Consider the following 115,343-nt stretch of genomic DNA (forward strand, 5'->3'; position numbering starts at 1 on the left):
GTTCGGGTATTCCAGGATCGCCTTCGGGTGCACGCCGATGTTGTTGTTGATGATGAACTCCAGGCGGGCCAGGCCGACGCCGCCGTTGGGGATCGACTGGAAGTCGAACGCCAGTTGCGGGTTGCCCACGTTCATCATCACCTTCAGCGGGATCTGCGGCAGCTCGCCGCGCGCCACTTCGGTCACTTCGGTTTCCAGCAGGCCGTCGTAGATCTTGCCTTCGTCGCCTTCGGCGCAGGACACGGTCACCAGGGTGCCGTCCTTGAGCACATCGGTCGCGTCGCCGCAGCCGACCACCGCCGGCACGCCCAGCTCACGGGCGATGATCGCCGCGTGGCAGGTACGGCCGCCACGGTTGGTGACGATGGCCGATGCGCGCTTCATCACCGGTTCCCAATTGGGATCGGTCATGTCGGCGACCAGCACGTCGCCCGGCTGCACGCGTTCCATTTCGGCCGGGTCGCTGATCACGCGCACCGGGCCGGCGCCGATCTTCTGGCCGATGGCGCGGCCGGTGGCCAGCACGGTGCCGGTGCTCTTCAGCTTGAAGCGCTGCTGGGCATCGGTCGCCTTTTGCTGCGACTTCACGGTTTCCGGGCGAGCCTGCAGGATGTACAGCTTGCCGTCGCGGCCGTCCTTGCCCCACTCGATGTCCATCGGGCGGCCATAGTGCTTCTCGATGATGGTGGCGTACTTGGCCAGTTCCACCACTTCGGCGTCGTTCAGCGAATAGCGGTTGCGCAGTTCGACCGGCACGTCGACGGTCTTGACCGAGCGGCCGGCCTTGGCTTCGCCGGTGAATTCCATCTTGATCAGCTTGGAACCAAGGTTGCGGCGGATCACCGGCTGCTTGCCCAGTTCCAGCATCGGCTTGTGCACGTAGTATTCGTCCGGGTTGACGGCGCCCTGCACCACGGTTTCGCCCAGGCCGTAGCTGGAGGTGATGAAGACCACGTCCTTGAAGCCGGATTCGGTATCGATGGTGAACATCACGCCGGCGGCGCCGACGTCGGAACGTACCATGCGCTGCACGCCGGCCGACAGGGCCACTTCAGCGTGGGTGAAGCCCTTGTGCACGCGGTACGAGATCGCGCGGTCGTTGTACAGCGAGGCGAACACGTGCTTCATCGCTTCCAGCACGTTGTCGATGCCGACCACGTTGAGGAAGGTTTCCTGCTGGCCGGCGAAGGAGGCGTCCGGCAGGTCTTCCGCGGTAGCGGAGGAACGCACGGCGAACGACATCTCGCCGACGGAGTCAGCCACCAGCTTGTCGTAGAAGGAACGGATTTCCTGGTCCAGGCGCGGCTGGAACGGGGTATCGACGATCCATTGGCGGATTTCGGCGCCGGCTGCGGCCAGTGCGCGCACGTCGTCGATATCCAGTCCTTCCAGGCGCGCAGCGATACGCGCGGCCAGGGTCTGGCCACCGTCGGCACTGTGTTCGAGGAAATCGCGGAAGGCTTGCGCAGTGGTGGCAAAACCGCCCGGCACGCGTACACCGGCGCCGGCCAACTGGCTGATCATTTCACCCAGCGATGCGTTCTTGCCGCCGACGGACTCGACGTCCGTCATGCGAAGAGTTTCAAACGAGGCTACGTATACAGCCCCCTGGGTATTTACTGCGTTGGACATGACAACCCCTAGCTTGATGATAAGAAATCTTCGCGGGTGCAGCATGCGTCTGTTGATTTTTGTTATTCTGCGACGATGGCGGCAGCAATGGCGGCGTGAGAGACGAACCCACCGGCCGGAACCAGCGCGCGCAAGCACCGAGGACGTTTGCCAATGCAAACATCGCAAGATACTCGGTCAAATTACGCAGGCGCTGGATGGTCATTCAGGATGGGCTGCTCGATCAGTTGCCAGGCATTGTACCGCGCGAAACCATTTTTGTTCATTGCAGCACCCTTTTTTTATCTTTAATTTATAACAACATCATGCTCGATCCCATCCCCCTGCCGCGCTCGGCGCCGGCCATCGCCGCCAACCGTACCGTATTCTTCGTTTCCGACGGCACCGGGATCACCGCCGAAACGCTCGGGCATTCGGTGCTGAGCCAGTTCGAGCTGCGTTTCAAGCAGGTGCGCCTGCCCTTCATCGACACCGTGGACAAGGCGCATGACGCCACCCGCAAGATCAATGAGGCGTCCCAGGTCGACGGCAAGCTGCCCATCGTCTTCTCGACCCTGGTGAAATCGGAGCTGTCGGCCGTGATCCGCAACGCCAAGGCCATGCATATGGACCTGTTCCAGACCTTCGTCGAGCCGCTGGAGCAGGAACTGGAGATGAAATCCACCCACACCATCGGCCGCAGCCACAACACCGCCGACTCGGAGGAATACAAGAACCGCATCGAGGCCATCAATTTCTCTCTGGCGCACGACGACGGCCAGTCCAACAAGAACCTGTCGGAAGCGGATGTGGTCCTGGTGGGTGTGTCGCGCTCGGGCAAGACGCCGACCAGCCTTTACCTGGCGATGCAGTTCGGCATCAAGGCCGCCAACTATCCGCTGATCCCGGAAGACTTCGAACGCGAGAAGCTTCCCACCGGCCTGACGGCGCACAAGAAAAAGATCTTCGGCCTGACCATCGCCCCGGAGCGCCTGGCCGAGGTGCGCAACGAGCGCCGCCCGGGCAGCAAATACGCGTCGCTGGAAAATTGCCGCTATGAAGTCAATGAGGCGGAAAAGATGATGCGCCGCGAAGGCATCCGCTGGATGTCGTCGACCGCGAAGTCGATCGAAGAGATCGCGGCGACGATCCTGCAGGAAGTCAAACCGGAAACACGCTGATTCCCGCTACCGGCCATTCCCGCCGGCAACGGAACATCAGGCGCGCCGGTATTCGGTCAGCAGGCGGGAATGCTTCTTCGGGCCGCGGATGAAGGTTTCCAGCGAGAAATTCCCGGCATCGTGCAAGGTGTAGGCGGCCGTATAGCAATCCGGCCCGCAGATGTGTTCGGCCGCCGGCGCCAGCAAGTTGCCCTTGAGCACATATTGCTGATAAGGCACGCCGACGCGTTCGCCGTCGGCGAAGAAGACCTCCACCGCCTCCGTCCCGAACCGGTATTCGAATACGCGGGTAAAGGGAATCGGCCGGCCCGGCGGCAGCATGCGCAAGTTGCCATGTTCGCGGTAAAGCAGCCGGCCCGCTTCCCCTGTCGCCGTGAATGAGCAAGCGCCGTCGGCTTCGGCCTGCGGCGCATCCTGCGCACCCCATATGGTGCGGCTGAAATGCCAGTCCCCGAGGAAAAAACCGGGCAAGCCGGATATATTGCCGGGCAGCGAATCCATGATCCCGCTCAGTCGCCGGCGGTGCGCTGGCGCACTTGTTCGAAGAAGCACACCGCCGCCGCGGCGGCCACGTTCAGCGACTCCATCTCGCCCAGGTGCGGGATCACCACTTCCTGCGAGGCCATTTCCATCAAGTGCGGCGACACGCCCTGCCCTTCATGGCCGAACAGCCAGGCGGCCTCGCCGGACAGGTCGCACTGGTAGATGGTCTGGGCCGCATGCGAACTGGTCGCCAGCACCGGGATCTTGCTGCCGGCGCACAGGCGTTCCAGGTCGGCATTTTCGTAGATATCCAGCACGAAGTGCGCGCCCATGCCGGCGCGCAGGACCTTCGGCGACCATGCGGCGGCGGTGCCCGGCGCGCAGAATACCTGGCCGATGCCGGCCGCCGCGGCGCTGCGCAGCAGCGAGCCGAGATTGCCCGGATCTTGCAGCCCGTCCAGCAGCACCGCCGACTTATCCAGCACTTGCGGCGCCTTGGGATTGGGCGTGGCTACCAGCAGCAACAGGCCGACGCCGTTTTCCACCTGGCTGACCGCGCCATACAGGTTGTCGCTCAAGACCAGGCATTGCGCCCGGCCGCGTTCGCATTCGGCCAGGATAGGCACGACTTCCGGATGGTGCTGCGCGCTTTCGGCCACCACGCACAGTTGCGGCGCGCCCCGATGCTGCAGCCAGGCTTGCGCCAGGTGCACCCCGTCCAGCAGCGTCTGCCCCGCGCGGCGGCGCGCCTGGCTGCTGGCGGCCAGTTGCTTGAGATCCTTGTACAGCGGATTGTCTTTGGAGGTGATCAGTTTCATGCCGGCCTCACCCTTGCGCCGCCAGCAGGGCCTTGACCGGCGCATAGGAGCGGCGGTGCACCGGCGACACGCCGTGCAGGCGCAGCCGTTCCAGGTGCAAGGCGGTGGGATAGCCCTTGTGGCGGTCGAAGCCGTAGTGCGGATAGGTATCGTGCAACACCATCAGTGCCGCGTCGCGCGCGGTCTTGGCGAGGATCGATGCGGCCGAGATCGCCGGCACCTTGTCGTCGCCCTTGACGATGGCTTCGCTGCGGATGTTCATCACCGGGCAGCGGTTGCCGTCGATCAGCGCCAACGTCGGTAGTGTGGCGAGGCTTTCGACTGCGCGCCGCATGGCCAGCATGCTGGCGTGCAGGATGTTGAGCTCGTCGATTTCCTGCTCGCTGCAAGAGGCGATGGCCCAGGCGACGGCATTGGCCTTGATCTCCAGCGCCAGGCTGTCGCGCGCGGCTTCGGAGAGTTTCTTGGAATCGCGCAGGCCCGGAATCGGGCGCGCCGGATCAAGGATCACGGCGGCGGCGAATACCGGCCCGGCCAAAGGACCGCGGCCGGCCTCATCGACGCCGCAAATGATTTCATCAGCGTAATCGAACAGGGACAAGGTCTGGAGTGCCGCCTTGGGCATGATGATTTCCTTCTTTAAAACGAACCAAGACCGGCTATCGGGCGCGGGCGCCGATCACCTGGCACACGGCATTGGCGCTTTCACGGCTGGTGTCGCGCAGTAGCGCGTGGTGCATGTCGGTAAAGCGGCGCACCAGCCGCTGCTGCTGCGCATGGTCTTCCAGTTGGTGCCACACGGCATCGGCCAGCGCCTGCGGGGTAGCCTCGTGCTGCAGCAGCTCCGGCACCAGGAATTCCCGCGCCAGGATGTTGGGCAAGCCGACCCATGGCTGGTAACCCATATGGCGCATGATCTGGTACGAGGCCCACACGACCTTGTAGGAAATCACCATCGGTTTCTTGTACAGCGCCACTTCCAGTGACGCGGTACCGGAAGCCACCAGCACCGCATCGGCCGCTTCCATGGCCGAATGGGACTGGCCCGCGATCACCTTGATCTCCAGGTCGTCATAGCCGCCCTGGCGAATCTGCTCCTGGAAGAAGGCCATCTGCCGGTCACCGGCCATGGGCGTGACGAATTGCAGGCTGGGTTCGCGTTGCTTCAGCAAGCGCGCCGCCGCCAGGAAACCTTCGCCATTGTGCTTGAGCTCGCCCATGCGGCTGCCCGGCAGGATCGCCACCACGCGCGCGTCCTGCTTCAGTCCGAGCCGCGTCCGTGCCGCCGGCATGTCGGGCTGCATCGGGATCACTTCGGCCAGCGGATGGCCGACATAGGTCACCGGGACGCCGGCATTGCGGTAGATGTTTTCTTCGAAAGGAAAGATCACCAGCATGTGCGACACCGCGCGCATGATTTTCTTGATGCGCCAGCCGCGCCAGGCCCAGATCTGCGGGCCGATGAAATGCACGGTGGGTATGCCGGCGCGGCGCAATTGCTCTTCCAGGCCCAGGTTGAAGCCGGGGTAATCCACGCCGACGAAGACATCCGGCCGGTCGGCCAGCAACCGGTCGCGCAGGTCTTCCTGGATGCCCTTGATTTCGCGGTAACGGGGAATGACTTCGAACAGCCCGCGCACGGTCAGCTTGTCCATCGGCCAGTCGCTGGCGAAGCCCTGCGCCATCATGTGCTCGCCGCCGATGCCGTGCAGCCGCACGTCGGGCAGGCGCTCACGCAGGCCGGCCAGCAGGCGGCTGCCCAGCAGGTCGCCGGAGCTTTCGCCGGCTACCAGGGCGATCGATTGCTTGCGGCTCAGTTCAGCGGATGATGCCACGGCTGGAGGCTTCGATGAATTCGCGCAGCAGGCGGATGTATTCGGCCGAGGCGGCCGACTTGGTTTCCATCTGCGCCAGTTCCTGCTTGGCCTCTTCCAGAGGCAGGTTGGAGCGGTAGATCACCTTGTAGGCGCGCTTGATCTCCATGATCTGCTCACTGGTGAAACCGCGCCGCTTCAGCCCTTCGCTGTTGATGCCGGCCGGCACCGCGCGGTTGCCGGCGGCGGTCACGAACGGCGGCACGTCCTGGCTGACGGCGGCGGTAAAGGCGGTCATCGCATGCGCGCCGATATGGCAGAACTGGTGGACGGTGGTGAAGCCGCCCAGGAACACGTAGTCGCCGAGGTGGACGTGGCCGGCCAGCGTGGCGTTGTTGGCCAGGATGATGTTGTTGGCCAGTTGGCAGTCGTGCGCCAGGTGGACGTAGGCCATGATCCAGTTGTCGTTGCCGATGCGGGTGGCGCCGGCGTCCTGCGCGGTGCCGCGGTTGAAGGTGACGAATTCGCGGATGGTGTTGCGGTCGCCGATCTCCATGGTGGTCGGCTCGCCGGCATATTTCTTGTCCTGCGGCGCGGCGCCGATGGAGGCGAACTGGAAAATCTCGTTATCGCGGCCGATGGTGGTGTGGCCTTCGATGACCACGTGGGCGCCGATGCGGGTACCCGCGCCGATGCGCACGTCCGGGCCGATCACGGCAAAGGGGCCGACCTCGACCGAGGAATCGAGCTGGGCGCCCGGGGCAATCACTGCGGTAGGATGAATCTTCGACATATCCGGTTGTTCGCTTGATGTTCGCTGGATGGGCCCGCTATCGCGCATGCCCACAATGAATCAGGCCCGGCGGGATCGTATTCCGATCGCCGGCCGGGCCCCTGCTCAGTCTGGCTCGCCCGCTCAGGCGTTCTGGCTGGCGTCGGCGGCGCTGCGCATGGTGCACATCAGGTCGGCTTCGACCGCCACCTGGCCGTCCACCGAGGCGACTGCGGTGTACTTCCAGATGCCGCGCGCACGGCGGGTGATCTCGACTTGCATCTTCAACTGGTCGCCCGGCTCCACCGGACGCTTGAAGCGCGCATTGTCGATGCCGACGAAATAGACCACGGTGTTCTCGTCGGGCTTGCGGCCTTCGGTCAGGAACGACAGCAGCGCGGCGGTCTGCGCCAGCGCCTCGATCATCAGCACGCCCGGCATGACCGGCTTGTGCGGGAAGTGGCCGTTGAAGAACTCTTCGTTGACGGTCACGTTCTTGATGGCGGTAATCGTCTTGCCGCTTTCCCAGTCCAGCACGCGGTCCACCAGCAGCAGCGGGTAACGGTGCGGCAGGTATTGCTTGATCTCGTTGATATCGAGGACTTTTTTGATATCGGGGCTATTCATTCTCTTCTTGATTCTCTGAATTGGCTGTAAGCGATTTGAGCGTTTTCTCCAACGCCCGAATTTTCTCACGCATCGTGCCCAGATTGCGCACCAATGCGGCGGATTTTTCCCAATCCCGGTGTTCGGTGATCGGATAGAAGCCGGTGTACTGCCCCGGCTCCAGGATGGAACGCAGCGCCAGCGTGCCGGCCGAGACATGCACCCGGTCGACGATGGTGATATGGCCGTGGATCATGGCCGCACCGCCGATCGAGCAGTATTTGCCGATCCTGGCGCTGCCGGCGATGCCGGCGCAGGCGGCAATGGCGGTATGTGCGCCGATATGGCAGTTGTGCGCGATCTGGATCTGGTTGTCGAGCTTGACGCCCTCTTCGATCACGGTATCGGCCAGCGCGCCACGGTCTATCGTGGTGTTGGCGCCGATTTCGACGTCATCGCCGATCATCACCCGCCCGACTTGCGGAATCTTGACCCATTGCCCTGCTTCGTTGGCGAAACCGAAGCCATCGGCGCCGATCACCGCGCCAGAATGCACGATACCGCGCGCGCCGATTTCGCAAGCGTGGTGCAGCGTGGCGCGCGCGTGGAAATGCGTGTCGTCGCCGACCTTGGCGTTGCGGCCGATGAAGCTGCCGGCATCGATGCGGGCACGTTCGCCCACCACCGCGCCGGCCTCGACCACCACCTGCGGACCGATCACGGCGCTGGCCGCGATCCGGGCGGCAGGATCGACCACCGCGCTGGGATGGATGCCCGCCTGCGGCGCGACCTCGTCCAGGTGCTGGAACAACTGCGCCGCATGGGCGAAATAGGCGTAAGGGTTCCTGGTGACGATGCGAGCCCCTGCGTAGGACCGGATCTGCGCATCGTCGGCTTCCGACAGGATCAGCGCGGCAGCCTGCGTCTGGTCGGCCTGGCCCCTGAATTTGGGATTGGAAAGGAACGTGATATGGGAGGAGCCGGCGACATCCAGCGGTGCGATGCCTTGGACCTCGATGTCCGCATCGCCCTTCAACTGTCCGCCCAAGCGCTCGACCAATTGTTCCAGTCGAATACTCATCTTGGCCTTCCGAATGATATGCGTTGCATCAAAAAACAATATCGCCGCTGTCCGGCATCTGACTTCGACGGACAAGCGGGCCACCAATTGGCATGCGGGCGCGAAGACGTCACCGCCCTCGCGCCCGCATCCATGGCAGATCGATTACTTGGCCAGCTCTTTCAGCACCTTGTCGGTGATGTCGATACGCTTGCTGGCGTAAACGGCTTCCTGGAAGACGATATCGTACTTTTCGGCTTCGGCGATCTGGCGGATCACCTTATTGGTGCGCTCCAGCACCACAGCCAGTTCTTCGTTGCGGCGCTGGTTCAGGTCTTCGCGGAATTCACGCTGCTTGCGCTGGAATTCCTTGTCCAGGTCGGACAGATCGCGCTGGCGCTTGGCGCGGTCCGAATCCGACAGCACGGATGCGTCCTTGTCCAGCTTGTCCGACTGCGCCTTCAGGCGTGCGGCCATGTCCTGCAGTTCGCGGTCACGCTTGGCGAATTCCTGCTCCAGCTTGGTCTGCGCCGCCTTGGCCGGCGCCGCTTCGCGGAAGATGCGTTCGGTGCTGACAAAAGCGATCTTCGAGCCTTCCTGTGCGTGCGCGGCGGAAAAGCTCATCAAGCCGGCGGCCATCACGATGGCCTGCAGGGACAAAAACGATTTGGTCATGAACTTCAAGGTTATTCTCCGTATTACAAAATTCAATCAGGCCTAACAAAAGCCGTTTTAGAAACCGGTGCCGAGCTGGAACTGGAAGGTCTGCGACTTGTCGCCATCCTTCAGGTTCAACGGCTTGCCGAAGCTCAGTTTCAAAGGACCGATCGGCGAGACCCAGCTGATGCCAACACCGGCCGAATAACGCAGGTCGTTGAACTTGATGTTCTGGCGGTCGGCGAAGACGTTGCCGCCGTCAAAGAACGTGAACCAGCGCAAGGTACGGTCCTGGCCGGAGCCCGGGAACGGGAATTGTAACTCGGCATTGGCGTAGAAACGAGACGCGCCGCCCATGGAGTCGCCGTATTGGTCCTTCAGGCTGCCCAGCGACGAGGCTTCGTAGCCACGCACGGTACCGATGCCGCCCGCATAGTAGTTCTTGAACACCGGGTAAGGCTTGGCGCCGATGCCGCGGCCGTAGTCCAGTTCGCCATTCAGCGCCAACGTCACCGCCTTGCTGAAGAACGGCTGGAAGTACTGGTGCTGGTAGCTGGCGCGATAGTACTTCAGCGTACCCACCACCGATGTTTCCAGGTTGGCGCGCATGTACTGGCCAGTCGTCGGCACCAGCGCGCTGTCGCGGCCGTCGCGCTGCCATGCCACGGTCAGCGGGAAACTGGTGGTGCGGGCATTGCCGATGCCGCAATTGTTAGTAGCCGAAGTCACGTCGCAGCCGACGCCACCTACACCGCTGAAATCGCGCACGTACTGGCGATACAGCGAGGGGCTGGTATTGTCGGTACTGACGTCGGTATTTTCAACGCCCACGCCGAAGAACACACGATCCAACTCCGAGAACGGCACGCCGAACTTGATGCTGCCACCCAGCGTCTTGACGCGATAATCACCGGTCGCATATGTCGAGGGGCGAATCGTGCGCAAATAGACTTCGTAGGTGCGGCTGATACCGTCATCTGTGAAATACGGGTTGGTGGTCGACACAGCGATCGTACGGTAGCGCGAACTGGTATTGACTTCCACGCCGATGGTATTGCCGCTGCCGAACGCGTTTTCCTGCGAAATCGAGCCGGTCAGGCTGAGCTTGTCCGATTGCGAGAAGCCGGCGCCGACCATGATGTTGCCGGTCGGTTTTTCTTCCACCTTCATGTTGACGTCGACCTGGTCGGTAGTGCCCGGGACTTCCGGCGTTTCGAGCGTGACTTCCTTGAAGTAGCCCAGGCGGTCCACGCGGTCGCGGGACAGCTTGATCTTCTCGCCGTCATACCAGGAGTCCTCGAACTGGCGGAATTCGCGGCGGATGACTTCATCGCGGGTCTTGGTATTGCCGGCAATATTGACGTGGCGCACATACACGCGCTTACCCGGGTCGACCATGATGGTGAAGGCGACTTCCTTCTTCTCGCGGTCGACATTCGGGTTGGCGTTGACGTTGGCAAACGCGTAGCCGAAATTGCCCAGGCGTTCGCCGATCTTCTTGGTGCTGTCGGTCAGCTTGGCGCCGGAATAGACATCGCCGGGCTTCAGCTGTACCAGCGAAGTCAGCTCCTTCTCCATGCCGAACATCTCGCCTTCGAGCTTGACGCCGGAGACGGTGTACTTCTCGCCTTCCTTGATGTTGACGGTGATGTAGATGTCCTTCTTGTCCGGCGTGATCGACACCTGGGTAGATTCGACCTGCATCTCCAGGTAGCCGCGGTCCAGGTAATACGAGCGCAGGGTCTCGATGTCGCCCTGCAGCTTTTCCTTGGAATACTGGTCGGCCTTGGTGTACCAGGTGAACCAGCCGGGCGTGGTCAGCTTGATCTGGTCGCGCAGCTTGCTGTCGGAAAACACCTTGTTGCCGACGAAATTGATCTGCTTGATGCGCGAGACCTCGCCCTCGTCCACCGTGAAGCTGATCGCCACGCGGTTGCGCTCGACCGGGGTCACGGTAGTCGACACCTTGGCGCCATACAGGCCGCGTGACAGGTATTGGCGCTTCAGCTCCTGCTCGGCGCGGTCAACCTGCGAGCGGTCGAAAATGCGGGATTCGGCAACACCGATTTCTTTGAGCGCCTTGGTCAGCTGTTCCTTGTCGAATTCCTTGATGCCGGAGAAGTCGACGCTGGCGATGGCCGGACGTTCGACCACCTGCACCACCAGCACGTCGCCTTCGGATTCGATGCGCACGTCGCGGAAGAACCCGGTGGCGTACAGCGCCTTGATCGCCGCCGTGCCTTTCTCATCGGTGAAGGTGTCGCCCACGCGTACCGGCAGGTAGCTGAAGACGGTACCGGCTTCGGTACGCTGGATGCCCTCGACGCGGATGTCCTTGACCACGAACGGCGTCACCGCCATGGCTTGGCTGGAGCACAAGGCGAATGCGGCTGCGGCGATCAGGCGACGGGAAAAGGTCGGAATGGGATGGTACGCAGGGTGTATTTTCATCTATCGTTCATCAACAGTGTTTTCGCCGCGGCACTGCCTGACAAGATGCTGGCAAGCAATTGAAAACGGATTATTGTTCCATTGCCAATTGCTTAACAACTGCCATGGGGGATTGGCCGGCAAATGTAAAAAATCCGGTCTTTCTTGCAAGCCTTGGCGATTTGACCCGCCAATGCCCGCAACAGCCCGGATCTATCCTTGAAACATCAGGCGCACAATGTCGTTGAATGCAGCTACGAGCATCAGTGCCATCAGTATTCCCAGGCCGGCGCGCTGCGCGATTTCCCCAAACCGCTCGGAAACGGGCCGCCCTGTCAAAATCTCCAGCGCATAATACAGCAAATGACCGCCATCTAAAACCGGGATCGGCAAGAGATTCATCACGCCCAGGCTGATACTGATGAAAGCCAGGAAGCTGAGATAGCTGACCAGGCCGACGCGGGCGGTCTGGCCGGCATAATCGGCGATGGTGATCGGGCCGGTAATGTTCTTCCACGAGACCTGGCCGACAACCATCTTGCCGATCATCTTGAGCGTCATGACACTGGTGTCCCAGGTGCGGCGAGCACCCTTGGCCACCGCTTCCAGCGGGCCGTCGCTGATGGTCGCCATCTCGGGTGCCAGCGGCACCTCGACCTTGATGCGGCCGATCCGCTTGCCGGATGCCTCATCGTCGATGCCGTCGGGCACGACTTCCGCATCGAAAGCCACAGCGCCCCGCATACCATGCAGCATCAGGCGCTTGCCGGCAGATTCGCGCACCTTCTCAACGAACGCCAAGCCATCCTGAACCGGCTCCCCATCGATCGCGAGGATCTTGTCGCCAGTCTGCAGGCCGGCCGCTTTGGCCGGACCGTCGAGAATCTTGCCCAGCACCGCCGGCGGCCGGGCCAGCGCCAGGCCCAGCTTGGACAGGAAATCGCCTTCAAGGTCGCTGCTGCCGATATCGTTCAGGCGCAGCGTAACGGTATTGAGGAGCTTGCCCTGTCCGTTCGGATTGGGATGTTCGACATCGATGCGGGCATCGGCCTTTTCCAGCACCAGTTGCATCAGCTTCCAGCGCACCTCGGACCAGACATGCACCGGCTCGCCATTGATGGCCGTGATGCGGTCGCCGCCTCGCAGGCCGGACTGGTAGGCCGCCGTCTGCTCCGCCGCCACGCGCAACGTCGGCACCGGTTCGGGCACGCCATGCATGTACAGGCCGGCGAACAGCAGGATCGCCAACAGGAAATTGGCCGCCGGGCCGGCCGCCACGATGGCGATGCGCCGCCACACCGACTGGCGGGTGAATTCGCGCTTGAGGTCTTCTTCGGGAATGCCGTCCAGGTCCTGCTCGCGCGCGTCGAGCATCTTGACGTAGCCGCCCAGCGGCAGGATGGACAGCGCCCATTCGGTCTGGTCCCGGCCGAACCGGCGCGACCAGACGATGCGCCCCATCCCGACCGAAAAGCGCAACACCTTGACGCCGCACCAGCGGGCCACCAGGTAGTGGCCCAGCTCATGCACCACCACCAGCGTGCCCAGCGCGACAAAAAAGGCTATCAGGGTATGCAACAGCGTCATTGTGAAATCAAGGCCTCGGCATGGGCGCGGGCGGCGGCATCCTGCTCCAGCAGCGTGCCGACATCCGCCGCCTGCCGGTTGGGAATCGCGGACATTACCCGCTGGATCAACTGGTCGATCATCCTGAATCCGATCTTGCGGTCGAGGAAGGCTTGCACGGCGACCTCGTTGGCGGCGTTGAGCACCGCCGCCAGCGTACCGCCGGCCCGCAAGGCATCATACGCCAGTTTCAGGCAGGGGAAACGGCCGAAGTCGGGCTGGCTGAACGACAACTGGGCAATCTGCGCCAGGTCCAGCGGCGCCACGCCCGATGCGATGCGGTCGGGATAGGCCAGGGCCGAGGCAATCGGGGTGCGCATGTCCGGATTGCCCAGTTGCGCAAGCACAGAGCCGTCGGAATACGACACCATCGAGTGGATCACGCTCTGCGGGTGGATCACCACTTCTATTTTGTCCGCCGGCGCGCCGAACAGCCAGTGCGCCTCGATCACTTCCAGCCCCTTGTTCATCATGGTAGCCGAATCGACCGAAATCTTGCGCCCCATCACCCACTTCGGATGGGCGACTGCCTCCTCCACGGTGACCGCGTCGAGCGTGGCGACATCGCGCGTGAGGAACGGGCCGCCGGATGCGGTCAGCAGGATCTTTTCCACCCCATGCGCCGGCATCGAACGGGTATAGCCCGGCGGCAGGCACTGGAAGATGGCATTGTGTTCGCTGTCGATGGGCAGCAGGCTGGCGCCATGCGCGGCCACCGCATCCATCAGCAGTTGGCCGGAAATGACCAGCGCTTCCTTGTTGGCCAGCAGGATCTTCTTGCCGGCCCTGGCCGCGGCCAGGGTCGATGCCAGCCCCGCCGCGCCGACGATGGCGGCCATCACCATATCGCAGCCCGGCGCCGATGCGATATCGCATAGCGCCTCGGGGCCGTAGGCCACTTCGGTCGGCAGGCCCTTGGCGCGCAACAGGCCATTCAACTCGCCGGCCGCCGCCGCCGACCCCACCACCGCCACCTGCGGACGGAAGCTTTCGCACTGCGCCGCCAGTTCCGCTACCCGCGAATGGGCGCTCAGGGCATAGACGCGGTAACGGTCAGGATGACGCGCGATGACGTCGAGGGTGGAAACGCCGATGGAACCGGTGGAGCCGAGGATACTGATGGACTGCATGGGATTTCCGGATTCGTTAGTTCAAGACGCTCAGGCTGCCGCCAGCCAGAGGTCGATCAGCGCCGCCAGCGGCAGCACCGGGATAAGCGCATCGATACGGTCCAGCACGCCGCCGTGGCCCGGCAGCAGGTTGCTGCTGTCCTTCATGCCGGCGCGGCGCTTGAGCTGCGACTCGAACAGGTCGCCCACCACGCTGGCCACGACCATCACGCTCAGCGCGGCCACGAAGCCGGGCCAGCCCCAGCGCTCATACAGGTGCAACTGGAAAGTCTCGCCCAGGCCGACCGACATCGCCACCGCGGCCGAAATCACCAGCACCGCCAGCCAGCCGCCGATGGCGCCCTCCCAGGACTTGCCGGGGGAAATCGAGGGCGCCAGCTTGTGGCGGCCGAACCCCTTGCCGGCGAAATAGGCGCCGATATCAGCCACCCAGACCACCGCCATCACCGACAGCAGATATAGCGGCGAACGCTGGAACAGGTCGACGATGGCGACAAAGCAGCCCAGGATGGAGAGCATGTAAGTGCCGTTGAGCAGCCGGTTGGCGAACGCCTCGGCCTTGGGCAAGCCAAGCCCCAGCGCCGGCGCGAAACGTATCGCCCACAGCACCACGCACAGGACATACAGCGGGCGCACGCTGGGCAAGCCGCTGAAGAACAGGATCACGCTGAACGCCAGCGTCCACACCACGGCCCATACGGCGGGACGCGGACTCTTGAACAGGCGGAAACATTCCCAGGCGCCGGCGGCGAAGAACACCAGCACCGCCATCGCAAACGCGGGGAAATAATCGAAATACAGGATCGGCAACAGGATTGCCAGCAGGATCAACGCCGTGATGACACGCGTCTTGAGCATCAGGAAGCCTTTTTCTGGTCCAGCACTTGCGCGCTGGTGCGCCCGAAGCGGCGCTCGCGTTGTTGGTACGAGGCAATGGCCAGGTCGAGTGCCGCGGCATCGAAGTCCGGCCAAAAGGTATCGGTGAAATACAGCTCGCTGTACGCCAGCTGCCACAGCAGGAAATTGGAAATGCGCTGTTCGCCGCCGGTGCGGATGAACAGGTCCGGTTCGGGCGCATAGGCCATCGCCAGGTAGGGCGCCAGTTGCTCTTCGGAAAAATCGTGGACACCGGGATTGTCCCTGACCATACCCGACACCGCCTGCATCACATCCCAGCGGCCGCCGTAGTTGGCGCAGACGGTGAGCGTCAGGCGGCTGTTGCCGGCGGTCTGCGCCTCGGCCCGCTGCGCCATCTCCTGCAGCTTGGGGTCGAAACGGCTCATGTCGCCAACGATCTTGAGGCGGATGCCGTTGGCCGCCATCTTGCCGACTTCGCGCTCCAGCACCGTCATGAACAGGCGCATCAGCACCGAGACTTCGTCGGCGGGACGGCGCCAGTTCTCCGAACTGAATGCGAACAGGGTCAGAAATTCGACGCCGCGCGCGGCGCAGGCCTCGACGATGGAACGCACCGCATCCACGCCCTTGGCGTGGCCCGCCACGCGCGGCAGGAAACGTTTGGTTGCCCAACGCCCGTTGCCGTCCATGATGATGGCAACATGACGCGGAACCGCGGAAATGTCCGGAACCGCAAGAGTTGAGCTTTGATGCTTCATGAAAATTATTTAGTGCATTGATGGCGTTCGGCCGCACCATAGTAGCGCGGCCAGGGAAACTTTGACAAACCGGGGAACCGGGCATCTTCCCGCCCCCGTCGGCCGCTCCGCCGCACCTTTCCTTTGGGTGTTGTTGCTGCGGCATGCGGCGCCGTGCGACGACAACCGCATGCAAGTCCTGCCCGACGGCATTTACACCGTCATCACTTCCTTTTCCTTCTCGCCCACCAGCTTGTCGATCTCGGCGACGAACTTGTCGGTCAGCTTCTGGATTTCGTCCTGGCCGCGGCGCTCGTCGTCTTCCGACGCCACCTTGTCCTTGACCAGCTTCTTCAGGCTTTCATTGCCTTCGCGACGGATGTTGCGGATCGCGATCTTGGCATCTTCGGCCTCGCCCTTGACCAGCTTGACCATTTCCTTGCGGCGTTCTTCGGTCAGCGGCGGCATCGGCACGCGGATCAGGTCGCCGTGGGTGGCCGGGTTCAGGCCGAGGTCGGATTCGCGGATGGCCTTTTCCACCACGGCCACCATTTTCTTCTCGTACGGCTGCACACCAATGGTGCGGGCGTCGATCAGAGTCACGTTGGCCACTTGCGACAGGCCGGTCGGGCTGCCGTAGTACTCCACCATCACCTGGTCCAGCAGGCCGGTATGGGCGCGGCCGGTACGGACCTTGGCCAGGTTGGCCTTCAGGGTCTCGATCGACTTGCCCATCTTTTGTTCACTGTTCTTCTTGACGTCAGCGACACTCATGCTGCTCTCCTAATCTGATGCAATAACTTGTCTTGAATGCAAATGCCCAATGCGGGGGCATTGTAAACGGGAATACCGGCGCATGGCCGGTTTGCTTGCGGGCCGGGACTCAGACGTGCACCAAGGTGCCTTCGTCTTCGCCCATCACGACGCGCTTCAAGGCGCCCGGCTTGACGATCGAGAACACCTTGATCGGCAGCTTCTGGTCGCGGCACAGCGCGAACGCGGTGGCGTCCATCACCTGCAGGTGCTTGGCGATGGCCTCGTCGAACGAGATCGCCGCATAGCGGGTGGCCGACGGATCCTTCTTCGGATCGGCGGTGTACACGCCATCCACCTTGGTGGCCTTGAGCACGATCTGCGCGCCGATTTCCGAACCGCGCAGCGCCGCCGCGGTGTCGGTGGTGAAGAACGGGTTGCCGGTGCCGGCGGCGAACACCACGATCTTGCCCTCTTCCAGGTACTGCAGCGCCTTGGGGCGCACATAGGGCTCGACCACCTGTTCGATGCCGATGGCCGACATCACGCGGGCGGTCATGCCGGCCTGGCGCATGGCGTCGGCCAGCGCCAGCGAGTTCATGACGGTGGCCAGCATGCCCATGTAGTCGGCGGTCGCGCGATCCATGCCTTGCGCACCGGGCGCCACGCCGCGGAAGATATTGCCGCCGCCGATCACGATGGCCAGTTCGACCCCCAGTTTGCTGATTTCTGCCACATCCGCGACCATGCGTTCGATGGTCGCGCGATTGATACCGTAGGCGTCGTCGCCCATCAGTGCTTCGCCGGAAAGTTTGAGGAGTACGCGCTTGTAAGCAGGTGTTGTCATTGCAGGGCTCCGTGTTCTATCCGATTTGAATTATTGCTTGTCGATTGGCCCGCACGCTTCTTCGCATCGGCGGGATGGCGCGCTCCCCATGCGAAAATGCGGGCACTTGCATGCCGTTACTGCTGCGCCAGTGTTGCATACTACTTGATCCGCACCTGCCGCCGCTTCACCCCGTGGACCGGGCAAAACCATGACAATAGATGCCGCCCGCCCCAAAAGTTCCGGCCGGGCTTAAAAAAACGGGCCTCTCGGCCCGCTTTCTTCTTACCACGCTTACTGCGCTTGTTTCGCTGCAGCCACTTGCGCTGCCACTTCGGCGGCGAAGTCGTCCTGCTTCTTCTCGATGCCCTCGCCCACCACGTACATCACGAACGACTTGACGGTGGAGTTGGTAGCCTTGAGCATCTGCTCGACGCTTTGCTTGTCGTTCTTCACGAAAGCCTGGTTGAACAGCGACACTTCCTTCAGGTACTTCTGCACCGAGCCTTCGACCATCTTGGCGACGATATCGGCCGGCTTGCCGGATTCTGCAGCCTTCAGGGACGCGACCGAACGCTCCTTCTCGATCAGGTCGGCAGGCACTTGCTCGGCCGACAGGGCGACCGGCTTCATGGCGGCGATATGCATCGCCACGTCCTTGCCGACTTGCACGTCGGCGCCGTCGAACTCGACGACCACGCCGATACGGGTGCCGTGCAGGTAGGACACCAGCTTGGCAGCCGATTCAAAGCGCTGGAAGCGGCGGAACGACATGTTTTCGCCGATGCGGCCGATCAGTTCGGTACGCAGTTCTTCCAGGGTCTTGCCGTCGGGCAGCTTGCAGGCGCCCAGCGCGGCCACGTCGGCCGGGTTCTGCTCGGCGACCAGCTTGGCGGCGGCTTCGGCCAGGCCGATGAATTCTTCGTTCTTGGTCACGAAGTCGGTTTCGCAGTTGACTTCGATCAGCGCGCCGACGTTGCCGCTGATGTAGGTCGCGACCACGCCTTCGGCGGTGATGCGCGAGGAAGCCTTGGAAGCCTTGCTGCCCAGCTTGACGCGCAGGATCTCTTCAGCCTTGACCAGATCGCCTTCGGCTTCGGTCAGCGCCTTCTTGCATTCCATCATCGGCGCGTCGGTCTTTGCGCGCAGTTCGCCCACCATTGCTGCGGTAATTGCCGCCATACTATTCTCCTGACTTGATGGCGCGCCGCCCGCGGCAACGCGCCTTAATCCAAAATTAGTCCAAAAATCAACTCAAAAAAAAGGGGCCACTGCGCGTATCGCTGTCACCCCTTTTTGTACTGCACCAGCGAAAGCGGAATTACGCTTGCTCGCTGACCTCGACGAACTCGTCGCCCTTGACGGCTTCGACCACTTCGTTGACGGCGTTGGCGCGGCCTTCCAGCACGGCGTCAGCCACACCGCGGGCGTACAGCGCGATCGCCTTGGCGGAGTCGTCGTTACCCGGGATGACGTAGGTCACGCCTTCGGGCGAGTGGTTGGTATCGACCACGCCGATGACCGGGATACCCAGCTTGGCGGCTTCGGTGATGGCGCCCTTGTGGTAGCCGACGTCGATCACGAAGATGGCGTCAGGAATGCCGCCCATGTCCTTGATGCCGCCGATGGCCTTCTGCAGCTTTTCCTGTTCGCGACGGAACAGCAGGGCTTCCTTCTTCGACAGCTTCTCGACCGAACCGTCTTCGACTGCAGCTTCCATGTCCTTCAGGCGCTTGATCGAGGTCTTGATGGTCTTGAAGTTGGTCAGCATGCCGCCCAGCCAGCGCTGGTCGACGTAAGGCACGCCGGCGCGCTGCGCTTCGGTCGCCAGGATTTCGCGCGCCTGGCGCTTGGTGCCGACGAACAGGATGGTGCCGCGGTTGGACGACAGTTGACGCACGTACTTCAGCGCCTCCTGGTACATGCCCAGGGTCTTTTCCAGGTTGACGATGTGAATCTTGTTGCGATGACCGAAGATATACGGGGCCATCTTGGGGTTCCAGAAGCGGGTTTGGTGACCGAAGTGGACACCGGCTTCCAGCATTTCGCGCATGGTAACGGACATGAATTTCTCCAGGGTTAGGTCTGGAATCCGCTCGGTCATCCGGCTCATGCAGCCAGACACCCTTTGGCGAACGGATTCGCGTTTCAAAAATACATTCAATTAAGGCAACATACGGCTCGCGCCATTTACATCGCCTCCAACCCGATTTCAGGTTAGCCCGAGATTGTACTCAATTACGCCACTTTGTTCAAGCACCACTTCAACATCGGATGCCAGCCCTCCGGCGCGTCGGCGGCCTCTAGACTATAATTCCTACTTGACAGATTTTCCTGCGAATTAACGATACGACATGGGCAACATCACCATCAAGACCGCCGAAGACATCGAAGGCATGCGCGTGGCCGGCCGCCTGGCCGCCGAAGTGCTGGACTACATCGCCCCCTTCGTGAAGCCCGGCGTGACCACCGGCGAGATCGACCGCCTCTGCCACGAGTACATGACAAATGTGCAAGGCACCATCCCGGCTCCGCTCAATTATTGCCCGCCCGGCTACACCCCCTACCCCAAGGCCATCTGCACCTCGCTCAACGACGTGATCTGCCACGGCATCCCGGGCGACAAGGTGATGAAGAACGGCGACGTGCTCAATATCGACGTCACGGTCATCAAAAACGGCTACCACGGCGACACCAGCCGCATGTTCTACCTGGGCGAGCCGTCGATCCTGGCGCGCCGCCTGACCGACATCACCTATGAATGCATGTGGCTGGGCATTTCCAAGATCAAGCCGGGCGCGCACCTGGGCGACATCGGCCACGTCATCCAGCAGCATGCCGAAAAGGCCGGCTACAGCGTGGTGCGCGAATTCTGCGGCCACGGCATCGGCAAGGTCTTCCATGAAGAACCGCAAGTGCTGCACTACGGCCGCCCCGGCACGCTGGAAAAGTTGCAGGCCGGCATGATTTTCACAGTCGAGCCGATGATCAACGCCGGCCGCCGCGAAATCCGCGAGATGGGCGACGGCTGGACCATCAAGACCAAGGACCGCAGCCTGTCGGCGCAGTGGGAACACACCGTGCTGGTCACCGAGACCGGCTTTGAAGTGCTGACGGTGTCGCCCGGCATGCCGGCGCCGCCGGCGTTCATCCAGAACCTGGCGACGGCCCCCGCCTGATCCGTTTCCCGACACGGCTACCCTGCTTCGGCGGAAATTGCGATGAACGACAACCCGGTCATCGTAATTTCCGCCGAAACGTTTCAGCGCTATGCTTATCCGCAAGGCATTCGGCATGAAACCTGCTTAGGATCCGCTCGCCGTCCCGGCCACCCAAGGGACGGCCAAAGATAAACAGCCCAAAGACAAGCCCTCTGCTCCCATCCCCATTCAAGCCGATGCCGACACTCGCCGTCACCCTCAAAAAGCAGCTCAAGGCCGCACGCCAGCAAGCCATCGATGTCTTCCAGTCCAACCACAAGCCGGAACAACTGCTGACCCAGTTGCGCCGCAACGTCGACGAAGCGCTCTCGCAGGCCTGGACGGAGCTGGGCATGCCGGCCGAGGCCGCCCTGGTGGCCGTCGGCGGCTATGGCCGCGGCGAACTGTTCCCGTATTCGGATGTGGACGTGCTGATCCTGCTTCCCAAGGCCGCCGAAGGCCAGGAAAAAGAGAAGCTCGAATCGCTGGTCCAGCTGCTCTGGGACATCGGCCTGGAAATCGGCCACAGCATCCGCACCGTCGACGAATGCATGGACGAATCCGCCGCCGACATCACGGTGCAGACCAGCCTGCTGGAAGCGCGCCTGGTCACCGGCAGCCGCAAACTGTTCAAGCAGTTGCAGGAGCGCTACCAGGCCGCGCTCGACCCGCTGGCCTTCTTCCATGCCAAGACGCTGGAGATGCGCCAGCGCCACATCAAGTACGAAGACACCCCCTACAGCCTGGAGCCGAACTGCAAGGAAAGCCCCGGCGGCCTGCGCGACCTGCAGGTGATCCTGTGGGTCTCCAAGGCGGCCGGGCTGGGCGACTCCTGGGGCAAGCTGGCCGAGCACGGCATGCTGACGGCCACCGAAGCGCGCCAGCTGCGCCAGAAGGAGCGCGCCTTCAAGGACATCCGCATCCGCCTGCACCTCCAGACCAACCGCCGCGAAGACCGCCTGGTGTTCGACATCCAGACGCCGATCGCCGAAAGCTTCGGCTTCAAGACCAGCGATACCCGCCGCGCCAGCGAATACCTGATGCAGCGCTACTACTGGGCGGCCAAGGCGGTGACCCAGCTCAACACCATCCTGCTGCAAAACATCGAAGCCCACCTGTTCCCGCAGCAGGAAGTGCCCAAGCGCATCAACGACCGCTTCAACGAAGTCAACGGCTTCGTCGACATCGCCCACGGCAACCTGTTCGAAGAGACGCCTTCGGCCATGCTGGAGGTATTCCTGGTGCTGGCCGAGCACCCCGAACTCAAGGACATGTCGGCGCGCACCATGCGCGCGCTGTGGCATGCCCGCTTCAAGATCGACAACGCCTTCCGCGCCAACCCGGAAAACCACCGGCTGTTCATGCAGATCCTGCAAAGCAAGCGCGGCATCACGCACGCGCTGCGCCGCATGAACGCCACCAGCGTGCTGGGCCGCTACCTGCCCAACTTCCGCCATATCGTCGGCCAGATGCAGCACGACCTGTTCCACGTCTACACGGTCGACCAGCACATCCTGATGGTGGTGCGCAACGTGCGCCGCTTCACAATGAGCGAACACGCCCACGAATATCCGTTCTGCAGCCAGTTGATGGCCAACTTCGGGCAGCCCTGGGTGCTGTACGTGGCGGCGCTGTTCCACGACATCGCCAAGGGCCGCGGCGGCGACCACTCCGAGCTGGGCATGGTCGATGCGCGCCAGTTCTGCGAGCAGCACGGCGTTTCCGAAGAAAACACCGAACTGATCGTGTTTCTGGTCCAGCACCACCTCACCATGTCGCAGGTGGCGCAGAAGCAGGACCTGTCGGACCCCGACGTGATCTCCCAATTCGCCCGCCTGGTCGGCGACGAGCGCCACCTGACCGCGCTCTACCTGCTGACCGTGGCCGACATCCGCGGCACCAGCCCGAAGGTGTGGAACGCCTGGAAGGGCAAGCTGCTGGAAGACCTGTACCGCATCACGCTGCGCGTACTGGGCGGCGAAGCGCCCTCGGCCGACCGCGAGCTGAAGAACACCCAGCAGGAAGCCATCAAGACGCTGCGCCTGTACGGCCTGCCGGCCGACGCCCACGAGAAGTTCTGGCAGCAGCTGGACGTGGCCTACTTCCTGCGCCACGATGCCTCCGACATCGCCTGGCAAACCCGCTGCTTCTACGACAAGACCGACACCAGCGTGCCGCTGGTGCGCTGCCGCCTGGCCCCCATCGGCGAAGGCGTACAGGTCGCGGTCTACACGCCCGACCGCCCCGACCTGTTCGCGCGCATCTGCAGCTACTTCGACCAGAAGAACTTCAGCATCTTCGACGCCAAGATCCACACCACCCAGAACAACTACGCGCTGGATGCCTTCCTGATCAACGCGCCGGTGTTCGCCAAGAACTACCGCGACATCATCAACCTGATCGAGCATGAACTGGGCGAACTGCTGCAGTCGGACGCGCCCTTGCCGGCTCCCTCCAAGGCCAGGCTGTCGCGGCTGTCGCGCACCTTCCCGATCAACCCTGCGGTCGACCTGCGCCCCGACGAGCGCGGCCAGTACTACCTGCTGTCGGTTTCGGCCAACGACCGCGCCGGCCTGCTCTACTCGATTTCCAATGTGCTGGCCAAATACAAGATCAACCTGCACACCGCCAAGGTGATGACGCTGGGCGAACGCGTCGAAGACGTGTTCCTGATCGACGGGCCGGGATTGTCCCAGCCGCGCAACCAGATCCTGCTGGAAACCGAATTGCTGGCCACGCTGCGAATCTGACCCGCCGGGCCGGCGCCCCGCCTTGGCGCGCCGGCCGTCAAAGCCGTACAATCTCACCCTCGCCGCGCGCCGGCGCCTTTATGTATTCGTGTATTCGCAAGGCCCTTCCATGACCGAACCCGTCCGCCTCTCCAAACGCATGTCCGAACTCGGCCTGTGCTCGCGCCGCGAAGCCGACGAGTGGATCGAAAAAGGCTGGGTGCGCGTCGATGGCGTAGTGGTGTCCGTGCTCGGCAGCAAGGTGCTGCCGCACCAGAAGGTCACCGTGGAGCGCCAGGCCAGCGCCGAGCAGGCCCAGCGCGTGACCATCCTGATCAACAAGCCGATGGGCTACGTCAGCGGCCAGGCCGAGGACGGCTACAAACCCGCGGTGGCGCTGGTCAATGCCGAATCGCGCTGGAAGGAAGACGACACCGACATGCAGTTCCACCCCAGGCAACTGCGCAGCCTGGTGCCGGCCGGACGACTGGACATCGATTCGGTGGGCCTGTTGGTGCTGACCCAGGACGGCCGCATCGCCAAGCAACTGATCGGCGAAGACTCGGCGGTCGACAAGGAGTACCTGGTGCGGGTGAAATACCTGCGCCCAGGCAAGCTGCCCGACAGCGACCTCAAGCGGCTCAACCACGGCCTGGTCATGGACGGCAAGCCGTTGCGGCCGGCCAAGGTGGTCTGGCAGAACGAGGACCAGCTGCGCTTCACGCTGCGCGAAGGCAAGAAGCGCCAGATCCGCCGCATGTGCGACATGGTGGGGTTGAAAGTGATCGGCCTGAAGCGCGTGCGCATCGGCGGCGTCAAGCTGGGCGAGCTGCCGCCGGGGCAATGGCGCTATCTCCGGCCGGACGAGCAGTTCTGATACCAGTCTTCAAACCGGCGCGCGACATGCGCCTGCCTTGCCGAAAAACAATTTCAACTGTCAGCAATGCGTCAGTTTTCTGTCAGCAAACGCTGACAATTCCCATTTATATTAGGCCAAAGAACAAGACATTAAGGCCGGTTATAAAAAGGGGAAGGCATGGATTCGACGACGCAGGAATTGGTGCGTTTCAACCACCTGGTCGAATTGATTTATGAAGGCGCCACGGCGCCAGAGCGCTGGACCAGGGACATCATGCCGGCCATCGCCGATTACCTGGAAGCGCCGGCCGGCATCCTGTATTCGTTTCTGCATACGCCACAGAACGGCGGCTATTTTTTCCTGCATGGCATCGAACAGGACCATGTCGACCAGTACGTGCAAAAGTACTATGCCGACGATGTCTGGAAAATCGCCATGGCCGAGCGCAACCAGTATGTGACGGGAAACCTCGTGGTGGGCGATGAACTGATTCCCCGCGCGCAGTTGCTGCAATCCAATTTTTACAAAGCCTGCCTGTCCCGCAACGAGAACATGGTGCAGCTATTGGGGAGCATCGTCTTCGGCTCGGAATCGGAAACATCGCTCCCCACCATCTGCTCTTTCTTCAGGGGCTCTCACCACGCGGACTTCAATGAAACTGACCGCACCCGCCTGCGTTTACTAGGCCCGCACTTGTCGCGCTCCCTCGGCGTCATGCATCGCCTGCGCTCGACCGAACTGACCCTGGCGACCAGCCAGGCCGCCCTGGACCGCCTGGCATCCGGCGTCCTGCTGCTCGATGCGACGGGAACGGTGACCTTCACCAACCATGCGGCGCAACGCATGCTGGCCGACAGGGACGGCCTGCGCCTGCATCGGCACAGCCACCAGGCCGGCCTCGGCAGCCTGATGGCGGAAACGGTATCGGCCAGCAAGGCGATCGGCGATGCCATCGCCGCGACCTTGCGCATCGATCCCTACGCCACGCCGCACTTTTCCAAATCGCTCACCGTACCGCACCTATCCTCTCCTGCCCGCTACGTCCTGCAATTCTCCGCGCTGGGATCGCACAACGAATTCGGCGGAAGCGCATTCGCCGCCATCGTCTTCATAACCGACGACGCCAATAAGATCGCGATCGATCCCGCTGTCCTCCAGCAGGCTTACGGACTGACGCTGACGGAAGCGCGCGTCGCCGTCGCCTTGCTGGACCATGAATCCGCCAGGGAGGTGGCCGATACGCTCGGCGTGAGCCCGAACACGATACGCACGCATATCAAAAATATCTACAGCAAGCTCGGCGTCGACACGCGCGCCCGGTTCGTCAAACTCTTGCTGGGAGTCGCTAAACAAAGCGTTTAAAGACGCATTTCCCCTCTTTCCTCCACATTTCATCGGATCCTTTTCACCCCCCATTTGGGGGACGCCCGTTAAAACAAAAAAAGCTAGGATCGTTGAAATATTACAAACAGAGGGCATGATGAGCCGGCACGCGTCGATGAACCATATTTACCGCCTGGTCTGGAGCCAGTTGTCCAACGCCTGGGTAGCGGTCGCCGAGACCGCGCGCGGGCGTGGGAAAACCTCCCGGCGCAAACTCGTTCTGGTGGCGCTTTCCCTATCCGGCACCGCCGTCCAGGCAGCGCCGCTTGGCGGACAGGTTAGCGCGGGGTCCGGCAGCATTTCCTCCGCCGGCACGACCACCACCATCACGCAATCCAGCCAGAACCTGTCGCTGAACTGGAACAGTTTCAACATCGGGCGCCAGGAAACGGTGAACTTCGTGCAGCCATCGGCCAGCGCGATCGCCGTCAACCGGATTACCGATACGAACGGCACGCAGATACTCGGCCAGCTCAACGCCAACGGCCAGGTCTACCTGATCAATCCGAACGGCATCCTGTTCGGCTCCGGCGCGCAAGTCAACGTCGGCGGCCTGGTGGCCTCGACGCTGGGCATCAGCGATGCCGCCCTGAGCGGCGCCGCCCGCAGCTTCGCCGGGACCGGCACCGGCAGTATCGTCAACCAGGGGACGATCAATGCCGCCAACGGCGGTTACGTGGCCTTCCTGGGCAACGCCGTCAGCAACCAGGGCACCATCAACGCCCCGCTCGGCGCCGTCGCCCTTGGCGCCGGCAGCGCCGTGACGCTGACCTTCGACGGCAATAGCCTGGTCAAGATGCAAGTGGACCAGAGCACCTTGAACAACCTGGCCGAAAACCGCGACCTGATCAAGGCCGACGGCGGCATGGTGATCATGAATGCCGGTGCCAAGGATGCCTTGCTGGCCAGCGTGGTGAACAACACCGGCGTGATCCAGGCGCATACGGTGGAAAACCGGAACGGCACCATCACCCTCCTCGGCGGCATGGCGGCCGGGCAAGTGAACGTTGGCGGCACGCTGGATGCAAGCGCGCCCAACGGCGGCAACGGCGGCTTCATCGAAACCTCGGCGGCGCGCGTCAAGATCGCCAGCGATGCCGGCGTCACCACACGCGCCCCCGGCGGCAAGAGCGGCACCTGGCTGATCGACCCGGTGGACTACACGATTGCGGCCAGCGGCGGCGACCAGACCGGCGCGCAACTTTCCGCCGCGCTGAGCGGCGGCAATGTCACCATCCAAAGCGCCAATGGCACGAGCGGAACCGCTGGCAATGTCAATGTCAATGACACCGTTTCCTGGAGCGCCAACACTCTGACCCTGAACGCCCAAAACAACATCAACATCAATTCCGCCATGACGGCGACAGGCAGCGCGGGCCTTGCGCTGCAATATGGACAAGGGGCGGTCGCGGCCGGCAACACCAGCACGAATATGGTCAATGCGCCGGTCAATCTTGCCACCGGCACCAGCTTCAGCACCAAACTGGGCTCCGATGGCACCACGATCAACTACATCGTGATCAACAGCCTGGGCGCGCAAGGGGATGCGACGGCAGCGCCTGCCACGGCCAGCCTGCAAGGCATGGCGGCAACCTCCAATCTAGCGAAGAATTACGTACTCGGCAGCAATATCGACGCTACCGCGACATCCGGATGGAACAGCAATACCGGCTTTACGCCCATAGGAAACAGCACTACCAATTTCACCGGCAATTTCGATGGCCTGGGCCATACCATCAGCAATCTCACCAGCAATAGGCCAACTGTGGGCGGCATCGGGATGTTCGGCATCGTCAACGGAACCGCCGTAATACGTAACATAGGACTGGTCAATGTCAGCATGACCGGGCACGACAGCGTTGGCGGCTTGATCGGGGCCAACTTTGGAAACACCGTCAGCAACAGCTACGCCACCGGCGCCGTCAGTGCCGGAAGCGCTACCCCCGGCACAATAGGCGGTCTGGTGGGATTCAACTCCGGCGCCATCAGAAATAGCTATGCGACAAGCTCCGTCAACGTCGCCTACAGCAACAACAGTTACATCGGCGGCCTGGTCGGCAACAATTCCGGTTCGATCAATAACAGCTACGCTACCGGCGCCATCAACGTGGTCGACAGCAGTTTCTACATCGGCGGGCTGATTGGATATAACACCGGCACGATCAGCAACAGCCATGCCACCGGCACGATCAACCGCAGCACCGCTACCGACGGCATCAATTACACCGGCGGCCTGGTGGGTTATTCGGGCAGCGGCACCATCAGCAATAGTTACGCCACGGTTGCGGTCATCGGCGGCAGCCGCTCCAGCGATCTCGGCGGCCTGGTGGGACTCATGTTCAACGGTGCGATCAGCAACAGTTATTCCACAGGCGCCGTCAACGGCCATAATTCTGTTGGCGGGCTGGTAGGAAACAGCCAGGGAGGTCCCATCAGCAACAGCTACGCCACGGGTGCTGTCAGCAACGACAGCTCCGGCAGCTATGCAGGCGGGCTGGTGGGGTCCATCACATCGACAAACGCCGCAGCAAGCATTACCAACAGCTATGCCACGGGCGCCGTCAGCGGCAGCAGCAATGGCATTGGCGGGTTGGTCGGCTACACCAATTCCGCCACAGCGGCCAACAGTTACTGGAATACGGCCACATCCGGCCAAAGCGCATCGGCCGGCGGACTTGGCACGGGGCTGACGACTGCGCAAATGCAGCAGCAGAGCAATTTCGGCAGTTGGGATTTCTCCAATACCTGGATCAGCTACAGCGGCCAGACCGCGCCGCTGCTGCGCTCGTTCATGACGCCCCTCATGGTGACGGCAAACAATGTCACCAAAACCTACGACAGCTATGCCTACTCCAGCGGCAGCGTAAGCTTCTCCAGTAGCAACAACCTGATCGGCTACGTGCTCGGTTCGGTCAGCTATAGCGGCACATCCCAAGGCGCGACCAATGTCGGCAGCTATGTCATTACGCCCGGCGGGCTGTACTCGAACCAGCAAGGCTACATCATCAGCTACGCCAACGGCACATTGACGGTGAACCCCGCATCGCTTTCCGTCACCGGCGTCACCGCCAGCAACAAGACCTATGACGCCGGCACCGCCGCCGCCTTGTCCGGAACGGCTGCAGTGGCCGCCCTGGGCAGCGATGTCATCACCGTCAGCGGAACCGGCGTAGGGACATTCGCCGACAAGAACGTCGGCAACGGCAAGGCCGTCACCGTCACCGGCTATACCCTGTCGGGCGCTGCTGCCGGCAACTACACCATCGTCCAGCCGACAGGCTTGACCGCCAACATCACCCCAGCCAGCCTCGCCGTCACGGGCGTCACAGCCAATAACAAGACCTATGACACCAGCGCTGCCGCCACACTGGCCGGGACTGCCACCGTGACCGCCCTGGGCAGCGATGTCGTCAGCCTGGGCGGAACCGGTGTGGGAACATTCGCCAACAAGAACGTCGGCAATGGGAAGGCTGTCACCATCAGCGGCTATACCCTGTCAGGCACCGACGCTAGCAACTACACCCTTGTCCAACCGACAGGCTTGACCGCCAACATTACGCCAGCCAGCCTCGCCGTCACGGGCGTCACCGCCAGCAACAAGACCTATGACGCCGGCACCGGTGCCACGCTGCTCGGAACCGCCGCCGTGACTGCCCTCGGCAACGACGTCGTCAGCCTGGGAGGAACCGGCATGGGAACATTCGCCGACAAGAATGTCGGCAACGGTAAAACGGTCACCGTCAGCGGCTATACCCTGTCCGGTACCGACGCCGGTAATTACACCATCGTCCAACCCACGGGTTTGACCGCCAACATCACCCCAGCCAGCCTCGCCATTACCGGCCTCACCGCCGGCAACAAGGTCTATGACGCCGGCACCGCCGCCGCACTGGCCGGAACCGCCGCCGTGACTGCCCTCGGCAGCGACGCCGTCAGCCTGGGTGGAACCGGTGTGGGAACATTCGCCAACAAGAACGTCGGCAACGGTAAAACGGTTACCGTCAGCGGCTACACCCTCTCCGGCGCCGACGCCGGCAATTACAACCTGGCGGCCCCCGCCAACCTGACCGCCAACATTACGCCCGCAGCGCTCACCGTATCCGGCATCACCGCCAACAACAAGACCTATGACGGCACGACCTCCGCCACCGTCAACACGGCCGGCGCGACGCTAAGCCCCGTGATCGGCACGGATCAGGTCACGCTGCACTCCACCGGCGCCTTCGCCGATGCCGCCGTCGGCACCGGCAAGACCGTCAACCTGAGCAACAGCCTGGGCGGAGCGGACGGCGGCAACTATACGCTGGGCGGCCAGGCCACCACGCTGGCCAACATCAGCCCGGCGCCAGTGGCGGTCGCTAATCCGGATAGCGCTGCCCTGCCGCAAACACCGCTGCCCCAGCAGGTCCGCAACACCATCGCCGATGCACAGTCGCCGCTGCTGGCCTCGCTGCAACCCGCCCCGCAATTGCCGTTGCAACTGCCGCCACCGGCGATCGCGCTACATCAGGATGACGGCGGAGGCGACAAGAGCAGCGAGCTCCCGGCCTCGCGGCCGGTCAACATCCAGCCCGGCATCCCCTCGCTGGCACCGACCCTGAAAATCCTGGATGCCGGTGTAAAACTGCCGCCCGCCTCCATCGCCGACAACCGGAACTGAGCATCCCCCTCGACCAATAAAGAGAACAATCCATGATGTCCGCATCTTCGCCAGCATTCCTGTTGAAACCGCTGGCCGCCGCCTTGCTGCTGGCGACGCTCGACGCCCATGCGGCCGGCCCCGGCACGCCCGATTCCGGTGCCATCCTGCAGCAGCTGCAACCGGGCGTCCCGGCCGCGGCGCCATCCAACGCGCCGACGCTGCAAATCGCGCCGCGCAGTGAAGCCGGCTTGCCGGCATCGGCACCGTTTGAAGTAAAGCACCTGCGCATCACCGGCAATACTGCCTTCGCCACCGAAATACTGCATGCGCTGGTGGCCGACCAGGAAGGCCAGCGCCTGACGCTGGAGCAGCTCAATGCACTGGCCGGCCGCATTACCGCCTACTACCAGAATCACGGCTTTCCGCTGGCGCGGGCCATCATTCCGGCGCAAACGATCAGCGATGGCGTAGTGGTGATCCAGGTGGTGGAAGCGCATTACGGCCAGGTCAGCCTGAATAACCGCAGCAAAGTCGGCGATCCCGTGCTCAACGCCATCCTGGCGCCGCTGCAAGGCGGCCAGGCGATCGCCGGAAACGAACTCGACCGCACATTGCTGCTGCTGTCGGACGTGCCCGGCGTCGGCCTGAGCGCTTCCCTCAAGCCCGGCGCAGCGGTCGGCACCTCGGACCTGGATATCGAAGCCAACGACAATCCCGCGGCGCCGGTCAGCCTGGCGCTGGACAATTACGGCAACCGCTATGTTGGCCGCACGCGCCTGAGCGGCAACATCAGCCTGCTCAACCCGCTGCATCACGGCGACATCCTCAGCGCCAGCCTGCTCACTACCGGCAACGGCATGAACTACGGCCGCGTGAGCTACGACACCCTGGTCAGCGGCAGCGGCACCCGGGTCGGCGCGGCCTATTCCTACCTGCGCTACAAACTCGGCAGCGAGCTCAACGCGCTGGGCGCCAACGGCACTGCCGGCGTCGCCAGCCTGTGGGCAAGGCAACCGCTGCTGCGCGGCAAACAGGCCAACCTCTATGCGCAGGTGCAATACGACGCCAAGCGCTTGCGCGACCATATCGACAGCGGCGGGGTCAATACCGATCGCCATCTGGCCAACTGGGTGCTGAGCCTGAACGGCGATCTGCGCGACAGCTTGCTGGCCGGCGGCTTCAGCGCATGGAGCCTGGGCTGGACCAATGGCCGGGTCGTCTTCGACGATGCCGCGGCGGCCAGCGCCGACGATGCCACTGCCCGCACCCGTGGCGGTTTTTCCAAATGGAATGCCAATGTCTCGCGCCTGCAAGGATTGGGGCAGCGCGATACGCTGTATGTCAGCCTGGCGGCGCAATGGGCCGATTCGAACCTGGATTCGGCGGAAAAGATGACGGCCGGCGGCCCGTTCAGCGTGCGCGCCTATGACATCGGCGCCGCCTCGGGCGATACCGGCTACCTTGGCACGGTGGAATGGCGCCATGACCTCGGCAGCCCGCTGGCCGGCCAATGGCAGGCGCTGGCCTTCATCGACAGCGCCTACGTGAAAGCGAACCGCCGTCCATGGAGCACCGCCGAAAACAGCGCCACCCTGTCCGGCGCCGGCGTCGGCCTGAACTGGATCGGGCCGGACCTGTGGCGCGCCAGCGCCGCGTTGGCCACACGCATCGGCGGCTTATCGTCGCTGGTGGCGCGGCAATCGTCGGTGCGCGCCTGGATGACGCTCAGCAAGGGCTTCTGAGAACCTGTTGACGATCTCGGCGGGAGCCGTCGAGAACAGGTTCTCCCATCAGGAGATCAGAGGAAACGATCCAGTATCTTGCGGCTGTGCTTGTCCAGCGCACGGCTGTCGCGCACCAGGAACTGGATGCTGTGGCTGTCGGCAATCAGCAAGGCCGACTGCGGCAGGCGGCGGATGTCTTCCTCGCCCTTCAGGGTGAAGGTGGTGACGCCGCGGCTGGTTTCCACCGTCCAGTCGCTGGGGGTGGCATAGGTCGAGACGCTGACGATGCGCAGGATCTCCGGCATGAATTCGCGGCAGGCCAATTCCTCTTCGATCAGGGCGCGCACTTCCGCGCCGACCTGCTCCAGCCGCTCGATCCAGGCCAGTTCATGGCCGTCGCTGCTGACGATGGAAATGCCGTGGTCCGGTGCGCCGATCGGGAATGCCCGCACCGGCACCACATTCTCGCTCTCGACGCCTTCGGCGTCGATGAAGACCAGGCGGCCGAAACTGTTGCGGCGCAAGGCGATGGATGCCAGCGATGCCGCGGCGCTTGTTGCGGTTGTAGTCATGCTCACTCTCCTCCCTCGGCCTGGCTGACCGATACTTCCGCCTCGCCCTCGGGATTGCGCGCCTGCGCCTGGTACAGCTTGTAGTAATGGCCTTCGCGCGCCATCAGTTCATCATGATTGCCGACTTCCACCACCTGGCCGCGGTCCAGCACCACCAGGCGATCGGCCTTGCGCAGCGTCGACAGGCGGTGGGCGATGGCGATCGTGGTGCGGCCCTGCACCAGGTTGTCCAGCGCCTTCTGGATTTCCTTCTCGGTCGTAGTGTCGACCGACGAAGTCGCCTCGTCCATGATCAGGATGCGCGGGTCGATCAGCAGCGCGCGCGCAATCGAAATGCGCTGGCGCTCGCCGCCCGACAAGGCCTGGCCGCGCTCGCCCACCAGCGAGTCGTAGCCCTGCGGCAGGCGCAGGATGAATTCATGCGCATGCGCCGCGCGGGCGGCGGCCACGATCTCTTCGCGCGTGGCGTCCGGCTTGCCGTAGGCGATGTTCTCGGCGATGGTGCCGAAGAACAGGAACGGCTCCTGCAGCACCAGGCCTATGTTGCGACGGTATTCGGAAATCGGCAGCGAGCGGATGTCGACGCCGTCGATGCGGATCGCGCCTTCGGAAACGTCGTAGAAACGGCAGATCAGGTTGACCATGGTGGACTTGCCCGAACCGCTGTGGCCGACCAGGCCGATCATCTCGCCCGGCGCGATGTTCAGACTCATGTTGCGGATCACCGCGCGGTTGCCGTAGCGGAAGCCGATGTTGCGCACCTCGATGGCGCCCTCCACCTTTTTCAGGTGCACCGGGTTGGCCGGTTCTGGCACGCTGGAGACGTGGTCGAGAATGTCGAAGATGCGCTTGGCGCCGGCGGCGGCCTTCTGCGTCACCGACACGATGCGGCTCATCGAATCCAAGCGGGTGTAGAAGCGGCTGATGTAAGCCAGGAAGGCGGTCAGCACGCCCACCGTGATCTGGTTGTTCGACACCTGCCAGATGCCGAACACCCACACCACCAGCAGGCCGACTTCGGTCAGGAAGGTCACGGTCGGGGTGAACAGCGACCAGATCTTGTTGACGCGGTCGTTGACCATCAGGTTGTGGCGGTTGGCTTCACGGAAGCGCGCCACTTCGCGCTTTTCCTGGGCGAAGGCCTTGACCACGCGGATGCCGGGGATGGTATCGGCCAGCACGTTGGTCACTTCCGACCAGATGCGGTCGATCTTTTCGAAGCCGTGGCGCAGGCGGTCGCGCACCACATGGATCATCCAGGCGATGAACGGCAGCGGCAGCAAGGTCACCAGCGCCAGCCACGGGTTGATCGAGATCAGGATGCCGGCCGTCATGAGGATCATCAGCACATCGATGGCGAAGTCCAGCAGGTGCAGCGACAGGAACACGCAGATGCGGTCGGTCTCGGAGCCGATGCGCGCCATCAGGTCGCCGGTGCGCTTGCCGCCGAAGTACTCCTGCGACAGCCGCAGCAGGTGTTCGTAAGTGGTGGTGCGCAGGTCGGCGCCGATGCGCTCGGACACCAGCGCCAGGATGTAGGTGCGCGCCCAGCCCAGGCCCCAGGCCAGCAAGGCCGCGCCCAGCAGGCCGGACAGGTACAGCATGGCCAGGTGGGTATTGATCGGCGCACCGTTCTGGAACGGGATCAGCACGTTGTCCATCAGCGGCATGGTCATGTAGGGCGGCACCAGCGTGGCGGCGGTGGAGGCCAGCGTCAGCAGGAAGCCCAGCAGCAGCGAGCCCTTGTAGGGCTTGGCGAAGCGCGACAGGCGGAACAGCGCCCAGGTCGACGGCGGCGCCTCCTTGACCTCGGGACAGATGGCACAGATTTCCTGTCCTTCAGGAATCGGCGCCTTGCACTGCGGACAGATGTCGCCGCCCTCTTCTTCCGGCGCCACGCCGGAAGCCGCCATGTCGCGCTGCTGTTCGAACAGCTTGATCAGGCGCAGCGCCTGCGGGTTTTGCGCCAGCGTGTAGCGCCACGCCGCCAGCCGGCCTTGGGCATCGCACAGTTCCAGGGTGCCGACGCCGGCATGGTCGAAATGCTTCAGCGACAGTCCCGGGTGGTAGGTCCACTCTTGCCAGGCGCTCTCCCCCGGCGTATTGGCCAGCAAACGGGTTTCGGTGGCCACCACCAGCGAGGACTTGAATTGCAATTGCGTATCGAGATCCAACTCCAGCCAGGCCACGATCTTTTCGTTGGCGGCGAGGCGGGCTGCGATTTCCGTTTTCCAGCGCTCGGGCAGGCTGGCGATGGCGGAAGGAAGGGAAACAGTAGTCATTTAACGGCAAAAGTTGGAGGTATGCAGCCGGAAGGCGCCATCCGGCATAAGCAGCGCGCGATTATAGCGCTCCACAGGCTGTCATAACGCAAGACCCCCAAAAACGGTGGACGCGGGCCGGGATCGCTGGAAGCCATTTCCCGCCAGATGCGACAACGGCCGCGACACGGCGAAATTCCCGCCATGAGCGGGAGACAGTCTGAGACAATATCGCCCAACTGCACCCGCGCTGTCCGTCTTTTTGCCTCAACCAGTAAACCAATCGTACTCCGGCGCGTTAGTGAGGCATGGTTTATTCTGACGAAATACTGACCAGAATGACAAACAGACAATAAAACCAGACAACAAAACATAGCTCGACGGCAACAAAAGCAGCATCAGACAGCACATTACGCGGCCCATCCACCGACATGAAAAATATCGAATTCCTCCGTTTCCTGCCCCTGCAAGGTCCCAACATCTGGACCTACCGTTCGGCCCTCGAAGTATGGATCGACATCGGCGAACTGGAAGACTTTCCCTCCAATACCCTGCCCGGCTTCAATCAGCGCCTGACCTCCTGGCTGCCCAGCCTGATCGAGCACCGCTGCAGCTATGAAGTGCGCGGCGGCTTCGTCAAGCGCCTGGAAGAAGGCACCTGGCCCGGCCACATCCTGGAGCATGTCACGCTGGAACTGCAAAACCTGGCCGGCCTGCCGGGCGGCTTCGGCAAGGCGCGCGAGACCAATGTGCGCGGCGTCTACAAGGTAGTCGTGCGCGCCCGCCATGAAACGGTTACCCGCGCCGCGCTGTACGCCGCGCGCGACCTGGTCATGGCCGCCATCGAAGACAAGCCCTACGACCTCGACGCCACGCTGGAAAAGCTGCGCCGCATGGTCGACAAGCTGTGCCTGGGCCCCAGCACCGCCTGTATCGTCGACGCCGCCGACGAGCGCCGCATCCCCACCATCCGCCTGTCCGAGGGCAACCTGGTGCAGCTCGGCCACGGCTGCAAGCAGCGCCGCATCTGGACCGCCGAGTCCGACCAGACCGGTGCCATCGCCGAAAGCATCTCGCGCGACAAGGACCTGACCAAGACCCTGCTGGAAAACTGCGGCGTGCCGGTCCCCGAAGGCCGCCTGGTCGACAGCCCGGAAGACGCCTGGGACGCCGCCGAAGACATCGGCCTGCCGGTGGTGGTCAAGCCTTGCGACGCCAACCACGGCCGCGGCGTCTTCATCGACCTGAACACCCGCGAGGAAATCGAGACCGCCTACAAGGCCGCCCTGGAAGAAGGCAGCGGCGTGCTGGTCGAGCGCTATGTGCCCGGCCTCGAACACCGCCTGCTGATCGTCGGCGGCAAGCTGGCCGCGGCCGCCCGCGGCGAGCCGATCTTCATCGTCGGCGACGGCAAGTCGACCGTGCAGCAACTGCTGGACGAACTCAACCGCGACCCGCGCCGCGGCCTGCTGGAAGAGCACCTGCTCGACCCGGTGCTGCTGGAACGCGAACCGGCCGCCGTGCTGGAGCTGCAGCGCCAGAACCTGACCACCGAATCGGTGCCGGCCGCCGGCCGCCGCATCCTGCTGCTGCGCAACGGCAACGTCTCGGCCGACGTCACCGACCAGGTGCACCCCAGCGTGGCCGCCGCCGCCTCGCTGGCCGCGCGCATCGTGGGCCTGGACATCGCCGGCGTCGACATCGTCGCCGAAGACATCTCGCGCCCGCTGGCCGACCAGGGCGGCGCCATCGTCGAGGTCAATGCCGGCCCCGGCTTGCTGATGCACCTGAAACCGTCCGAAGGCCAGCCGCGCCCGGTCGGCGAAGCCATCGTCAACAACCTGTTCGGCGAAGGCGAGAACGGCCGCATCCCCGTGGTCGGCGTCACCGGCACCCACGGCAAGACCACCATCTCGCGCCTGATCGCGCGCATCATCCACCTTTCCGGCAAGCACGTCGGCCTGGCCTGCGGCGACGGCCTGTATTTCGGCGAACGCCTGGTCGAGCGCGGCAACCGCGCCAACTGGGGCGCCGCCCACCGCGTGCTGCTCAACCGCGCGGTGGAAGCCGCGGTGTTCGAGAACGGCAGCGTCTCCATCCTCTCCGAAGGCCTGGCCTACGACCGTTGCCTGGTCGGCGTGGTGGCCAACATCGATCCCAACGACAGCCTGCCCGAGTACTACATCGAAAACGCCGAGCAAATGGCGACCAAGGTCAAGCGCACCCAGGTCGACGTGGTGCTGCCGGACGGCGCCGCCGTGCTCAACGCCGACGACCCGCTGGTGGCCGACATGGCGCAGCTGTGCGACGGCGAAGTGATCTTCTTCGGCATCCAGCCGGAGTCGCCGCTGCTGGCAGAACACCTGAAGAACGGCGGCCGCGCGGTATTCCTGCGCGACGGCGACCTGATCCAGGCCGAAGGCGAGCGCCAATCCAAGGTCAGTTCGGTGGATGCCATCCCGCTGACCGAAAACGGCGCCGTCGCCTACCAGGTCGAAAACGTCCTGGCCGCGGTGGGCGCAGCCTGGGCGCTGGGCATCGGCCCCGAAGTGATCCGCGCCGGCATCGAGCTGTTCGGCACCGAGCAGGCGGAACAGCAAGGGCTCAAGTTCAAGGCGCAAACCGCCTGAGCGTAACCCGTAACGCCGGCGCAACCGACAAGACATCAGCACAACACTCAAGAGACACTCAGGAACATTGTCCATGGACGTATCACGCATACGCGCACTGCGCGGCCCCAACCTCTGGAGCAGACACACCGCCATCGAAGCCATCGTTTCCTGTCCCGCCGAGGAACAGGTGGTGGACGACATGCCCGGCTTCGAAGTGCGCCTGCGCGCGCGCTTCCCGCAGATCGGCTTCCTCGAACCCGACGGCGGCAAGCAGGTCGTGTCGATGGCCCATGCGCTGGCCGCCGCCGCGCTGGCGCTGCAGTCGCAGGCCGGCTGCCCGGTCACGTTCAGCCGCACCGTCTCCACCATCGAATCCGGCGTCTATCAGGTCGTGGTGGAATACAGCGAAGAGGAAGTCGGCCGCCTGGCCTTCGACCTGGCGCTGGAACTGTGCCGCGCGGCACAGGAGGACACCCCGTTCGACCTGACCGGCGCGCTGGCGCGCATCCGCGAGCTGGACGAAGACGTGCGCCTGGGCCCCAGCACCGGCTCCATCGTCAACGCCGCCATCAAGCGCGGCATCCCGTTCCGCCGCCTGACCCAGGGCAGCATGGTGCAGTTCGGCTGGGGCAGCCGCCAGAAGCGCATCCAGGCCGCCGAGACCAGCAATACCAGCGCCATCGCCGAATCGATCGCGCAAGACAAGGACCTGACCAAGATGCTGCTGCACGCGGCCGGCGTGCCGGTGCCCAACGGCCGCGTGGTCACTACCGCCGAAGATGCCTGGAAGGCCACCGAAGAGATCGGCGCCGCGGTCGTCATCAAGCCGCTGGACGGCAACCAGGGCAAGGGCGTGGCGGTCAACGTCCGCAGCCGCGCCGAGGTCGAGCGCGCCTTCGCCAACGCCGCCCGCATCAGCGACGAGGTCATCGTCGAGCGCTACCTGCACGGCCACGACTTCCGCCTGCTGGTGATCGGCAACAAGCTGGTGGCCGCCGCCCGCCGCGATCCGCCGCAAGTCATCGGCGACGGCGTGCACACCATCCGCCAGCTGATCGACCAGGTCAACGCCGACCCGCTGCGCGGCGACGGCCACGCCACCTCGCTGACCAAGATCCGCCTGGACGACATCGCCATCTCGGTGCTGGCCGGCCAGAACCTCGATCCTGAAGCGATTCCGGCCCAGGGCGTGCGCGTGGTCCTGCGCAACAACGCCAACCTGTCCACCGGCGGCACCGCCACCGACGTCACCGACGACGTCCACCCCGACATGGCCGCGCGCGCCATCGCCGCGGCGCAGATGGTCGGGCTGGACATCTGCGGCGTCGACGTGGTGTGCAACTCGGTGCATGCCTCGATGGAAGAACAAGGCGGCGGCATCGTCGAAGTCAACGCCGCGCCCGGCCTGCGCATGCACCTCTCGCCCTCGTACGGCAAGAGCCGCGACGTCGGCCAGGCGATCGTCTCGACCATGTACGAAGACGGCGACGACGGCCGCATCCCGGTGGTGGCGGTGGCCGGCACCAACGGCAAGACCACCACTGTGCGCCTGATCACCCATATGCTGGCCGAAACCGGCCTGCGCGTGGGCATGACCAATACCGACGGCGTCTACATCGACAAGCAACGCATCGACACCGGCGACTGCAGCGGCCCGCGCAGCGCCCGCAACGTGCTGTTCCACCCGGACGTCGATGCCGCCGTGCTGGAAACCGCCCGCGGCGGCGTGCTGCGCGAAGGCCTCGGCTTCGACCGCTGCCATGTCGCCGTGGTCACCAACATCGGCATGGGCGACCACCTCGGCCTGTCCTACATCAGCACCGTGGAAGACCTGGCCGTGGTCAAGCGCGTGATCGTCGAGAACGTCGCCCCCACCGGCACCGCCGTGCTCAACGCGGCCGACCCGATGGTGGCCAAGATGGCCTCCTCCTGCCCCGGCTCCGTCACCTTCTTCGCGCTCGATCCCACCCATCCGATCATGGCCACGCACCGCGCCCAGGGCCACCGCATCGTCTACCGCGACGGCGACGCCATCGTGGCCGCGCAAGGCAGCTTCGAGAAGCGCCTGAAGCTGTCCGCCATCCCGCTCACGCGCAACGGCGGCATCGGCTTCCAGGTCGAGAACACCATGGCCTCGGTCGGCGCCGCCTGGGCGCTGGGCCTGGACTGGGAACACATCACCGCCGCCCTGAACAGCTTCATCAGCGACAGCGATACCGCCCCCGGCCGCTTCAACCTGTTCGACTACCGCGGCGCCACCCTGATCGCCGACTACGGCCACAACCCGGATGCCATCCAGGCATTGATCAAGGCCGTCGACAGCATGCCATCCAAGCGCCGCTCGGTGGTCATCAGCGGCGCCGGCGACCGCCGCGACGACGATATCACCCAGCAGACCGAAATGCTGGGCGACGCCTTCGACGAAGTGGTGCTGTACCAGGACCAGTGCCAGCGCGGCCGCAGCGATGGCGAAGTGATCGCGCTGCTGCGCAAGGGCCTGGAAAAAGCCACCCGCACTTCCGACGTCAAGGAGATCTATGGCGAGTTCCTGGCCATCGATACCGCCCTGGCCTCGCTCAAGGAAGGCGACCTGTGCCTGATCCTGATCGACCAGATCGATGAGGCGCTGGCGCACATCGGCAAGCGCGTGGCCGAAGGCTGAAGCCACTGCGCATGAAAAACGGCCGGCAGCGAGATTTCGCTGCCGGCCGTTTTTCATTGGCGCACGACAAGAATGTCGTGCGCCGGGGAAGACGTTCAGTCGTCCTGATTGGGGTCGAGTTCCGGGAACAGGATCTCGGTGAAGCCGAACTGGCGGAAGTCGCGGATACGCATCGGATAAAGGATGCCCATCAAGTGGTCGCACTCATGCTGCACCACGCGCGCATGGAAACCGTCGACGGTGCGGTCGATGGCATTGCCGTCCAGGTCGTAGCCCTGGTAGCGCAGCTTGCTCCAGCGCGGCACCACGCCACGCATGCCGGGCACCGACAGGCAGCCTTCCCAGCCGTCTTCCGTTTCATCCGACAAGGGCGTGAGCACCGGGTTGATCAGCACCGTCTCCGGCACGGCCGGCGCATCGGGATAACGCTGGTTGCTGCCGAAACCGAAAATCACCAGTTGCAGGTCGACGCCGATCTGCGGCGCCGCCAACCCGGCGCCGCTGACGGCGCGCATGGTTTCGAACATGTCGTCCACCAGTTGCGCCAGTTCCGGCGTGCCGAACTGCGTCACCGGCTGGGCCTGGCGCAGCAGGCGGGGATCGCCCATTTTGAGGATGTCGCGGATGGCCATGTTTTTTACTCCCAAATGAATGGCGCCCGGCAAAACCGGGCGCCTCCAATCAATTATCGCCTGTTCCGCCGGCAGCTGCCGCGGCCGGCCTTATCAGGCCTTGCCGCCGAGCTCTTTCAGGAACTCGCTGAAGCCGGGGCCGGTTTCCGGGTGCTTCAGGCCCATGGCCACCATCGCCTTCAGGTAGCCCAGCTTGGAGCCGCAGTCATAGCGCTGCCCCTGGTAGCGGTAAGCCAGCACCGATTCGGCCTGCATCAGCTTGGCGATGCCGTCGGTCAGCTGGATCTCGCCGCCGGCGCCGCGACCGATGTTTTCCAGGTAATGGAAGATGCGGTTGTTCAGCACATAGCGGCCGACCACCGCCAGCGTCGAAGGCGCATCTTCCGGCGCCGGCTTTTCGACGATGGCGTTGACGCGCTCGAGGTCGGGCTGGTAAGGCGTGGCGCTGACGATGCCGTATTGTTTGGTATCGGCCCTGGGCACTTCCTGCACGGCCAGCATGCTCATGCCTTCGCGGGCGTAGATATCGGTCATCTGCGCCAGCACCGGCTTGACGCCGGCGTCGGTGTCCATGAAGTCGTCGGCCAGCAGCACGGCGAACGGCTCCTCGCCTACCACCGGACGCGCGCACAGGACGGCATGGCCCAGGCCCAGCGGAGTCGACTGGCGGATGAAGATGCAGTTGACGCTCTTGGGGACGACGTTCTGGACGATCTCCAGCAGCTTCTGCTTGCCGGCGGCTTCCAGTTCGCTTTCCAGCTCGTAAGCCTTGTCGAAGTGGTCTTCGATGGCGCGCTTGTTGCGGCCGGTGATGAACACCATTTCGGTGATGCCGGCGGCCACCGCCTCTTCCACGGCGTAGTGGATCAGCGGCTTGTCGACGATAGGCAGCATTTCCTTGGGCTGCGCCTTGGTGGCCGGCAAGAAGCGGCTGCCCAGGCCTGCCACCGGGAAAACGGCTTTCTTGATCTTCTTGATCATGGTTCTTCCTGAGAATAGAGAGTCTTTTTGCGCCCGATCTGCGTCGGTTGAGCGATTAATGCATTAATGCGAGTCGGGCGCAGTTTAATACAAATCCTATACTTTTCACGGCGCCTCGGCGCATAAAGCCTGGAGCTGCGCCTCGTCCAGGATCGGAATGCCCAGTTCCTCGGCCTTGGCCAGCTTGCTGCCGGCTTCCGCGCCCGCCACCACATAGCTGGTCTTCTTCGACACCGAACCGGCCACCTTGCCGCCGGCCGCCTCGATCAGTTGTGCCGCCTGGTCGCGCGACATGTTGGGCAAGGTACCGGTCAGCACGAAAGTCTTTCCCTGCAAATGCTTTGGTCCGCTGTCGACGCCTTCGGTTTCCGGCCAGCGCACGCCCACGGCGCGCAACTGTTCCACCAGCTCGACATTGAGCGCATCGCTGAAGAACGCTCGAATGGATGTGGCTACCACCGGGCCGATATCGGCCACTTCCAGCAACTGCTCCTCGCTGGCGGCCAGCAGCTTGTCCAGGCTGCCGAAATGGCGCGCCAGTTCCTTGGCCGTGGCCTCGCCCACATGGCGGATGCCCAGCGCGTAGATGAAACGGGCCAGCGTGGTGTCCTTGGACTTCTGCAAGGCATCAAGCACGTTCTGTGCCGACTTCTCGGCCATCCGGTCCAGCGTGGACAGCGCCAGCAGCCCGAGACGGTACAAGTCGGCCGGCGTGGTGACAATGTTGTTGTCCACCAGTTGCTCCACCAACTGCTCGCCCAGCCCTTCGATGTCCATCGCGCGGCGCGAGGCAAAATGCTGCAAGCCACCCTTGCGCTGCGCCGAGCACTTCAGCCAGCCGCCGGAACAACGCGCGATGGCCTCGTCTTCCAGCCGCACGATGGGCGAACCGCAGACCGGGCAGGCGGTGGGCATGACGAAGGCGCGCGCATCGGCCGGACGCTTTTCCGGCACGAACGCCACTACCTCCGGAATCACGTCACCGGCGCGGCGCACGATGACCGTATCGCCGATCTGGATATCCTTGCGGCGCACTTCATCTTCATTGTGCAGCGTGGCATTGGTCACGGTGACACCGCCCACGAACACCGGGTTCAGGCGCGCCACCGGCGTGATGGCGCCGGTACGGCCGACCTGGACTTCGATTTCCACCACTTGCGTCAACGCCTCTTGCGCCGGGAATTTATGCGCCAGCGCGAAACGCGGCGCGCGCGAGACGAAGCCGAGGTGCTTTTGCTGGTCCAGCCGGTCCACCTTGTAGACCACGCCGTCGATCTCGTAAGGCAATTGCTCGCGCTTTTCGCCGATGCCGCGGAAGAAGGCCAGCAAGCCGGCCGCGCCGCTCACCACGGCGCGCTCCTTGCACACCGGCAAGCCGAGTTCCTGGTACCAGTCCAGCAGCGCGGAGTGCGAGGCCGGCATGTCCATGCCTTCCAGCACGCCGATGCCATAGGCGAAAAAGCGCAAGGTACGCTGCGCCGTGATGCGGGAGTCGAGCTGGCGCAGGCTGCCAGCGGCGGCGTTGCGCGGATTGGCGAATTCCTTCTGGCCGGCGTCGCGCTGGCGCTGGTTCAGGCGCGCGAAGTCTTGCTTGTACATCAGCACTTCGCCGCGCACGTCCAGCACCTTGGGGATGTTCTTGCCATGCAGACGCAGAGGGATGGCGCGTACCGTGCGAATATTGGCGGTGACGTTCTCGCCGGTGGTGCCGTCGCCGCGCGTGGCGGCTTGCACCAGCAGGCCGTCGACGTAGCGCAGGCTGATCGCAAGGCCGTCGAACTTCAGCTCGGCGGCGTAGCGCACTTCCTGCATCGACTCCAGCCCATCCATGACGCGCTTGTCGAAGGCTTCGATATCCTCGTCGGAAAAACCGTTGCCCAGCGACAGCATGGGAATGTCGTGCCGTACCGGGTCGAACTGCGGCAACGGCGCGCCGCCCACGCGCTGGGTAGGCGAATCGGAAGTCAACAATTCCGGATGCGCCGTCTCCAGCGCCTGCAACTCCTGGAACAGGCGGTCGTATTCGGAATCGGGAATGCTGGGCTGGTCCAGCACGTAGTAGGCGTGGTTATGCCGGTTCAGTTCGTCGCGCAGCGCATGCGCACGAACCAGCCAGTCCGGCGCCCCTGCCGGGGGCGGACCTTCGGAAAACAAATCTGGTTGCATCTTTGGTTGCCGGGGCGCGGCCCCTTAGCTGAACAGGCGCAGCGCGCGCGTGGAACCTGCGGGAATGTCGGCCGACTCCATGGCGCTGTAGAACGCCGCCACCTGCTCGGCGATATCGGCCAGCGCGGCATCGGACAGCATCTGGTCGCTGTCGTCGACCATGGTGCCGCCCAGGCGCGCGGCCAGCGAACGGGCGCAAGCCACCAGCGCGCCGTAGCCGTCGCGCGAAGGCGCCACGCGCGGCACGTCCAGCAACAGGGTCAGGCGGTCGGTGGTTTCATCGGCCTGGGTAGCGTTGGTCGACAGTGCGAACAGCACCTCGCCCTCGCCGTCCTGCATCACCAGGTAGCCTTCGGTACGGCGGTCGAAGCCCTGGCGGGTCAATGCCGCCAGCAGCGTCGCCAGGCTCCATGGCGCGCCGTTGCTGCGCACGTTCACGCTCAACTGGACGTCGTGGTCGGCGATGAACTGGTGCAGGGCCTGGGCCGTCTTGATGATGTCCGGCATGTCGGGCAGTTCCGGCTCGCCGGACAGCGAATCGGTCAGGTCGCGCAGGCGCATGACCAGTTCCGAATATTCGATCTCGTTCATCGCATTGCTGCGGTTGGCCAGCTGGGCGCCGGCCAGCAAGGCGGTATAGATGCCGCCGTGGTTCACGGCTTCCCATTCGCCTTCGTCGGTACGGCCGATGAAATGCACCGGCTTGTTGCCCACATGGCGCAGGTTCTGCAGCGCCGGCAGCAGCTTGTCGCCGCGCAACGGGTGTTCCAGCGCGATCGGGATGTTGCAGTCGATCAGCTCATCCACAGGCAGTTCGCGCCTGGGCTTGGCCGCCACCGGAGCCTGCTGCTGCGGCTGCGGCGCCGCCTCGCCTTGCCCCTCGGCATCGGCGACAGCTTGCGTCACCGCCGGTTGCGGCGCCGGGGCCGGGGTTTCGGCCAGGACGGCATCGGCCGCCGGCGACGCATCGCCGATATAAGGTTCGCGCTGTTCGAATTCGGCCTGGTCCAGGTAAGCCTTGACCGGCGCCGACACCGGCTTGCGTTCCGGCAGGTCGTACAGGGCGGGTTCCATGCGCTCGCCCGGCGCGTCCGGGGCCGGCGCGAAATCGGCGCTACGCTCGGCTGCCGGCGCTCCCTGTTCCTGCGGCGACATCAGCACATCGTCATGGGATGAAGAAAAGGCGCGCTCCACCGTCTTGCGCGCCTTGTGTTCCTGCCACTTGTTGTAGGAGATGACGCCGACGACAAAGACGCCGCCGATCACGATCAGGCTGGTCTGAAGATCCATCATGCTGCTTGCCCCTTCAGGGTGGCTGGCGAAAACGCCGCGGCCAGGGTGGCGGCACGGCAAAACATGTTCGGCTCGATAAAGCTACTCATTGAAGGAATAAATGTTGTTATTTTTCATGGCCGCGAGGCCGTAAAAAGCACGCCAAAGCACGTCAAACCTGGCAAATCCGGCCCGGGAAACACCCCGGCCGGGCTGTATGACAAGGTTCTCAGGGTAGTGTTCCACCCCTGCCTTGTCAAGCCGACAAAGGCGCACCGGGCCGCCTCAGGCGGCCTGCTCGGCGCTGGAGAAATTGGCGGCCGAGTCCATATCCACCGCCACGATACGCGACACGCCCTGCTCCTGCATGGTCACGCCGATCAGTTGCTGTGCCATCTCCATCGCGATCTTGTTGTGCGAGATGAAGAGGAACTGCGTATGGTCGGACATGCGCTTGACCATGTTGGCGAAGCGTTCGGTGTTGGCGTCGTCCAGCGGCGCGTCCACCTCGTCGAGCAGGCAGAACGGCGCCGGGTTCAGCTGGAACATCGAGAACACCAGCGCGGTCGCGGTCAGCGCCTTTTCGCCGCCCGACAGCAGGTGGATGGTGGCGTTCTTCTTGCCCGGCGGCTGCGCCATGACCTGCACGCCGGAATCCAGGATCTCGTCGCCGGTCATGATGAGCTTGGCCTGGCCGCCGCCGAACAGCACCGGGAACAGTTCCGAGAAGTGGCTGTTGACCTTGTCGAAGGTGTCTTGCAGCAAGTCGCGGGTTTCCATGTCGATCTTGTGGATCGCATCCTGCAGCGTGGTGATGGCTTCGTTCAGGTCGGCGTGCTGGGCGTCGAGGAAGTGCTTGCGCTCGGACGCCGTGGCCAGTTCGTCCAGCGCCGCCAGGTTGACCGCGCCCAGCGCCGCGATGGCGTTGGTCAGGCGGGTCACTTCGCCTTGCAGGTAGGACGGGCGCATGTCGTCGGTCAGCTTCTCCGACAGCGCGGCTTCGTCGGCCTGGGTCTGCGCCAGCGCTTCCGAGAACTGCTCCTGGTTCAGGCGCGCGGCCTGTTCCTTCAACTGCAGTTCGGTGATGCGGTCGCGCTGCGGCTGCAGGCTGCGTTCGGCCTGCATGCGATTTTCTTCATGCGTGCGCAGTTGCTGCGACAACTGGTCCAGCTCGTGGCGGGCGTCGGCCAGCGCGCGCTCCTGCTCGCTGCGGCGGTCCAGCAGTTCCTGCAGGCCGGCCTGGGCCGCCTGGTCGTCCAGGCTTTCCAGTTCCAGGCTGCCTTGCTGCATGCTGGCGAACAGTTGCGCCGCCTGTTCCAGCGCGGTGGCGATGCTGCGCTTCAGTTCCTCGATCTTGCTGCGCTGGGATTTCTCGGCGAATTCGGTTTCCTGCGCGGCGCGTTCCAGTTCGCGCAGGCGGGTGCGCGCATCGTTCAACTGCTGTTCCTTGCCGAGGTAATCGGTCTGGCCGTTCTCGTGCTGCTCCTGCAGTTCGGCCAGTTCGATGTCGAGCTGCTCGAAACGCGCTTCGGATTCGGCCTGCACCTGCTGCTGCTCGGCTTCCTGCATGCCGATTTCTTCCAGGTCGGTGGCGATCTGGGTGCTGCGCTGGTTGAAGCGCTCCTGCACCTCGGCCAGCTTCATCACTTCGATCTGCAGGCTGTGCGCCGACTGGGTCAGGCTGCCCACGCGCTGGCGCAGTTCCTGCAGGCGCTGCGAAGCCGCCGACAAGGCTGCCTCGGCGCGCACGGCGCGGCCCTTTGCTTCCTCGGCCAGCATGTATTGCGCGCGCTGCTGCTTGGTGATGTTCTCGATTTCCTGCTGGCGCGCCAGCATGCCGTCCTGCTCCGAATCCGATGCGTAGAAACGCACGCTGGACTGGCTTACCACATGCCCCTGGCGGGTGACGAACACGCCGCCCAGCGGCAGGCTGGAACGCTCGGCGAAGGCGATGGCGGTGTCGTCGGCGACATAGACGTCCTTGAGCCAGTCGTTCATCAGCGCGCGCTGGCCGGGATCGCTCAGTTGCAGCAAGTTGATGAATGGCTTCAAGCCATTCGTTGCCGACGGCGCCGGCTGGGCGATGCCGGCATTGGGCGCGTACAGCGCCAGCTTGGCCGGCGGGGCATCGGCGAAGAAGGCCTTGGCCCAGTCCAGGTTGGACATTTCCAGCGCCGACATGCGCTCGCGCAGCACCGCTTCCAGCGCGGTTTCCCAGCCCGATTCGATATGCAGCTTCTGCCACAGGCGCGGCAGCTCGGCCAGGCCGTGCTTTTCCAGCCAGGGCTGCACCTTGCCTTGCGCCTGCACGCTTTCCTGCAATTGCTTCAGGGCTGACAGGCGCGCTTCCAATTGGGCGTTGGCCGAGGTCTCCTTGCTGACCAGTTCCTGCGCGGCGCGGCGCTCTTCCTCCAGGCGCGGCACCTGCTCCTGGGCTTCTTCCAGGTACATGTTGGCTTCTTCCAGCGAAGCCTGCTTCTCTTCCAGTTGCAGCCTGAGGTTGGACAGGTGCACGTCGTCCGGCATGGCCAGGCCGTTCTTTTCCTGCATCAGGCGCTCGCGGCGCGCGGCCAGGCCGGAGAGGATGTTGGAGGCGTTGCGCTGGTGCGTGGACTGCAGCTCGATCTGCTGCTGCACCTGCATAATCTTGCCGCGCGATTCGGTGGTCTTCAACTGGGACTCGCGCCAGGCCTGCTCCAGCGCCGGCAGGCGTTCGTTGGCGTCCTGCACCGCCTGTTGCGATTGTTCGACGCGCATGCCGAGCTCTTCCAGCGCGATCTCGGCCTCGGCCAGTTCCTCCTGCTGCTGCGAGCCCTGGCGCTGCCACTGGTCGCGCTGGGCGGTCAACGAGTTCAACTGCGACTGCAGGCGATTGCGCGATTCGATGACGAACTTGATCTGCGCTTCCAGGCTGCCGATCTCGGAGTTGGTCTGGTACAGGTGGCCTTGCGCCTGGTGCAGGCGATCGCCGGCGCCGTAGTGGGCCTGGCGCATGTGTTCCAGCTCGGCCTCGACGTGGCGCAGCTTGGCGGTCTGCTCTTCCAGGTCGATCTGAGCGCGCTCGATTTCCTTGAAGAATTTTTCCTGCTCGGCCTTGGCTTCGTTCTTGCGCAGCAGCCACAGCAGCTTCTGCTTTTCTTCCTGGTCGTTTTGCAGTTCGTGGAATTTCTTGGCCACGGCGGCCTGCGCTTCCAGCTTTTCCAGGTTGGCATTCAACTCGCGCAGGATGTCTTCCAGGCGGGTCAGGTTCTCGGTGGTGTCGTGCAGGCGGTTCTCGGTCTCGCGGCGGCGTTCCTTGTACTTGGACACGCCGGCGGCTTCTTCCAGGAAGATGCGCAGCTCTTCCGGGCGCGCCTCAATGATGCGCGAGATCATGCCCTGGCCGATGATGGCGTAGGCGCGCGGGCCAAGGCCGGTGCCGAGGAAGATGTCCTGGATATCGCGGCGGCGCACCGACTGGTTGTTGATGTAGTACGAGGAGGTACCGTCGCGCGTGAGCGTGCGCTTGACGGCGATTTCGGCGTACTGGCTCCATTGCCCCGCGGCCTTGCCGGCGGAGTTGTCGAACACCAGTTCGACCGAGGCGCGCCCGGCCGGCTTGCGGTGGGTGGAGCCGTTGAAGATGACGTCCTGCATGGATTCGCCGCGCAGTTCGGAGGCCTTGGATTCGCCCAGCACCCAGCGAACGGCATCGATGATGTTGGATTTGCCGCAGCCGTTCGGCCCGACCACGCCCACCAGCTGCCCCGGAACCTGGAAATGCGTTGGCTCGACGAAGGACTTGAATCCTGACAATTTAATGGAAGTTAGACGCACGTTATCGACAAAATAAACTGGTTGGCAGAAAGCGGAAAATTAGCTTCCGGAAAGGCCGGTATCATAACATCGCCAGCCCCCGGCACGGCCAAATCGCCTGCGATTCCCCCTTATGGCCGTGCTGCCGCGCTTGCAGCCAGCCCCCCATCCAGGGGCAAAAAACATTGCACAGATGAAACTCGGATTGGTGCTACTATCGCCGCAACACTTTCCGAAACGGAACTTTCCAACACGTCATGCCAGGGGGCGGGCAAATGAAGGAATCCGGAATATGGCATCGGATATCGGGATATGCCGACGCGCAAGACCATGGACGCATGGACACGCTGGGCAAACGGCGGCGCCTGCTCCAGAGCGGCGCATTGGCCTTGCTTGGCTCGCTGCCGCCCTGGGCGTTGGCGGCCGACGAAGGACAGGCGATCACGTTCGGTTTCGCCGGCGGGCTCGGCGCCAAGCTGCAGTCCAACATCAGTTTCAGCTCGCGCGACGGCGCCCTGCAGGCGATAGAAGAAGCCAACCAGCGCGGCATCATGATCGGCGGCAAGCTCACGCGCTTTTCCCTGCGCCTGGCCGACGATCAGTCTGAACCCAACTTCGCGCGCATCACCGCCAACGCCCTGATCGCCGCCAAGGTGGCGGCAGTGATCGGCCACGACACGACCGACACCAGCGTCGCCGCCCTGCCCATCTATGCCGACGCCGGCATTGCGATGATCACGCCCACCTCCACCGGGCGCGTGATCACGGCATCCGGCTACGACAACGTGTTCCAGTTGCCCGGCCACACCGGCGTCACCACCGGGTTGCTGGCCGAAGCCGCCGCCGGCATCATCCGCGCCCGCCGCATCGCCGTCCTGGAAAACGGCACCCAGCTGGGCGCGGCGCTGGCCGAAGGCTTCATCCAGAACCTCAAGCCGCTGGGCATCGAAATCGTGACGCGCGAGGCGGTCGCGCCCAAGAGTTCCGACTTCAACGCCCCGCTGTCGCGCCTGAAGAACAGCGCGCCCGACCTGCTGTTCTTTACCGGCGTCGGCCCCCAGGTCAGCGCCTTCCTGCAAAACTTCCAGCGCCTGAACCTGCGCTGCCGGCTGCTGGTCGCAGGCGGCGCCGTCAACACCGAATTTCCGCATGCAGGCTCCTACCCGGACAACTCCTACCTGCTGATACACGGCTTGCCGCCGGAAAAGCGGCCGGGCTATGCCGAGTTCGAAAAATCCTACCGGAGCCGCTTCGACACGGCCATCAGCGCCTACACCATGTTCGCCTACGACGCGGTCGGCATGGCGATCGAAGCGATGCGGCGGCTGGATTCGGCCAATCCCAGGCAGCTCATCGCCGAACTGCACAAGATGAAATACAAGGGCATCTCCGGCAACATCTCCTTCACCGCCGACGGCAGCCAGTCCAATCCGCCCTATACGCTGTACCAGGCGAACCAGCAATACTGGAGGCCGGTCAAGGCTTACGGCGGCTGATGCCGGCATGTCCCGCCGCCATAAAAAAACGCCGCGACGTTGAATCGCGGCGTTTTTGTTTTCAGCTTCCCGAGGGAAAAATCAGAAGGTCTCCCATTCGTCATCGTTGATGACGGGCTTGCCCTTGGCGGGCGCCGGAGCCGGCAAAGGGGCTGCCGCCGGCTTGGCTGCAGTCTTCGGAACGGCACGCTTGACGGCCGCGGCCGGCTTGGAAGCGGGCGCAGGCCGGATCGCCGCCAGCGCCGGGGCCGGCGTTTTCACCAGCACGGCAGCATCGGCGCCTTCTTCAACGCGGAAGGCCGCCACCGCCTCCTTGAGGCGGCGCGCCTGGTCTTCCAGCGAACCGGCGGCCGCCGCCGCCTCTTCGACCAGGGCGGCGTTCTGCTGCGTGACCTGGTCCATCTGGCCGATCGCGTGGTTGACCTGCTCGATGCCGTTGCGCTGCTCTTCGGACGCTGCAGAAATCTCGCCGACGATGTCTGTCAGGCGGCGCACCGCGGCCACCACTTCGCCCATGGTTTCGCCGGCGCGCGCCACCTGCTCCGAACCGCTGCCCACGCGCTGCACCGAATCCTCGATCAGGGCCTTGATTTCCTTGGCCGCCTGCGCGCTGCGCTGGGCCAGGCTGCGCACTTCGGACGCCACCACCGCGAAGCCGCGGCCCTGCTCGCCGGCGCGCGCGGCTTCCACCGCCGCGTTCAGCGCCAGGATGTTGGTCTGGAAGGCGATGCCGTCGATCACGCCGATGATGTCGGAAATCTTGCGCGAGCTTTCGGTGATGCCTTCCATGGTCTGCACTACCTGCCCCACCACTTCGCCGCCGCGGCTGGCGATGTCGGAAGCGCTGTTGGCCAACTGGCCGGCCTGACGCGCGTTGTCGGCGTTCTGCTTCACCGTCGAGGTCAGCGAGTCCATGCTGGACGCCGTGGTGGCCAGCGAACCGGCCTGCTGTTCGGTGCGCGAAGACAGGTCGAGGTTGCCGGCGGCGATCTCGCGCGCGCCGATGTCGATGGCGTCGGTACCGTGGTGGATGCCCTTGATCACGGTAGCCAGGCGTTCCCGCATGGTCGCCATCTCGTACAGCAGGCTCTTGGTGTCGCCGGGGCGGGTATCGACGCGCACGGTCAGGTCGCCGGAGGCGATGCGGGTGGCGATATTGACCGCATAGGCCGGCTCGCCGCCCAGGCTGCGCGTGATGCGGCGGGTCAGCGCCAGCATCATGGCCGACACCACTACGCCCACCACCAGCAAAATGCCCAGCAGCTTGATCAGGTCGGAGCGGAATTTGGCGTCGATGTCGTTCAGGAACACGCCCGTGACCAGGTTCCAGTCCCAGGCTTCGTTATGGATCAGGTAGCTCAGCTTGCGGGTGCGGTTGCTGTCGTCGGCCCCCGGCAGGCGTCCCATGTATTCGACGAAGCCCTGCTTCTGCTCCTTGCCGACCTTGACCATCTCGACATAGTAGAGCTTGCCGTCCGAATCCTTGCGGTCGGCCACATTCTTGCCGACCACGTTCTTGTTGGTCGGGTGCATCAGCACCACCGGCGTCGAATCGAACACGAACAGGTAATTGTCGCCGTCGTAGCGCATGGACGCGATGCGTTCCAGCGCCGCTTTTTGCGCGTCGGCCTTCTGCAGGCGGCCGGCGGCGACATCGCCGGCATAGCTGGCGACCACGCCGTTGGCGGCCTCCACCACGCGGCGCAGGCCGTCCTTGCGTTCATTGATCATGTTTTCGCGAGCGCTGAAAGCCGACCAGGCCGCCAGCACCAGCAACCCTATCCACATCACCACGAGGGCGGACAGGAGTTGCGCTTTGAGACTTTTCATTATTGTTCCCCGTATGACGCTGCCGGCGATGGCTTGCCGGCAGAAATTGGCGAATTGCAACGATAAGCCACAAAGGAGGCTGACAAACGGCTGAATACACTGCCATCGTCCCCGCGATTTTTCGGATTGCCGCCCTCCCCCTCAGCCGCGACGTTGCCATTTCGATAATCCCGGGGACGCGGCAGCGGTGCATCCGGTGTTGCAATAACGGTATAATCGCCAACTTTCCCCAGCCCTTTGCAAAGGCCGCCCGCGACGTTGCGCGGATCGGCTGCGAGGCTTTTCCAGTTCAGCGCCGTGAATCCCCTACTCGACCAACTGCAGCCCTATCCTTTCGAAAAGCTCAAGAAGCTGTTCGACGGCATCACTCCCGATCCGGCCTATCGCGCCATCAGCCTGGGCATCGGCGAGCCCAAGCACCCGACGCCGGCTTTCATCCAGCAGGCGCTATCCGGCAACCTGGCCGGCCTGGCCAGCTACCCGGCCACGCTGGGCAGCGAAGCGCTGCGCGGCGCCGTCGCCGACTGGCTGCAAAAGCGCTACGGCATCCCCCGCCCCGATCCGGCCACCCAGATCCTGCCGGTGAACGGTTCGCGCGAGGCGCTGTTCGCGCTGGCGCAGACCGTGATCGACCCGACCAAGCCGGGCGCGCTGGTGATGTGCCCCAATCCGTTCTACCAGATCTATGAAGGCGCGGCCTACCTGTCCGGCGCCCAGCCCTATTTCGTCAACTCCGATCCGGCGCGCAATTTCGCACCCGATTACAGCCGCGTGCCGGAAGACGTATGGTCGCGCGTGCAGCTGCTGTTCGTGTGCTCGCCAGGCAACCCGACCGGCGCCGTGCTGTCGCTGGAAGACTGGAAGGAATTGTTCGCGCTGTCGGACCGCTACGGCTTCGTGATCGCCTCCGACGAGTGCTATTCGGAAATCTATTTCAAGAACGACCCGCCGCTGGGCGGCATGGAAGCCGCGCACAAGCTGGGCCGCGGCTACGAACGCCTGATCTCGTTCTCCAGCCTGTCCAAGCGCTCCAACGTGCCGGGCATGCGCTCGGGATTCGTGGCTGGCGACGCCGCCATCCTGAAGAAATTCCTGCTGTACCGCACCTACCAGGGCGGCGCCATGAGCCCGGTGATCCAGGCGGCTTCGGTCGCGGCATGGCAGGACGAAACCCACGTGCAGGACAACATCGCCAAGTACGTCGCCAAGTTCTCGCAAGTCACCCCGTTGCTGCAGGAAGTGCTGGACGTGGCCCTGCCCGACGCCAGCTTCTACCTGTGGGCCAACGTCGGCAAGCTGGTCGACATCAGCGACGAGGAATTCGCCCGCCGCCTGTACGCCGAATATAATGTCACCGTCCTGCCGGGCAGCTACCTGGCGCGCGAGGCGCACGGCGTCAATCCGGGCGCCGGCCGCATCCGCATGGCGCTGGTGGCCGAAGTGGAAGAATGCCTGGAAGCGGCGCAACGCATCGTCGCCTTCACCAGGAAATTGGCCGCCGGCAAATAAGCCCGCTCACATCGCAACCCGTTTTTATTTTTCACCCAACCGTTCATAGACGACAACATGACACAGTCCATTCAGCAAATCATCGATCAGGCGTGGGAAGACCGCGCCAGCCTGTCCCCCAAGACCGCCCCGGCCGACATCCGCAATGCGGTGGCCGAAGTGATCGCAGGCCTGAACGATGGCACCCTGCGCGTTGCCAACCGCCAAGGCGTCGGCCAATGGCAGGTCAACCAGTGGGTGAAGAAGGCCATCCTGCTGTCGTTCCGCCTGGAAGACAACGTCGTGGTGTCGTCCGGTACCCCCGGCTATCCGCAGTTCTACGACAAGGTGCCGACCAAGTTCGCCAACTACACCGCTGAAGACTTCGCCAAGGGCGGCTTCCGCGTGGTGCCGCCGGCGGTTGCCCGCCACGGCTCCTTCATCGGCAAGAACGTGGTGCTGATGCCCTCCTACGTGAACATCGGCGCCTACGTCGACGAAGGCGCCATGGTCGACACCTGGGCCACCGTCGGCTCGGCCGCGCAGATCGGCAAGAACGTCCACCTGTCCGGCGGAGTCGGCATCGGCGGCGTGCTGGAGCCGGTACAGGCCGGCCCGGTCATCATCGAAGACAACTGCTTCATCGGCGCCCGTTCGGAAGTCGTGGAAGGCGTGATCATCGAGGAAAACTCGGTGCTGTCGATGGGCGTGTACATCGGCCAGTCGACCAAGATCTACGACCGCGAAACCGGCGAAGTGCATTACGGCCGCGTGCCGGCAGGCTCGGTCGTGGTGCCGGGCAACCTGCCGTCCAAGGATGGCAAGTACAGCCTGTACGCCGCGATCATCGTCAAGAAGGTCGACGCCCAGACCCGTTCCAAGACTTCGATCAACGAACTGCTGCGCGGCGAGTAATCCCGACACGCAGGTAGTGCCACGCGCCGCGCCGGACGTCTCGTACGCCGGCGCGGCGTCGTGTTCTGAGGACTAATGCATGGCAAAGAACATCACCCTGTACGGCATCCCCAACTGCGACACCGTCAAGAAAGCCCGCGTGTGGCTGGACGAGCAAGGCATCGCCTACAGCTTCCACGATTTCAAGAAGGCCGGGCTGGATGCCGCGCAGGCGCAAGCCTGGTTGAAGGACGTCGAACGCGACGTGCTGGTCAACCGCAAGGGCACCACCTGGCGCGCGCTGCCGGACGAACGCAAGGCCGCGATCACCGACGATGCATCGGCCGTGGCGCTGATGGTGGAAAACCCGTCGGTGGTCAAGCGCCCGGTGCTGTTCGACGGCAAGCAATATCACGTCGGCTTCAAGGCCGACCAGTATCAACACATTTTCGGCAAATAAATCATGAGCAAGACGCTGGCCCTGACCCAGGAACTGATTTCCCTCTCCTCCGTCACCCCTGAAGACAAAGGCTGCCAGGCGCGGCTGGCGGAACTGCTCGCGCCGCTGGGCTTCGCGTGCGAGACCATCCAGTCCGGCGACGTCACCAACCTGTGGGCGCGCAAAGGCACGGAACAACCGCTGCTGGTATTCGCCGGCCACACCGACGTGGTGCCCACCGGCCCGGTCGACAAATGGCAGTCGCACCCGTTCCAGCCGACCATCAAGGATGGCCGCCTGTACGGCCGCGGCGCCTCCGACATGAAGACCTCGATCGCCGCCATGGTGGTGGCCTGCGAGGAATTCATCGCGGCCAATCCCGGCCACAAGGGTTCGATCGGCTTCCTGATCACCAGCGACGAGGAAGGCCCGGCCATCGACGGCACCGTGGTCGTGTGCAATGAACTCAAGGCGCGCGGCGAGAAGCTGGACTACTGCATCGTCGGCGAACCGACCTCGGCCAAGACCCTGGGCGACATGATCAAGAACGGCCGCCGTGGCACCATGTCCGGCAAGCTGACCGTCAAGGGCATCCAGGGCCACATCGCCTATCCGCAACTGGCGCGCAACCCGATCCACCAGGCCGCCCCGGCGCTGGCCGAACTGGTGGCCGAGCAATGGGACGCCGGCAACGAGTACTACCTGCCGACTTCCTGGCAGGTGTCCAACATCCACGGCGGCACCGGCGCGTCCAACGTGATTCCCGGCGACGTGGTGATCGACTTCAACTTCCGCTTCTCCACCGCCAGCACCGTGGAAGGCTTGCAGCAGCGCGTGCACGCCATCCTCGACAAGCACGGCCTGGAATACGACCTGAAGTGGACGGTCGGCGGCCTGCCCTTCCTGACCCCGCGCGGCGACCTCTCCGGCGCGCTGGCCAAGGCGATCAAGGACGAGACCGGACTGGAAACCGAACTCTCGACCACCGGCGGCACCTCGGACGGCCGCTTCATCGCGCAGATCTGCCCGCAGGTGATCGAGTTCGGCCCGCCCAACGACAGCATCCACAAGATCGACGAGCACATCGAAGTGCGCTACATCGATCCGCTGAAGAACATTTACCGCAAGACGCTGGAAAACCTGCTGGGTTAAGCAGGCACCGCACATCGCCAGAGATCGACACCATGACACCCAACAACTTCTCCACCGTGCGCGACCTGTTGCGCTTCGCCGTGACCCGCTTCAACACCGAGCAACTGTTCTTCGGCCACGGCAGCAGCAACGCCTTCGACGAGGCGGCCTACCTGATCCTGCATACGCTGAAGCTGCCGCTGGACCAGCTCGATCCCTTCCTCGACGCGCGCCTGCTGCCCGACGAGATCGCCGCCGTCATGCGCATGATCGAGCGCCGCAGCAAGGACCGCGTGCCGGCCGCCTATCTCACCAACGAAGCCTGGCTGGGCGCCTACCGCTTCTACGTGGACGAGCGCGTGATCGTGCCGCGCTCCTTCATCGCCGAACTGATCCCGCACCATTTCTCGCCGTGGATCCAGGATCCGGACGCCATCGAAAACGTGCTGGACCTGTGCACCGGTTCCGGCTGCCTGCCGATCCTGCTGGCCGACGCCTTCCCCAACGCCCAGGTCGATGCCGTCGACATCTCGGCCGATGCGCTGGAAGTGGCGCACAGGAACGTCGCCGACTACCACCTGCAAGACCGCATCACGCTGGTCGAATCCGACCTCTACACGCAACTGGCGCCGCGCAAGTACGACCTGATCATCAGCAATCCGCCTTACGTGAATTCCGGCTCGATGGCCAAGCTGCCGCAGGAATACCTGCGCGAGCCGCAACTGGCGCTGGCCGGCGGAGAAGACGGCATGGACCTGGTGCGCAAGATCGTAGCCGGCGCCGCCGAACGCCTGACCGAAAACGGCGTGCTGGTGGTCGAGATCGGCAACGAACGCGAATTCGCCGAAGCCGCCTTCCCCGACCTGGAACTGACCTGGCTGACCACCAGCGCCGGCGACGACATGGTGTTCCTGCTCACGGCCGAACAGTTGCAACTGAACTAAGCACGCAATGATCCGTTTCCAGCAAGTTTCCCTCCAGCGCGGCGTCAAGCCGTTGCTGGAGAATGTCGACCTCACGCTCAACCCGGGCGACAAGATCGGCCTGATCGGCGCCAACGGCGCCGGCAAGTCCAGCCTGTTCGCCATGCTGCGCGACGAACTGCATCCCGACCAGGGCAGCATCGACTTCCCCGCGCGCTGGCGCATGGCCTATGTGGCGCAGGAAACCCCGGCGCTGGATCGCGCGGCGATCGAATACGCCATCGACGGCGATGCCCACCTGCGCGAACTGCAAGCCGCGCTGGCAGAGGCCGAAGCGCAGCCCGACGCCACCCATGACGGCAACCGCATCGCCGAACTGCACACCGCGCTGGCCGATGCCGACGCCTACACCGTGCGCTCGCGCGCCGAGCAATTGCTGCTGGGCCTGGGCTTTTCGCTGGAGCAGATGGAACGGCCGGTGGCCAGTTTCTCGGGCGGCTGGCGCATGCGCCTGAACCTGGCGCAGGCGCTGATGTGCCCGTCCGACCTGCTGCTGCTGGACGAACCGACCAACCACCTGGACCTGGACGCCATCATCTGGTTGGAAGACTGGCTGAAGCGCTACCAGGGCACGCTCTTGATCATCTCCCACGACCGCGACTTCCTTGACGGCGTGGTCAACGTGATCGTCCACATCGACGACCGCAAGCTGAAGCGCTATTCCGGCAACTATTCCTCGTTCGAGCGCCAGCGTTCGGCGCAACTGGAACTGATGGCCGGCATGATCGAAAAGCAGCAGCGCCAACGCGCCCACCTGCAATCCTTCATCGACCGCTTCAAGGCCAAGGCCACCAAGGCGCGCCAGGCGCAAAGCCGGATGAAGGCGCTGTCGAAGATGGAAGAACTGGCGCCGCTGCGCGCGGCGGCTGAATTCTCGTTCGAGTTCCGCGAGCCGCTTTCCGCGCCGAATCCGCTGCTGGTGATGGAAAAGGTCAATGCCGGCTATCGCATCGGAGAGGATGAGAAGATCATCGTGCGCGGCATCGACTTCTCGCTGCAGAACGGCCAGCGTATCGGCCTGCTGGGCGTCAACGGCGCCGGCAAGTCGACGCTGATCAAGACCGTGGCGGGCGAGATCGATCCATTGTCCGGCACCTCCCGTTTAGGCAAGGGCCTGGTGATCGGCTACTTCGCCCAGCACCAGGTCGAGATGCTGCGCCACGACGAATCGCCGCTGTGGCACATAACACGGCTGGCGCCGGACGTGCGCGAGCAGGAACTGCGCAACTTCCTCGGCAGCTTCAATTTCAACGGCACCATGGCGACCTCCTCGATCGCGCCCTTCTCCGGCGGCGAAAAGGCGCGCCTGGCGCTGGCGCTGATCGTGTGGCAGCGCCCCAACCTGCTGCTGCTGGACGAACCAACCAACCACCTCGACCTGGAAACCCGTGAAGCGCTGACGATGGCGTTGGCGCAGTTCGAAGGCACGCTGGTGCTGGTCTCGCACGATCGCCACCTGCTGCGCGCCACCACCGACCAGTTCCTGATCGTGGCCGACGGCAAGCTGCAGCCGTTCGACGGCGACCTCGACGACTACAAGGACTGGCTGTTCAAGACCAAGCTGGCCGCGCGCAACGATGCCGCTGCCGCGCCGTCCGCGCCCCTGCCCGGCAAGGTGGCCGCCGAGCCGGAAGCGGCCGTGTCGCTGGTCGACCGCAAGGAGCAAAAGCGCCTGGAGGCCGAGCAGCGGCAAAAGATGTCGGCCCTGAAGAAGCCGATCGAACAGCGCATCAAGCACCTCGACGAACAGATCGCCAAGCTCAACGCCCGCAAGTCCGAGATCGACGCGCGCCTGGCCAGCCCGGACATCTACGACGCCGCCAACAAGGAAGAACTCAAGACGCTGATCACCGACCAGGCCTATTGCGCCAAGGAACTCGAACAGATGGAAAACGAGTGGCTGGAGCAGCAGGACGCGCTGGAGCAGCTGCAAGCCTGAAGCGGCCCGTGCGGCATAAGCTTCCTACATCAATGTATGAAGCGAGCCCTTGCACTTTGGCGAAACGGAGGCATCATGGCTGCCTGGCTGCTTTTTTGCGGCCTTCATTCTGAAAGGAAGCACGCAATGAACAAGAACTTCAAGACATGGCTGCTGGCTGCCGCCGGCGCAACCCTGCTGGCATCGAGCCTGTCGGCCTCCGCCGCCGACCTGCTGCAGACGGTCAAGGGCCGCGGCACGCTGAAAGTGGCGCTGGAAGGCAATTACCCGCCGTTCAACTTCAAGGATCCCAAGACCGGCCAACTGACCGGCTTCGAGGTCGACGTCGCCAACCTGCTGGCGGCCAAGCTGGGCGTCAAGCCCGAGTTCACCACCACCGAATGGAGCGGCATCCTGGCCGGCCTGGGCGCCGGCAAGTACGACGTCATCATCAACCAGGTCGGCATCACCGACGAGCGCCAGAAGGCGTTCGATTTCTCCGATCCGTACACCCTGTCGAGCGCGCAATTGATCGTGCGCAAGGATGAGAAGCGCCAGTTCAACAGCCTGGAAGACCTGAAGGGCAAGAAACTGGGCCTGGGCCAGGGCACCAACTTCGAGCAGAAAGCCAAGAGCGTGCCGGGCATCGACGTGCGCACCTATCCCGGCTCGCCCGAGTATCTGGCCGACCTGGCTGCCGGCCGCATCGATGCTGCATTGAACGACAGCCTGCTGGTGAGCTATATTCTGAAGTCGACCAAGCTGCCGCTCAAGGGCGGCAGCCCGGTGGGCGCGGTCGACAAGATCGGCATCCCGTTCCGCAAGGACAATCCGGAGTTCAAGGCCGCGCTGAACAAGGCCCTGGCCGATATCAAGGCGGACGGCAGCTTCAAGCAGGCGTCCGAGAAGTGGTTCGGCATTGACGTCAGCCAGCCGCCGAAAGCACAATAAGGCCCGCGCCGGCATGTTGCCCGGCGCCGCTGTTTCGCCCCGCCTCGCGCCGAGGCAGATTTATCCCCGCATCGCGGGGATAATTTTTTATATCGAATGCCTATGGAAATCGCCGAACTGCTACAGCAAGCCGCTCCCACGCTGATGAAGGGATTAGGCTATACCTTGCTGTTCGCGTTGTCGTCCATGCTGGGCGGGCTGGTGCTGGGTTTCGTGCTGGCGGTGGCGCGCATCGTGCCATGGCGCCTGCTGCACTGGCCGGCCGCGCTCTACGTGAGCCTGATGCGCGGTACCCCGCTGCTGGTGCAGATCTTCGTCGTGTATTACGGCTTGCCCAGCGCCGGCATCGAGTTCTCGCCGCTGGCGGCCGGCGTGCTCACCCTGAGCCTGAACGCCGGCGCCTACCTGTCCGAAAGCCTGCGCGGCGCCATCCTGGGTGTGACGCGCGGCCAATGGAACGCCTCCTACAGCATCGGCCTGACCTATTTCCAGACGCTGCGCTACATCATCGTGCCGCAGGCGGTGCGCATCGCCGTCCCGGCCATGAGCAATACCCTGATCAGCCTGATCAAGGACACCTCACTGGTGTCGGTGATCACCGTCACCGAACTGATGCTGGCCACCAAGGAAGTCATCGCCGTGACCTTCCGCCCGCTGCCGCTGTACATTGCCGCCGCCGGCATTTACTGGATACTGAGCCTGTGCTTCGAAGCATTGCAGCATCGCCTCGAGAAACGACTTGGAAAGGCGCACCAGGCCTGAGCTGCAGCCCGCGTTCCTCATCCCGCGCCTGCGGAGCGCAAAAACAAAAAGCCCGGACGGGATTTTCGTCCGGGCTTTCTTTTCATAAAATTACCAATCAGCTACAGCTTGCCGTATTCGCTCCGCCACAGCTTGACTGCAGGAAGACGGCGGAGCCGTCATTCTTATTTCCGGGCATCAACGCTTGACGCGGTAAATGTCCTGTCCGACTTCATTGATCTGGCGCCGCAATTCGCGCCGCTCATCCGGACTCATCTTTCCGCCGCGACGCTGCTCCTGGTCGCCGGCCATCTGGTCACGACGATCCTGCTGGCCGAATTCCGTGTTGCGCTGCCTGAAGTCGCCCTGCTGCGCCTGCCGGTCGCCCTGGTGAGGCCCGGCCATCGAAGCAGACACCGCTCCCAGCGCCAGTACCGCGGCCAGACAGAGCTTGTTGACTACTGCAATCTTCATAATGCGTTTTTCCACAATTTCAGGGGAATCAATCGGATATCTTCAACGTGATTCCAGTGTAGGGCGCAGGCCGCGATGGTATAAGATGATTAAGGTAAGGTATGTAACACTTTGTAATGAATACTCGGCCCCGACTTGCTCAAAATTGCGAAGACGCTACCATAGGCACCATGAACTCTACCAACGGCAACAATACTAATACGACAACATCCGCCAATCAATTCAAAGTGTTGGTGGTGGATGACGATATCCGCTTGCGCGACCTGCTGCGCCGCTACCTGACAGAACAGGGTTTCAACGTGGTGACCGCGGAAAACGCGCAGGCCATGAACAAGCTGTGGATCCGCGAGCGCTACGACCTGCTGGTGCTGGACCTGATGCTGCCCGGCGAAGACGGCCTCGCCATCTGCCGCCGCCTGCGCGGCGCCGGCGACCAGACGCCGATCATCATGCTGACCGCCAAGGGCGAAGACGTGGACCGCATCATCGGCCTCGAAATGGGCGCCGACGATTACCTGCCGAAGCCGTTCAACCCGCGCGAACTGGTCGCGCGCATCAACGCCGTCCTGCGCCGCAAAGGCCCCGACGAGTTGCCCGGCGCGCCGTCGGAAACGCCGGAGACCTTCGAATTCGGCGATTTCGTGCTGGACCTCGGCACCCGCACGCTGAAGAAGAACGGCGAGACCATCTCGCTGACCACCGGCGAATTTTCGGTGCTGAAAGTATTCGCCCGCAATGCGCGCCAGCCGCTGTCGCGCGAGAAGCTGATGGAAATGGCGCGCGGCCGCGAATACGAAGTGTTCGACCGCAGCCTCGACGTGCAGATCTCGCGCCTGCGCAAGCTGATCGAACCCGATCCGGCCAACCCGCTCTACATCCAGACCGTGTGGGGCCTTGGCTACGTGTTCATCCCGGAAGGAAAACCGCGCTGATCCCCCGCGTCATCTTCACCCCTGCTGCACAGGCCGTTTGCCGATGAAAGCCCGCACCCAATCAGGATGGTTTAGCAACGGCCTGTTCTGGCGCACCTTCTTCCTCCTGACCTTCCTGATCACCGCCAGCATGGTGGCGTGGGTCGCCAGTTTTCGCATGGTCGAACGCGGCCCGCGGGCGGAGCAGCTGGCCGCGCAGATCGTGTCGGTGGTCACCATCACCCGCGCGGCACTGACCCACTCGGCGCCCGAGATGCGGCGCGAGCTGCTGTTCGACCTGGCCAGCAACGAAGGCATCCGTATCTATCCGCTGGAAAAGACCGACAAGATCGTTCCGCCGGAAGACTCCCCGATCGTTCCCGAGCTCGAATACTACGTGCGCGAGACGCTGGACGAAAACACCCTGTTCGCCTCCAGCGTCAACGATGTCGAAGGCTTCTGGATCAGTTTCAACATCGATGGCGACAAGTACTGGCTGATGCTCGACCGCGGCCGGCTCGACCGTACTTCCGGCCTGCAATGGCTGGGCTGGGGCTCGATCGCGCTGTTCCTGTCGCTGATCGGCGCGGTGTTCATCTCCACCCTCATCAACCAGCCGCTGGCGCGCCTGACAGCCGCCGCCCGCGCCATCGGCAAGGGCCGGCAGCCGGAACCGCTGCCGGAGTCCGGCCCGACCGAGATCGAGGAAGCCAACCGCAGTTTCAACCAGATGGTGGCCGACCTCAACCGCGTGGAATCGGACCGCGCGCTGATCCTGGCCGGCATTTCGCACGACCTGCGCACGCCGCTGGCGCGCATGCAGCTGGAAGTCGAAATGGCCAACCTCTCCGACGAATCGCGCGACGGCATGCATTCCGACCTGGCGCAGATGGACAGCATCATCGGCCAGTTCCTCGACTACGCCAAACCCTTCGATGCAAACAACCTGGCTGCGGTGGATATCTCGGGCCTGCTGCAAGACGTCGCCGCCAACGCCACCCGCCTTGCCGACGTCATGATCACCACGGCCATCGCCCCCGGCGCCGAAATCGCCGGCGATGGCACCGAACTGGCGCGGGTGTTCAACAACCTGGTGGAAAACGCGCGCCGCTACGGCAAGACGCCCGGCACCGACTGTGCCGACATCGACCTGCGCTGCCGCATCGAGGCGCACCATGTGGTGGTGGAAGTCGCCGACCACGGCCCCGGCGTGCCGGACAGCGAATGCGAACGCCTGCTGCGCCCCTTCACCCGCCTCGATACCGCGCGCGGCCAGGCCAACGGCTCCGGCCTGGGGCTGGCGATCGTCAACCGCATCGTGCTGCGCCATAACGGCAAGCTGGTCCTGAAAGGACACGAAGAAACGCATGGCGGACTGGTCATCCAGATCACGCTGCCGTTGCTGCATCATCGCCGCCATGGCTGATTGCCGCCGCTTTGCGCGGCGCATCGCGCCGCCGTTATTGTCCGCCGGACTGCTGGGCATTGCCTGCGGCGCAAACGCCCAATCCTATGCCGACCGCAACTTCAGCGTGTCGCCCGCCGCACGCGAAGGCGCCCGGCCGATCATCATCGTCTCCCCGGTACAGCCCGGCCCGCCGCCGCCTCCTGCTCCCGCCGCGCCGAAATCGGGGCCGATCGGCTCCTATGCATCGGATGCCCCCGGACCCGACATCCGCGCCAAGAATGCCGATTACGCCACCCAGTTCCAGGTGGTCGGACACATCCCGGCCGGCTCCACCATCAACAAGGTCGCCTGGCGTTATGGCGTGGCCAGGAAACCGCCGGGATTCGAAGCCGTCCTGTGCTGGCAGGACGCCGGGACGTGCTGGAGCGTCACCGATAGCAACACCGGCGACACCGACTTTTTCAATGGGAAGGATGCCGCCCGGCCCTTCGTGCTGTACTACCGCGTCAAGGGCAGCGACTACCTGCGGGAAGGGCCGGTCAAGGGCGACATGAACCAGGTCATCGTGACTTACGACATTCCCCGCTGAAGCCTTTCAAGCGGCGTAATCGTCGATCTCGCGCGATTTCTGCAAGGCGTCGTCGATACGTTCCACCGCAATCACCTTCAAGCCTTCGATCGGCTGTTTCGGCGCATTGGCCTTGGGGATGACGGCAATCGAGAAACCCAGCTTGGCTGCCTCGCGCAGGCGTTCCTGCCCGCGTGGAGCGGGACGGATTTCCCCGGCCAAGCCGACTTCCCCGAACACCACCAATCCGCGCGGCAGCGGCTTGTTGCGCATCGAGGAGTTGATCGCCATCAGCACCGCCAGGTCGGCCGCCGGTTCGGTGATCTTGACGCCGCCCACGGCGTTGATGAACACGTCCTGGTCGAACGCGGCGATGCCGGCATGCCGGTGCAGCACCGCCAGCAGCATCGCCAGACGGTTCTGCTCCAGGCCGACCGACAGGCGGCGGGCATTGGGCACATGCGAGGTATCGACCAGCGCCTGGATTTCCACCAGCAAGGGGCGTGTGCCCTCCTGCGTCACCATCACGCACGAACCCGGCACCTGGGTGTCGTGCTGCGACAGGAACAAGGCCGAAGGGTTGGACACGCCCTTCAAGCCCTTCTCGGTCATGGCGAACACGCCCAGCTCGTTGACCGCGCCGAAACGGTTCTTGAAGGCGCGCACCAGGCGGAAGCTGGAATGGGTATCGCCTTCGAAATACAGCACCGTGTCGACGATATGCTCCAGCACGCGCGGGCCGGCCAGCGAGCCTTCCTTGGTGACGTGGCCGACCATGATGATGGTGGTGCCGGAAGTCTTGGCCGCGCGCGTCAGTTGCGCCGCGCATTCGCGCACCTGCGCCACCGAACCGGGGGCGGAAGTCAGCGCATCGGAATAGATGGTCTGGATGGAGTCGATCACCGCCACTTCCGGCTTGTGCTCGGCCAGCGTCGCCAGGATCTTTTCAAGCTGGATTTCGGCCTGCAGCTGCAGGTCGCGCGCATCGACCGCCAGCCGCTTGGCGCGCAAGGCGATCTGCGAGCCGGATTCCTCGCCGCTCACATACAGCGTCTTCTTCAGCTTGGAGATATTGGACAGCGCCTGCAGCAGCAGCGTCGATTTGCCGATGCCGGGATCGCCGCCGATCAGCGCCACACCGCCCGGCACCAGGCCGCCACCCAGCACGCGGTCGAACTCCTCGATGCCGGTGCCGAAACGCGGCACGTCGATCGCCTCGATATCGGCCAGGCTCAGCACCGGCGCCGTCTGGGCCAGGCTTTGCGGCTGCGCCGAATAGCGGTTCACGCCGGCCGTTTCGGCCACGGTCTCGACCAGGGTATTCCACTGCCCGCAAGCCGGACATTGCCCCGCCCATTTGTTACTGATGCCGCCGCACTCAGTGCAGCTGTAATGGGTCTTGAGCTTGGCCATCGTGTCTGTCGTTCCTTGTGATTCGATAAGAGGACGGCGGCGTCACTGCGCCAGTTCCACGGCCTCATCGCCATGCATGAGGGCCTTGTCGGTCTGCCCCATGATCTGGCTCGTGACGGTGCCCGCGGTCATGGAACCGCTGACGTTCAGGGCGGTGCGCCCCATGTCGATCAGCGGCTCCACCGAGATCAGCAAGGCCACCAGCGTCACCGGCAAACCCATCGCCGGCAGCACGATCAGCGCGGCGAACGTGGCGCCGCCGCCGACGCCGGCCACGCCGGCCGAACTGACGGTCACCACCAGCGCCAGCGTGGCGATCCACATCGGGTCCAGCGGATTGATGCCCACCGTCGGCGCGACCATCACCGCCAGCATGGCGGGGTACAGTCCCGCGCATCCGTTCTGGCCGATGGTGGCGCCGAACGAAGCCGCGAAACCGGCAATCGAGGCCGGCACACCCAGGCGGCGGGTCTGCGCTTCCACGCTCAGCGGGATGGTGGCCGCGCTGGAGCGGCTGGTGAAGGCGAAGGTGAGCACCGGCCAGATCTTGCGGAAAAAGCGCAGCGGATTGACGCCGAAGGCCGACAGCAGCACGCCATGCACCACGAACATGATCGCCAGGCCGAGATAGGATGCGACCACGAAGCCGCCCAACTGGACGATATCCTGGAGATTGGAACTGGCCACCACCTTGGTCATCAGCGCCATCACGCCATAGGGCGTCAACTTCATGACCAGGCGCACCAGCTTCATGACCCAGGCTTGCAGCAGGTCGATGCCGGCCAGCAGGCGCCGGCCCTTTTCCGCGTCATCCTTGAGCAGCTGCAGCGCCGCCACGCCGAGGAAGGCCGCGAAGATCACCACGCTGATGATCGACGTCGGGCTGGCGCCGCTCAGGTCGGCGAACGGGTTCTTCGGAATGAACGACAGCACCAGCTGGGGCATGTTCAGGTCCGCCACCTTGCCCGCATAGCTGCTCTCGATGGCAGACAGGCGGGCGGTCTCGCGCGCGCCCTGGATCAGCCCTTCGGCCGTCAGGCCGAACAGGTTGGTCACCAGCACGCCGACCAGCGCGGAGACGAGCGTGGTCAACAGCAGCGTGGCGATGACCAGCACGCTGATCCTGCCCAGCGAAGAAACCGAATGCAGCCTGGCGATCGCGCTCAGGATGGAGGCGAATACCAGCGGCATGACGATCATCTGCAGCAATTGCACATAGCCGTTGCCGACGATATTGAACCAGGGGATGGACGCGCGCACGATGTCGCTGCCTTCGCCATAGGCCAGTTGCAGGCCGAGGCCGAACAGCACGCCGAGCGCCAGGCCGGCCAATACTTTCCGCGCCAGGCTCCAGCTCCGGCGACGAGTTTGCGTCAGCAGCAGCAAGAGTGCGGCGAACACCGCCACGTTAATGACAAGCGCCTGATTCATTCCTTTTGTTCCTCTACGAATATGATCTGAATATGGACGCATCCTTATGCAGGAACGCATCCATTGATATAGCTGCCGTGTGAATAAGCCCGCGTGTTTCGATCGCGCTTGTTATGCCACTTCCCGCACCGCCACGCGCGGCGCCAGTGCGCACATCAGCTCATAGCCGATGGTGCCGGCGGCAGTTGCGACATCGTCGATCGGCAAGCCTTCGCCCCACAGCACCACATGGCTGCCGACGGCCGCTCCCGGGACGCCGGTCAGGTCGACCGCCATCATGTCCATCGACACCCGGCCGACCGTGCCGGTCTTGATGCCGTCGACCACTACCGGCGTGCCGCCGGGCGCATGGCGCGGGTAGCCGTCGGCATAGCCGCAGGCGACCACGCCCACTTTCATCGGCTTGTCGGCCACGAAACGGCTGCCGTAGCCGACCGCCTCGCCGGGTGCGATGTCTTGCACGCCGATAATCTTGCTCTCCAGCGTCATGGCCGGACGCAAGCCGAAATCGGCCGCGCTGCCGCCGCCGGGAGTGCCGCCGTACAACATGATGCCGGGGCGCACCCAGTCGAAGGCCAATTCTCCATGCAGCAGGTCGCCGGCCGAGTTGCACAGGCTCCTGGGGCCTTCCAGCCCCTCGGTACCGACATTGAAGCGCCTGACCTGCTCCTGCAGCGACAAGGCGGGATTGCCGGCATCGTCGGCATTGGCGAAGTGGGTCATCATCGTGATGCTGCGCACCGAAGCGATCTTGCCGAGCCGTTCATAGGCGGCGCGATAGGCTTCCGGCTTGAAGCCGAGGCGGTTCATGCCGCTGTTCATCTTCAGGTGGGCATGCAGGGCGGCCCCGGTGGAAAAAGCTTCCAGCATGGCGATCTGCTCTTCGCAATGCACCGCGAACTGGATGTCGTGCCGGGCCAATACCGGCAAGTCATCGGCATCGAAAAAACCTTCCAGCAGCAAAATGGGCTTGTTCCACCCCAGCTCCCGCAGCCGCACCGCGTAGTCCACCTCGACCAGGGCCAGGCCGTCGGCCTGGGCGAAGCCGCGCATGGCGCGTTCCAGGCCATGCCCGTAGGCGTTGGCCTTGACCACGCTCCAGACCTTGGCATGGGGGGCATGGGCACGGGCAACCGACAGGTTATGTTGGAGAGCGGAGAGGCTGATGGAAGCGACGATCGGTCTTGGCATGATGAGCGGAGGGGCGAATTAGGCGCTGGGCAAAGGCGAAGCAATGGGACATGTACCGCGAACCGGGCCACTAGCCCGGATGTTGCACTGCAAATCGCCCGAAAGTTTTGATCTACCGAGGAACAAGCCGGCATTTTACCGGACGAATATCTTTCTGTTCAGGCACAGAACTGATTTCGTCAATCGGCGGGAGATGCGTTCTTGTACTGGCATGCCATGGTTTCATGGTATAAAGCTAGCCGAACCTAATTGTTACATTTTGGACAGGGATGAATCGCGGTTTCTACACCATCATGGCGGCGCAGTTTTTTTCGTCGCTTGCCGATAACGCGCTGCTGATCGCCGCTATCGCCCTCCTTGCCGAAATGCACTCCCCGCCGTGGATGACGCCACTGCTCAAGCTCTTCTTCGTCCTCTCCTACGTCTTGCTGGCCGCCTTCGTCGGCGCTTTCGCCGATGCCTTCCCGAAAGGCAAGGTCATGCTGATCACCAATATGATCAAGATCGTCGGCTGCGGGATGATGTTCTTCACCGTCCATCCCCTGCTGGCCTACGCGGTGGTCGGGTTCGGGGCGGCGGCCTACTCCCCCGCAAAATACGGAATACTGACCGAATTACTGCCGCCTGAGAAACTGGTGGCCGCCAACGGATGGATCGAAGGCCTCACCGTCGGTTCCATCATCATGGGAACGGTACTGGGCGGCGCGCTGGTCAATCCGCATATTTCCTCGGTCATCCTCAGTTTCGACTTCCCCCTCATCGACCTCCCCGTCGATACGCCCACCGAAGCGGCACTGTGCATCATCTCCGTCATCTACATCATCGCCGCGCTGTTCAACCTCAGCATCCCCGATACCGGCGCCCGCTATGAGCACCAGCAACGCAACCCGATCCGCCTGATCATCGACTTCGCCGGCTGTTTCACCACCTTGTGGAAGGACAAGCTGGGCCAGATCTCGCTGGCGGTGACCACCTTGTTCTGGGGCGCGGGAGCCACGCTGCAGTTCATCGTGCTGAAATGGGCCGAGAAATCGCTGCACATGCCGCTGGACAAGGCGGCCATCCTGCAAGGCATCGTGGCCGTGGGCGTGGCGCTGGGGGCGATGGCCGCGGCCCGTTTCGTGCCGCTGAAGAAGTCGCTGTCGGTCATGCCGCTGGGCATCGTCATGGGCATCGTGGTGATGCTGATGACCACCACGTCCTCGATCTGGATCGCCTATCCGCTGCTGGTGATCATCGGCGCGTTGTCCGGCTACTTCGTGGTGCCGATGAACGCGCTGCTGCAGCACCGCGGCCACGTGCTGATGAGCGCCGGCCATTCGATCGCGGTGCAGAATTTCAACGAGAACCTCTCGGTGCTGACCATGCTGGTGCTGTACGCCTTCATGGTGCGCCTGAACCTGGATGTGAACACCGTGATCATCATCTTCGGCTCCTTCGTGGCCGGGATCATGTACCTGATCATGCGCCGCCACGCCGCCAACCAGCGCGAGCACGATTCGCTCGCGCTGATCGGCGAGGACAAGCACCACCACTGATGCCCGCCCGTGCGGCGCAAACGCCGCACAAGACACCCTGTTTCAGATCCGGATCACCGCATGCCTGACGCGCTCGGCCGCCCGCTGCTGCCAGCCGTCCGGGACGATGAAACCGCGCTCGATTTCAAAAGCATCCTGCCCTTCGCCCGCTTCCGGCCCCCGACACACCGCCAGCATCACCGGCGCCGCTTCGGCGCCAAAGCGCGCGGCAATTTCCTCTTGCACGGCATCCATGTCCACCGTTCGCCCGATCTCGACGCGCGCCGGCGCCAGCCATTCGAGCCGGGGCAGCAAGAGGAAATGCAATTGCTCGAGGCGCTCCGCGTAACGCTCCCGCAACGCAGCCGCATCGCACCAGAATCCGCGACAATGGCCGGCTGAAATGCCCATCGCGGGCGGCAGCGACGGCAGCGGCTCACTATAGAACAGCCATCCCTTGACCAGCGCCTGCGCGGATGCCACAGGCTCCGGCAGCACGCCGGCGGCGGCAGGATGCCACGACAGCATCAACTGCTGCCGCATGATCTTGCGCATCTTGCGGCCCAACGAATCGGCCAGGTTGGGGCCGACGAAGGCGTCGGGCGGCATCTCGCCGGATGGAACAGTGCGGCCGGGTTGCAGGGAAGCCTGTTCGAGCAGGTAGAACTTGGTGGCGAACTCCCAGTGTTCGAGCCCGTTGCCGGCGCCGACATGCGGGCGGCGCACCAGGAAATCGAATTCGCCCAGGGTCTCGCGGGTAGCGCCATTGTTGCGCACCTGCAGGTTGGCGGCGACCAGTTGCCCCCGCTGCCGCAGATAGAAACCAAGCAGCTTCTCCGCGTAGCGCCCCAGGCGGGCCGAAGGCTGGTGCGCCAGATGGTCGTGCAGTTGCCGCTTGAGCTGAGGATCCTGCTGCAGCGTACGCAGCCATGCGGCCACCTCTTCACTGACAGGCCCCAGCGTCGCAATGCGCCCTTCCCAGCATGGCGCATCGACGGCCATCAGGTCGGGCGAATCCAGCAGCCAGGCCAGCGCGCGCACATGCGGGTCGCGCAATTCGGGCCAGCGCGCGTGGAAGCGCGCCTGGCAGCTCACCGCAACCGCAGATTCCTGTGCACCGACGGCCATGTCATTGCGCGGGCTGGCGCTGATAGGTCGTCATCGCCAGGCACAGGTCGGCCCAGGCTTTGCTCTTGTCGCCCAGCGTGCGCAGCAGGTACGCCGGGTGGTAAGTCACCACCAGCGGCAGATCCTGGTAGCGGTGCACGGTGCCGCGCAGCTTGGATACCGGGGTCGCGGGATCCAGCCCCAGCAGCGAGATCGCCGCCGTCTTGCCCAGCGCCACCAGCACCGTCGGCTGGATCAGCGCGATCTGGCGCTGCAGGTAAGGCAGGCATGCGGCCACTTCCTGCGGCGACGGCGGGCGGTCGCGGCCGGTGCCGTCGGTCGGGCGGCATTTGACGATATTGGCGATGTAGGCGTTGTCGCCGCGCTTGAGCCCCATCGCCACCAGCATATTGTCGAGCAGCTTGCCGGCCGGGCCGACGAACGGCTCGCCCTGCATATCCTCGTTGCGGCCCGGCCCTTCGCCGATGAACAGCCATTTGGCCTTTTCATCGCCGACGCCGAAGACAGTGTTCTTGCGGCCGTTGCACAAGCCGCAGCGGCGGCAATCGGCCACGATTTCCTTGAGCTGGGGCCATTCCATGGCGGCGATCCTGGCGATCATCGGATCGGCCGGCGCGGGCGCGTCTTCCTCCTCATCGCCATGCGGAATCAGCACCGGCTCCATCGAAGCGGCGAAATCCATCTCGTCCAGCCAGGCCGGCGGTCCGCCGTCGTCCTCGGGCGGCGCGCTGCGGCGCTCCGATACATGCGGTACATGCGGCGCCGCAGGCGGCATCGGGCGCGCGGCCGGTGGCGATACCGGAGCCGGCGCGGGAGAAGCGGCAAATGCATCTTCCCAGTCGTTCGTGGCCGGAGCCTGGATCGCAGGACGCGGCGCAGGCGCCGCCGGCGTCTCCTGGCGCACCTCGACCGCTTCGGCCACCGCTGCCGGCGCGGTCTCAACCTCCATGGTTTCAGCCGCGGCCAGCTCGCGCCGCACCCACACCGGACCGATGCCCAGCGCATCCAGCAACGCCAGCGAAGAGCCGTGCCCTTCCCGGTTGTTCAATTCTTCACTCATAGCGCCAGACTCATGACGATGGCCCCTTCGCGGGTATTGTTCGCGGCCGGATAGTAGTTCTTGCGCCGGCCGATTTCGGCGAAACCATAGCGTTTGTACACCTTGATCGCGTGCGCATTCGACTCCCGCACTTCCAGCAGCATGCGCTGCATCCCCTTGCCCCGGGCAAGCGCGGTGGCCTGGCCGAGCAGCAACTGGCCCAGCCCCTGGTGCTGATGCGCGGCCGCCACGCTGATGTTGAGCAGGTGCGCTTCATCCACCGCCAGCATGACCAGGAAATAGCCCAGCAAGGCATTCCCGCCGTCGCGCAAGGTCTGCGCCTGGTAGCCGCTGTAGAGTGAGTCGACGAAATTGCCGCGGCTCCATGGATGCGAGTAGACGGCATTTTCGATCTCGACCACGGCATCCACGTCGTCGGCGGTCATCGGCGCGAACTGCAGTTTCCCAAACCGCGCCTCCAATCCGGACAACAGTTCTGCGCGCCCCGCGACAGACGATGTCATGCCGCGCCCTTCAAGGCATCGCGTACCTCGCGTTCAGCAGTGGTCAACGCGACCTTGTTGCGCAAGTAAAGCGGCTGCGCCTCCTGCGCCGGCAAGGCGCGGCCCTGCGCGAAATGCAACTGGCCCAGGCGCGCCACATCGCGGGCATGCGGCATGCACTGCGGATAAGCGGCGGCGAATTCCCGCGCGCAAAAATCCGGCGTGAAGTGCGCCGCATAGGCCGCCAGTCCATTGCCGCAAGCCGCCGGCTTGCCGCCGGTGGCGACCTGTTCGGCCGAGGACAGCGCGGGCTCGGCCAGCGTGTCCCAACCGCCGTTGTCATTGGCGCGATAGCGCGCCCAGTACACCTCGCCCATGCGGGCGTCGAGGATCGCCAACACCTCGCGGACATCGGGATGCGCCGTGCGGCAAGCCTGGGCGGCTGCCTCCAGGGTGACGACCGGCACCACCGGCCGGTCGATGCCGAACGCCAGCCCCTGCACGACGCCGCAAGCCGTGCGTACGCCGGTGAAGGAACCCGGCCCCACGCCGAAGGCCAGCGCATCGCACCGGGAAAGCGGGATGCCCGCTTCGGCCAGCAATTGCTGGATCATCGGGAGGATGGAATCGGAATGCGTCTGCGCACCGGCGGATTCGCGCGCGATCAACTGGCCCTGGTGCAGCAGCGCGGCCGATGCGAGCTCGGTGGATGTTTCAATGGCTAAAATCGTGGACATCCCGTTATTTTACCGTGAGGCCGGCATTTCCCGGCACCGTTCGCGAACGCCGGCGACGGCTTTGCCCCGTCGCCGGCCCCCGGCTGCCGAAGCGGGTAAAATAGCGGCGCCATGTCCTATCAGAAACTAGACCTGACCAATCGCCGCCAACTGGCCGACGCCCTGCGCAACGACACCTGGGTCGTAGCCTGCCTGTGCGCGGCCTGGTGCGGCAGTTGCCGCGAGTACGACGCCGCCTTCGGCGCCTGGGCTGCGCGCTACCCGCAACACCATTTCGTCTGGATCGACATCGAAGACCAGGCCGACCTGGTCGGCGACCTCGACATCGACAACTTCCCCACACTGCTCATCGAACGCGGCGCCACGGTCGCCTTCTTCGGCCCGATGGAGCCCGACACCCGGCTGGCCGAACGCATCCTGCTCTCGCAATTGGAAAAAAGCGATGCCGACCTGCAGCACGAAGCCATCAGCACCAAGGAACGCCGTGCCTGGCAGGAAGAATGCAGCCTGCTGGCCAAACTGGCCGACGTGATCTGAGAACAGGCCCTAAGCCAGCCAGGGATCGCTTTCCGGATGCGGATAGCGCGCGCTGACATATTCCACGAAACTGCGCACCTTGGCCGACAGCAGGCGGCGGCTGGGATAAGCCATCGAAATGATCACCTGGCCGATATCGAAATCCGGCAGCACCCGCACCAGTTTGCCGCAGCGCAAATCGTCGCCCAGGGAAAACGACGGCCGCAGTACGATCCCCATGCCCAACAGAGCGAACTCGCGCAGCAGCACGCCGCTGTTGGATACCACCTTGCTCACGATGGGCACGTCCAGCACGCCATTGACCGTATTGATGTGCCAGTGGTGGCGCAAGTACTCATGCGAGAAATTCAGGCAGCTATGGCGCGACAGGTCTTCAGGATTCTGCGGGGCGCCATGCTTGGCGATGTAGTCCGGTGACGCGCACAACACCACTTTGGCAATGCCCAACTGGCGCGCCACCATGCTGGCGTCGACCTTCTGCATGCTGCTGAAAAAACCGATGTCGATGCCCTCTTCCACCAGATCGATGGAACGGTCGGACAAGGTCACATCCAGCACCACTTCGGGGTACGCCTGGGAATACCCGGACAGCAGCCCGCCCAGTTGCGACTGCCCGAATCCCGCATGCGAATAGATGGCCAGGGTTCCTCCCGGTTTCTTGGTATCGAGCGAGACCAGCGCTTCGGCATCATCGATCTCGGCCAGGATCAGTCGTACCCGTTCCAGGTAAGCCTGGCCGGACTCGGTCAGCGACAGGCGGCGGGTCGAGCGGTTCAGCAAGCGGATGCCCAGATGCGCTTCCAGGTCGGCGATGAAACGCGTCGCCACGGCGTTGGAAATCTCCAGGATTTCCGCCGCGCGCACAAAGCTCCCCTGCTCCACGACTTTGGCGAACACTCGCATTGATTGCAGCCTGTCCATTTTTCAAGCCCCTGATTGTTCCGGATAAAGAAATAGTTAATTCCGATTAAACCCATTTTTCTTTGCCCAGGCAATATTTAGACTGCAGGCATGGGTTGGATGAATGCAACAGAAAACGTTTCCACCCGTATCCGAAGGAACAGCGTGTTTTTGGCCATGTCCTTTTCCGGCCAAGGCACCTGCGGAATCCTTATCAACTTATCAAGAAAGAAGGACAAGATCATGAACATCAAGAACATCACCGTTGCTGCCGCTCTCCTGGTCGCCGCCGGCGCCGCCCTGGCCGATGCACCGTATCCTCCGGCAACCGCTTTCACTTCGACCCAGACCCGTGCCGACGTCAAGGCAGAGCTGCAACGCGCCCGCGCCAATGGCGAGATCGCCGTGCGCAACGAATATCCCATCGTGCGCCAGGCCAGCTCCCATCTGAGCCGCCAGCAAGTGCAAAACGAAGTGCAGCAAGCCAACAACAAGGTCGACAACCTGTACAGCGGCGCCTGATAGACGTTCCCGCATCACCGCCTCCAGCCATGACGGCAGCGTTCCGCCACCGCGCGTCAGAACCGCCGGCGCCAGGCTGAAGGCCGGGTTTCATACGAAGCACGCAGTACCGAAGCATCACATCAGTACAGCAGCACCAACTGCCATGCCGCCTGCGAGACTTGCACCCGTATGCGCATGACAGATGGTGCCCCATCCCTTCCCCTGCCTTACGCTCGCCATTTCCCGCTTTATATCGCGCTTTTGCATGCAATTTGCGCCATCAGGGGAAAATCTTGCCAAATTGCGCGGCGCATCCGGCGTCCACGGCACTTTTTCCGCATCGCAACAAACAAAACTTCATCGGCAATCCGCTATCCGGCGAGCTTTTCCTTGAGATTTTGGCGCACCGGATGTAAAGTCAAGGGTTTGTTCCCTCCGGCCTAGCTAGCGGTTGTTCGTCAAAGTCGGGCCACATTTTTTTATCCCTATGGCTTTATACGTTCACAAATACGGCGGCACTTCGATGGGCTCGACAGAGCGCATCAAGAATGTCGCAAAGCGCGTTGCCAAATGGCACGACGCAGGCCACCAGATCGTCGTCGTGCCCTCGGCGATGTCCGGTGAAACCAACCGCCTGCTCGGTTTGGCCAAAGAAATCATGGCCCATCCCGACGGTCGCGAGCTGGACATGCTGGCCTCCACCGGCGAACAGGCTTCGGTGGCGCTGCTGGCCATCGCGCTGCAGGCGCTGGGCAAGGAAGCCGTGTCCTACGCCGGCTGGCAAGTGCCGATCAAGACCGACTCCGCCTTCACCAAGGCGCGCATCCGCTCGATCGACGACGCCAAGGTGCGCCGCGACCTGAACGCCGGCAAGATCGTCATCATCACCGGCTTCCAGGGCGTCGACGCCGACGGCAACATCACCACCCTGGGCCGCGGCGGTTCCGACACCTCGGCCGTGGCAGTGGCCGCCGCCATCAAGGCCGCCGAATGCCTGATCTACACCGACGTCGACGGCGTCTACACCACCGACCCGCGCGTGGTCAGCGAAGCGCGCCGCCTCAACACCGTGACGTTCGAGGAAATGCTGGAAATGGCATCGCTGGGCTCCAAGGTGCTGCAGATCCGCTCCGTGGAATTCGCCGGCAACTACAAGATGCCGACCCGCGTGCTGTCGTCGCTGACCGACCCGCTCATTCCGCTCGCCGAAGAAACCGTCTCCGGCACCCTGATTTCGTTTGAGGAAGACACCAACATGGAACAAGCCACCATCACCGGCATCGCATTTTCCCGCGACGAAGCCAAGATCACCGTACTCGGCGTGCCGGACCGTCCGGGCATCGCCTACCAGATCCTGGGCCCGGTCGCCGACGCCAACATCGAAGTCGACATGATCATCCAGAACCAATCTGTCGAAGGCAAGACCGACTTCACCTTCACCGTTCCGCGCGCCGAATACGCCAAGGCGGTGGAAGTGCTCAACAGCAGCGTCAAGGCCCACATCGGCGCCGCCGCCATCAACGGCGACACCAAGGTCTCGAAGGTCTCGGTGGTGGGCGTGGGCATGCGCAGCCACGTCGGTATCGCCTCGCAGATGTTCCGCACGCTGTCGGAAGAAGGCGTCAACATCCAGATGATCTCCACCTCGGAAATCAAGATCTCGGTGCTGATCGACGAGAAGTACATGGAGCTGGCCGTGCGCGCCCTGCACAAGGCGTTCGACCTGGACAGCGCCCAGTAATCGCCATCGCGAAGTCCGGCGGACAAATCAGCGATTTTTTGCAAGCCGCTGATTGACCAAACGCAGTTGAGAAGCTATTATGCGTGACTTCGCTGAGGCAGCGTAATAACTGCCTGCAGTGTGGAGACGTGGCCGAGTGGTCGAAGGCACTTCCCTGCTAAGGAAGCATACGGGCTTAAACCTGTATCGAGGGTTCGAATCCCTCCGTCTCCGCCAAGAAATACCAAGCCCCTATTTTTATAGGGGCTTTTTTATTGGCTCTTCGAAGCCGGGAGTACTCTTCGGGGGAGATGGTCGCTCCGGTGTTTTGGCTATAACCGAAGAACCAGAGGGCAGTGATCCGAGACCTCCGGGTCATGAATCACGTCGAACGACTGCACCGCCTCTTCGCGATTCACAAGCATGTAGTCCGCGAACCGTCCCGGCTTCTTGTATTGAGTGCTTCGGGTGCTCTCAATACCGCGCCCCATCACCAGCTCCTTGAACCCGGCATCTGCAAGGAGCGCGAGAGTTTCACTGCCGGGTTCGACATTAAAGTCACCGCAGACCACTACCACGTCACCCGGCTCAGAAACCTGCCGGGAAAAATTGAGCAGCCTTCGCGCCTGCTCGGCACGTTCGGGGGTGTCCATCTTGCCGTTCAGATCGCGCAGTCCGTGCATATGCGTGATACTGACGGCCCGCTCGGCAGCGTAGTCATAGACCCTGACACCATGAGCGTTACGAGACCGCGGATGATCGCCATAGCCGACCGGCGAAAAGCCCTTGTGAACGAAACCCTGGACCTGAGCGATGATAGGGATGGATCGACGCACGAATGTAGCCAGTCCCCATTGCGATGGAACCGGTTGATTCTCATCCCAAAGCACTCCCTGCGCTGCCGGACAGAAGATTGCAACATGATCGGGCAAGGCATGCGAAACATCGCGAAAGAAGTTGGCGCGCTGCGCCAGTACGTGATCGCCATCACGATAGGTCAGCCAATCCTTCTCGGATGCCGGACTGTGAATGACCTCCTGAAGGCAAAGGACGTCAGGGTCGCTGGCTTTGACATAGGGCAACAGCTTTTCGTACAGCTTTCCACCCCAAGCATTCAGGCACATTATTTTCATAGGTCTATCCTTCAGAGTCTCGACATTGGCGCACGCAATTCACTCCAGCATCCCTAATCGGGACGATAAGCGAACAGTTTGCGTTGGCCTCTGATCCCAAGTGGGATGAATACGCGCAGCAGGAGGTCACGAACGAGCATCTGCCACCAACCCAAGGCGCGCTTCTGAGAACCGTTCCGCGCGGTCAGCCTGACCACCTCAGCCACCCGAGGTCGCCGCAGCTCTTCATAGCGCCGGAACGCAGCCACATGATCGACCTCGCGTTCCAGCGCCGCCGCAAGCACAAGAGCATCTTCAATTGCCATCGACGCGCCTTGGCCCGCATCGGGGCCGACGGCGTGGGCGGCGTCGCCGAGCAGAACGACACGCCCGCTCGACCATGCCGGCAATTCAGGCATGTCGAAGACGGGATAAATCCTGTCGATGCTCGCGACCGTGGCAAGGATTGCACGATTGGGCTCCGGATCGCCCGCGTGCATCTGCCGGATGCGCTCTGCGAACACCTTGCCGTCGAATACGCGGCCATTCTCGGGCTCATCCGCAGGATAGGATGAGAACCAGAACGCACGCCGCTGATCATCGACCAAATAGCCGAAGAACGCTTTGCTTCCGAAGGTCATGCGCGTCGTGCCGTTCGTGCCAGATTGGCTCGTTTGCGTGATACCGCCGGTGCCGATCTGGCCAGTGAAATGCGGCGCCGGATAACTGGGAAAAGCTTGAGCGCGAACGGTCGAGCGCAGCCCATCGGCCCCGATGACAATATCGGCGCCATAGGCTTCGCCGTTCACGAACTGCAGCAAGGTGCCGCTCGCGTCCGATGTCAACACTGCAAGGGCCGTTCCAAAATGCAGTTCGACACCCGCCGCCTGCGCCTGTCCCAGGAGAATCGCCGCCAGGCCACCTCGGCTGATGGTGATGCTGGGGGCGCCGAAGACGCTTTCATGATCGGCCTGGTCGGCAAGCCCGAGGCGTGCGCCGCGCGCATTACATAGCTCGATGCCTGTCGTCTCGACCCCGCTGCCGCGCACAGCATCGTAGCACCCGATGACTTTCAAGCCGTTCATGCCGTTGGGCGCCAGGGTGAAGAACACCCCCTCGCGGCATATGTCGGCTTCTTCGCGTTGCTCGAAGACGACGGGCCGGAAGCCCAGTTCGGTCAATCGGATCGCCAGTACGAGGCCACCGATGCCCGCGCCGCAAATTGCGATTTTCCGGGTATCGGTCCGTGCATGCGGGCTGGAGTCGATTGACATATTAAGTATCCTCACTATTAGTCTTAAACTATGCAGCGAGCCGGCGCGTGCTCAGCAAGAAAAGCGTTTAACAACGTCTTCATCCAGGCCTGCCGCAAATACAGGAACAAATGAAGCCGCACACCAATAAAAATGGCCGCCGGTATTTATGCGGCGGCCATTTTTATTGGCTGATGAAAACGCTCAGACACCGAAATCGTCCAGCGGCAGCGAAGGATGTTCGCCGACGACCTTGAGTCGCCGCCCCTCCAGCAGCATGTGATGAAAATCTCCCGCCGGCACCGGCGGCGAAAAGATATAGCCCTGCAGCTCATTGCAGCCGGCTTCCTTGAGGAAGTTGAATTGCTTCTCGGTCTCCACCCCTTCGGCGATCACCTTGTGGCGCAATTGCTTGGCGATGCCGATGATGGCGCTGGCGATCGCGCAATCGTTGGTGTCTTCCGGAATGCCCATGGTGAAGGAGCGGTCGATCTTCAGCGTATTGATCGGGAAGCGCTTGAGGTAAGACAGGCTGGAATAGCCGGTGCCGAAATCGTCGAGGGAAATCGTGATGCCCAGGCTGCAAATCTTTTCCATGATCGAAATCACGCGGTCCGTGCTGTGCATCAGCATGCTTTCCGTGATTTCCAGCTCCAGCCATTCGCCGCCGAGCCGGTGTTTGTTCAGCGCGGCGCGGACGCGATCCGGCAACGAACGGGTGAATTCGCGCGCGGTCACGTTCAGGGCGATGCGGATCGGCGCCAGGCCGGCCTCCTTCCATGAACGCGCCTGGCGGCACACGGCATCCAGCACCCAGTCGCTCAATTGCACGATCAGGCCGGTCTCTTCGGCGATGGGAATGAATTCTCCCGGCAGCAACAGGCCGCGCTCCGGATGCTGCCAGCGCACCAGCGCTTCGGCGCCGGTGATGGCGCCGGCCAGCATGTCCACCTTCGGCTGGTAGTACAGCAGCAGTTCGTCGTATTCGAAAGCATGCAGGAGGCCGGTCTCGATGCGCAGCAAGTCCAGCGTGTTGCGGTTCATCTCTTCGCTGTAATACGCGTAACCGCCCTCGTTGTTGTCGCCGCCCCGCTTGGCCCGGTACATGGCGATGTCGGCCAGGCGCAGCAAGGTTTCGGTATCGGAGGCATCTTCCGGGTACATGCTCACGCCGATGCTGGCGCCGACGCGCAGCTCGTGGCCGTCGATGAAGAACGGCTCGTCGAACGTCGCCAGCAGCTTTTGCGCGACGAAGCCGGTGTGGTAATCCTTGTCGATGTCGAACAGCGCCACGGCGAATTCGTCGGCGCCCAGGCGCGCCACCACGTCCTGCTCGCGCAGCGCGCGACGCAAGCGGATCGCCACTTCCACCAGCAGCATATCGCCGGCCACGTGGCCCAGCGTGTCGTTGATGGGCTTGAAGCGGTTCAGGTCGATGAACATCACGCAGCCGTGCATGCTGTCCTGGCGCGCCTCCAGCAAGGCCTGGTCGACGGTGCGCGTGAGCAGCGTGCGGTTGGGCAAACCGGTCAGCGAATCGTAATAGGCCAGGTGGTGGATCAGCTTCTCGGCATTCTTGCGCTCGGTGATGTCGTTGATGTAGCCGATCAGTCCGATGGGGTTGCCATGCTGGTCGCGCATGACCGACAGCGACAGGCTGGCCCAGAAGGTCTCGCCCGATTTCTTGCGGCGGCGCACTTCCATTTCGCGCCCGCCCTGCTCCAGGAACATGTCGGCCAGCGAATCCCCTTCGTCTTCGTTCTCGTACAGGAACAACACGTTGCGGCCGATGGCTTCCAGCGCGGTATAGCCGAACAGTTGCTCGGCGCCGCGGTTCCAGCTGGTGATGAAGCCGGCCGGATCCATGGTGATCACCGACTCGTGCATCTGGTTCAGGATCTGCGCCTGCTGCTCCAGCTTGGCTTCGATCTGGTCGAGCGAGCGCGCCCGCCTCTCGGTATCGGCCTGGCGCTGCAACAGGCGACCGGTGAAGCCCGCCAGCATCGCCAGCCGCTGGCACTCCAGCGCACTGTAGGCACCGGCGGAGTCGGGGAAGCAGTAATAGCCGAAATGTTCGCCTTCGTACTCGACGGCCTGTTTGAGCATATCCCCCTCAGGCGCCGGGCCCGGGAGGTATTTGCCTCCTGGGCGCTTCAGGAAACCGGAGGCGATTCCCCCCAGCGCCGCGGAGAGCGACGGCCCATGCAGGTTCTGCATCGCGTCCAGCAATGCGGAACAACATGCCAGATCGTCGGTGCCAACGGAGGAGATCATGGAATTCAGGCCTCTGTGCTGACTCTGGTTGCCCAGCTAAAGGCCTTTATCAGGCATTCGCAATACGCCTTGGCATCGAGGCCGGCGGCCTCGAGGTCGGCATGCCGCAGGGGAAGGCGGCTGTATTCGGAGCGCTCCACCACATCCAGCAGCTTGCCCAGCCGCCCGGTGCGGTTGGCCAGCGCATTGACGATATCCACCGGCAGCTTGAGCGGCTCGATGATGTCTTGCAGCGGCATGCCCAGCAAGATGTCGAGCAGGGAGAACATGCCGGTGATGAAGGCGCGATCCAGCTCTTCGCGGGTGCAGTCGATCCGCTGCGCCATCGCTTCCATCATCGCGGCGCGCGCCGCGGCGCGCGGCAGCAAGGGGTTGGCCGACTCGTCGCCCGGGAAGCGCGCATACAGCAGCAGTTGCAGCCAGCGCTGCAGCTGGCGCCGTCCCAGCAGGTTGATGGCCTGGGTGAAATTGGTGATGTGCGCCGAGAAGCCGAAGGCGGCCGAGCTGACCAGCTTGAAGAGCTGGTAGGACAGCGCGGGATCCTGCTTGAGCAGCGACTCCAGCTCGCCGGCGTCGGCATCGCGCGCGACCAGGTCCAGCAGCTTGAGCAGGCGCGCGCGGGAGATTGAATTCTTTTGCGACAGGCGGTTGTCGGGATGCAGCGCATAGTCGCCGGCAAACCACCGGAAACCTTCCGCGCGGCAGCTATCGAACTGGATCGCGTCACCGATGTTTTCCGCCAGGTGCGGCCCGCGCAGGCGGTTGATCCATTGCACAGCTTCCGGCAGCCTGCCTACGCTGGCGTCCAGCGCGATCGACTCGACAAAAGGAAACATGGCCGCGCCCTGCGCCGGCAGGCCGTCGGCGATGATCGAAAAGCCGCGGCTGTAAAGCCAGTCCAAGGCATCGATCTTGCCCGGGTCGACGCAATGCTCGACCGGCACGCGCAGGGCGATCTGCCCCTGGGGAACGGGGTGCGCGAACTCCGGCGCGAATACCGCCGGATCCCGGACCGGGATGATGCAAGTCAGCCCGCCCAGGGCGTCGCTCAGGTTGAACTCGTTGAATAAACGGGACAGCAATGCACTGCCATCCTCATCAATGGGTGAAATGTGCAGAGACAGCGCAGTCCATACGTGATGAACGTCGGCTACAGGCTGTAAAAACACAAGAGGAAAAGAGACGCTTTTATCCTGGACAGCCATATTCTTTTATCGTTGGCGCCCCTCTTCCTTATTGTTTGAGGCGCTCCTTCATGATGAAAAACCGCTAAAAGTTTCCCAAAAGAATTCTTAATTAAATTCAAACTTCTCAAATATACCTGATAAAAACAGCCTTGCGAGCACGCTTTAATCCTGCAAGAACATTTCTTGCAAATCGTTGAGAAAACGGCGGCCCAAATCGGTCGGTCGGATTACGGCGTGATCGCGATACAACATCCCTTTTTCCTCGGCCAGATCCAGGTGCTTGCCGATCTGGTTCAACCCCATGCCGGTGCGCTCGGCAAACAGGTTGGGCGAAAAGCCTTCGGTCAGGCGCAGCGCATTGAGCATGAATTCGAAACCCAGGGCATCGCGCCCGATCTCGGCCTCCTCCTGGATCGGCGCCCCGGCCCGGACCTGTTCCATGTAGGTCTGGGGATGCTTGTAGCGCGCCTGGCGCACGATGCGGTGCGGGAAGGACAGCTTGGAATGCGCCCCGGCGCCGATGCCGAGGTAATCGCCGAACTGCCAGTAATTGAGGTTGTGCCGGGCACGCCGCTTGGGCTGGGCATAGGCCGACACTTCGTAATTGGCATAACCGGCCGCCGAGGTCAGTTGCGCGATCATGTCTTGCATGTCGGCGCTGGCATCGTCGTCGGGCACCGGCGGCGGGAATTTGGCGAACAGGGTGTTCGGCTCCAGCGTCAGGTGGTACAGCGACAGGTGCGGCGGCGCGAAGGCGATCGCCGTCTCGATATCGGCGCGCGCCTCGGCCAGCGTCTGCGACGGCAAGGCGTACATCAGGTCGAGGTTGAAATTGTCGAAATTGGCATGCGCGATCTCGACCGCCTTCAATGCCTGCGCCCCGTCGTGGATGCGGCCCAGCGCGGCCAGGTGGGCCGCGTTGAAGCTCTGGATGCCGATCGACAGGCGGTTGATGCCGCTGGCGCGGTAGGCGCGGAACTTCTCGGCTTCGAAGGTGCCCGGGTTGGCTTCCATCGTGATCTCGATGTCGCTGTCGAACGGCAGCAAGGTGCGCAGGTCCGACAGCAGTCGGTCCAGCCCGGCGGCCGACAGCAGGCTGGGCGTGCCGCCGCCGATGAAGATGGTGTTGATCTTGCGGCCCCAGACCAGCGGCAGCGCCATTTCCAGGTCGGTACGCAAGGCGTCCAGGTAGTCCTGCTCCGGGAAGCTGCCCTTGACTTCATGGGAGTTGAAGTCGCAATACGGGCATTTGCGCACGCACCACGGGAAATGCACATACAGCGACAGCGGCGGCAAGGCGGCCAGTTGCAGGCTGCCCGGCTTCAGGAACGCCAGCGCCGCCTGGGCCGGCTCGGCGGGCGCAGTGGCCGCGACCGGTTTGATCGGGATCATTTCAGTTTCTCTACCAATGCGCGCAATGCCTGCCCCCGGTGGGAGATGGAGTTCTTCTCGGCCGCGCTCAACTGCGCGGCGGTCTTGTCCAGTTGCGGCAACAGGAAATGCGGGTCGTAGCCGAAACCGCCCTCGCCGCGCGCGTCGGCCACGATTTCACCCTTCCATACGCCATCGGCGATCACCGGCTGGGGATCGTCGGCATGGCGCACATAGACCAGCACGCAATAGTAATAGGCCGACTTGTCGGCATGCGCGGCCAGGTCGCGGACCAGCTTGGCGTTGTTGGCGGCATCCGATTTCGGCTCGCCCGCATAGCGCGCCGAATACACGCCAGGCGCGCCGCCCAGGGCATTGGCGCAGACGCCGGAGTCGTCGGCCAGCGCCGGCAGGCCGGTCAGGCGGGCCGCGTGGCGGGCCTTGGCCAGCGCATTCTCGACGAAGGTGGCGAAGGGTTCTTCCGCTTCCGGGACGTTGAATTCGCCTTGGGCGCGCACGTCGAAACCGATGTCGCCCAACAGGCTGGCAAACTCCTTGAGCTTGCCGGCGTTGTTCGACGCCATCACGATCTTTTGCTTGGTATTCATACTATGACTGGGTGGTGTTGGCATGGCATTGCGCCGGTGCAATGAAAAACGCCATGTCGTCAGTGCAACATGGCGTTCCTATGCGATACGCGCATTGTAAAGCGATTCACGGGCAACCGCAGGATCCGGAAGCCCTCAGAGGCCCAGCGCCTGCTTCTGCAAGGTATTGAGCGTGGCGATGCCCTGCTGCGCCAGGTCCAGTAGGCTGTTCAGGGTGGCGCGGTCGAACGCCGCGCCTTCGGCCGTGCCCTGCACTTCGACGAAATGGCCGGCATCGGTCATCACCACGTTCATGTCGGTGTCGCAGTCGGAGTCTTCCAGGTAGTCCAGGTCCAGCACCGGCACGCCCTGGTAGACGCCCACCGAGATCGCGGCCACGAAATGCTTCAGCGGGATGGACTCGACCAAGCCGCGCGACTTGAGTACCGAAAACGCGTCGTAGGCCGCCACCATGGCGCCGGTGATGGCGGCGGTGCGGGTGCCGCCATCGGCCTGCAGCACGTCGCAATCGAGGTGCAGCGTGCGTTCGCCGAAGGCTTCCAGGTCGAACGCGGCGCGCAGGGCGCGGCCGATCAGGCGCTGGATCTCCTGCGTGCGGCCGGACTGCTTGCCCTTGGCGGCTTCGCGGTCCATGCGCGTGTGCGTCGAGCGGGGCAGCATGCCGTATTCGGCGGTCAGCCAACCCTGCCCTTTGCCTTTGAGGAAGCCCGGCACCTTTTCTTCGATGCTGGCGGTGCACAGCACGCGGGTGTCGCCGAACTCTACCAGCACCGAACCTTCGGCGTGCTTGGTGTAATGGCGCGTCAGGCGCACCTCGCGCAGTTGCGAAACGGCACGGGCGCTGGGGCGATGGGAAGAAGTCATGTTCGGTCCTTGTCTGTCTGCTGAAGAAGCGGCGGCGATGGCGCAAACCGCCATCGACCGCCGATTTCAATGTTTCGATAGCGCTGGGCTGCCAATTTTCTTTAAAATGCGGGATTCGATGGCGCGATGCCGCCCATCAACGGGGCCGGCCGCCATCGCAGCACTGCAGCCGCCGCGTTTTGCAAAACCGGCATTGTAAAGGATGGCGGGCCGCGTGCGCCGCCCATCCTCGCTGCGCAGCAGCACCGATCATCACCAGACCCGCCAACGCGCGGCCGCCCGTTGCGGCGGCCGGCGCCAACACACCGGAGCAGAATTTGACCATCTACAGCATGACCGGCTATGCCGTCACCACCCGCGAAACCACTGCCGGCACGGTCACTGTCGAGATGAAGAGCGTCAACTCGCGCTTCCTCGACCTGCAATTCCGCATCAACGACGACCTGCGCGCGGTCGAGCCGATGCTGCGCGAAGCCATCATGAGCCGCCTGGTGCGCGGCAAGGTGGAATGCCGCCTCAGTTTCGGCCGCAAGGCGGCCACCGGCAGCACCCAGGCGCTCAACGCCGGCGTGGTCGGCAGCCTGTCGGCCCTGCAAGACCAGTTGCGCGCCCAGTTCCCCGACGCCGCGCCGCTGTCGGTCAACGAGCTGCTGCGCTGGCCGGGCGTGATGGAAGAGGCCGAGATCAGCCAGGAAACCCTGCAGGCGGACATCCTGGCCGCCATGCAGCAGACCCTCGACGCCTTCGTCGACACCCGCGCGCGCGAAGGCGCGGCGCTGCAGGCGGTGATCCTGGCCCGGGTCGACGCGATGGAAGCCATCGTGGCCCGCATCACGCCGCTGGTGCCGCAACTGATCGAGCAATTCCAGCAAAAGGCCACCGAGCGCATGCGCGAAGCGCTCGGCCTGGCCCTGCAGCACAACGGCGCCGCGCCGCAGCTGACGCGGGAAGAGTCGCTGGAGCGCATCCGCCAGGAAGTCACCCTGTACGGCATCCGCATCGACATCGCCGAAGAACTGGCGCGCCTGTCGGCCCACCTGGCCGAGACCCGCCATATCCTGAAAAAAGGCGGCCAGGTCGGCAAGCGCCTGGATTTCATGATGCAGGAGCTCAACCGCGAAGCCAACACCGTCGGTTCCAAGGCGGCCATGAAGGAACTGGCCGACGCTTCGATGGAATTGAAGCTGCTGATCGACCAGATGCGCGAGCAGGTGCAGAATCTCGAATAAGCCGCAGTCCGGCCGCCCAGGGCCGGACAAGTCAGAACATCACATAGATAAATAACGAAAACAGCGAGGATCACATGCCAGCTAAAACCCCCACTTCCGGCAGCCTGTTCATGGTGGTCGCCCCCTCCGGCGCCGGCAAATCGACCCTCGTCAACGCCCTGCTGAAGCAGGAGCCGGCCATCAAGCTGTCGATTTCCTTCACTACCCGCGCCCCGCGCCCGGGCGAGGAACATGGCCGCGAATACTATTTCACCAATGCCGAGGATTTCCTGAAGCGCCAGGCCGAGGGCGAATTCCTGGAATGGGCCGAAGTCCACGGCAACTATTACGGCACGTCGCGCCTGATGATCGCCGACCAGATCGCCAACGGCACCGACGTGCTGCTGGAGATCGACTGGCAAGGCGCGCAGCAGGTCAAGAAGCAATTCCCCAACGCCATCGGCATCTTTATCCTGCCGCCGTCGATCGCCGCGCTGGAAGAGCGCCTCAAGAAGCGCGGCCAGGACGAACCGCATGTCATCACCCGCCGCATCCTGGCCGCCGGCGGTGAAATCGCGCACTCTCCTGAGTTCGAATATGTTATTATCAATCAAGAGTTTGCCGTCGCTTTGTCGGAGCTGACGGCGATTGTCCAGGCGGCCCGCTGCCGCTTTCCGCAGCAAGCCGCGCGCAATGCCTACCTGTTCACCCAGCTCGGTATTCACGCGTAACCGGCCAGCCGCCAGGGCATCCCAACCTTTTCAAGCAAGACCGTCATACAGGAGTTTTACATGGCCCGCATCACCATCGAAGATTGCCTCAAGCAAATCCCGAACCGTTTCCAACTGACCCTGGCCGCCACCTACCGCGCCCGCCAGTTGCTGCAGGGCCATACCCCCAAGGTCGAAGCCAAGGACAAGCCGACCGTGACCGCGCTGCGCGAAATCGCCGCCGGCAAGGTCGGCCTGGAAATGCTGAAAAAGGTTCCGGCCTGACCCCAGTCGTCCGTCCATGATGCTGATAACGGCAAAGCATGAGCCTTACCCCCACCGAATCCAAGTTATCAGCAGCATCCAGCCCCAAACGAGCCGCCGGTTCCGGCCGCCCGCCCTCCCCGAACGAAGCCGTCCCCGCCGCTGTCCATAGCGGCGTGGCGACGTTCGCCCATCTCATCCCCAAGCTCGAAGAGTACCTGACGCCGGCCGAACTGAAGAAGGTCAAGGAAGCCTATCGTTTCGCCGACGAGATGCACCTGGGCCAGATGCGCAAGTCGGGAGAGCCCTACATCTCGCATCCGCTGGCGGTGGCCGAGATCTGCGCCGAGTGGAAGCTCGATGCGCAAGCCATCATGGCGGCCTTCCTGCACGACGTGATGGAAGACCAAGGGGTCAAGAAGGAAGAATTGATCGAGCGCTTCGGCGCACCGGTGGCCTCGCTGGTGGATGGACTGTCCAAGCTGGACAAGATCGAGTTCCAGAGCCAGGTCGAGGCGCAGGCCGAGAATTTCCGCAAGATGCTGCTGGCCATGGCGCGCGACGTGCGCGTGATCCTGGTCAAGCTGGCCGACCGCCTGCACAACATGCGCACGCTGGGTTCGATGCCGCCCGAGAAGAAGCGCCGCATCTCGCGCGAGACCATGGAAGTCTACGTGCCCATCGCGCACCGGCTGGGCCTGAACAACATCTACCGCGAACTGCAGGAACTGTCGTTCGCGCACCTGTATCCGCTGCGCCACCGCACGCTGTCCAAGGCGGTCAAGGCCGCGCGCGGCAACCGCCGCGAGGTGGTGACCAAGATCATGGAGTCGGTCACCAGCACCCTGATCGCCGCCGGCATCCCGGCCCAGGTGGACGGCCGCGAAAAGACCCTGTACGGCATCTACCGCAAGATGCGCAACAAGCATCTGACGTTCTCGCAGGTGCTGGACGTCTACGGCTTTCGCGTGGTGGTGGACAGCTTCGCCAACTGCTACGTGGCGCTGGGCACCCTGCACTCCCTGTTCAAGCCGATGCCGGGCAAGTTCAAGGACTACATCGCCATTCCCAAGCTTAACGGCTACCAGTCGCTGCACACCACGCTGATCGGCCCCTACGGCACCCCCGTCGAATTCCAGATCCGCACCAAGGAAATGCATCGCGTGGCCGAATCGGGCGTAGCCGCGCACTGGCTGTACAAGGACGACGAAGGCAGCCTGACCGACCTGCAGCAGCGCACCCATGCCTGGCTGCAGTCGCTGCTGGACATCCAGAAGCAGACCGGCGACTCGGCCGAGTTCCTGGAACACGTCAAGGTCGACCTGTTCCCGGATTCGGTCTACGTGTTCACCCCCAAGTCCAAGATCATCGCCCTGCCGCGCGGCGCCACCGCCCTGGATTTCGCCTACAGCATCCACACCGACATCGGCGACCAGACCACCTCGGCCATCATCAACCACGAGCCGGCCCCGCTGCGCGCCGAACTGCACAACGGCGACATCGTCGAAATCATCACCTCGCCGACCTCGCGCCCCAGCCCGAACTGGCTCGGCTATGTCCGCACCGGCAAGGCCCGTTCGGCGATCCGCCACCGCCTGCGCACCGCCAACCGCATCGAATCGCAGGCGGTCGGACGCCGTTTGCTGGGCAACGCCCTGCACACGCTGGGCATCGATCCCGAACTGCCGACGCCGATCGTGGAACGCTTGCTCAACGAATCCAGCGCCAAGACCATGGACGACCTGTATGCCGAAATCGGCATCGGCACCCGCATGGCGCCGCTGGTGGCGCGCCATATCATGGGCATGATGGATACCGGCACCAGCGTCCCGCAGCTCGATCCGGAAGGCCATATGCTGCCCAACAAGCCGGATCCGGTGGTCATCACCGGCAGCGAAGGCGCTTCGGCCCAGCTTTCCTCCTGTTGCATGCCGATCCCCGGCGACCGCCTGACCGGCTATCTCAAGGCCGACCAGACACTGATCGTCCACACGCAGGAGTGCGAAACCGCCAAGCGCCTGCATGAGAAGGAACCGGACCGCTGGATCGAACTGGCCTGGGGCCATGACCTCAACCGCCGCTTCGACTGCCGCATCACCATCCTGACCCATAACGAGCGCGGCACGCTGGCGCGCATCGCCGCCGAAATCGGCGAATCGGACGCCAACATCGTCTCGGTCAGCATGGACGACGATGGCGGCTCCTCGATGAAATACCTGCGCTTCACCATCCAGGTCGAGGATCGCGTGCACCTGGCGCGCACCATGCGCGGCATCCGCAGGATCGACAGCGTCACCCGCATCCTGCGCGAACGGGGCTGAGCCCGGGCGCCCTGGCGCAGTCAAAAGAAAACGCCCGCTCATGCGGGCGTTTTTGCTGGTGCGAAACCGCTTCGGGCAAACCTCAAACAACCGCCTTTTCCACTCCCACACGCCGCGGCGGCGCCGACGCGGCCTTCTCCGCCCCGGCCTTGGCGGCCTCTTCCCGCGCAAAATGTTCCTGGCATATCTGCTCGCCCTTGTCGGCGATGCCGCGTTCCAGCTTATCGGCAAAGAATTCGATCAAGGCGCTGACCGCGGTAGGAAGCTGGCGGCGGTGGACATACACCGCGTACAAGCCCATCGGATCGCGCTGGTAATCCGGCAGGATATGCATCAGCGTACCGTTGCGCAGGTCCTCGGAAGCCAGCATGGTCGGCAGCAAGGCGATCCCCAGGCCGGCGCGCGCGGCGCGCAACTGCCCTTGCGCGGTATTGACGCACAGCCGCGGATTGACGCGCACGCTTTCCAGCCCTTGCGGCCCCTCCAGTTTCCAGGTGGTGTGGTGCGGCGCCTGCGACGTGGCCAGGCAGGCATGGCCGGCCAGATCGGCCAGCGTATGCGGCGTGCCGAAGAGCTCGAGGTAACGCGGGCTGGCCACCAGGCCGCGATGGCTGTCCACCAGCTTGCGCGCCACCAGGCTCGAATCCGGCAGGTTACCGCCGCGGAAAGCCAGGTCGATGCCCTCGGCGATCAGGTCGGCGCGGCCATCGCTGAGCACGAATTCCAGTTGCACCTTGGGATACAGGCGCATGAACTCATGCATCCACTCGATCGAAAAGTTATCGAAAAAGTCGACCGGCGCCGCGATGCGCAGACTGCCCGACGGCTCACCGCTGCTCTCGGTCAGGCTGGCGCTGGCGTGTTCGATGTCTTCCAGGCCCGGCGCGCAGCGCTCGAAGAATTCGCGTCCGGCCGCGGTCATGTTGAGCTGGCGCGTGGAACGCTGCAGCAGGCGCACTCCCAGTTCAGCCTCCAGCGCCTGCAGGCGGCGGCTGATGGTATTGGACGGCATGGCCAGCCGGCGCCCGGCTGCGGCAAAGCTGCCGGCACGCACGACATGGACGAACAGTGAAATATCGTTCAGATCAACCATCATTACTATCAAAAATGGATCAGTGAAACTCCATTATCGCATCTACTGCCATGAATGAAAACTGGGTAATCTTCTTCCATCGCCTCCAGCAACGATACATCGAAATCGCTCCCCCCGCTGCCGGCGCCGCATTACGACCAGCCCAAGGAATCCCCCGAGGGCAAACCAGATAAACCGATGCCCTTGCCGCGCGGACAGAAGCGCGATGGCATCCCACCGAAAGGAAAGACCATGAGCACCTTGCTGCATATCGACTCCAGCGCCCGCACCAGCGGCTCCATCTCGCGCCAGCTGACCGCCTCCTTTGCCGAGCAATGGCAAGCCAAGAATCCGGGCGGACGCATCGTCCACCGCGACCTGGCCAGCGACGCGCTGCCGCACATCACCGAAGCCCTGCTGGGCGCCTATTTCACCCCGGCCGAAAACCGCAACGCGCAGCAAGCCGAACTGATCCTGCAATCCGACCGTCTGGTCGACGAGCTGCTGGCGGCCGATACCCTGGTAATCGGCGTGCCGATGTACAACTTCGCGCCGCCGTCCACCCTGAAGGCCTGGATCGACCACGTCTTCCGCGCCGGCCGCACCTTCCGCTACACCGAGAACGGCCCGGTCGGCCTGGCTACCGGCAAGAAGGCGATCGTGATCCTGTCGCGCGGCGGCAAGTATTCCGACGGCCCGATGGAAGCGATGGACTTCCAGGGCAAGTACATCAAGAGCGCCCTGGCCTTCATCGGCATCACCGATGTCGAGCTGGTGGTGGCCGAAGGCGTGTCGATGGGCGACGAATCGGTCAAGCAAGCCCTGGCCGCCGCCCAGGAAAAGATCGCCGCGACCGTCTGATCCTTTCCGGCCATCGTCGGCCGGACCGAAATCGGGGTGAACCGTTCTGGCAACGGTTCACCCTTTTTTCATTTCCACGCCTCATGCCCTACCCGGCCGGCAGCGCTTCAATCCCCTTCTCCGGCGCAAGGCCGGCCAGGAACTTGCCGAATAACAACAAAAAGAACAAACTGATGCACCCGACCACCGGGATGGCGTAATCAATATGCCTGCCGGCAATGGCATGTGTTGCTTTCGTTCATCGCTCCTTCCGGCAGAGATTACCCAAAACGTTGCAATTAGATTAAGATAAGCGCCACTTTTCGATAAGTTTCGTCCGACCTCTGAAATGTTTTCGCAGTACTCATTGGCAGTCATCAGAAATTGACTGAGATGAAAATCAAAGAAATAGCGAGAAAATAGAGCCAAATCGTACAAACGCACAGAATTCACCCCATAGGAGTTCAATTTGCGCCGTCACCTCATGCAATGGCTAGTCGCAACGCTTCTACTGTCCTCGCTCAGCTTTGCAAGCCTGGCCCAAGTGCCCTCCGACCCCACCAAAAATGGGGAAGTCATGTCGGCGCCGCCCGGTACGCTTTCCACGCTGGGGCTTCCTTCCTCGACCGTCACCGATACCCGCGTCGGTCCCGGCGATGTGCTGCGCGTGACCGTGTTCGGCCAGCCGGACCTGTCGGCCGAGGTTGGCGTCAACGACAAGGGGATACTGACTCTGCCGTTGATCGGCGCCATTGACGTCAACGGCCTGACCACCAGCGAAACCGGCCGGAAAATCGCCCGCGCATTGCGCGACGGCGATTTCCTGAAGAACCCGGAAGTCTCGGTGGAAGTGGTCCAGCTGCGCAGCCAGATGGTTTCGGTCCTGGGCGAAGTCAGCCGCCCCGGTCGCTACCCGATTCCCGGCCATATCAGCGTCCTGGAACTGATCGCCATCTCCGGCGGCCTGACGCCGAACGCCGACCAGACCGTCACCCTGCTGCGCCGCAATGCCGATCCCAAGAAAAGCGAATCCGACCTGCGCATTCCCATCCTGCTGGGCGAAACCGGCGTGACCGACCGCAAGACGCTCGATGTCGAGATGCAGCCGGGCGACGTCATCTACGTCAACAAGAAAAAACTGTTCTACATCCACGGCGAAGTGAACCGCCCCGGCGCCTATCCCATGGAACCAGAAATGAACGTCATGCGCGCCATCTCCCTCGGCGGCGGCATGACCCAGCGCGCTTCCAAGCGCCGCATCTATATCAACCGGGAAGTGCAAGACCAGGGCATCAAGTCGACCAAGGCCGGGCTCACCGACCCCGTGCAACCCGGCGACGTTGTCTTTGTCGACGAAAGCCTGTTCTAACGGGCGTTATGGGACATGCATAACACCCGCCACCCCATCACCACCAACGACAAGGTCCCACTGTGAATCCACAGACACCTGAAACGGGCTTAAGCTCGAACCAGCTTGGCGCGATGATCTCCGCCTCGCGCGGCACCATTTTCAAGACGCTGGCCGTGATCGTCGTCGCCACCGCGACCATCACGCTGCTGATGCCCAAGACCTATACCGCCTCGTCGGACGTCTTCATCGACTACAAGACCAACGATCCGATCAATGGCCGCCTGTTCTCGCCGGTCATGGACGAGAGCTACATGCAGACGCAGTTCGACATGATCCGCAGCCAGGCGGTGGCCGAAAAGGTGATCGGCGCACTGGAACTGGAACGCACCGCCCAATACCAGGATGCCGCAAAAAGCCTGGGCGACGCCCGCGCGCATGCGCAACTGGTCAAGCGCATCAACGAGCAGACCCAGGTGGTGAAACGCAACGCCAGCCGCGTGATCGAAGTCGACTATTCTGCCGACACGCCCGAACAGGCGCGCGACCTGGCCAACGCCGTGGTCAATGCCTATATCGAACTGAGCCAGCAAATCTCCTCCAGCTCGGCGCGCTCGCGCCGCGAGCAATACAACGCCCAGCTTGAGCACCTGCGCAAGGAGGCCGACTCCATCCAGCAAAAGCTGACCAAGTACCAGCAGGAAGTCGGCATCATCGACCCCAACGAGCGCAACGACCTGGAATCGCGCCAGCTCGGCGACCTGATGACGTCGCTGATCGCGGTCCAGAATGCGCAGCAGGAAGCCGCGGCGCGCAACAAGGCCACGCAAGGCCTGCTCAACAGCGGCGTCAAGATCGACGACCTGCCTGAAGTCGCCGGGCGCACCAACATCAACGACATGAAATCCAAGCTGAGCGACGCCGACCGCCGCCTGGCCGAAGTACAGGAAGTCCTGGGCGGCAAGCACCCCAAGACGCTGGCGCTGCTTGCCGAACGCAATGAGCTGGTCGCCCGCATCAACCGCGAATCCAGGGGCGTGGTGGATGCCCAGCAACTCGATACGCGCCGCCTGCAGATGCAGGAGCAGACGCTCAAGGCCCAGGTCGAAGCGCAGAAGGCGAAACTGCTGGAGCAAAAGCAACACCGCGACACCATCACCTCGTACCAGCGTCAGCTGGAGAGCGTCGAACGCGTCTACAACACCGCCTTGCAGAAATACGATGAGATCCTCATGGCCAGCAATATCAGCACGCCGGACCTGAATGTGCTGCGCGTGGCGGAAGCGCCCGGCACCCATTCCAAACCCCTGCTGCTCAAAAATATCGCCGCCAGCATCGTGGCCGGCCTGGGCATCGGGCTGTGCCTGGCCCTGTTGCTCGAATTGAGCACCCGCCGCCTGCGTTGCCGCGACGACCTCGCCCGCAGCCTGCGGGTCCCGGTCATCGGCCACATCGGCCTCTAGAGCGTGTTCCGAACCAAAGGCTTCCCATGAACGACACCACCAACAACGATGCCGTCCAGGCCGCGCCGGCGCCCAGGTCGAACGACAAGATGGGCGCGCGCTTCATCGCCGCCGGCCTGCTCACCGAGGAACAGGTCGCCCGCGTGGTCGAGCTGCAGAACTCGGCCGGCATCCGCTTCGGCGAAGCGGCCGTGCGCCTGAACTACCTGACCGAACAGAACGTGCAGATGGTGCTGTCGGAACAGTTCAACTACGCCACCGCCCTGCTGCCGCGCGACAACCTCGACAAATCGCTGGCGATCGCCCACGCTCCCTTCGGCATGGAAGCCGAAGCCATCCGCCAGATCCGCGCCGAACTGTCGATCCGCCTGGCCGGCCCGGATGGCCAGGAAAAGATCGCCTTCGCGCTGCTCAGCCCGAACGAAAAGGAAGGCAAGAGCTACCTGGCCGCCAGCCTGGCCCTGGCGTTCTCGCAAATGGGCAAGCGTACCTTGCTGATCGACGCCAACCTGCGCGCGCCGCGCCAGCATGAACTGTTCGGCCTGGACAACAAGGATGGGCTCTCGACCGTCCTGGCGGGCCGCTCCCAACTGAGCCACGGCCAGAATGCGCCGGGGTTCCCGCACCTGCGCGTACTGTGCGCCGGCCCGACACCGCCCAACCCGCTGGAAATCCTGTTGCAGCCCGCCCTGGCCAACCTGATCGGCAAGCTGGCCGCGGACGTCGACGTCATCATCGTCGACACCCCGGCCGCCACCGCTTCGTCGGATGCGCAGACCATCGTCCAGCAGGTCGGCGCCTGCCTGCTGGTCGGCCGCCAGCACTTCACCAAGCTGGAGCAATTGCGCCAGGCCGAAACCCAGATCGGCACCGCCGGCGCGCAACTGATCGGCACCGTCTACAACCAGTTTGCCGACGAGACGATGCCGGCCAATGGCAACAAATACTGGCACCTCCTGAAAAAATGGCTGAGCGGACCGCGCCAGAGCTAAGCGGCAAGCGGCTGCTGCTGCACTCGCTGGCCTCGCTGATCGACCAGGCGCTGCTGAGCGGCCTCAACTTCGCCCTCGGGCTGGTGCTGATCCGCCTGGCGTCCAAGGAATCCTACGGCCTGTATTCGCAGATGTATGTGGCCGGCATCTTCGCCGCCACCGTGCTCGAATCGCTGATCACCGGGCCGCTGACGACCATCGCGCCCGGCCAGAGCGAATCGCAGCGCACCCATCTGGTCGCCTGCCTGCGCCGCTTCCAATTGCAACTGAGCGGCTTGCTGGCGATCCTGTTCGGCATCGCCAGCGTGGCCGTCGGCCGCTACGCCGGCGTCACGGAATCACTGCCCGCGCTGGGCATAGCCTTTGCCGTCTATGTGTTCGCCAACGCCCTGCGCGAATACCAGCGCAGCCTGCACTTCATCGAAGGCCGCCCGCGCCGCGTCCTGCGCATCGACCTGGCCTACGCGCTGGCGGTGGCGGCCGGCGTGGCGCTGCTGGTGGCCACCGGCTGCTTCACCGTTCCCGGCATCCTGCTGGTGCTGGGGCTGGCCAATGCGGTGGGCTTCTGGCGCAGCGGCCAACCCCGTCCGGCCACGCCATCCGCGCCGGAGCGGCGCGCCGCCATCGCCGAGATGTGGCAGCGCGGCCGCTGGGCCCTGCCCGGCGCGCTGGTCGCCTGGGCCACCAACTACAGCTACCTCTACCTGGCCGCCGCCTCGCTGGGCGTGGCCGCCTCGGCCGAACTCAATGCCTCGCGGCTGCTGCTGATGCCGATCTCGCTGTCGGTCATGGCCTGGTCGCGCATCGCCCGGCCGATGGCCAGCCGCCTGTTCGCCGCGCGCGACTGGAAACACCTGGATCGCCTGGCCTGGATCTCGGTGGCCGGCGTCGAAGCCGTGACGCTGCTCTACGTCGGCGTGCTATGGCTGGCGCTGCCCTGGCTGGAGACGCATGTGCTGGGCGCGAAATACCAGGGCGTGGAGCCGATGGTGCTGGCCTGGGGCGCCTACTTCGCCATCAATGCCGCCCGCTGGATCGGCTCTTCCTGGCTCACCAGCAACGACCAGTACCGCCTGCTGCTCATCAGCGGCATCGCCTGCCTGGCGGTCATGCTGGTGAGCGCGGCGCTGTTCATCCCGCGCTATGGCGCCTGGGGCGCGATCCTGGCGCTGATCGTGGTGGAGGTCTTCGACTTCATCCTGATCTGGGCAGTGTTCCTGCCGCGCACGCGCCGCCAGGCCAACCGCAACGCCAACGCCGCTGGGGCCTGAACCATGGACATGAACGCCCACGCCCCGATCGACATCAGCATCTGCATCTGCACCTTCCGCCGGCCGCAGTTGCTGGACCTGCTGCTGCAAGCCTTGAGCGAGCAGGACCGCGACGGCCTGTCGCTGGAAGTCGTGGTGGCCGACAACGACCCGGCCGCCTCCGCGCGCCCGGTGCTGGCAGACTGGCAAGCCCGCCTGCCGCTGCCGTTGCGCGCACTGCACGTCCCGGTGCCGAACATCGCCGCCACGCGCAATGCCACTGTGCATGCGGCGCGCGGCGAATGGGTCCTGTTCATCGACGACGACGAGGCGCCCGACGAAGGCTGGATCCGCAAGCTGGCGCGAGCGCAACGCGCCTTCAACGCCGATGCCGTATTCGCGCCGGTGCTGCCGCGCTACCTGGACGGCACGCCGGCCTGGCTGCGCCGGGGCGGCTTCTTCGACCGTCCGCGCTTTGCCACCGGCACCGCCATCACCACCCAGGATGCCCGCACCGGCAACGTGCTGATCCGCCGCAGCAAGATGCTGGCGCTCAGCCCGTCGCCGGATGCCGGTCCATTCGACACCGCCTTCGGCCGCACCGGCGCGGAAGACACCATGCTGTTTCGCGACATGCTGGCGCACGGCGCCGTGTTCGTCTGGTGCGACGAAGCCACCGTCAGCGAGGAAGTGCCGCTGCAGCGCGCCAACCTGCCCTGGCTGCTGCGCCGTTCCTACCGGCTTGGCCAGACCTACGTGCTGTCGGAAATCGCCCGCCTGTCGCCGCTGCGGCGCCTGGGGCGAAGCGGCTGGCTGGGCCTGCGCGCCATCGGGCAGTTTTTCATCGCGGCCGGGCTCTGCCTGGCCTGCCTGCCGTTCTCCCGCATCAAAGCCGTACGCTGGCTGCGCGCGGTGTGCGCCCAATGCGGAAAACTCAGCGCCCTGATCGGGCACCGCTACCATGAATACGGCAACTGACCCCCTCTACACGGCGCGCCCGTCCGCCTTCGGCAACATCGACCCGTTCCTGGTGCGGCTCCTGATCGTCATGAGCATGACGTTCTCGCTGCTGCCGCCCGGCTTCAACTGGGGCCATACCGATCCCTCCGGCAGTTACGCGGAAGGCTCGCTGATCTTCCAGATCGAATTCGGCTCGGTGTTCGCCATCGGCGCCATGCTGGCCTGGCGCAACCGGGGATGGAGCTGGCGACACGTGCTCCACCTCAATCCCTTCCTGATCCTGATGGTCGCCTACTGCGCCGCCACCATGCTCTGGTCACCCTACCCGATCGTCACGCTCAAGCGCGTCATCCAGCTGATCGGCCTGGTGCTGGTGGGCATCGCCATTTCGCCGCCGGTCGGCGGTCCGCAGCAATTGATCCGCACCATGCTGGGCACGCTGATGGTGCTCATGGGCATCTCCTTCGTGGTGGCGCTGGCCATTCCCAGCGTCGGCATCGACTACGAGCTGGGCGCCGCCTGGCGCGGCATCATGACGCAAAAGAACACGCTGGGCGCGATCGCCGGCCTGTGCGTCGTGTTCTGGCTCAAGGAAAGCCTGGGCCAGGTGTTTCCGCGCGCCCTGTGCTACGCCGGCATGCTGTTCGCCTTCTTCATCCTGGTCATGGCCAAGAGCAGCACCGCCATCCTGGTCGCCACGCTGGGCAGCGCCATCTACATGGTGGTGCGCAAGCGCTACCTGACCGGCCAGTTCGAAAGCCGCCGCATCGTGCTGGTGCTGGCGATGGCGGCGATGCTGGCCCTCCTGGTGTTCTATACCCTGGAGAGCCGCCTGCCCGACATCGATGAACTGCTGTCGCCGATCACCGCCATCTTCAACAAATCGACCGACCTCACCGGCCGCACCGACATCTGGCGCCTGGTGCTGCTGGAAATCAACAAGCACCCGATCTTCGGCATCGGCTACGGCGCCTTCTGGCTGGGCGAAGGCAGCCCGTCGCAATCGATCATCGACATCCTGCACTGGATCCCGCTGCAGGCGCACAACGGCTACCTCGACATCTTCAACGAACTGGGCATCGTCGGCCTGTGCCTGCTGGCGCTGGTGTTCATCTACCACATCGTCAGCCTGGTGCGGCTGACGGCATTCGACCGCGAAGAAGCCGCGATCCACTGGGCCATGCTGATCCTGATCCTGATCAGCAACCTGTCGGAAAGCGAAGTGTTCCGCGGCGTGCTGTTCCAGAACATCTTCTTCCTCTACTCCTCCACCTCCATTTCGGCGCGCCTGACGGTACATAGGATGCAACAGGAGCAGCAGGAGCAACAACGGCAGGCGCTGGCGAAACAGCAACCTGGAAAAAACCTGGAACCGAGAGGCCCGGCCCGATGAAACGCCCATCCATTGAACGCCTGGCCGCACTGGCCCTGGCCGCATGCGCATGGCAAAGCGCTGCCGCGGCGCCGGTGATGGCGACGCCGACCAGCGTGATCGGCAACGCCACATCCGCCGCGTCCGACATCCCCGAATTCCGGCGCAATGACGCCGGCATCCAGTTCTACCGCTTCGGCATCGACCAGGATGCGCTGTCGGGCGCGCCCGACCAGTCAGCCCTGAACCAGCCGCTGGACAACGCCGCGCGCATCTTCGTGCGCGGCAACCACTTCTACCGCGTCGGCCCCGACGGCCGCGCCAATACCGCCGACGATGCCCGCGTGCGGCTATATGGCATCAACCTCAGCTTCGCCACCAATTTCCCTTCGGATGCCGATGCCGCCAGGCTGGCCAAACGCCTGCGCAAGCTCGGTTTCAACGCGGTGCGCCTGCACCATATGGACACCAGCCCCGGCACCGAAGACAACCCGCCGCGCAGCCTGCTCACGCCCGGCCCCTACCCCAGCTTCAACCCCACCGCGGTGGCGCGCCTGCGTAACTTCATCGGCGCGCTCGGGCGGGAAGGCATCTACGTCAACCTGAACCTGCACGTGGGCTACCGCTTCCGCCCGGCCGTCGACCAGTTGCCGCCGCTGGACAACAAGGCGCAGGAAACCGCGATGGGCGCCCCGGTCAATGTCTACTATCCGCGCATGGTGGCCTTGCAGGAAGACTATGCGCGCCAGCTGATCCGCGCGCTGGGCCTGCGCGGCAACCCGACGCTGGCGATGGTGGAAATCAACAACGAGTCGTCCCTGCTGGCCGCCTGGCAGCGGCGCGAATGGAGCGCCGCCGTTCCCAAGGCCTATGAGCCGGAACTGAAAAAGCAGTGGCAGGCCTGGGTGATGCGCCGCTACGGCGCCTATGCCAAGGCTTGCGACACCTGGAAAACCTGCTCCGGCGACAGCGCGCCGTCGCTGCTCACGCCCATCGACGCCGACTACGCCGCCGGCAAGATTGCCCAATGGCGCGACAAGATCGGCGGCAAGCTGCAAACGATCGCCACCCGCCTGCTCGGCCCGAGCGACCCGGGCACTCCCAGCGATGCCGGCGAAGCCATCCGCCTGCGCGATTTCCTGCAATTCCTGGCCGATACCGACCGCGCCTATTTCGAACGCATGCGCCGCGCCGTGCATGAAGAGACCGATCCCCTGGTGCCGGTCACCGGCACCCAGATGAGTTACGGCGGCGCGCTCAATTTCGATTCGCAGGCCGGCATGGACTACATCGACGAGCACTTCTACATCGACCATCCCGACTATCCCGGCAAGGCCTGGGACCGCTACGACTGGCGCTTCCGCGACAGCGCCGCCAGCGGCGGCGAGCTCCGCCGCATCCTCGGCCTGTCGCTGCGGCGCGATGCGCGCAAGCCCTTCGTCGTCTCCGAATTCAACCAGCCCTTCCCCAACCGCCAGAGCAGCGAAATCCAGCCGCTGATGGCGGCCATCGCCGCCGCGCAGGATTGGGACGGCCTGTTCTTCTTCGATTACATGGACGGCGACAACTGGTCCGACACGCCGTCCGCCTTCACCCTCTCGGGCGACTGGGGCAAGTTCGCCCAGACCGGCCAAAGCGCGCTGATCTTCCGCCGCGGCCTGATGGCGCCGCTGCCGCCCCAGATCGATGTCCCTCTGCGCCAGCAAGCCCGGCTGGCGATCGCCTCTGTGCGTGACATCGGCGCATTCGACACCCACCTGGCCGTCGCCTCCGGCGTCACGCCGGAGCTGGCCTCGCAGGCCCGGGTCGCCATCGACGTCAGCGGCGCCGCCCAGGTCAAGCAGGCGCCGATCGCCGCCGACGCCCCGCTGCATTCGCCCAACGGCCAGTTCGACTATGCGCCGCTGCAGCGGACGATCGAACTGCGCACCGACCAGATGCGCGCCTTCATCGGCTTCCTGCAAACCCGCAAGAGCGGCGACGCCGCCGCATCGGTCAACCTGGTCGGCAAGAATCGCGGCTTTGCCAGCATCCTCGTCACGGCGCTGGATAACCGCAAACTGGAGGCCTCGCGCCATCTGCTGGTCAGCCTGGCCGCGGCCGTCACCGGCACCCAGGCCGGCTCTTCGCCGCAACGGCCGAAAGAGATCGTGCGCTACAAGAACGACAGCCAATGGGTGACGCTGGAAACCGACCCCGGCATTACCGGCCGCCCTTCCGGCGCCCGCGATGTCGAAGGGCCGGTCTGGATGGAGCGCACCCAGGCGCAATTGAACCTGCGCACCCAGGCGCGCCGCGCCAGCGTCTATCCGCTGGACGGCAGCGGCAAGCGCATGGCGGCATTGGGCGCCAACCGGGCAGCGCTGGCCGGCGGCGTCCTGACGATCCAGATGCAAGCCGATGCCGCCGAGGCGTCGCCGTGGTATGAGGTGGTCGTCGATGAATAAGCCGCGCACGCAACGTACACGCGCCGTCCTGCGCCTGCTGGCAGCCCTGGCCACGGCCGTTGCCGCGCTGCCGGCGCATGCGACGGCCGAATATGCGTTGCAGGCAGGCGTGAGCTGGTACCGGCTTGACAACCCGTTTCTGTTCCCCGGCAACAGCACGGATTCACTCAAGACAACCGATACCGCATGGTCCAACGACCTGCGCTTCGGGCTGTTCCTGCCGCTGCCGACCCAGCGCACCAACTTCCAACTGACCGCATCGGCCTCCAAGATGCGCTACGGCAGCAGCTTTTCCGACTACGGCAGCGCCCCGGCCGATACACCCGGCATCGGCGGCAGCAGCCTGAACTACACCAAGAAGCAGGTGGATGCCCAATACACCATGGAGTTCAGCGATTGGCTCAGCGGCCGCATCCGCCATCGCATCGACGACCGCCTGTACAACTATTTCGGCGGCCGGACGGCGATTTCCTATCCGGCCCTGGTCTCGAACGTGGAACCGGAACATCCGCACGTCCGCGAAGACGTGGCCGAAGTCGCCTACCGCTTTTCGGACCGCTTCGACCTCCCGGTCACCTTCACCCAGCAGACGCTGAGCTATGAGGTGCCGGACCGGGCCAGGATGTACAACATGAACAGCAACACCTGGCAGGCGGCCTTGCGTTATACCTCCGGCAGGAAATCGACCTACTCCGGCGGCTTTCGCCAGAGCAAGGTGAAATTCCCGGAACGCGGCATCGTCGCCAACCCCGATCCCGTCGCCGCCGTCGCCACGCCGTTCCTGAACCAGGTGGCCGACTTCGACTCCGGCTACACGGATTCGGAAATCTTCGTCGATAGCGCGTGGCGCTACACCGAGAACACCATATTCGTCGGCCATCTCGGTTCCATCTCGCGCCAGTTCAATACGCACGCCGAGCGCAACAGCAAACTGCTGTCGACCGAACTCGGGATCGACTGGCACTACACCAGCAAGAGCACGTTCTTCGGGCGCATCTGGCATTCCCCCCAATCCAACGTGGAAGCCGACAACCGCCTGTACGTCATCAATACCGGCATCCAGGGCCGCAACGTCTGGCAGGCCACGCCGAAATCCCGCTTCACCCTGCTGCTGTCGCTGGAATCCCAGAAGTTCGACAGCTTCTCGGTCAACAACGGGGTCACGGCGTTCCAGGGAACCGGCAGCGGCCAGGACAAGCTGCTGCGCATCGGCCTGCGCTACGATTACGATATCACCCGGCGCCTGGCCTTCCGCGCCGATGCCTCGCGCGAGCAGACCCGCGCCAGCAGCGGCGCCGACTATACCCGCAGCTATTTCCAGATGAGCCTGAACTACACTTTCGACAACCTCTCCGGCGCCTACACCGACGCCAACCCGATGGGCTACAACCGCGCCCGGCAACAGATCGAGGATCTCCGATGAGGCCTCCTGCCGGCGCCGCGCCCGCCTACGGCTACATTCCCGGCCTGGACGGCTTGCGCGCCTGCGCGGTGCTGCTGGTGCTGGTCGCCCACCTGGGATTCAACCAGATGATCCCCGGCGGCTTCGGCGTGACGCTGTTCTTCTTCATCAGCGGCATGCTGATCACACGGCTGCTGCTGGCCGAACATGAGGCCAAGGGCCGCATCGGCATCGGCGACTTCTACGCGCGCCGGGCGTTCCGGCTCTATCCGGCGCTGCTGGCGGCGATCGTGCTGGGGACGCTGGCCTTCAACGCCGACGGCGGCATCACCCCCTGGGGCAAGATCGCCTCGGCCTTGTTCTACTACGCCAACTACTACGGCATCTATATCCACTTCGGCCAGGGGCGCGACGGTTTCGACCCGTTCAGCATCCTGTGGTCGCTATCGATCGAGGAACAGTACTACCTGTTCTTCCCGCTGCTGTGCGCCGCGCTGGCGCCCCGCCTGCGCGCCTTTTCCCTGGCGCTGGGTCTGGGCGTGCTGGCGGTGCTGCTGTGGCGCAGCGGGCTGCACTTCACCGGCTCCAGCAGCGACCGCATCTACATGGGCACCGACACCCGCATCGACTCCATTCTCTATGGCGCCTGGCTGACGCTGATCCTGGCCAACGACAAGCAACAGCGCTGGCTGCGTTTCTCATCCGGCAAACTGGTGCAAGCGGCCTGCCTGCTGGTGCTGCTGGCCTGCTTCCTGATCCGCAACGACCATTTCCGCGACACGCTGCGCTATTCGCTGCAAGGCCTGGCGCTGATGCCGCTGGTCACCGCGATCTGCTTCACCCGCGCGATGCAGCCGCTGACGGCGGCGCTGGAATCCAGACCGGGCCGCAGAGTGGGAGCCTGGTCCTACTCGCTGTACCTCTATCATCCCATCGCCATCGTCCTGAGCGAAATCCTGTGGGGACCGGGCAGCCTCGGCGTCAGCCGGATCGGCTTGCAGAACTACCTCGGCTTCGCGGCGACGGCGCTGGCGCTGTCGTTCGCGCTGGCGACGGCGTCCTACTACGGCCTCGAACAACCCTTCATGCACTTGCGCAAGCGCTTCGGCGCGCATATCGTCAACGACTGAGGGATCACCACCATGCCGACATCCATCGCACTGCGCCTGAGCCGCCTGCTCGCCCGCCATGCCTGCCGCAACATGCTGCCTTTGCGCGGACCGGCCGGCGTGGTCAGCTTTACCTTCGACGACGTGCCGGCATCGGCCTGCGAAGCCGGCGCGGCGGCATTGGAACGGCACGGAGCACGCGGCACCTTCTACGCCGCCGGCGGCCTGACGGACCAACTGGAGGAAGGCAAGCCCTGCCACTCCGAAGCGCAATTGCGCCGGCTGCTGGCCGACGGGCATGAAGTCGGCTGCCACAGCTACTCGCACATCCGCTGCGACATCCTCGGCGCCGACCGGCTCAATGCGGAACTGGAGCGCAATGCCCGTTTCCTCGAAAACCTGGGTGTTGATACGCGGCGGCTGGATTTCGCCTATCCGTTCGGCGCCTATGCGCTGGGCGCCAAGCAAATTTGCAACAGGCGTTTCCGCTCCAGCCGCATCACCGGCGGCGGCCCGCATTACGGCGAGGTCGACCTGAACGCGATCCAGACGTATCGCCTGTATGCCGAAACGGCCGCCCCTTCCTACGAGGAATTGCTGGCCCAAACCGCCGCCCGCAAGGGCTGGCTGGTGCTCAACACGCATGATGTGGAAAATCCGCCCAGCCGTTTCGGCTATACCCCGGAGAATCTGGAACAGGCGGTGAAAGCCGCGCTCGATGCCGGCTGCAAGGTGTTGCCGGTTGGGGCTGCGATCGATTACTGGGAATCCCAGGCGGGATAGGAATTGCCTACGGCAGCGGCGCCCGGCCCCGCAAACGGCGCACCAGATTGCGCAACCCCCGATGGCCGCGCGCCTTCTCCCTGGCGGCGCGCCAGAGGCGGCGCAGCGCCGCCACGCCTTTGCCGCGCCAACTGACGCCGGCTTCGAAACTGGCGAGCGCCAGCTCATGGTCGGCCCACTGCGCCTTGTAGGCCTCGTCGCCGACGGTCAGGTCGAACAAGGCGAAGCCGCGGGCGATGCAATCCTGCAGCACCGCATCCATCAATACCCGGCCGACCGAATAGCGCCCCCATTGGCCGTCTTCATAACCGGGCATGATCCAGTAGAAGCGCCGTCCGTGCCAGATCCCCCAATGGGTGGCGACGATCTCATCGCCGACGAACAGGGCCGACACCTGCACCCAGCCCTGTGCACCGCCACAATCGGCGGCAAGGCGCCGGTAGAAATCCAGATAACCAGGTTCGGCGAATACGTCGCGGCTGCCGGTTTCGCGCCAACGCCTCGCCTTCTGGCGCGCCATGACCGCCACAATGGCATCCTGTTCCGCGCCCTCCGCCCGCAGCACGATGCGCACACCGCCCGGGCACAGTTCTTCCAGGCGTCGCCGCTGGCGGCGGGTGTCGGCGAACATCTTGGCGCTGCGCGCTTTCTGGAAGGCCTCGAAGCTCTCGCCCAGCGTCGCGATGTGGGCGCGTTCAAGCCGCCAGGCTGCCCGCATCTGCGGCCAGTGCATCAAAGGATTGTCGAACATCCCGCCGCTGGTGGGATGTTCGATCTGCAATGGAGAACGGACGATGCGCACCAGATCGAACGGCGGCAGCAAACGCAGCAACGCCCGCCAGAATGGGCCCCAATGGGCGGCAGGAAGCGCTTTGGAAAATTCGGGGTGCAGCAGGCCGGCATTGTAGTCGGTCACTTCGCCGCCGAGCAGTCCGAGTACCCGCAAGCCGGCGCGGCGCTGCAAGCCGAACGGGATGAACATCAAGGTGCGGCCGGCGGCGTCGCAGACTTCGGTCAGGGCAACCCGCCATCCTTGCCGCTGCCCCAGTTGGCGCTGCCAGTGGGCCAACCAGGCGAAGCGCTGGAAACCGTAGCCGGCGCATACCTGCTCGGCCGCTTCCCAGCGCGCCTGCGCCGCCTCCAGCGAAGTGAAGATCCGCACCTGCAGCGCGCCTGCCTGCAGGCCGTCCAGGGATAGCGGAGAAGCGGCCGGCTCAATAGGCATTGCGATCGCTGATGATGGCCGGAATGGTTTTCAGGATGATCTTCAGGTCCAGGGCCAGCGACCAGTGGCGCATGTAGTACAGGTCGCACTCGATGCGCTTCTGCATCTTTTCCAGGGTATCGGTCTCGCCGCGAAAGCCGTTGATCTGCGCCCATCCGGTGATGCCCGGCTTGACCTTGTGGCGCAGCATGTAGCCTTTCACCTGGCGGCGATAGAGTTCATTGTGCTGGACCGCGTGCGGCCGCGGGCCGACGATGCTCATCGAGCCCTCCAGCACATTGAGGAACTGCGGCAACTCGTCCAGCGATGTCTTGCGCAGGAAGCGGCCGAACGGCGTGACCCGCGCATCGCCCACGGTGGCCTGCTTGACCTCACCGGTTTCCGGCGGGTCGTTGCGCATGGAGCGGAATTTGGAGACCACGATTTCCTGCCCGCCCACGCCATAGCGCTTTTGCCTGAAGATCACCGGCCCCGGCGAGGACAGCTTGACGCCAATGGCGACGAATAGCATCACCGGACTCAGCAGAATCAGGATCAGCGTGGCCAGCACCACGTCGAACAGCCGCTTGGCGATGCGCGCCAGCCCGATGAACGGGGTTTCGTAAGCGCACAGCACCGGCACGCCGGCGAATTCCTCGTACTGGATATGGCCCAGGCCGAACAGGTTGGACTCAGGCACGAAGTAGAACGAAGCCACCGAGTCGTGCAGCGAATCGATGATCGGTACGATATCGGCCGCGCGCACATGCACCAGCCCGATGAACACCACGTCCACCGGGTTCTTGCGCAGCCATTCCAGCGCGTCGCCCAGCGACCCCAGGCGCGGCAGGGTGTCGCCGATGCGCTGCACCCCTTGGCGGTTGTCGAAGAAACCGACCGGCTTGATGCCGAGGATCCGGGCGCTCTTGAAGGAAGCCGCCAGGTTCTGGGCATCTTCGCTGAAGCCGACGAAGACCGCGGAACGGCGCTGCTCCTTGGAGTTGTAGAGCCGCAGCGCCCAGTAGCGGACCAGCATCGACACCAGCGTCAGCGCAAACGGCGTAAGCACCAGCCACAACGCCATGACGATGCGGGAATAGTCTTCGCCCGTCTTGGACAGGTAGACCAGCAGCACGATGGTGAAATACACCGTCAGCCATGATTTGAAGATGCGGCCGATGCCGTGGATCGCCCAGGCGGCATTGTTGATCTCGAAACGGCGGGTATCGCTGAACGCGAGGAATCCGCCGATCAGGCCCAGCAAGCCGATGTAGCGGAATGTCGAGAACTGCGCCGGCTCGTAGAACGCCACGCACGCCATCAGGCTCAGCACGATGGTGAGCGCATAGATGGCGCCGACGATGAATCCGAACAAGGCGATATGGTGATTGCTGCTATCGCGATAAAAACCCACGTTCCACTCCTGTCGTGATGGCCTTCCCGGCACTTGCCGGAAAAGCCCGCGCCCGGCACGCATGCCGCTCAACGGGCCGCCTTGCCTTTCTTCAGTTCGCGCGCCAGCAAGCCAACGAAACGCGATCCCCGCACGATATAGCGCCGCCACAAGCGGTGCGGCTCCGCTGCCAGGCGCCAGAACCACTCCAGCCCGGCCTTCTGCATCCAGCGCGGCGCCCGCTGCTTGAAGCCGAGCGCGAAATCCATCGCGGCCCCCACGCACAGCACCAGCGATGCATCCAATTGCTGCTGCCAGGCGAAAGCCCAACGTTCCTGCTTGGGCATGCCCAGGCAGATGAACACGATCCCGGGCCGCTGGCGGTTGACCCGTTCCACGGCTTCGATCCCTTCCGCGCCCAATGGGTCGAAGCGCATCGACGGGCAGAACAGTTCCAGCGGCAGGCCGGGATAGACGCGCTCAAACGCCTCGCGCAACATCATCTCCTGCCCCGGCAAACCGCCGATGACGGTGACCGGCACACCGGCCTGGCTGGCCTTCTGCGCCAGCGCCAGGAACAGGTCGGCGCCGGTGACACGCTCCGGCAAAGGCTTGCCTACAAGCTTGCTGGCCCAGACCACCGGCATGCCGTCGGCGAAGATATAGTCCGCCCGGCGATACTGGGCAGTGAATTCGTCCGGCGCATCCTGCAGCCGCACCAGATGGTCGACATTGGGCGTGACGACTACGCGGGCCGGACGCGCGCCGGCACTGGCATAGGCAAACAAGGCGTCGGCCGCTTCGTCGAAGCGGGCCGCGCAAATGTCCAGCCCGAACAGGTGCTCGGTCCGGAATTCCGTAGTACGCAGCCCCTCCGGCGCCCCCTGCGTCCGCATTACGCGTGTACCGTCCATTGATCGTATCGCTTTCCCAAAAGCTTTTCGAACGATAAAATAGTGTAAATTTGACATCATTCTAACAATTTAAACGATGATCTGATCAATAAATTTACGGTGTCTTTTTATGGCTACTTTCTGGAAATGCCAGTAAAAACGTGGTTTTATTGACTTTTTCACTCTAAAAAAACTTGAAACCTGCCTGAGAGCAAGCCACCATGCCCACCATCCTTCCCTCCTCCCGCGACGCATGAACGCTCTCCAACAGGCACAGGCACTGCAGCCGGTCGAAGCGCCGCCGGCCGACAATCCGCATATCGTCCCGCTGGTCATCATTTCGCCGGTGCGGGATGAAGCCAAGTACCTGCGGCTGACCATGGATTCCATCGTGGCGCAGACATACCGGCCGCTCGAATGGATCCTGGTGGACGACGGCTCGACCGACCAGACCCCCGACATCGTGCGCGAATACGCCGCGAAGTATCCATTCATCCGGCTGGTGCCCCGGCAAGACCGCGGTTTCCGCAAGCTGGGAGGCGGCGTCGTGGCGGCCTTCAATTTCGGCGTCGAACATATCCTCAACCGGGATTACCAGTACATCGCCAAGCTCGATGGCGACATGTCGTTCGGCCCGCGCTACCTGGAGCACATGTTCCAAAAGTTCGACGAAGATCCGAAGCTGGCGGCGGTTTCAGGCAAGGTGTACCGCCACGAAGACGGCAAGTACATCGAGGAAAGCCACATCGACGAGCAGGTCGCCGGCCAGTTCAAGCTTTACCGGCGCGATGCCTTCGAAGACATCGGCGGCTTCGTCCAGCATTTGTCGTGGGATGGCATCGACGTGCACACGGCCTGGATGAGAGGCTGGAAAACCTTCTGCTACTACGACCCGCAGGCCTGGCTCTGGCACCACCGGATCATGGGTTCGTCCGACAAGCATATCTACGAAGGCCGCCTGCGCTGGGGGCGCGGCAACTGGTACATGGGCTACCACCCGCTCTACGCGATCGCCACCGGTATCAACCGCATGCGCGAGAAGCCGTTCATCATCGGCGGCCTGCTGATGATCTACAGCTATTTCCTGTCGGCGTTGCGCGGCCTGCCGCGCTATGAAAACCCGGAATTCCGCAGCTACCTGCGGGCATGGCAGATGAAACGCCTGAAGCGGCATTTCCTCGGTAAAAAAGACTAAGAAAACTAGAGCGCGTTATGGCGATCCTGTCCGGCCTGGCGGCCGACCATTCCTACGACCTCTGCATCGTCGGCGCCGGCCCGGTCGGCCTGTCGATGGCGCTGGAAGCCCAGGCGCGCGGCGCGCGCGTCCTGATCCTGGAGTCCGGCCCGCGCCGGCAGGACAGCAGCGGCCAGGCGCATGCCCGCGCCCACATCGCCGATCCTGAGCGCCATGCGCCGATGGAAATCGCCACCCAGCGCGGCCTGGGCGGCGGCTCGTGGCTATGGGGCGGGCGCTGCGTGCCGTTCGAACCGATCGATTTCGCTCGGCGCAGCTTCGTGCCGGACGGCGAATGGCCGATTACGCTGGATGAACTGCTGCCCTGGTATCCGGCGGCGGCGCAATTCCTCGATTGCGGCCGTGCGCTGTTCCGTTCCCCGTCCGACTGGCCCGCGATGCCGGACATCGAACTCTCGCAGCTGGAACGCTGGTCGCAGCAACCCAAGCTGGCCCCCAGGCTTGGCGGCTGGGCGCTGGCGACGCCGGGCATCGATTTCCTGTTCGAGGCCACGCTGACCGGCTTCGACCTGGTTCCGCAAACCGATGGCGGCGCCAGCCTGCGCGGCCTGCAAGCGCGGCATGCCGGGCAAGCCATCGCGGTCCGCGCCCGGGATTATGTGCTGGCCTGCGGCGGGCTGGAGACGACCCGCCTGCTGCTGGCCGAGCAGGCGCGCCGGGCGCAAGAGATGCCGGGCCTGTTCGGCGGCAAGAACGGCCCGCTCGGCGGCTATTACATGGGGCATATCTTCGGCAGCATCGGCAGCCTGGTGCTGGCCCGGCCGGACTCCTTCAGCGCGCTCGACTTCTCGTTCGACCCGACCGGCACCTATGTGCGCCGCCGCTTCACGCTGGCCGAGAGCACGCAGCGCGAACGGCAACTGCTCAACACCTCGTTCTTCGCCGACAATCCTCCCTTCTACGACGAGCGCCACCGCAACCCGACCTTGTCGCTGGTGTTCCTCGCCCTGAGCATCCCGCTGATCGGCCGCCGCCTGCTCAGCGAGGCGATCCGCCTGAAGCACATCGGCCCGCCGCCCTACCGCTATGGCGCGCATATATGGAACGTGCTGCGCCGCCCCTGGCGCGCCGTGGCCGACGTGCTCGACATCCTGCGCCGGCGCTACCTGTCGCCGACCCGCAAGCCGGGTTTCGTGCTGCGCAACGAAGGCGGCACCTATGCGCTGAATTACCATGCCGAGCAACTGCCCAATCCGGAGAGCCGGGTGACGCTGTCCGGCGAACAGGACGCCTACGGCATCCCGCGCCTGCATATCGACTTCCGTTATCTGCCGGCCGATGCCGAATCGGTGCTCAAGGCGCACGAGGTGCTGGACCAGAACCTGCGCGCGGCGGGCATGGGCCATATCGCCTACCACCGTCCGCCCGAACAGCGCCTCGGCCATATCATGGAACAGGCCACCGACGGCTTCCACCAGGCCGGCACCACGCGCATGAGCGCCGATCCCCGCAGCGGCGTGGTCGACCGCGATGGCGCGGTGCATGGCGTGGCGCATCTGCATGTGGCATCGAGCAGCAATTTCCCGACCACCGGCGAAGCCAATCCGACCTTCCTGGCGGTGGCGATGGCGGCGCGCCAGGCGGCGCGGCTGGCCGGCGGATCGCTTGAGCGCAGCGCCATCCCCTCGTTCTATCCGTTCCCGCTATCGGCGCCAGAGCGGGACAATACCCACATTCCGCCCATGAAGAAAATCACGATCCCCGGCACCGACCTGGCCGTCAGCCGCTTTTCCTTCGGCACCGCCAGCCTGCACCACCTGTTCCGGCAGGAGCAGCGGCTGGCCCTGCTGCGCGCGGCGATCGATGCCGGCTTCACGCACTTCGATACCTCGCCTTACTACGGCTTCGGCCTGGCCGAGCAAAGCCTCGGCCAGCTTACTGCCGGCGAACTGCAACACATTACGATCGCCACCAAGGTCGGCCTCTACGGCCCGCCGGGTTCAGGCCCGCGGGTGCCGGAAATCCTGCTGCGCAAGGTGGCCGGCAAATTCGTCAAGGGCATCAACCGGCCCGTCGTGGATTGGTCGCTGGCGCGCGCCCGGGCCAGCCTGGAACAAAGCCTGCGCCGGCTAGGGCGCGGCCATGTCGATATCCTCTACCTGCATGAGCCGGTACAGGAACTGATCGCTTCCGACGAATGGCAGCGCTGGCTGGAAAGCCTGGTCCTAGCGGGCAAGATCCGCCACTGGGGTGTCGCCGGGGAAGCGCCGGCGATCGCCGCCATGCTGGAGAAGAGTCCGGGACTGGGGCCATTGGTGCAGGTGCGCGACAGCCTGAGCCAGCATCAGGCGGACGTGCTGCAGGCGCACCGGCGCCCGCTGCAGTTCACCTACGGCTATATGGCCGATGCCGCCACGCGCGCGGTGCCGGCGCCGGTCAAGCTGACCCAGGCTCTGGCCCGCAATCCGGGCGGCTCCATCATCGTCTCCACACGCAAGGTGGAACGGGTGGCCGAGCTGGCGAGCCTGCCCGGCCTGGCCGGGGAATAGCGGATCCGGGGCGTCAGTGATGCCCCAGGCCCTTGTGCATGCGGCGCAGTCCCAGCCACACGCAAGCGGCCACCACCGGCACCACCAGCCCGGTGGCGAGATCGGGGTTGATCGGCAGGCCCGCCGCCTTGGCCGCCTTGCCGGCGTAGCCGATCAGGCCGATCACATAGTATGAGATCGCCGCCACCGACAAGCCTTCGACCGCCTGCTGCAGCTTCAGTTGCTGCGCCGCGCGCGCGTTCATCGATTGCAGGATCTGGCGGTTCTGCTGTTCCTGCACGATGCCGATGCGGGTGCGCAGCAGGTCGTTGGTATGGGCGACGCGCTCGGCCAGCGCTTCCTGCCGGCGCGCGACGGCCTGGCAGGTATCCATCGCCGGCGCCAGCCGGCGTTCCATGAATTCGCCGATGGTCGGCACGCCTTCGATGCGCTGCTCGCGCAATTCCTCGATGCGCGCCTGCACCAGCCGGAAGTAGGCTTGCGAGGCCGAGAAGCGGTAGCTGTTTTCCAGCGACAGCTTTTCGATGCGCGCCGCCAGCCCGGTAATCTTGCGCAATATCCGCTCGTCCTCGGCATGTTCTTCCGGGGTGCCGCCCATCGATTGCTCGGACTGCACCATGGCCGCGGTCAGCGCCGCCAGGTCGCCTTCGATCTGGTTCAGCAGCGGCCCCGACTGCTGGGCATGCGGCAAGCCCAGGAGCGCCATCATGCGATAGGTTTCGATCTCCAGGATGCGCTGCGCCAGACGGCCGCCCTGCAATTCGCGCAAGTCGATGTCGCGCACCACGAAACGGGAAAAGCCGTCGGACTGGATCTGGAAATCCGCCCAGATCTCGCCGCCCTGCAAGACCTTGCTGGAACTCATCAGCTTGCCTTCGAAGATGCGCTGCATGCTGCGCGCGGTGCCGGCCGGGTCGTCGATGCCGGGCTCGACCACCACGTGCGCGGCCACCATCAGCTTGCCCTGCAGCGACAACAGCCATTGCTGGGGGACGTGCAACAGCGGCGCGCGGGCGAATGCCTCGGCGGTCGAGAGCGGTTCCTCGTGGGCCTGGGCGAAGGTGTAGGTGGCGAATTCGGTATGGCATTCCCACTTCAGGCGGAAGCGTCCGAAATCATGATAGAAGTGCTTGGCTTCAGCGCCCGGCGCGACCACGCCGAAATGGGCGCACAAGGCCTCCAGCAAGGCATGCTGCAGCTTGGCATGCTGGTTGCCGTTGCCATCCTCGCGCACGTAGACTGCCAGGTGCGTGAGCGTTTCGGAGCGGGTCAGCTGCAGGAACGGACGCGAATGCACCTCCGCCGCCAAGGTGACGCGCTGGGGGTGGTTCAGGCTGGCATAGACGATGGACATGATTTTCCCGTGGATGATTGAATGCTGGCTTGCCGCCGTGTCACGCATGCGAAAAGCATGCCGGGAACGGCGTTCGTTATTTGTGCTTGCTGTGCTTGCTGATTGGGTACTGACCCCTGCCGTGGCCGCCGGCGCTTACTCAGGCGCCGGATAGCTCACTTCGAGGATGGTCAGTTGTTCGATGCCAGACGGCGTCTGCAACACCACCTCGTCGCCTTCGCGCGCCTTGGTCAGCGTGCGCGCCACCGGCGAGATCCAGCTGATCTTGCCGTTGAGCGGGTCGAGCTCGTCGATGCCGACGATGGTCACCGTATGCGACTCGCCGCGCTGGTTCTCATAGGTGACGGTGGCGCCGAAGAAGATCTGGTCGCTGCCGTGGTGCACCGTCGGGTCGACCACTTCGGCCAGGTCCAGGCGCTTGGTCAGGAAGCGGATGCGGCGGTCGATCTCGCGCAGGCGCTTCTTGCCGTACAGGTAATCGCCGTTCTCGGAACGGTCGCCGTTGGACGCGGCCCAGGAGACGATGCGCACCACCTCCGGGCGCTCGACGTCGATCAGTTGCAGCAGCTCGTCCTTGATGCGCCGGTGCCCCTGGGGCGTCATGTAGTTCTTGGAACCCGCCGGGATGGCGGGCAAGGCGATTTCGTCATCGTCATCGCCGCCGTCGGATTCTTTTACAAAAGCCTTGTTCATCTGCAATATCGGTTTCGGTTAAGCATGCAGCCGCACCTCGGGCGGCTTTTCTCGCTTCCCATTGTAGCCCGATGCGACCCGCCGGGAGGGTACAGTTGGATGGCCAAACATCCCCTTGGCTGTACTGCGATGCCGGCCCCCTTTTGGCCCGCCTTCCCGGCTTTTCTTGCGCCGCCCCTCGCCCTTTCCTCCGCCCTCGGCGATAATTCCGGATAACGCAACCGCCTTTCCTCACGCTTCCATCCGACCGCCATCCATGTCTTCCATCGCTCCCCGTTACCGCATCGGCCTCATCGCCAACCGTGCCCACCAGGATGCCCGCGACTCCGCCCTGGTCCAATTGCTCAACGGCTCGCGCCATCGCATCGAAGCGCTGCAGCCGGAACTGATCGTGGTCGGCCGCACCCTGGACGCCATCGGCCAGATGAACCTGCTGCCCGGCTACCCGCATCTGGTGCGCTTCCCTTACGGGCGCAACGGCGGCCTGATGAAACTGGTCTCGCGCACCGTGGACGCCGATCCGGAACGCACGCTGGATGCGGTGATCTACCTGATCGACCCGGTCGATCCCTCCTCCACCTTTCCCGAAGCGGTGGCGCTCAAGCGCCAGTGCGTGATCCACGGCAAGCCCTTCCTGTCGACGCTGGCCGGCGCCCAGGAATGGCTGGAGCTGGAGTCCATCGCCACCGGCGCCGCGCCCGATCCGGCGCTGGACGATCGCTTCAGGCTGGAACAGGAAGGCATCGCCCTGATCGCCCACGACGCGATGAAGCCGCGCATGCTGGAACTGGCCGAAAAGCATTTCGACGTGCTCGACAAGTTCGCCTTCCGCTGCGCCACCGGCACCACCGGCGGGCAGCTCAACCAGTTGGCCATGAAGATCAAGGGCGAAGCCGGCCGCAATTGGGTCAAGCCCTTCCTCTCCGGCCCGCTGGGCGGCGACGCGCAGATCGCCGAACTGATCCTGGAGCACCAGTGCCGCCGCGTCCTGTTCCTGGAAGACCCGCACGTGGCGCGCCAGCACGAGGCCGACATCCAGCTGCTGGAGCGCGCCGCGCGCACCGTGACCAACTACGCTTCCTGCATGAGCGACATCAAATGGGGCGACCGCTGGCTGTCGCTGATCGGCGCGCGCCAGGTCTGATTCC

91 protein-coding genes and 1 tRNA gene (1 of these 92 running past the window's edge) are annotated in these 115,343 nt (G+C 64.0%); 44 read left to right on the forward strand and 48 right to left on the reverse strand.

The window, feature by feature from the left end; all coding sequences use genetic code 11:
- Nucleotides 1–1,572, reverse strand: partial view of a phosphoenolpyruvate synthase gene (gene ppsA, locus J7548_RS03375; RefSeq protein ID WP_290970305.1) — the 5' portion only. 786 nt of this gene lie to the left of the window's left edge; 1,572 of the gene's 2,358 nt are visible here — the first part of the coding sequence; it begins with the start codon at nucleotides 1,570–1,572; its stop codon lies off the left edge, out of view.
- A 365-nt stretch (nucleotides 1,573–1,937) separates the two neighbouring features.
- On the opposite strand from ppsA, the gene J7548_RS03380 reads away from it, so the two are divergent.
- Nucleotides 1,938–2,792: a pyruvate, water dikinase regulatory protein gene (locus J7548_RS03380; RefSeq protein ID WP_290970308.1), complete on the forward strand. Its 855-nt coding sequence runs from the start codon at nucleotides 1,938–1,940 to the stop codon at nucleotides 2,790–2,792.
- Nucleotides 2,793–2,828: 36 nt separating this feature from the next.
- Here the strand turns inward: J7548_RS03380 and J7548_RS03385 are convergent, their stop codons facing one another.
- The 17 genes from J7548_RS03385 to rpsB all read right to left on the reverse strand — a co-directional run bounded on the left by J7548_RS03385 (nucleotide 2,829) and on the right by rpsB (nucleotide 19,427).
- Entirely contained in the window at nucleotides 2,829–3,293 is a 465-nt protein-coding gene (locus J7548_RS03385; protein WP_290970311.1) for a DUF6314 family protein, read from the reverse strand.
- An 8-nt stretch (nucleotides 3,294–3,301) separates the two neighbouring features.
- On the reverse strand, nucleotides 3,302–4,093 hold the full coding sequence (locus J7548_RS03390; RefSeq protein ID WP_290970314.1) for an RNA methyltransferase: 792 nt from the start codon (nucleotides 4,091–4,093) through the stop codon (nucleotides 3,302–3,304).
- 7 nt (nucleotides 4,094–4,100) lie between these two features.
- Nucleotides 4,101–4,718 carry a ribonuclease HII gene (gene rnhB / locus J7548_RS03395; RefSeq protein ID WP_290970317.1) on the reverse strand — a complete coding sequence of 206 codons (618 nt, stop codon included), beginning with the start codon at nucleotides 4,716–4,718 and terminating at the stop codon, nucleotides 4,101–4,103.
- Between the two features lie 34 nt (nucleotides 4,719–4,752).
- Nucleotides 4,753–5,928, reverse strand: a complete 1,176-nt coding sequence (lpxB, locus tag J7548_RS03400; RefSeq protein ID WP_290970320.1) for a lipid-A-disaccharide synthase — start codon at nucleotides 5,926–5,928, stop codon at nucleotides 4,753–4,755.
- Nucleotides 5,912–6,700, reverse strand: coding sequence for an acyl-ACP--UDP-N-acetylglucosamine O-acyltransferase (lpxA, locus tag J7548_RS03405; protein WP_290970324.1), 789 nt, complete (start codon nucleotides 6,698–6,700; stop codon nucleotides 5,912–5,914). The genes lpxB and lpxA overlap by 17 nt, the downstream gene beginning before the upstream one ends.
- Nucleotides 6,701–6,823: 123 nt before the next feature.
- A complete protein-coding gene (gene fabZ, locus J7548_RS03410) occupies nucleotides 6,824–7,306 on the reverse strand; it encodes a 3-hydroxyacyl-ACP dehydratase FabZ (RefSeq protein WP_290970327.1) in 483 nt (160 codons plus the stop codon).
- Nucleotides 7,299–8,366, reverse strand: a complete 1,068-nt coding sequence (gene lpxD / locus J7548_RS03415) for a UDP-3-O-(3-hydroxymyristoyl)glucosamine N-acyltransferase (RefSeq protein ID WP_290970330.1) — start codon at nucleotides 8,364–8,366, stop codon at nucleotides 7,299–7,301. Before lpxD ends, fabZ begins: the two co-directional genes overlap by 8 nt.
- Nucleotides 8,367–8,510: 144 nt before the next feature.
- On the reverse strand, nucleotides 8,511–8,984 hold the full coding sequence (locus J7548_RS03420; RefSeq protein ID WP_290971601.1) for an OmpH family outer membrane protein: 474 nt from the start codon (nucleotides 8,982–8,984) through the stop codon (nucleotides 8,511–8,513).
- A gap of 93 nt (nucleotides 8,985–9,077) precedes the next feature.
- A complete protein-coding gene (gene bamA, locus J7548_RS03425; RefSeq protein WP_290970333.1) occupies nucleotides 9,078–11,453 on the reverse strand; it encodes an outer membrane protein assembly factor BamA in 2,376 nt (791 codons plus the stop codon).
- A gap of 192 nt (nucleotides 11,454–11,645) precedes the next feature.
- Nucleotides 11,646–13,019 carry an RIP metalloprotease RseP gene (gene rseP / locus J7548_RS03430; RefSeq protein WP_290970336.1) on the reverse strand — a complete coding sequence of 458 codons (1,374 nt, stop codon included), beginning with the start codon at nucleotides 13,017–13,019 and terminating at the stop codon, nucleotides 11,646–11,648.
- Nucleotides 13,016–14,188, reverse strand: coding sequence for a 1-deoxy-D-xylulose-5-phosphate reductoisomerase (ispC, locus tag J7548_RS03435; RefSeq protein WP_290970339.1), 1,173 nt, complete (start codon nucleotides 14,186–14,188; stop codon nucleotides 13,016–13,018). Before ispC ends, rseP begins: the two co-directional genes overlap by 4 nt.
- A gap of 30 nt (nucleotides 14,189–14,218) precedes the next feature.
- Nucleotides 14,219–15,046, reverse strand: a complete 828-nt coding sequence (locus J7548_RS03440) for a phosphatidate cytidylyltransferase (protein WP_290970342.1) — start codon at nucleotides 15,044–15,046, stop codon at nucleotides 14,219–14,221.
- Nucleotides 15,046–15,804, reverse strand: a complete 759-nt coding sequence (gene uppS, locus J7548_RS03445) for a polyprenyl diphosphate synthase (protein WP_290970345.1) — start codon at nucleotides 15,802–15,804, stop codon at nucleotides 15,046–15,048. The genes J7548_RS03440 and uppS overlap by 1 nt, the downstream gene beginning before the upstream one ends.
- 192 nt (nucleotides 15,805–15,996) lie before the next feature.
- Complete coding sequence (gene frr / locus J7548_RS03450; RefSeq protein WP_290970347.1) at nucleotides 15,997–16,557, reverse strand: ribosome recycling factor; 561 nt, start codon at nucleotides 16,555–16,557, stop codon at nucleotides 15,997–15,999.
- Nucleotides 16,558–16,666: 109 nt separating this feature from the next.
- Nucleotides 16,667–17,383, reverse strand: a complete 717-nt coding sequence (gene pyrH, locus J7548_RS03455; RefSeq protein WP_290970349.1) for a UMP kinase — start codon at nucleotides 17,381–17,383, stop codon at nucleotides 16,667–16,669.
- A gap of 273 nt (nucleotides 17,384–17,656) precedes the next feature.
- The gene (tsf, locus tag J7548_RS03460) at nucleotides 17,657–18,544 is read right to left on the reverse strand and encodes a translation elongation factor Ts (protein ID WP_290970352.1); all 888 of its coding nucleotides are present in this window, start codon (nucleotides 18,542–18,544) and stop codon (nucleotides 17,657–17,659) included.
- Nucleotides 18,545–18,683: 139 nt separating this feature from the next.
- Entirely contained in the window at nucleotides 18,684–19,427 is a 744-nt protein-coding gene (gene rpsB, locus J7548_RS03465) for a 30S ribosomal protein S2 (RefSeq protein WP_290970355.1), read from the reverse strand.
- A 289-nt stretch (nucleotides 19,428–19,716) separates the two neighbouring features.
- On the opposite strand from rpsB, the gene map reads away from it, so the two are divergent.
- From map to J7548_RS03495, 6 genes are all read left to right on the forward strand, one after another.
- Nucleotides 19,717–20,541 (forward strand): type I methionyl aminopeptidase, encoded by an 825-nt coding sequence (gene map / locus J7548_RS03470; protein ID WP_290970358.1) that lies wholly within the window; start codon nucleotides 19,717–19,719, stop codon nucleotides 20,539–20,541.
- Nucleotides 20,542–20,759: 218 nt separating this feature from the next.
- Nucleotides 20,760–23,312 (forward strand): [protein-PII] uridylyltransferase, encoded by a 2,553-nt coding sequence (locus J7548_RS03475; protein WP_290970361.1) that lies wholly within the window; start codon nucleotides 20,760–20,762, stop codon nucleotides 23,310–23,312.
- 109 nt (nucleotides 23,313–23,421) lie between these two features.
- Nucleotides 23,422–24,168, forward strand: coding sequence for a pseudouridine synthase (locus J7548_RS03480; RefSeq protein ID WP_290970364.1), 747 nt, complete (start codon nucleotides 23,422–23,424; stop codon nucleotides 24,166–24,168).
- A gap of 159 nt (nucleotides 24,169–24,327) precedes the next feature.
- Nucleotides 24,328–25,512, forward strand: a complete 1,185-nt coding sequence (locus J7548_RS03485) for a helix-turn-helix transcriptional regulator (protein WP_290970366.1) — start codon at nucleotides 24,328–24,330, stop codon at nucleotides 25,510–25,512.
- Nucleotides 25,513–25,648: 136 nt separating this feature from the next.
- On the forward strand, nucleotides 25,649–30,193 hold the full coding sequence (locus J7548_RS03490; protein ID WP_290970368.1) for a YDG domain-containing protein: 4,545 nt from the start codon (nucleotides 25,649–25,651) through the stop codon (nucleotides 30,191–30,193).
- A 32-nt stretch (nucleotides 30,194–30,225) separates the two neighbouring features.
- A complete protein-coding gene (locus J7548_RS03495) occupies nucleotides 30,226–31,917 on the forward strand; it encodes a ShlB/FhaC/HecB family hemolysin secretion/activation protein (protein WP_290970369.1) in 1,692 nt (563 codons plus the stop codon).
- Nucleotides 31,918–31,973: 56 nt separating this feature from the next.
- On the opposite strand, the gene J7548_RS03500 is transcribed toward J7548_RS03495, so the two are convergent.
- Together J7548_RS03500 and J7548_RS03505 are read right to left on the reverse strand one after the other, a co-directional pair.
- Entirely contained in the window at nucleotides 31,974–32,471 is a 498-nt protein-coding gene (locus J7548_RS03500; RefSeq protein WP_290970373.1) for a DUF1854 domain-containing protein, read from the reverse strand.
- A gap of 2 nt (nucleotides 32,472–32,473) precedes the next feature.
- Nucleotides 32,474–34,753: an ABC transporter ATP-binding protein gene (locus J7548_RS03505; RefSeq protein WP_290970375.1), complete on the reverse strand. Its 2,280-nt coding sequence runs from the start codon at nucleotides 34,751–34,753 to the stop codon at nucleotides 32,474–32,476.
- Nucleotides 34,754–35,163: 410 nt separating this feature from the next.
- Between J7548_RS03505 and cphA (J7548_RS03510) the strand changes: the two genes are divergently transcribed.
- Nucleotides 35,164–37,362 (forward strand): cyanophycin synthetase, encoded by a 2,199-nt coding sequence (cphA, locus tag J7548_RS03510; RefSeq protein ID WP_290970377.1) that lies wholly within the window; start codon nucleotides 35,164–35,166, stop codon nucleotides 37,360–37,362.
- 73 nt (nucleotides 37,363–37,435) lie between these two features.
- On the forward strand, nucleotides 37,436–40,006 hold the full coding sequence (gene cphA, locus J7548_RS03515) for a cyanophycin synthetase (RefSeq protein ID WP_290970380.1): 2,571 nt from the start codon (nucleotides 37,436–37,438) through the stop codon (nucleotides 40,004–40,006).
- Nucleotides 40,007–40,101: 95 nt separating this feature from the next.
- Here the strand turns inward: cphA (J7548_RS03515) and def are convergent, their stop codons facing one another.
- From def to smc, 5 genes are all read right to left on the reverse strand, one after another.
- Complete coding sequence (gene def, locus J7548_RS03520) at nucleotides 40,102–40,638, reverse strand: peptide deformylase (RefSeq protein WP_290970383.1); 537 nt, start codon at nucleotides 40,636–40,638, stop codon at nucleotides 40,102–40,104.
- A 93-nt stretch (nucleotides 40,639–40,731) separates the two neighbouring features.
- Nucleotides 40,732–41,619, reverse strand: coding sequence for a UTP--glucose-1-phosphate uridylyltransferase GalU (galU, locus tag J7548_RS03525; RefSeq protein WP_290970386.1), 888 nt, complete (start codon nucleotides 41,617–41,619; stop codon nucleotides 40,732–40,734).
- Nucleotides 41,620–41,724: 105 nt separating this feature from the next.
- Nucleotides 41,725–43,785, reverse strand: coding sequence for an NAD-dependent DNA ligase LigA (gene ligA, locus J7548_RS03530; RefSeq protein ID WP_290970389.1), 2,061 nt, complete (start codon nucleotides 43,783–43,785; stop codon nucleotides 41,725–41,727).
- 24 nt (nucleotides 43,786–43,809) lie between these two features.
- Nucleotides 43,810–45,078: a cell division protein ZipA C-terminal FtsZ-binding domain-containing protein gene (locus J7548_RS03535; RefSeq protein ID WP_290970391.1), complete on the reverse strand. Its 1,269-nt coding sequence runs from the start codon at nucleotides 45,076–45,078 to the stop codon at nucleotides 43,810–43,812.
- Nucleotides 45,079–45,342: 264 nt separating this feature from the next.
- Nucleotides 45,343–48,873 (reverse strand): chromosome segregation protein SMC, encoded by a 3,531-nt coding sequence (gene smc / locus J7548_RS03540; protein ID WP_290970394.1) that lies wholly within the window; start codon nucleotides 48,871–48,873, stop codon nucleotides 45,343–45,345.
- A gap of 317 nt (nucleotides 48,874–49,190) precedes the next feature.
- On the opposite strand from smc, the gene J7548_RS03545 reads away from it, so the two are divergent.
- Nucleotides 49,191–50,348, forward strand: a complete 1,158-nt coding sequence (locus J7548_RS03545) for a branched-chain amino acid ABC transporter substrate-binding protein (protein WP_290970396.1) — start codon at nucleotides 49,191–49,193, stop codon at nucleotides 50,346–50,348.
- 81 nt (nucleotides 50,349–50,429) lie between these two features.
- Here the strand turns inward: J7548_RS03545 and J7548_RS03550 are convergent, their stop codons facing one another.
- Nucleotides 50,430–52,178 (reverse strand): methyl-accepting chemotaxis protein, encoded by a 1,749-nt coding sequence (locus tag J7548_RS03550; RefSeq protein WP_290970399.1) that lies wholly within the window; start codon nucleotides 52,176–52,178, stop codon nucleotides 50,430–50,432.
- Nucleotides 52,179–52,475: 297 nt separating this feature from the next.
- On the opposite strand from J7548_RS03550, the gene dapC reads away from it, so the two are divergent.
- From dapC to J7548_RS03590, 8 genes are all read left to right on the forward strand, one after another.
- The gene (gene dapC / locus J7548_RS03555; RefSeq protein WP_290970402.1) at nucleotides 52,476–53,687 is read left to right on the forward strand and encodes a succinyldiaminopimelate transaminase; all 1,212 of its coding nucleotides are present in this window, start codon (nucleotides 52,476–52,478) and stop codon (nucleotides 53,685–53,687) included.
- 57 nt (nucleotides 53,688–53,744) lie between these two features.
- Nucleotides 53,745–54,581 (forward strand): 2,3,4,5-tetrahydropyridine-2,6-dicarboxylate N-succinyltransferase, encoded by an 837-nt coding sequence (dapD, locus tag J7548_RS03560; RefSeq protein ID WP_290970405.1) that lies wholly within the window; start codon nucleotides 53,745–53,747, stop codon nucleotides 54,579–54,581.
- Nucleotides 54,582–54,660: 79 nt separating this feature from the next.
- Nucleotides 54,661–55,020, forward strand: a complete 360-nt coding sequence (locus J7548_RS03565) for an ArsC family reductase (RefSeq protein WP_290970407.1) — start codon at nucleotides 54,661–54,663, stop codon at nucleotides 55,018–55,020.
- Between the two features lie 3 nt (nucleotides 55,021–55,023).
- The gene (dapE, locus tag J7548_RS03570) at nucleotides 55,024–56,151 is read left to right on the forward strand and encodes a succinyl-diaminopimelate desuccinylase (protein ID WP_290970409.1); all 1,128 of its coding nucleotides are present in this window, start codon (nucleotides 55,024–55,026) and stop codon (nucleotides 56,149–56,151) included.
- Nucleotides 56,152–56,183: 32 nt separating this feature from the next.
- Nucleotides 56,184–57,074, forward strand: a complete 891-nt coding sequence (gene prmB / locus J7548_RS03575; RefSeq protein ID WP_290970411.1) for a 50S ribosomal protein L3 N(5)-glutamine methyltransferase — start codon at nucleotides 56,184–56,186, stop codon at nucleotides 57,072–57,074.
- Between the two features lie 7 nt (nucleotides 57,075–57,081).
- Entirely contained in the window at nucleotides 57,082–59,052 is a 1,971-nt protein-coding gene (locus J7548_RS03580) for an ATP-binding cassette domain-containing protein (RefSeq protein ID WP_290970413.1), read from the forward strand.
- Nucleotides 59,053–59,178: 126 nt separating this feature from the next.
- On the forward strand, nucleotides 59,179–59,982 hold the full coding sequence (locus tag J7548_RS03585) for a cystine ABC transporter substrate-binding protein (RefSeq protein ID WP_290970416.1): 804 nt from the start codon (nucleotides 59,179–59,181) through the stop codon (nucleotides 59,980–59,982).
- Between the two features lie 102 nt (nucleotides 59,983–60,084).
- Nucleotides 60,085–60,744 (forward strand): amino acid ABC transporter permease, encoded by a 660-nt coding sequence (locus J7548_RS03590; protein ID WP_290970419.1) that lies wholly within the window; start codon nucleotides 60,085–60,087, stop codon nucleotides 60,742–60,744.
- A gap of 177 nt (nucleotides 60,745–60,921) precedes the next feature.
- On the opposite strand, the gene J7548_RS03595 is transcribed toward J7548_RS03590, so the two are convergent.
- Nucleotides 60,922–61,197 (reverse strand): hypothetical protein, encoded by a 276-nt coding sequence (locus J7548_RS03595; RefSeq protein WP_290970421.1) that lies wholly within the window; start codon nucleotides 61,195–61,197, stop codon nucleotides 60,922–60,924.
- Between the two features lie 170 nt (nucleotides 61,198–61,367).
- Between J7548_RS03595 and ompR the strand changes: the two genes are divergently transcribed.
- Genes ompR through J7548_RS03610 form a run of 3 tightly spaced genes read left to right on the forward strand, consistent with a single transcriptional unit; the run spans nucleotide 61,368 to nucleotide 64,105 of the window.
- On the forward strand, nucleotides 61,368–62,129 hold the full coding sequence (gene ompR / locus J7548_RS03600; protein WP_050466918.1) for a two-component system response regulator OmpR: 762 nt from the start codon (nucleotides 61,368–61,370) through the stop codon (nucleotides 62,127–62,129).
- A 43-nt stretch (nucleotides 62,130–62,172) separates the two neighbouring features.
- Nucleotides 62,173–63,534: a sensor histidine kinase gene (locus tag J7548_RS03605; protein WP_290970425.1), complete on the forward strand. Its 1,362-nt coding sequence runs from the start codon at nucleotides 62,173–62,175 to the stop codon at nucleotides 63,532–63,534.
- Nucleotides 63,527–64,105, forward strand: a complete 579-nt coding sequence (locus J7548_RS03610) for a flagellar protein FlhE (protein WP_290970428.1) — start codon at nucleotides 63,527–63,529, stop codon at nucleotides 64,103–64,105. Before J7548_RS03605 ends, J7548_RS03610 begins: the two co-directional genes overlap by 8 nt.
- A gap of 6 nt (nucleotides 64,106–64,111) precedes the next feature.
- Here J7548_RS03610 and radA read toward each other — a convergent pair whose 3' ends face one another.
- The 3 genes from radA to alr all read right to left on the reverse strand — a co-directional run bounded on the left by radA (nucleotide 64,112) and on the right by alr (nucleotide 68,119).
- A complete protein-coding gene (gene radA, locus J7548_RS03615) occupies nucleotides 64,112–65,497 on the reverse strand; it encodes a DNA repair protein RadA (RefSeq protein ID WP_290970431.1) in 1,386 nt (461 codons plus the stop codon).
- A 42-nt stretch (nucleotides 65,498–65,539) separates the two neighbouring features.
- Nucleotides 65,540–66,928: an L-cystine transporter gene (locus J7548_RS03620; protein ID WP_290970433.1), complete on the reverse strand. Its 1,389-nt coding sequence runs from the start codon at nucleotides 66,926–66,928 to the stop codon at nucleotides 65,540–65,542.
- A 111-nt stretch (nucleotides 66,929–67,039) separates the two neighbouring features.
- Nucleotides 67,040–68,119, reverse strand: a complete 1,080-nt coding sequence (gene alr / locus J7548_RS03625; protein ID WP_290970436.1) for an alanine racemase — start codon at nucleotides 68,117–68,119, stop codon at nucleotides 67,040–67,042.
- Nucleotides 68,120–68,388: 269 nt separating this feature from the next.
- Here alr and lplT point away from each other — a divergent pair, with 269 nt between their 5' ends.
- Nucleotides 68,389–69,657, forward strand: a complete 1,269-nt coding sequence (gene lplT, locus J7548_RS03630) for a lysophospholipid transporter LplT (protein ID WP_290970439.1) — start codon at nucleotides 68,389–68,391, stop codon at nucleotides 69,655–69,657.
- Nucleotides 69,658–69,699: 42 nt separating this feature from the next.
- Here lplT and J7548_RS03635 read toward each other — a convergent pair whose 3' ends face one another.
- Genes J7548_RS03635 through tsaB form a run of 4 tightly spaced genes read right to left on the reverse strand, consistent with a single transcriptional unit; the run spans nucleotide 69,700 to nucleotide 73,043 of the window.
- Nucleotides 69,700–70,764, reverse strand: a complete 1,065-nt coding sequence (locus J7548_RS03635; RefSeq protein WP_290970442.1) for a DUF1853 family protein — start codon at nucleotides 70,762–70,764, stop codon at nucleotides 69,700–69,702.
- 1 nt (nucleotide 70,765) lies between these two features.
- Entirely contained in the window at nucleotides 70,766–71,824 is a 1,059-nt protein-coding gene (locus tag J7548_RS03640; protein ID WP_290970445.1) for a uracil-DNA glycosylase, read from the reverse strand.
- Nucleotides 71,821–72,327 carry a ribosomal protein S18-alanine N-acetyltransferase gene (gene rimI / locus J7548_RS03645; protein ID WP_290970448.1) on the reverse strand — a complete coding sequence of 169 codons (507 nt, stop codon included), beginning with the start codon at nucleotides 72,325–72,327 and terminating at the stop codon, nucleotides 71,821–71,823. The genes J7548_RS03640 and rimI overlap by 4 nt, the downstream gene beginning before the upstream one ends.
- The gene (gene tsaB / locus J7548_RS03650) at nucleotides 72,324–73,043 is read right to left on the reverse strand and encodes a tRNA (adenosine(37)-N6)-threonylcarbamoyltransferase complex dimerization subunit type 1 TsaB (RefSeq protein ID WP_290970449.1); all 720 of its coding nucleotides are present in this window, start codon (nucleotides 73,041–73,043) and stop codon (nucleotides 72,324–72,326) included. The genes rimI and tsaB overlap by 4 nt, the downstream gene beginning before the upstream one ends.
- Before the next feature lie 111 nt (nucleotides 73,044–73,154).
- Here tsaB and J7548_RS03655 point away from each other — a divergent pair, with 111 nt between their 5' ends.
- Nucleotides 73,155–73,580 carry a thioredoxin family protein gene (locus J7548_RS03655; RefSeq protein WP_290970452.1) on the forward strand — a complete coding sequence of 142 codons (426 nt, stop codon included), beginning with the start codon at nucleotides 73,155–73,157 and terminating at the stop codon, nucleotides 73,578–73,580.
- Between the two features lie 9 nt (nucleotides 73,581–73,589).
- Here the strand turns inward: J7548_RS03655 and J7548_RS03660 are convergent, their stop codons facing one another.
- Nucleotides 73,590–74,501 (reverse strand): LysR family transcriptional regulator, encoded by a 912-nt coding sequence (locus J7548_RS03660; protein ID WP_290970455.1) that lies wholly within the window; start codon nucleotides 74,499–74,501, stop codon nucleotides 73,590–73,592.
- Between the two features lie 222 nt (nucleotides 74,502–74,723).
- On the opposite strand from J7548_RS03660, the gene J7548_RS03665 reads away from it, so the two are divergent.
- The 3 genes from J7548_RS03665 to J7548_RS03675 all read left to right on the forward strand — a co-directional run bounded on the left by J7548_RS03665 (nucleotide 74,724) and on the right by J7548_RS03675 (nucleotide 76,941).
- Complete coding sequence (locus J7548_RS03665; protein WP_290970458.1) at nucleotides 74,724–75,002, forward strand: DUF4148 domain-containing protein; 279 nt, start codon at nucleotides 74,724–74,726, stop codon at nucleotides 75,000–75,002.
- A gap of 469 nt (nucleotides 75,003–75,471) precedes the next feature.
- Complete coding sequence (locus tag J7548_RS03670; protein WP_290970461.1) at nucleotides 75,472–76,725, forward strand: aspartate kinase; 1,254 nt, start codon at nucleotides 75,472–75,474, stop codon at nucleotides 76,723–76,725.
- Between the two features lie 122 nt (nucleotides 76,726–76,847).
- Nucleotides 76,848–76,941 (forward strand) — tRNA-Ser (locus tag J7548_RS03675).
- 95 nt (nucleotides 76,942–77,036) lie between these two features.
- Here the strand turns inward: J7548_RS03675 and J7548_RS03680 are convergent.
- The 7 genes from J7548_RS03680 to rph all read right to left on the reverse strand — a co-directional run bounded on the left by J7548_RS03680 (nucleotide 77,037) and on the right by rph (nucleotide 85,373).
- On the reverse strand, nucleotides 77,037–77,837 hold the full coding sequence (locus tag J7548_RS03680; RefSeq protein WP_290970464.1) for an endonuclease/exonuclease/phosphatase family protein: 801 nt from the start codon (nucleotides 77,835–77,837) through the stop codon (nucleotides 77,037–77,039).
- 53 nt (nucleotides 77,838–77,890) lie between these two features.
- Nucleotides 77,891–79,090 carry an FAD-dependent monooxygenase gene (locus J7548_RS03685; RefSeq protein ID WP_290970467.1) on the reverse strand — a complete coding sequence of 400 codons (1,200 nt, stop codon included), beginning with the start codon at nucleotides 79,088–79,090 and terminating at the stop codon, nucleotides 77,891–77,893.
- 183 nt (nucleotides 79,091–79,273) lie between these two features.
- Nucleotides 79,274–81,343: an EAL domain-containing protein gene (locus J7548_RS03690; RefSeq protein ID WP_290970470.1), complete on the reverse strand. Its 2,070-nt coding sequence runs from the start codon at nucleotides 81,341–81,343 to the stop codon at nucleotides 79,274–79,276.
- Between the two features lie 5 nt (nucleotides 81,344–81,348).
- Complete coding sequence (locus J7548_RS03695) at nucleotides 81,349–82,548, reverse strand: HDOD domain-containing protein (protein WP_290970473.1); 1,200 nt, start codon at nucleotides 82,546–82,548, stop codon at nucleotides 81,349–81,351.
- A gap of 144 nt (nucleotides 82,549–82,692) precedes the next feature.
- Nucleotides 82,693–83,922: a radical SAM family heme chaperone HemW gene (hemW, locus tag J7548_RS03700; RefSeq protein WP_290970476.1), complete on the reverse strand. Its 1,230-nt coding sequence runs from the start codon at nucleotides 83,920–83,922 to the stop codon at nucleotides 82,693–82,695.
- Complete coding sequence (gene rdgB, locus J7548_RS03705) at nucleotides 83,919–84,509, reverse strand: RdgB/HAM1 family non-canonical purine NTP pyrophosphatase (protein ID WP_290970479.1); 591 nt, start codon at nucleotides 84,507–84,509, stop codon at nucleotides 83,919–83,921. Before rdgB ends, hemW begins: the two co-directional genes overlap by 4 nt.
- 135 nt (nucleotides 84,510–84,644) lie before the next feature.
- Complete coding sequence (gene rph / locus J7548_RS03710; protein WP_141915496.1) at nucleotides 84,645–85,373, reverse strand: ribonuclease PH; 729 nt, start codon at nucleotides 85,371–85,373, stop codon at nucleotides 84,645–84,647.
- A gap of 317 nt (nucleotides 85,374–85,690) precedes the next feature.
- Here rph and J7548_RS03715 point away from each other — a divergent pair, with 317 nt between their 5' ends.
- The 4 genes from J7548_RS03715 to J7548_RS03730 all read left to right on the forward strand — a co-directional run bounded on the left by J7548_RS03715 (nucleotide 85,691) and on the right by J7548_RS03730 (nucleotide 89,876).
- The gene (locus tag J7548_RS03715) at nucleotides 85,691–86,602 is read left to right on the forward strand and encodes a YicC/YloC family endoribonuclease (RefSeq protein ID WP_290970488.1); all 912 of its coding nucleotides are present in this window, start codon (nucleotides 85,691–85,693) and stop codon (nucleotides 86,600–86,602) included.
- Nucleotides 86,603–86,676: 74 nt separating this feature from the next.
- A complete protein-coding gene (gmk, locus tag J7548_RS03720) occupies nucleotides 86,677–87,312 on the forward strand; it encodes a guanylate kinase (RefSeq protein WP_290970490.1) in 636 nt (211 codons plus the stop codon).
- A 60-nt stretch (nucleotides 87,313–87,372) separates the two neighbouring features.
- On the forward strand, nucleotides 87,373–87,576 hold the full coding sequence (gene rpoZ / locus J7548_RS03725; RefSeq protein ID WP_290970492.1) for a DNA-directed RNA polymerase subunit omega: 204 nt from the start codon (nucleotides 87,373–87,375) through the stop codon (nucleotides 87,574–87,576).
- Nucleotides 87,577–87,614: 38 nt separating this feature from the next.
- A complete protein-coding gene (locus tag J7548_RS03730; protein WP_290970495.1) occupies nucleotides 87,615–89,876 on the forward strand; it encodes a bifunctional (p)ppGpp synthetase/guanosine-3',5'-bis(diphosphate) 3'-pyrophosphohydrolase in 2,262 nt (753 codons plus the stop codon).
- An 82-nt stretch (nucleotides 89,877–89,958) separates the two neighbouring features.
- Here J7548_RS03730 and J7548_RS03735 read toward each other — a convergent pair whose 3' ends face one another.
- A complete protein-coding gene (locus tag J7548_RS03735) occupies nucleotides 89,959–90,969 on the reverse strand; it encodes a LysR family transcriptional regulator (protein ID WP_290971603.1) in 1,011 nt (336 codons plus the stop codon).
- 231 nt (nucleotides 90,970–91,200) lie between these two features.
- Between J7548_RS03735 and J7548_RS03740 the strand changes: the two genes are divergently transcribed.
- The 11 genes from J7548_RS03740 (at nucleotide 91,201) to J7548_RS03790 (ending at nucleotide 104,914) form a co-directional block, all read left to right on the forward strand.
- Nucleotides 91,201–91,809, forward strand: coding sequence for an FMN-dependent NADH-azoreductase (locus J7548_RS03740; protein WP_290970498.1), 609 nt, complete (start codon nucleotides 91,201–91,203; stop codon nucleotides 91,807–91,809).
- A gap of 556 nt (nucleotides 91,810–92,365) precedes the next feature.
- Nucleotides 92,366–93,157, forward strand: a complete 792-nt coding sequence (locus tag J7548_RS03745; RefSeq protein WP_290970501.1) for an SLBB domain-containing protein — start codon at nucleotides 92,366–92,368, stop codon at nucleotides 93,155–93,157.
- A 113-nt stretch (nucleotides 93,158–93,270) separates the two neighbouring features.
- On the forward strand, nucleotides 93,271–94,599 hold the full coding sequence (locus tag J7548_RS03750; protein ID WP_290970504.1) for a hypothetical protein: 1,329 nt from the start codon (nucleotides 93,271–93,273) through the stop codon (nucleotides 94,597–94,599).
- A 26-nt stretch (nucleotides 94,600–94,625) separates the two neighbouring features.
- A complete protein-coding gene (locus tag J7548_RS03755; RefSeq protein ID WP_290970507.1) occupies nucleotides 94,626–95,591 on the forward strand; it encodes a polysaccharide biosynthesis tyrosine autokinase in 966 nt (321 codons plus the stop codon).
- A complete protein-coding gene (locus J7548_RS03760; protein ID WP_290970509.1) occupies nucleotides 95,564–96,862 on the forward strand; it encodes a hypothetical protein in 1,299 nt (432 codons plus the stop codon). Before J7548_RS03755 ends, J7548_RS03760 begins: the two co-directional genes overlap by 28 nt.
- Nucleotides 96,863–96,871: 9 nt before the next feature.
- A complete protein-coding gene (locus J7548_RS03765; protein WP_290970512.1) occupies nucleotides 96,872–97,819 on the forward strand; it encodes a glycosyltransferase in 948 nt (315 codons plus the stop codon).
- Complete coding sequence (locus J7548_RS03770) at nucleotides 97,803–99,194, forward strand: O-antigen ligase family protein (protein ID WP_290970515.1); 1,392 nt, start codon at nucleotides 97,803–97,805, stop codon at nucleotides 99,192–99,194. Before J7548_RS03765 ends, J7548_RS03770 begins: the two co-directional genes overlap by 17 nt.
- The gene (locus J7548_RS03775; RefSeq protein ID WP_290970517.1) at nucleotides 99,191–101,620 is read left to right on the forward strand and encodes a cellulase family glycosylhydrolase; all 2,430 of its coding nucleotides are present in this window, start codon (nucleotides 99,191–99,193) and stop codon (nucleotides 101,618–101,620) included. Before J7548_RS03770 ends, J7548_RS03775 begins: the two co-directional genes overlap by 4 nt.
- On the forward strand, nucleotides 101,613–103,043 hold the full coding sequence (locus J7548_RS03780; RefSeq protein ID WP_290970520.1) for a hypothetical protein: 1,431 nt from the start codon (nucleotides 101,613–101,615) through the stop codon (nucleotides 103,041–103,043). Before J7548_RS03775 ends, J7548_RS03780 begins: the two co-directional genes overlap by 8 nt.
- Complete coding sequence (locus tag J7548_RS03785; RefSeq protein ID WP_290970523.1) at nucleotides 103,040–104,152, forward strand: acyltransferase; 1,113 nt, start codon at nucleotides 103,040–103,042, stop codon at nucleotides 104,150–104,152. The genes J7548_RS03780 and J7548_RS03785 overlap by 4 nt, the downstream gene beginning before the upstream one ends.
- A 12-nt stretch (nucleotides 104,153–104,164) precedes the next feature.
- Nucleotides 104,165–104,914: a polysaccharide deacetylase family protein gene (locus J7548_RS03790; RefSeq protein WP_290970526.1), complete on the forward strand. Its 750-nt coding sequence runs from the start codon at nucleotides 104,165–104,167 to the stop codon at nucleotides 104,912–104,914.
- A gap of 7 nt (nucleotides 104,915–104,921) precedes the next feature.
- Here the strand turns inward: J7548_RS03790 and J7548_RS03795 are convergent, their stop codons facing one another.
- The 3 genes from J7548_RS03795 to J7548_RS03805 all read right to left on the reverse strand — a co-directional run bounded on the left by J7548_RS03795 (nucleotide 104,922) and on the right by J7548_RS03805 (nucleotide 108,425).
- Nucleotides 104,922–106,139 carry a GNAT family N-acetyltransferase gene (locus tag J7548_RS03795; protein ID WP_290970529.1) on the reverse strand — a complete coding sequence of 406 codons (1,218 nt, stop codon included), beginning with the start codon at nucleotides 106,137–106,139 and terminating at the stop codon, nucleotides 104,922–104,924.
- Complete coding sequence (locus J7548_RS03800) at nucleotides 106,129–107,532, reverse strand: undecaprenyl-phosphate glucose phosphotransferase (protein WP_290970532.1); 1,404 nt, start codon at nucleotides 107,530–107,532, stop codon at nucleotides 106,129–106,131. The genes J7548_RS03795 and J7548_RS03800 overlap by 11 nt, the downstream gene beginning before the upstream one ends.
- 68 nt (nucleotides 107,533–107,600) lie before the next feature.
- Complete coding sequence (locus J7548_RS03805) at nucleotides 107,601–108,425, reverse strand: WecB/TagA/CpsF family glycosyltransferase (RefSeq protein ID WP_290970534.1); 825 nt, start codon at nucleotides 108,423–108,425, stop codon at nucleotides 107,601–107,603.
- Nucleotides 108,426–108,657: 232 nt separating this feature from the next.
- Between J7548_RS03805 and J7548_RS03810 the strand changes: the two genes are divergently transcribed.
- On the forward strand, nucleotides 108,658–109,599 hold the full coding sequence (locus tag J7548_RS03810; protein WP_290970537.1) for a glycosyltransferase family A protein: 942 nt from the start codon (nucleotides 108,658–108,660) through the stop codon (nucleotides 109,597–109,599).
- Nucleotides 109,600–109,616: 17 nt separating this feature from the next.
- A complete protein-coding gene (locus J7548_RS03815) occupies nucleotides 109,617–112,148 on the forward strand; it encodes an aldo/keto reductase (protein ID WP_290970540.1) in 2,532 nt (843 codons plus the stop codon).
- 13 nt (nucleotides 112,149–112,161) lie between these two features.
- Here J7548_RS03815 and J7548_RS03820 read toward each other — a convergent pair whose 3' ends face one another.
- Together J7548_RS03820 and greB are read right to left on the reverse strand one after the other, a co-directional pair.
- Nucleotides 112,162–113,502 carry a DUF3422 domain-containing protein gene (locus tag J7548_RS03820; protein ID WP_290970543.1) on the reverse strand — a complete coding sequence of 447 codons (1,341 nt, stop codon included), beginning with the start codon at nucleotides 113,500–113,502 and terminating at the stop codon, nucleotides 112,162–112,164.
- A 135-nt stretch (nucleotides 113,503–113,637) separates the two neighbouring features.
- Complete coding sequence (gene greB / locus J7548_RS03825; RefSeq protein WP_290970546.1) at nucleotides 113,638–114,195, reverse strand: transcription elongation factor GreB; 558 nt, start codon at nucleotides 114,193–114,195, stop codon at nucleotides 113,638–113,640.
- Between the two features lie 256 nt (nucleotides 114,196–114,451).
- Between greB and J7548_RS03830 the strand changes: the two genes are divergently transcribed.
- A complete protein-coding gene (locus tag J7548_RS03830; protein ID WP_290970549.1) occupies nucleotides 114,452–115,339 on the forward strand; it encodes a methylglyoxal synthase in 888 nt (295 codons plus the stop codon).
- Nucleotides 115,340–115,343 lie beyond the last annotated feature (4 nt).

This window comes from Herbaspirillum sp. (assembly GCF_017744395.1).
Taxonomy (GTDB): Bacteria; Pseudomonadota; Gammaproteobacteria; order Burkholderiales; family Burkholderiaceae_D; genus Herbaspirillum.

Excerpts from the sequence above, each read along its gene's own strand:
- J7548_RS03380 (WP_290970308.1), top strand. The coding sequence starts at position 1,938 with ATGCTCGATCCCATCCCCCTGCCGCGCTCGGCGCCGGCCATCGCCGCC.
- J7548_RS03385 (WP_290970311.1), bottom strand. The coding sequence starts at position 3,293 with ATGGATTCGCTGCCCGGCAATATATCCGGCTTGCCCGGTTTTTTCCTC.
- J7548_RS03390 (WP_290970314.1), bottom strand. The coding sequence starts at position 4,093 with ATGAAACTGATCACCTCCAAAGACAATCCGCTGTACAAGGATCTCAAG.
- rnhB (WP_290970317.1), bottom strand. The coding sequence starts at position 4,718 with ATGCCCAAGGCGGCACTCCAGACCTTGTCCCTGTTCGATTACGCTGAT.
- lpxA (WP_290970324.1), bottom strand. The coding sequence starts at position 6,700 with ATGTCGAAGATTCATCCTACCGCAGTGATTGCCCCGGGCGCCCAGCTC.
- fabZ (WP_290970327.1), bottom strand. The coding sequence starts at position 7,306 with ATGAATAGCCCCGATATCAAAAAAGTCCTCGATATCAACGAGATCAAG.
- lpxD (WP_290970330.1), bottom strand. The coding sequence starts at position 8,366 with ATGAGTATTCGACTGGAACAATTGGTCGAGCGCTTGGGCGGACAGTTG.
- J7548_RS03420 (WP_290971601.1), bottom strand. The coding sequence starts at position 8,984 with ATGGCCGCCGGCTTGATGAGCTTTTCCGCCGCGCACGCACAGGAAGGC.
- bamA (WP_290970333.1), bottom strand. The coding sequence starts at position 11,453 with ATGAAAATACACCCTGCGTACCATCCCATTCCGACCTTTTCCCGTCGC.
- rseP (WP_290970336.1), bottom strand. The coding sequence starts at position 13,019 with ATGACGCTGTTGCATACCCTGATAGCCTTTTTTGTCGCGCTGGGCACG.
- ispC (WP_290970339.1), bottom strand. The coding sequence starts at position 14,188 with ATGCAGTCCATCAGTATCCTCGGCTCCACCGGTTCCATCGGCGTTTCC.
- J7548_RS03440 (WP_290970342.1), bottom strand. The coding sequence starts at position 15,046 with ATGCTCAAGACGCGTGTCATCACGGCGTTGATCCTGCTGGCAATCCTG.
- uppS (WP_290970345.1), bottom strand. The coding sequence starts at position 15,804 with ATGAAGCATCAAAGCTCAACTCTTGCGGTTCCGGACATTTCCGCGGTT.
- frr (WP_290970347.1), bottom strand. The coding sequence starts at position 16,557 with ATGAGTGTCGCTGACGTCAAGAAGAACAGTGAACAAAAGATGGGCAAG.
- pyrH (WP_290970349.1), bottom strand. The coding sequence starts at position 17,383 with ATGACAACACCTGCTTACAAGCGCGTACTCCTCAAACTTTCCGGCGAA.
- tsf (WP_290970352.1), bottom strand. The coding sequence starts at position 18,544 with ATGGCGGCAATTACCGCAGCAATGGTGGGCGAACTGCGCGCAAAGACC.
- rpsB (WP_290970355.1), bottom strand. The coding sequence starts at position 19,427 with ATGTCCGTTACCATGCGCGAAATGCTGGAAGCCGGTGTCCACTTCGGT.
- map (WP_290970358.1), top strand. The coding sequence starts at position 19,717 with ATGGGCAACATCACCATCAAGACCGCCGAAGACATCGAAGGCATGCGC.
- J7548_RS03475 (WP_290970361.1), top strand. The coding sequence starts at position 20,760 with ATGCCGACACTCGCCGTCACCCTCAAAAAGCAGCTCAAGGCCGCACGC.
- J7548_RS03480 (WP_290970364.1), top strand. The coding sequence starts at position 23,422 with ATGACCGAACCCGTCCGCCTCTCCAAACGCATGTCCGAACTCGGCCTG.
- J7548_RS03485 (WP_290970366.1), top strand. The coding sequence starts at position 24,328 with ATGGATTCGACGACGCAGGAATTGGTGCGTTTCAACCACCTGGTCGAA.
- J7548_RS03490 (WP_290970368.1), top strand. The coding sequence starts at position 25,649 with ATGAACCATATTTACCGCCTGGTCTGGAGCCAGTTGTCCAACGCCTGG.
- J7548_RS03495 (WP_290970369.1), top strand. The coding sequence starts at position 30,226 with ATGATGTCCGCATCTTCGCCAGCATTCCTGTTGAAACCGCTGGCCGCC.
- J7548_RS03500 (WP_290970373.1), bottom strand. The coding sequence starts at position 32,471 with ATGACTACAACCGCAACAAGCGCCGCGGCATCGCTGGCATCCATCGCC.
- J7548_RS03505 (WP_290970375.1), bottom strand. The coding sequence starts at position 34,753 with ATGACTACTGTTTCCCTTCCTTCCGCCATCGCCAGCCTGCCCGAGCGC.
- cphA (WP_290970377.1), top strand. The coding sequence starts at position 35,164 with ATGAAAAATATCGAATTCCTCCGTTTCCTGCCCCTGCAAGGTCCCAAC.
- cphA (WP_290970380.1), top strand. The coding sequence starts at position 37,436 with ATGGACGTATCACGCATACGCGCACTGCGCGGCCCCAACCTCTGGAGC.
- def (WP_290970383.1), bottom strand. The coding sequence starts at position 40,638 with ATGGCCATCCGCGACATCCTCAAAATGGGCGATCCCCGCCTGCTGCGC.
- galU (WP_290970386.1), bottom strand. The coding sequence starts at position 41,619 with ATGATCAAGAAGATCAAGAAAGCCGTTTTCCCGGTGGCAGGCCTGGGC.
- ligA (WP_290970389.1), bottom strand. The coding sequence starts at position 43,785 with ATGCAACCAGATTTGTTTTCCGAAGGTCCGCCCCCGGCAGGGGCGCCG.
- J7548_RS03535 (WP_290970391.1), bottom strand. The coding sequence starts at position 45,078 with ATGATGGATCTTCAGACCAGCCTGATCGTGATCGGCGGCGTCTTTGTC.
- J7548_RS03545 (WP_290970396.1), top strand. The coding sequence starts at position 49,191 with ATGGACACGCTGGGCAAACGGCGGCGCCTGCTCCAGAGCGGCGCATTG.
- J7548_RS03550 (WP_290970399.1), bottom strand. The coding sequence starts at position 52,178 with ATGAAAAGTCTCAAAGCGCAACTCCTGTCCGCCCTCGTGGTGATGTGG.
- dapD (WP_290970405.1), top strand. The coding sequence starts at position 53,745 with ATGACACAGTCCATTCAGCAAATCATCGATCAGGCGTGGGAAGACCGC.
- J7548_RS03565 (WP_290970407.1), top strand. The coding sequence starts at position 54,661 with ATGGCAAAGAACATCACCCTGTACGGCATCCCCAACTGCGACACCGTC.
- dapE (WP_290970409.1), top strand. The coding sequence starts at position 55,024 with ATGAGCAAGACGCTGGCCCTGACCCAGGAACTGATTTCCCTCTCCTCC.
- prmB (WP_290970411.1), top strand. The coding sequence starts at position 56,184 with ATGACACCCAACAACTTCTCCACCGTGCGCGACCTGTTGCGCTTCGCC.
- J7548_RS03580 (WP_290970413.1), top strand. The coding sequence starts at position 57,082 with ATGATCCGTTTCCAGCAAGTTTCCCTCCAGCGCGGCGTCAAGCCGTTG.
- J7548_RS03585 (WP_290970416.1), top strand. The coding sequence starts at position 59,179 with ATGAACAAGAACTTCAAGACATGGCTGCTGGCTGCCGCCGGCGCAACC.
- J7548_RS03590 (WP_290970419.1), top strand. The coding sequence starts at position 60,085 with ATGGAAATCGCCGAACTGCTACAGCAAGCCGCTCCCACGCTGATGAAG.
- J7548_RS03595 (WP_290970421.1), bottom strand. The coding sequence starts at position 61,197 with ATGAAGATTGCAGTAGTCAACAAGCTCTGTCTGGCCGCGGTACTGGCG.
- ompR (WP_050466918.1), top strand. The coding sequence starts at position 61,368 with ATGAACTCTACCAACGGCAACAATACTAATACGACAACATCCGCCAAT.
- J7548_RS03605 (WP_290970425.1), top strand. The coding sequence starts at position 62,173 with ATGAAAGCCCGCACCCAATCAGGATGGTTTAGCAACGGCCTGTTCTGG.
- J7548_RS03610 (WP_290970428.1), top strand. The coding sequence starts at position 63,527 with ATGGCTGATTGCCGCCGCTTTGCGCGGCGCATCGCGCCGCCGTTATTG.
- radA (WP_290970431.1), bottom strand. The coding sequence starts at position 65,497 with ATGGCCAAGCTCAAGACCCATTACAGCTGCACTGAGTGCGGCGGCATC.
- J7548_RS03620 (WP_290970433.1), bottom strand. The coding sequence starts at position 66,928 with ATGAATCAGGCGCTTGTCATTAACGTGGCGGTGTTCGCCGCACTCTTG.
- alr (WP_290970436.1), bottom strand. The coding sequence starts at position 68,119 with ATGCCAAGACCGATCGTCGCTTCCATCAGCCTCTCCGCTCTCCAACAT.
- lplT (WP_290970439.1), top strand. The coding sequence starts at position 68,389 with ATGAATCGCGGTTTCTACACCATCATGGCGGCGCAGTTTTTTTCGTCG.
- J7548_RS03635 (WP_290970442.1), bottom strand. The coding sequence starts at position 70,764 with ATGGCCGTCGGTGCACAGGAATCTGCGGTTGCGGTGAGCTGCCAGGCG.
- J7548_RS03640 (WP_290970445.1), bottom strand. The coding sequence starts at position 71,824 with ATGAGTGAAGAATTGAACAACCGGGAAGGGCACGGCTCTTCGCTGGCG.
- rimI (WP_290970448.1), bottom strand. The coding sequence starts at position 72,327 with ATGACATCGTCTGTCGCGGGGCGCGCAGAACTGTTGTCCGGATTGGAG.
- tsaB (WP_290970449.1), bottom strand. The coding sequence starts at position 73,043 with ATGTCCACGATTTTAGCCATTGAAACATCCACCGAGCTCGCATCGGCC.
- J7548_RS03655 (WP_290970452.1), top strand. The coding sequence starts at position 73,155 with ATGTCCTATCAGAAACTAGACCTGACCAATCGCCGCCAACTGGCCGAC.
- J7548_RS03660 (WP_290970455.1), bottom strand. The coding sequence starts at position 74,501 with ATGGACAGGCTGCAATCAATGCGAGTGTTCGCCAAAGTCGTGGAGCAG.
- J7548_RS03665 (WP_290970458.1), top strand. The coding sequence starts at position 74,724 with ATGAACATCAAGAACATCACCGTTGCTGCCGCTCTCCTGGTCGCCGCC.
- J7548_RS03670 (WP_290970461.1), top strand. The coding sequence starts at position 75,472 with ATGGCTTTATACGTTCACAAATACGGCGGCACTTCGATGGGCTCGACA.
- J7548_RS03680 (WP_290970464.1), bottom strand. The coding sequence starts at position 77,837 with ATGAAAATAATGTGCCTGAATGCTTGGGGTGGAAAGCTGTACGAAAAG.
- J7548_RS03685 (WP_290970467.1), bottom strand. The coding sequence starts at position 79,090 with ATGTCAATCGACTCCAGCCCGCATGCACGGACCGATACCCGGAAAATC.
- J7548_RS03690 (WP_290970470.1), bottom strand. The coding sequence starts at position 81,343 with ATGATCTCCTCCGTTGGCACCGACGATCTGGCATGTTGTTCCGCATTG.
- J7548_RS03695 (WP_290970473.1), bottom strand. The coding sequence starts at position 82,548 with ATGGCTGTCCAGGATAAAAGCGTCTCTTTTCCTCTTGTGTTTTTACAG.
- hemW (WP_290970476.1), bottom strand. The coding sequence starts at position 83,922 with ATGATCCCGATCAAACCGGTCGCGGCCACTGCGCCCGCCGAGCCGGCC.
- rdgB (WP_290970479.1), bottom strand. The coding sequence starts at position 84,509 with ATGAATACCAAGCAAAAGATCGTGATGGCGTCGAACAACGCCGGCAAG.
- rph (WP_141915496.1), bottom strand. The coding sequence starts at position 85,373 with ATGACTTCTTCCCATCGCCCCAGCGCCCGTGCCGTTTCGCAACTGCGC.
- gmk (WP_290970490.1), top strand. The coding sequence starts at position 86,677 with ATGCCAGCTAAAACCCCCACTTCCGGCAGCCTGTTCATGGTGGTCGCC.
- rpoZ (WP_290970492.1), top strand. The coding sequence starts at position 87,373 with ATGGCCCGCATCACCATCGAAGATTGCCTCAAGCAAATCCCGAACCGT.
- J7548_RS03730 (WP_290970495.1), top strand. The coding sequence starts at position 87,615 with ATGAGCCTTACCCCCACCGAATCCAAGTTATCAGCAGCATCCAGCCCC.
- J7548_RS03735 (WP_290971603.1), bottom strand. The coding sequence starts at position 90,969 with ATGGTTGATCTGAACGATATTTCACTGTTCGTCCATGTCGTGCGTGCC.
- J7548_RS03740 (WP_290970498.1), top strand. The coding sequence starts at position 91,201 with ATGAGCACCTTGCTGCATATCGACTCCAGCGCCCGCACCAGCGGCTCC.
- J7548_RS03745 (WP_290970501.1), top strand. The coding sequence starts at position 92,366 with ATGTCGGCGCCGCCCGGTACGCTTTCCACGCTGGGGCTTCCTTCCTCG.
- J7548_RS03750 (WP_290970504.1), top strand. The coding sequence starts at position 93,271 with ATGATCTCCGCCTCGCGCGGCACCATTTTCAAGACGCTGGCCGTGATC.
- J7548_RS03755 (WP_290970507.1), top strand. The coding sequence starts at position 94,626 with ATGAACGACACCACCAACAACGATGCCGTCCAGGCCGCGCCGGCGCCC.
- J7548_RS03760 (WP_290970509.1), top strand. The coding sequence starts at position 95,564 with ATGGCTGAGCGGACCGCGCCAGAGCTAAGCGGCAAGCGGCTGCTGCTG.
- J7548_RS03765 (WP_290970512.1), top strand. The coding sequence starts at position 96,872 with ATGAACGCCCACGCCCCGATCGACATCAGCATCTGCATCTGCACCTTC.
- J7548_RS03770 (WP_290970515.1), top strand. The coding sequence starts at position 97,803 with ATGAATACGGCAACTGACCCCCTCTACACGGCGCGCCCGTCCGCCTTC.
- J7548_RS03775 (WP_290970517.1), top strand. The coding sequence starts at position 99,191 with ATGAAACGCCCATCCATTGAACGCCTGGCCGCACTGGCCCTGGCCGCA.
- J7548_RS03780 (WP_290970520.1), top strand. The coding sequence starts at position 101,613 with ATGAATAAGCCGCGCACGCAACGTACACGCGCCGTCCTGCGCCTGCTG.
- J7548_RS03785 (WP_290970523.1), top strand. The coding sequence starts at position 103,040 with ATGAGGCCTCCTGCCGGCGCCGCGCCCGCCTACGGCTACATTCCCGGC.
- J7548_RS03790 (WP_290970526.1), top strand. The coding sequence starts at position 104,165 with ATGCCGACATCCATCGCACTGCGCCTGAGCCGCCTGCTCGCCCGCCAT.
- J7548_RS03795 (WP_290970529.1), bottom strand. The coding sequence starts at position 106,139 with ATGCCTATTGAGCCGGCCGCTTCTCCGCTATCCCTGGACGGCCTGCAG.
- J7548_RS03805 (WP_290970534.1), bottom strand. The coding sequence starts at position 108,425 with ATGGACGGTACACGCGTAATGCGGACGCAGGGGGCGCCGGAGGGGCTG.
- J7548_RS03810 (WP_290970537.1), top strand. The coding sequence starts at position 108,658 with ATGAACGCTCTCCAACAGGCACAGGCACTGCAGCCGGTCGAAGCGCCG.
- J7548_RS03815 (WP_290970540.1), top strand. The coding sequence starts at position 109,617 with ATGGCGATCCTGTCCGGCCTGGCGGCCGACCATTCCTACGACCTCTGC.
- J7548_RS03820 (WP_290970543.1), bottom strand. The coding sequence starts at position 113,502 with ATGTCCATCGTCTATGCCAGCCTGAACCACCCCCAGCGCGTCACCTTG.
- greB (WP_290970546.1), bottom strand. The coding sequence starts at position 114,195 with ATGAACAAGGCTTTTGTAAAAGAATCCGACGGCGGCGATGACGATGAC.
- J7548_RS03830 (WP_290970549.1), top strand. The coding sequence starts at position 114,452 with ATGTCTTCCATCGCTCCCCGTTACCGCATCGGCCTCATCGCCAACCGT.